This window comes from Sphingobacterium sp. 18053 (assembly GCF_902706145.1).
In the GTDB taxonomy this organism is placed as follows: Bacteria; Bacteroidota; Bacteroidia; order Sphingobacteriales; family Sphingobacteriaceae; genus Sphingobacterium; species Sphingobacterium paramultivorum.
Window position 1 is genome coordinate 115,343 of the sequence record NZ_CACSJW010000003.1, and the last position, 115,343, is coordinate 230,685.

Here is a 115,343-nt window from a genome sequence, read left to right on the forward strand (position 1 = left end):
AATCGGTTGACCAACTCCACAAGATTTTTTCCAAGTAACTCTTTAGGTTTAATTCTCGGCAGGCGATAAGAAAATTCAACCGCCGATTTTAGAAAGATTTTCTGCTCTAAATACTCGACTAAGGTCAATTGTCCGATCAATAATACCCCGCCCACAATCACGCCAAATAACACAAAAGCAATTAAGATATAGGTAGAGCTATACATCGCTCCATTGCTTAAAAAATTAAAGATAGCTGTTATCCCTATTGGAATAGTCAAACTAAAAATACCGATGACGATGGCATAAATAAATATATAATTGATCGTTTTTCGTTCAGTATGTAATAAGCTAGCCAACCGTTGTAAAGGTGATGGTCCGCCTTGTATATGCCCCATAAAAATAGATAGAAGATAAGTTATAAATAATGAATTTCAGCTAAAAACAACAGTAAAAACTCCGATCGATCATTCTATTAGTCCGATTTCTCTGTTTCTAATACTTGGTTGTTCCTTAAATGAAATTGTAGAAGGAATTTGACTCTCGACTTTACGGAGTGCATTAGCGACATTAAAAAAATTACGTGTTTTCTTTTTATAGGTATAATCACGTGGTATTATGACCTCATTCACAGACTGTCCTTTGAGGTAATGCTGCAAATAATGACTATTATCGGTACCCAAAATATCCGCAAAAATACTGAGCCTACGGTTTTTATAGCGCTGATAGATTCCGCTACAGGCTTTTAAAAAAGATTCAGATTGAAGTGTTTCCAGTTGATCTTCCAATCCAATTCCGAGTAATTCACTCGCAGAAGTGCTGCTTTTATTGCCATACACAAGGATAATATCGATAGAATCAGCCATTGACTCTTCAATACTTTGACGCACAAAATGGAGTGAGTCAACTGTAAAATCACTAGGTATTAATATACGCGTTGTTTTAGCCATGCTTTTTTTTAGCAAAGTTAAAACGCAGTTATGGCAACGGAATGAATCTAAAATTAGCTTTCCATTAGAAAGCGAGCAACAGTATTAAAATGAGATTAGAAATACGATCAAAATTAAAACTACATTAGAATCGAAGGTAAGTGGGTAGTTCAATTTCTACAGTGGTTCCTTCACTCACAACAGAATTGACCTTCAATGTCCCACCATGCAACTTAATAATATTTCTAGCCAAGGGGAGTCCTATACCATAGCCGTCTATCCCACTCGTATTGGACGCTCTAAAATAAGGATCGTAGATATGATCCAAGTCACTGGAAGGTATTCCAATACCTTTGTCTTTTATTAGAATAAAGACTTTATTGTCCAATGCCCCTAAAGCAATATAAGCGGTTCTATCGGATGAATACTTACACGCGTTGCTGATAATATTGGATAGCGCAAGCTGTAGCAAAATTGCATTTCCATTCACCTTGAGTCGCATACTATCATCTGGTAACAAACTGAAATCTGTAATAATCTTAAATTTGTCATTGATGGCCTTAACAGTCAGCTCGGCGTCCATCACGATCTGATCAATACGAACGGGGCTAAATGCAGTCGCATTATTAACAAAACCTGTACGCGCCAACAGTAAAAGTGCTTTTGTTTTCTTTTCCAAATGCTCTGCCGACTCAATAATCTTAAATAATGTTCGCTGGTACTCCTCTGTTGTTCGTTCTTTGGATAAAGCAAGATCTGCCTGTCCTATGATGGATGTCAATGGCGTATTTAGCTCATGTGATGCATTGCTGATAAAGTTCTTTTGTGTTTCGAAAGAAGTTTCCAAGCGCGTCAACATCCGGTTAAATGTAAGTGCCAGACCATGAAGCTCACCTTTATATTTATCCTCATCCAATCGCTTATAAAGATTTTCCGAACCAATCTCTTGCACCTCTTTCATCATGGTTAATATTGGCTTTAAGAACGAACGTTTCATAAAAACCGAAACAACGAAAATAAAGAGAATTCCCAAAATCAGACTTACAATAAGCAGATTACGAAGGTAGGCCAAATGGTGTGTATAAAAGTAATTTTCAGCTGAAGCGCCCACAATATACTTTCGACCATTTTGCGAAAAATATTTAGTTGAATAGAATTGATTACCCGACTTGAAATTTGAGCTTCCTTTTTTATTGATTTTATCCCAAAGTTCTTTATGAAATCCCTGGCTTCTTAAAATAGCACCATTGCTATCAAATTCTACTAAAAATTCATGCTGATTATTTAGATTTTCAATAAAATCAAGGCTCCACTGATCAGCCTGGGAGGCGGATTTACTATTCAGAAATTTTTCGGCAGCAATATTTCGCCGCAGATCCAGCCGTTTATAAAAATCTGTAAAAGCAAAATTCGTAACGGAATAAAAAATAAAGCCAACAAAACAACTCACATAAATGACCAGAATTGCAATGAGATAAATAAGCTTTCGATTATAATTGTGCATTTTTAAATATTCAGTCTTCTATTTTTAGAACATATCCCATACCAATAACCGTGTGGATCGCTTTTTTGCTCGTTATTTTTTCAATCTTTTTTCTCAAATAATTCACATAAACATCGACAACATTTGATCCAATATCGAAATTTATTCCCCATATTTTGTCCAAAAGCTCCGTTCTCTCAAATACCTTTTTGGGGCTCTGAATAAACAACAAGAGCAAACGATACTCTGTACTTGTCAGATTGAGTTCCTGCCCCTCACAGTAGGCTACTTTTTTATAATCATCGATACTTAGAAAACCATAACTAAATGTGTCTTTCGATGGCTGTAACTCACGTTGTGTTGCCTGTACGATAGACTGTTGCCTGCGGATCAATGAACGTATCCGAGCCTTCAATTCAATTAGCTTAAAGGGCTTGGAAAGATAGTCATCGGCACCATTATCGAGTCCGAGCACCACATTCTCCGGAGTACCAAGTGCGGTCAGCATCATAACAGGTAAATCGGTATACCCCCACTGTCTGATCTGCTTACAAATATCCAGACCATTAGTTCCCGGCAAAAGAATGTCCAATAGCACAAGAGAGACATCTTGCTTCGCCAAAAGCTGTTCCAGACCTTCCGAACGTCCCAGATGAATGACCCTATAGCCATCCTCGCCTAAGCCTTGTACGATCAAATCAGCAACATCCTGTTCATCTTCAACCAAAATAATTTTTTGCTCCTCCATATTCGTCATGATGTGTAGCTCTCTGTAATGAACTACGATCCAAACCATAAAAATAACGTTTTGACACAAGAGACACAAATCCCATTTTTGCCAAAATCTACACGAAAAGAATCTTGCTCTATTTTTCAAAAGCGAAAGCGCTGTGTTCATCGATCGTGAAACAGCGCTTTCGCCATACTAATTAATTGGTTCAGCTATAATTTTACTTTACCCATCAACGGGTCTGTCTTACTTGATGTACCAGTCTCTATATGTCCAGCATAGCGTAATTTGACCGCATGATCTTCTGAACTCGTTATTTCAATATCATACCAACCTTCGCTTTTGCTACAATCTATTTCAATCAAAGCAGGATCATCCTTGCGCATTGTCTTAGCATGGAAAAGATCATAGGAACAGTCTTTAAGAAGTAAGCCCCAATTTAGCGACTCAGACTGTACACAAAGAATAGGCTTTCCAGCAACTACTTTCGTATATACATCAATTGCAGGAATATGTGACTTTGCGCCTTCAATCGCACGATAGAAACCATTAGGACCATGCAATGCAAATGATATGTACTCTCCTACAATTTTATCGAGTTCCCATTCATACGTTAATTGATCCCCTTCTCGTACCGTAAAATTCCAAACTTTCCCCGCCGCATGGCCATCATACGCCACATAGGAAATAACATAATAAGCCATGCCCGCTCCCGCTTTAGCTGTATTGAGCCTTCTTTCCAAGGTTGAGCTGATGGAAAGCATCGTTGGTGTATGCTGTACTTTTAGCTGCAATTCATAAGGTAAAGCACAAGCATCCTTCCATCCCTGCTCTTGCATCTGCATAGCTGCATGATACTGACCTGTCGATTTGATTTCCTCCAGTTTTTGGCTGTCGATTTTCACAAAACCTGTTGGGAGCTTTTTATTCCTGGCGGAGAATATACGTTCAACATACTCATCTCTATCCACCGGATTAAGCCTTGTTTTGGAAATTTTATCTACAGGACGAAAAGAAGTTGTTAAGTCGCCACAGACCATTCTTCGCCATTGACTGATGTTTTCTTCTCGTACCACCTTACCCGTTTTCTTCTCCAAAAAATGTTCTAAAAATTGAAGACAGGAGGTGTGGTCGAAAACTTCGGAATTGACCCACCCACCCTTAGACCAGGGTGAAGCTATCACCATTGGTACTCGATAGCCCAAACCAATAGGACTTTCAAAACTTACATTCTTACTATTTCTCCTTTTTCGCTCCTGTTCTAGCGTAACATATTCATCCGAAGTGTCGATTTCTGACACGGCACCCTGATCTTTGTTCGTGCTCAATGGCGGAACAAAAGGAGCTATATGATCAAAATATCCATCATTTTCGTCATAAGTTAAGATGAAAATCGTCTTTTTCCAAACCTCAGGGTCTTTGGTCAATATATCGAGGACTTCGGATACGTACCATGCCCCATACCAAGGTGAGCCCGGATGATCCGAGAAACGACAAGGTGCCACTAACCATGACACTGTAGGTAATTGGCGATCTTCAACATCTTTTCTAAACTGATAAAAAACATCCCCCGCAGGCACCTCAACTTCCTGCCGCTTTCCACCTTCTTTATAACTTAATTTATCAAGTTTGTGAAAGTTGGGATCAGCTAGATTAGTCACAAAAGCATTACGATGAATATCTTTTTCAAATTGGGATAGCTTTTCAAAATTTTCGGGGGTATAATGAATGACATCTCTTTTCAAATCCTCCAATTCCGCTTTGGCTTTGTGCAGCAATTCTTCGTTTGGATTTGTTTCCAAAAATTTATGCAGCTCATTTACCCGTTCTTTCATCCACTGATAATGTGCCAAATGATATCTTACACCATATTGTTGGTGAAACTCCAGGTTGTTATCTGTAAAATTGGCCAACCAATCTTCCTCTTCTCCTTTAAAGCCTACTGGTAAACTTAGTTCATTTTGATAAACTTTCCACGAGACCCCTGCTTTTTGCAGTCGTTCAGGATAGGTTTTCCATTTGACATCCTTGTAGTTGATCTGACCATTGTCTACATGCGCAACAGATTCGGGATTACGGGGTTCTTCACGCACTGTACCAGTCCAAAAATATGATCGATTAGCGCTCGTTCCCGTCAGTGAAGAACAAAAATGCTGGTCGCAAACCGTAAATGCATCTGCAAAAGCATAATAAAAAGGAATATCTGCACGATTATAATAACCCATTGTTAAAGGCATGGCCTTATATTCTGAATTACCAGAGCTCTTTGCTTCCAACCAATTATCCATTTTCCCGTCATGACGAGCCGCAACCATATCACGCCAGCCATGCGGAAGCGACCCCATCCAAGTCGATTTACTATTGACGATATCTAAATGGAAAGGTGCAAAATATGCACCTTCCTTATTTCCTTGTATCCATACAGGTAGACCATTCGGTAATTTCATCGCGCGGGGATCGTTAAAGCCACGTACGCCCTTCAAAGTTCCAAAACAATGGTCAAACGATCTATTTTCCTGCATCAAAAAGACAACATGTTCGGCATCCAAAAAAGTTGATCCTTTTGGAGCTTCAATCGCCAAGGCTTTTTGTATTGATTCAGGCAGCCAGTTTATAGCGACTGTACTCCCAGCCAGCATGGCTGCTTTTTTTAAAAATACCCTCCTTGAATCCATTATTTTAACCACCAAGTCTGTAAATTAATATTGTCATTTCCGCCAAATTGTGATTTGATCGCATCAGATACATTCGTAGTATTATTATTGTACTCATCTTGAGGATACATCCAGCGATAGGCTGTTTTCACATTCGCAGATTTACGGAAACTCGGATATCCTGTGCGCAAATGATCAAAATAAGCCGAGTATCCCCCCTGATGAAATGAGCGTAGGTATTTCTGCATCAAGATACGTTCTAGCTTTTGCTCATTGGAGCTAGCTCCGTCAAGACTTACCGAATTTTGTTCAAGATATTTGGCCGCTTGTGCTTCATTTGTATAAGTTCCTAAATTTTTCGCATACTTTTCATAAAATTTGAACGATGCCTGTACTCCTTTGGTATACGTTGCATTGAGATCGCCCGTTATCCAACCTTTCAAAATGGCTTCAGCCAAAATAAACTGCATCTCCGAACAGCCCAATAAGACCAATGGCTCAGCTGTGGGATCTTGATAAAATCGTTCGTGGACTTTCGATAATTTACCTAATACAGCTTTTGCATTCACCTGTGCGTAAGGAACAATCGGATCACCGCCTTCATAAGCCGTAAAGTCATTAATCGCTTTACCCGCTTCTTTACCCAGTCTTGTTTGTGTAGCGACGGCAAATAACCGCGGATCTTTCAAGTCCTGCAATCGTTGGATAAATGTTGAATCCATATACATTCCCGATCCATAACCACTTGAGTTAAACTCCGGATAACGATTACCCTCTTGATTCAAAAAGACGAGTTGCCCATCTTCAGCACCACTAACATCAGTGATTCTAGACTCATTGGTAAATATTTTTGAAAATTCTGTTGCTGCATTAAATGGGAGATCAGTCGTTTTCTTCGAAAGCGTCAATAATACTTTTAGGCGAAATGAATTGACTAACTTGTTCCAATTGCCACTATTTCCACCATAAATAATATCCCCATTTATGGTGTTATTGTTCTTCTTCAGAATAATACTTGCTTCCTCAAGCTCCTTCAATACACCCACCAAAACGTCTTTCTGTGTATCGTATTTCGGTGCAAAAATTGCCGAATTTTCACCCTTTGCTGCTTCTGAATAGGGGACATCACCAAACGTTAAGGTAAGATTATAAAAATAATACGCACGGAAAAATTTTGCTAATGCCAAATAACTTTCAGCGCCAATACGTTCAGCTTCTTCAGTCATCTTGGTAATATTGCGAAGATTACCATATTGCTCAAAGCTTCCTCGTTGCCAATTATAAATTTGATTCGCATTTTCACCATCCGTTTGCACAATCATTTTCAAGGCATATAGTGGTGAGGTACCGTGCCAGGTCCGAAAAGCATCCCATTCTACCTTCGTCAATAAAGCTTGCGGGTGGGTTGTTGTCGCTTCATTTGGATTAACATTTACTTCAGTCAATTTCTGACAAGAAGTCATGATTGAAAGAGAAAATAATCCAAGAAATATATGTTTATTAAATAATTTCATCGTACTACTTTATTAAAACTTAAAATCTAGAGAAAAACCGATATATCGTGTGGAAGGATCCTGAAGATTACCATCATTTCCAACGCCAAAATCAGGATCGATATAAGGTACTTTCTTCCACATGGCTAAATTATAGCCAAATAGTGATGCATTTAAGGCCGTAAGCTGTTTTAATTTAAACACCTTATTGACATCATAACCTACCGAAAGTCTACGTAGTTTTACAAATGATCGATCAAATACATTGGCAAACAGTTTACTTTCAGACTCTGTAACTCTGGCCTGGTAAGGATAATTTTGACTCCAAGCCTGCCAATCAACAGCTTTTGTATTACTTGTATACGTTCGGGTATCTGAAGTAATATTACCGTTCACGTCGCGGGTAAGCTCACCTCCTGTTACGATCACCCCATCTGGCACAAAAACTGGTTTCCCTGCATCGTATTGTTCCTGACGATATAAGACCGAAGAAGGATGCTTTCCACCCCACCACATTTTTTCTATGGTTGTCGAATTCATCACGCCGCCAATAGATCCGTCGAAATCAAGATTTACCTGAAATCCCTTAAATTTGAACTGGTTTGCAAAACCAAATTGCCAGTCCGGTTGAAAGTAACCTAAATACTGTGGAAATGGATTTTTGGTCGGCATACCCGTATTCGGATTCAAGATAACCTTACCATCAGCCGATTTTTCCCAAACAGTACCATAATAGCTGTCTGCACGATCACCTTTTTTAAGATTACCGTATTTCGCTTGGTTATTGTAAATTTCTTCCAAACGCTGAATTGCATGAGACCAGTTTACAGTAGACGTCCACGAAAATTGTTCATTTTTAATTATATTTCCTGTCAAAGAAATCTCCAATCCCTTTGTACGGTATTTATTTCCATTTACTTTACGCGACGTAAAAGCGGATGCTTGAGAAATACTCAAATCGATAATCTGATTTTTATCAACAACATTATAGTACGTTACATCAGCCGAAAGCCTATTTTTAAAGAAAGCCATAGAAGCACCAATTTCTAAAGAAATGGACTGCTGCGGAAGGATATCAGGATTAATAATACCTGCAGGATAGGTTACTGATGGCATCGAACCATAGGTAACATCTTTTTTATAAGTCGCAGCAATGCTATAAGGATCCAGATCAGAAGATACCGATGCCCAGGAACTGTACAATTTAACAAAGTCAATTTGCGCTGGCAGTTTAAAATAATCGGAGATAACACTACTTAGTGAAACCGATGGATAAAAGAATGACTGATTTGCCTTTGATAATGTGGATGACCAGTCATTTCTTCCTGAAAAATTCAGATAGGTCGACTTAAACACATTTAAATTTACCGACGCATAAGCACTTCGGATTATTTTTTCAGTTGTTGTATTTGTTGCCTTAACTGGGCCTTGGGTATTGCCTAAGTTATAGACAAATGGTACAACTAAACCATCTGTAGTTTGATAAAGCTCACGATAATCTCTTTTGAAAGTGGAAGATCCCGCATTAACGGTTACACCGAAATTATCAGACAACTGCTTAATATAAGTTGCTAAGACGTCCGCATCAAAATTGAGCTGTTTGCTATCCCAGTTTTTATAATCCCCATTCCGTGAATCGCCATAATTCATGTAAGACTTAGGACTCTGCATGTCCTGGAATAGATTTTTTTGTCTTGCTGCAGCACGACCTTTGATGGTAAATTCAGGTGAAATACGCCAAGTTAAAGCAGTCTGCCCGGCCAAAATATCTTGATCGTATACTTGGTTCAACTCATTAGCTGCAAAATAAGGGTTGTTGTACCAAGCATAGTTATAGTTTGCTTGACGATAGCCTTCCTGTCCCGGAATATAGAGGTGATCCTTTAATTCCTGTCCATTTACATCATTTCCCATCCACAACAAAATCGTATACATATGATTTTTAGGCCCATATCCATACCTTGGATAATTTGGAGATTTCACTTTATTATAGGATAAGTTAAGATCTAATTGTACCTCAGGAGTAAAACGGTAAGAGGTATTCAAATTTAATCCACCTGTAGAAAGCTTTGTATTGGGCACCTGACCTTTTTGATAGGCATATTTTCCTGTTCCAAATATGCTTACCTTTTCCGAACGATACGATAATGTCGCATTATTTTCGGTAATCAGTCCAGTTCCAAGGAAATCCTCTAAATTGTTATGTGCGACCCAATCAATCGGCACTCTTTCGTAACGTGACTTATCGTTATACTTGGTTCCACTCACATCACCCCACCAAGGAATCACTTCACCAGTTTGCTTATCACGAATCGGACTGTTCCATTGTGCAACCTTTATTCCGGAGTTCAATTTGGGACCCCATGTCATATCTCCATCTGAAATCCCCCCATCAGCACCATCCCAAAACTCATATTTACCGTTGGATCCACTTCCGAACTCCTTCTGCGATTCAGGAAAAACCGTAAATCCTGCAGAAAACATATTACTGGTTCCAACCGAAAACTCCAGCCTATCGCTTTTTGCACTTTTGGTTGTAATTAAGATCGCTCCATTTTTACCGCGTGATCCATATAAAGATGAAGCGGCTGTTCCTTTCAGCACATTGATATTCTCTATGTTTTGACTGGACATGTCGTAAAAATCAGATTCTACAGGAATACCATCTACGACAATAAGTGGGGTCTTACCACGCAATTGAAAAGATGGTGCCTGAAAAATCCCCGTTGGATTATTAACGATCAGACCAGATACTTGTCCCGTTAGCGCTGTACCAATATTCATTGTTTTAGACTCTTTAAGTACGTCTAATTTAACTTCTTGGGTAGCGTAACCAATTTGCTTCTTTTGTTGCTTGATACCAATTGCCGTGACAACAACCTCATCCAACTTTGAATCATCCTTTTCCAAAACCACCACAAGATCCCCATCTGTAGCAGTTATTGTAGCTGTTTTGTATCCTAAAGAAGAAACACGGATTTGGTCGCCAACCTGACCTTTCAGATTGAATTTACCATTAAACTCTGTACGCGTACTCTGTTTGCTGGTTTCATTGATGATCGTGCCGCCGTCAATAGGTTTGCCGTCCTGATCCTTAACAATCCCTTTAATAATAGCTTGATCGGCAATTTCGAGCTTGGTAGTTTCATTCGCAAAGTTTGCCCATACGCTATCGACATGTGCCGCATTCAGCAACGCAATAGCTAAGGTCACCTGAGCTGTTTTCCTAAATTGAGGTAGTTTAATAGGTTTCATTATTTTGAATTTTGCCCAAAAAAATGAAACCTATATTACTAGAAGATGAGTAGTATATTAACAATGCAATCTTAAAGATTGCTTAACTTAACATTAACATCGTTCACGCTGCAATGTCTTATACATCAACCTGCATATTGAGCTTCCGCGTGCTTCGTCGAACCGCATAGATGACTATAATGAAAATAATCCAATCTATCGCCGCGCTCGCTACGTAAATGCTGTGTACACCAAAATATTTTGGCGCAATAATTAAGATAGGAATATAAAATACAACCTGCCGCAATACACTGATAAAAGTCGCAGGCTTGGCATGATCAATGGAAGGAAACCACACCATCGCCATAAAAATAAATGGAAGAACCAATAAAACACTCATGTAAATTCTGAAATCCATTAGCTGCTGTATTGAAAAAATCGCTCCTGGTATCAGGATAGATATCACAGCAACGGGATGCAGCATCACCAGCAACCAGAACGGAAGCAGAATCAGCAGCCCAGTAATGGCAAATAAACGGTACGAATTGATACTTCTCGTATACTGCCCAGCACCATAGTTCATCCCTGTTACAGGCTGCAAAGCCCGCATAAGCCCCCATAGTGGGGTATTTAATAAAATATAAAGCCGATTGACTGCCGTAAAAAACGTAATATCCATATCATTTCCGTAATTGGCCAATGCGTTGAAGACAACAATATTCTGGATTACAATCATGACCATCATAACAAACCCGGGCATTCCTAACGAAAAAGTTTCTTTTAAAATCGATAAATCCCAAGATAAAGACCAAAACTTTGTTTTGAACGAAGCCTTTCCCCCGGCGTAATACCATACACCTAAAAATGTGTAGATGATCATCGATATATTGGTTGCCCAAGCTGCTCCTGAAACACCCCAACCAAAGTGTTCTATAAAAACCGGTTTAAGTAAGACATCAACAAGCAACCCTATTGCAATCATCCAGGCCGCAGTTTTCATACGACCCTCTGCACGAATAATCATATTGAGGGCCAAACCATAAATCCAGAAAAAACTACCCAATATGGTTGCTCGAAAGTAATCCACCCCAAGAGCCAATATCTCACCTCGACCGCCCATCATGTAAACCAATTTGTCGGCAAATACATAGCAAGGGAGCGTAATTATAAGAGAGAAAATAATAGTCAAAAAATGCACCGTACCAAATGACCTATGTAATTTCTCCTGTTGATCCCCACCTATCCAAATACTAATTGCCGCCCCCATACCTGTTCCGATCAGGGTACCAAAACCTTGTGCAAATTGGGCTAAAGGATAGGTTACACCGACAGCTGCCAACGCTGTATTGTTAATCAGATGACCAACAAAAATACCATCTAGAAAATTGTTCAGACCATACAGGACCATTGCAATCACGGCAGGCCACGACATCTGCCACATCACTCTACTTAACTTACCGTTTAAGATCAGTTGTTTCTGTTTCTCCATAACCTATCATAAACGTTAGGCCTGGATTTCTTCACTCTCACTACGGCGATCTGTAGCAGATTTATCTTCAGCAACTCCAGCTTTCCAATACGAATAAGCATAAAGCTCCTCTCTTCCCCAACCGAGATCCTTACGCAAATAATTGCGAATCTCCTTAACTGTCGAAAATTCAGCAGCTACATAAGCAAATTTATCCTCTACGGGCAAGGATCTGATCTTCACCAAATCCGCCAAAAAGCTCCCTTCCTGTGGCGTATCATTATGTAACCAGATAAAATCAATAGCAGCCTTAGTCTTCAATTGCTGTATATCTTCGCTACCATGTACTTCAATCATACAGATTCCCTTTGCCGAAGGTGGCAAATCTTCTAAGATTGCCCCCAGAACAGGAATTGCAGTTGCATCCCCAACAAGGAGATAGTTAGCTGCAACTTCATATAGAGACGTCTTCCCTGCTTTCATCAGAATCCCAAGCACATCACCAGGTTTTGCAGCCATAGCCCAAGCTGAAGCTGGCCCCTCATCACCATGGGCAACAAAATCAATCCATACCTCATTTCTATCAAGGTTGATACCGCGATGTGTATAAGTTCGAACTGTTGGCCTAATCGCTTCATCCATCGGCTTCCACTGCCCTCGTTCATAATCAAATTCTGGAAAATAAATGCGATCTACATGCTTTGGCGGAATCAAGATCTTGTTATTGACTCCGACGGTCGTATTAGCGATTTGATCCACACCATCACCAGTCAAATAAACACGAATATAATGTGGCGTCAGGTATTCTTTTCTACTTACAGTCAGGGCGAGCTGTATTACTTTCATTTCAGTTTTTCCCATGATTTTCTAATTACGTACATATTTGATCAAAAGATTTCTATTAAGAATCTTTCTAAACAAAGGTAATTATTCGACTTTTATCAAACCCGATTCATGCGCTATTAAAACTTCCGTAAGAAGGAATAAAAGGTCCGTAAAGTGTGAAAAAAGCTATTCCACATTACAAGGTATTTTTTAGCTTACTCGGTGGGATTCCAAATTTACGTTTAAAGGCCTCCGAAAAATGGCGTTGATTTTTGTAACCAGCCAAATCAGAAACTTCACCGATTGTTCGATCTTCATCTAGGATCAGTTTCTTGGCATGTTCCATTTTTGCGTCATGCCAAAAACCAAAAACAGTCGTACCAAAGAGCTCCTTAAAACCTTTTTTCAATGTGAATTCATTGGTACCCACCAGATGCGCGAGATTGACCAGTGTACTATTGGTATCCATATTTTTTAAAAGAAACTCACGAACGGCATATATCTTATCGATATCGGCTTGTTTTAACGAAACTGCTACAAAATCTTCTTCCTGAAACTGTTCCAATTGAAGAAGCAAGAGCTCCATAATCTTTGCTTCCAGGAAAATTTTCTTAAAAATTCCCTTTCGTTGACAATTAATTATCTCGTTGATAATTTGATACATATCATGGGTAATCCGTCTATGCATATTGGTCAGCAATCCCGATTTACCACGGTCAATGGCATTACGAAAATCTGCAAAGAATTTAGAATCGTCGGGTAAGAATCTTTTAAAAAATTCGGGCGATAAGTTTATTTCACATAACTGAAACTCCTGATTCCCCCAATCCATTTGACCACACATTGAATTTCCGTAAATAATATTATGCTGGTAGGTCTCGAAATTTACACCGGATGGCATCATTTCGCCACTCGCCTGACTATTACCCTTTAAAGCAAAGTGCATTTCAACTGTTTCAAAATCACTTTCAAAACGAAACCGCATCCGTTTAAATAATTGTGCATGACCGTAACCAATATGAATACCATCGAAGAAAACCTCCTTGTAAAAACCTTTCCCAAAAGTAGTATCTAAATGTGTTACAGATTCATAAATTCCCGTATCGACAGAAAAGCAGGTACTTGGGTAAGTCCGCTCCAATAATAAATTGGGTGAATCAATATCATATAATCTTAGTGCCATTTTTAATTCCTTTTAGGATTCAAATAGTCTTACGCACATTAGGCAATATATCTTAGCAGAAATATTCCCTTCGACGGACATTTTACTCCTTTATGCAGACCCCATAACAATAGAATGCCTGCTATCTTTGACTAAAGTATGAAATCATTTAGAATCATTCTTAATTATTTTAAAAATAATTCACTATGGATACAAATAGAAATCAGGATATGGCAGACAACTTTCCACTCATCCAGGATAGCATTTATAATAACATCAAGATTGCCAATCCAAATGCAACGAAACATGATATTATTTTAGCCGCAGAAAAAGCGAAAGTCTTAGATTTCGCCTGGGAATTTCCAAAGGGGCTCGACACATGGATTGATGATAGCAGATATCCTTTATCCAGCATACAACAACAACAAATCCAACTGGCCCGTAAATTTTTAAGGGCATTGTCGTGATGACAATGCCCTCCTTATGCTATGCCGTGCAGCGTGCTGCGGTGGCATAACTATTTAATCACCTCAGTTAACTATAACCAGCCCTTTACGAGATCGTTATGTTTCCTGACCCATTCTTTTGCCGTAATTGCTTTGTTCTGGCTTCCCTGCATTTGTGACAACAAATCAGCCATTGTTGATTCATCAAAGTGGACTTTCGAGAAAAATCGGGCTAGCTCCGGCTGCTCAATGTTAAAGTCTCCCCGTGCAAAAATTTTAATTTGCTCGGCATCACCCAATGTCTTTTTGGGGTCATCCAAAAACTTCAATTTCATTTTAGCAAACATCCAATGCGGTTGCCAGCCAGCTACCACAATCCAACGTTTTGCTTTGATCGCGTTTTGCAATTCCGTGATCATAGCGACGGTAGATGAGTTCACATGCTTATAATCGAGGCTATAATCTTTGATCACCTGATCCACCGCACGTGTTATTCCAGCCCCCTTTTCTATACCAATGATCCTTCTATCAAACTCTTTTTCATGTTTTTTCAACTCTTCAATTCCATCAATTGTTACGTAATCCGGTACAACAAGTCCATTTCGCGCATGGTTATAACTCGTTCCAAGCTCTTCAATATTTGGGAATTTAGCCACTTTACTTCCATGGGTCAATGGCAGCCAGACATCCATATATAGATCTGTATCGCCATTGTTCATGGAGGCTAAGATCATATCTGGCGTAGCCCGCTGGATAACAACATGATACCCCTTTTCTTCCATAATAACTTTTGCGACCTCTGTCATTGCGACTCCTTCGGCCCAGCCATCGACCATACCGATATGAATAATATTTTTATTCCGGCCTGTGGTGCATGAAGCAAGCAATAACACCATCAGACACAACACCATACTTTTTATTTTCCTCATACTATGCTTTCTTTTTTACAAAGCCCTGCGTGATCCGATCCAAAATAATAGCGAGAATCACAACGGACAAACCGCTTTCAAAACCAAGACCAATATCCAAGTTGTTGATACCCTCAAGCACTTTTTCTCCCAAGCCACCAGCAGCAATCATTCCGGCAATAACAACCATCGATAGAGACAGTAATATGGTCTGATTGATCCCCGCTAAGATTGTTTTTGTAGCCAAGGGCAGCTCTACTTTAAATAAGATCTGACTATTGGTAGCTCCAAATGAACGCGCAGCTTCCACAATATCTTTTGGAACCGCATCAATCCCTAGAGTCGTCAAACGGACAGCAGGTGGCATAGCGAAAATAATGGTAGCAAAAGCTCCCGGGACTTTACCGATACTAAAAAATAACACCGCTGGAATCAAGTAAACAAAGGCAGGCATCGTCTGCATTAAATCAAGTAAGGGCCGAATGATTTTCGCTGCTAGTTTATTCTTCGCGGCCCACACGCCCAAAGGAACTGATATAACCAATGCTGTCAGTGTAGCTACCAATACCAGGGCCAAAGTCTCCATCGTTGCAATCCAAAATCCCATCAGATAGATCAATGTTAATCCCACCAATGTTGTCAATGCAACCCCTTTCCCAGATTTCCACCAGGCTAAACCTGTAAATAATGCGATGATAATAAAAAAAGGTATTGTTGTTAGCACCCATTCCAGTCCAATAATGGATGCATTCCCCGTATTTTTTATCAAGTTAAAAAATGGTTCTAAATGATCTGTCAGCCAATTGACGGCTACAGCAATGTATTGTCCTATATCGATTACTTTATTCATTTCTACTGATTATTTGCTTTCTCTTTTAATTCAATAATTTCTTCTTCATTATACTTAGTCGCTTCGATAATCAATGATGTCTGTGTTACGATCCCCAACAAACGATTATGTTCATTCACCACAGCGATTGGCGACCGGATCTCCGATATCAAGGGCAACATTTCTTCAACGGTCACCTCTTTTGATACAGTTGGAACGGTCGTATGTATAATGGATTCTACGGTAGGTTCCCTACGCTTTGCAGATTGAATGACTTCACTCATATGAACGAAACCAAGAAAAGTCTCATGAGCATCAACTACAGGGAGAATCTCAATTCCTGTCGACCGCATTTTACGTAGAGCCCCCTCAGGGCCATCTTTTTTGAAACGTACAACAGTAGGTTTCTCAAACATCAGTGAACCTGCCGAAATGATGGACTTGCGATCAACTTTTTCAACAAAGGCTTTAACATAGTCACTTGCTGGATTTGTCAAGATATCTTCCGCAGTACCGATCTGTTCGATGACACCATCTTTCATAATAGCAATACGATCGCCCAATTTGATTGCTTCATCGAGATCATGGGTAATAAAAACGATCGTTTTTTGTAAATTATCCTGCAACTCCAATAACTGATCTTGCATTTCTGTTTTAATCAGGGGATCTAGTGCTGAAAATGCCTCATCCATCAGTAATACTTCGGGATCATTGGCAAGTGCCCGAGCCAGTCCAACCCGCTGTTGCATACCACCAGATAACTGAGACGGTAACTGTTGCTCAAATCCGCTCAGTCCTACTACATCAAGTGCTTTCTGAGCTTTAGACTCCCGTTTTTCCCGTTCTTCCCCTCTTAGTTCTAAACCAAAAGCGGCATTGCTCAATACGGTGTGATGTGGCAACAGACCAAACTTCTGAAAGACCATACTCATTTCTGTCCTACGGACTTCAAGAAGATCTTTATTATTTTTCCCTGTAATATCCTCTCCATTGATAAATACCTTTCCTGATGTGGGTTCGTTCAATCGATTAAGACAACGGAGCAGGGTAGATTTCCCACTGCCTGATAGTCCCATTATAACAAAGAATTCACCCTCGAAGATTTCAAAATTAGCTTTGTTGATTCCGATCGTGCAATCTGTCTTTGCCAAGATCTCCTTTTTGGAGAAACCCTCATTTAGTAATTTCAAAGCTTGCTTCTTCTGTTTTCCGAAAACAAGTACCAAGTCTTCAACTTTTACTTTTACCTTGCTAGTTTTATCCATTCTTTAATTTTTTTAAACATAAATAAACCATAAGGGCATGAGTAACCCACTAAGGCCATACGCCTACGCTATTTTCTTACAAATAAAAATATCCCTACAGTTGAGTTCGTTTGATCGAAATCTTACTCGTACAGTTCAATCAACTTATTAACTAACATACTTTACTCTCGGTTCGGTAAGAGCAATGATGAAAAAGAAACTAATCTTTTAAAGACGAAATGCTCCATTCAAAAAGCATCTCCAAAATATACTTCAACAAGTATAACGAACAACCTAGGCTGTGCCAACGGCACAAAGCCATAGCGGAATAAACTCACGCCATTCTGTCTTTTGACAGTACAAAGGTACGAAAAATAAATTTAACGTCTTTTTCGGACCATATAAACCTATTTTACAACAACTTATAAAAATAAAAATGAGATCTGATTTTTTGAAGATAAAATCAGTAAACTTAGTAGCTAAACCAGCCGGTCTCGCAGCCCATATTGTACACATAATCCCTTTACCTTTTCCGCAAATGCCTGTCGATAATAGCTGGAAAGTTTACCGTCCGGACCAAACAATCGTTGGTATTTTTCCACGAGCTGTGGATAGTGTTTTTCAACCGCACGCATAACCAAAGTCCGATTATCACCAGGGTCAGAACCATATAATGCCAAGGTATCTCTCCGTTTTGTTTTGTTAAGAATGGATTTAGCAATTACACGCTGCATACGGAACTTTACGTTTAATGAAAATCTATCTTATAAAAACAGATTTTAACATCCTAAGTTAGTTCAAAATTACGACTAAGAGACAAAAAATAACTCCATAAAATTATTCGTTTAAATAAATTTCACAAAACTCCTTTCGGCTACATATTCCCTCAATTTGGCGATTTTTATTAGACGCGCTTTATGGAAGTTTGTATTACAAATACAAAGAAATATGACACAAAATACGCAAAGTAAAATCTGGTTTATCACGGGCAGTTCGCGCGGATTCGGGAAAATCTGGACAGAGGCAGCATTACAGCGGGGAGACAAAGTAATTGCTACCGCACGAAGACTCTCTTCCATCGCCTATCTCAATGAGAAATATGGAGACAACGTATTGACACTGGAATTGGACGTTACCGACACCGAAAAAGTAAAAACTGTTGTACAACAGGCATATGATCACTTTGGCCAGTTAGACATTGTCCTTAACAATGCAGGTTACTCTCTGGTTGGAACTATTGAGGAAGCTAGCATGGACGATATTCGAAAACAATACGAAACAAATATCCTTGGACCGGTAGCTGTCATTCAAGCTGTTTTACCATTATTACGTCAGCAAGGACATGGCCACATCTTAGGGACATCAAGTAGCCTAGGCCACGTTACACTGCCTGTAATCGGATACTATTGTTCCTCAAAATGGGCATTTGAAGCAATACACGAAAGTTTAGCGCTTGAGGTCAAAGCGTTTGGCATCAGAGTAACCATCATAGAACCCGGAGCCTATGCCACCGAATTTGGAAGTCAGGAATCACTACAATTTGCTGAAACATTAGATCCTTACCAAGATTTTAAAGCCCAATTTTTTACTGATTTAGGAAAAATGGAGAAAGGTGATCCGAATGCGACTCCAGCTGCAATCTTCAGTATTGTTGACACAGAAAATCCTCCCTTGCGGTTTAATCTAGGAAATGGAAACCTATCTTGGGTAAGTAGTGTATATGCCGAAAGGATTGCCACATGGAAAGAATGGGATACTGTTTCAGCACAAGCTCAAGGCGTTTCCAAGTAATCCCTATGTCAATAATTCATTCTCGTTTACATTATCGACTATTGTAAACGAGAATTATGTAAATTCAAAAATGAAAAAAGAACAAAAAGCTCTCCCAAAGATGGAATCCCTATCGGATATTCACCGTGCTTTTGGCCTTCCAACACCGGCCCACCCCTTGGTCAGCATGGTGAATGGCAGCACTCATCAGGTTATGCTCAACAATATTCCTCAACCGCATGTATTGAATTTTTACAAAATATCCTACAAACCGAGTGTTAAAGGAAAACTCATCTATGGACAAGGTTACTATGACTTTGACGAAGGTGGACTTCTGTTTGCCGCTCCAAATCAAATTATAGGAAACCACGGCGCAAATGAAGGCGAAGTATGCTCACAATATACCCTTTTGATACATCCTGATTTCTTTTGGGGATATCCCCTAGCAAAAAAAATAAAACAATACGGCTTTTTTTCTTATACCACAAATGAAGCCTTACATTTATCCGAAAAAGAAAAAGACCGAATTATTTCCATCTTCCGACACATCGATGAAGAATTAACTAGCCGAATCGATGACTTTAGTCAAGATGTGATTATTTCCCACATTGAATTACTTTTAAATTATGCCAACCGATTTTATAAAAGACAGTTTATCACACGAAAAGCGATTAACACGAACTTAATAGCCAAACTTGAGGAAATATTGGAAGCATATTTCTCTAACAATATTTCTACTAAACAAGGCATTCCAACGGTACAGTATCTTGCTGAACGCCTACACATTTCAGCCAGTTATTTAAGCGATATGCTCCGTTTGCAGACCGGTGAAAATACGCAACATTTCATCCATGATAAAATAATTGACAAAGCAAAAGAGAAATTATCCATCACAAACCTATCCGTAAGCGAAGTTGCTTACGACTTGGGCTTTGGCCATCCCCAATCATTTAACAAGTTATTCAAAGCGAAGACAAATATGTCTCCTTTGGCCTTCCGAAAATCTTTTCCCCAACCAAATAAGTAGGTAAATACGAGAAAAATAGGTGATATAGCACAAATAATTGCAAATATTTCATTTTCAATACCTAATAAAGGCATTTATTCCTTACCTTTATCCTATTGAAACAAAACTCAACCCCAGCCATGTTTATCGGCGCAGTCAAATGGTTCGACAATAACAAAGGATTTGGTACTCTTGCGTTACCTTCCGGAGAAGAACTCTTTGTGCATATACGCAGGTTTAAAGTTCCTCCAGAACATATTATTCAACCTGGAGAAGTTATTGTTGGCGACAAGAAACCCGACCCTAAAAGGAGCGGTTATCTCGCTCAGAACTGCAGGATTCTCAAAAGGCCCGAAGATTGGAAATTCGTCATCTCGCTCCTCGACAAAGAACACACCGTACTCCTCCCCGACAGCCACGGTCGAGAACAAAAGCATAACTTAACCTCATTAACAGCAAGACAACTTTTAAGAACCCAGCCCAGAGAACATATTGTGGCCATGCTGACCGCTAATTTTGATGTTCATTTTGATAGCTCAATTTTCATTTCCTATGCCGAATTGATCGACAAAAGCATTACTGGTGTTTTTGAGAAAGAAACCGCTTACGAGATACTTTCCAAAGTGTTCGATTACTTTGGGAAACATGTCTCGCATCAAATCCTATTTCGCGTATGGAAGGAAAGCATGTTTAGGTATATTGGCTATCCGGCAGAAGGCGACTACGAAATTCCTGAGCTTGTATTTAATCTGAATGCCACAGAAATCAATTGTGAGGATCTTGCCAGAATTAGCACCTACAGTTATGGAAAATCCTTTTGTACTGATTTTGTAAATGCACTATTTGACGATCTAGAAACAATGGATAAGCAAGATATCGAGCCGCTGCTTCCATATATCGAGTTCTTAGAGAATGAGGCGTCTATCGAAAAAATACAGACGTTGCTGCAAGAATAGCTTAAACTATTTAATCTCGTAAAATTAGCATGCAATCCGCCCTAATATAAATAAGCGAGATCAGACAAAGAATCTAAACTATTGATTATCCTTCGTATGATAATAATTCAATATCTACGAAGGATAAGTTCTTCACCTAAAATTCTCTTAGTGCGCTATAATTAAGAATGATTGATACCCATTCCACCGTCCAAAACAAAATCAGCGCCAGTGATGTAAGATGCATGATCACCACTCAGATAAACAACCATTTTAGCGACGTCTTCAGCTGTACCTATCTTTTTGAGTGGAGATTCTGCTGCCAACTTATTCCAAATATTTTCGACAGTCTGCTGGTCATAATTCTTGTTGAGAACATCCGTCCTAGTCGGACCCGGACTCACGGTGTTTACACGAATTTTACGGTCTGCAAGCTCCATTGCTGCTGTTTTGGCAAAGGAATTAACGGCCGCTTTACTCGCTTGATAAATCGAACTCGCTGGCATATTTAAGGTAGCTACATTAGAAGAAAGAATAACGACAGACGCACCATCGCGAAGAAGTGGAATAAACCTGCTCAATGTAAAATATGAGCCTTTTAAATTGATATCCATTACTGCATCAAAATTCGCTTCTGATGCTTCATCAATAAAACCTCCTTCACCTGTAATACCGGCGTTGATAAATAGGACATCTATATATCCAAACCGATCTTTTATTTCTTGAGCAAGTTTTTCAATATCCTGTAGTATAGCCTGATCCGCCACGTAGGCTGTTGCTCCTATCCGCTCAGCGGCTTGATCAATAGCTTGTTTTCTTCTTCCTGTAATAATAACTTGTGCCCCATTTTCCCTAAACTCCTTCGCTGTTGCAAAACCAATTCCACTATTCCCTCCTGTAACTAAGACGACTTTGTTTTCTAAATTTTTCATTGTTCTATTTTTTGACAAATATATCGGGTATTTGATATACATTTGATACCAGTATAATAGAGTATACCAAAATTACCATGGAAAGAAATCAAGTAGAAGAACTAAGGGCATTACAAGACACCCTGTATTTTATAGGTGGAAAATGGCGTATTCCCATTATCAATTCATTATGCAACGGTAATAAACGGTTTCGAGAAATTGAACGAAGTATCCCTGGGATCACCACTCGTATGCTGTCCAAAGAATTGAAAGATATGGAACTCAACAAGCTTGTTAGCAGAAAAGTCTATCCGGACAGTCCTGTGCTAATTGAATACCTACCGACTGCCTATTGCCGGACATTTGGTAATATCATCCAAGAAATGATTAACTGGGGCCGAGAGCACAGAAAGGTGATTATTGAAGAATCTGTAGAATAGACTGTTAAGATCTATTCTACAGATTTAAATCGAAGTGCAGTAAGACTGACTTTATCACCATCCCCTTCCACTAACGAAACAGTAATTTTGTAGCGCCCCGGAGCCTTAAATTTCATCCATCCCCAAGGGTACCAGTTATACACAGAAGAGGCCGCTTGCTGATTCTGTACGATCTCCCCAGCCGAGTTTTCGATCTTCCACACCACTCTCCCCTGCCCCGTATAATTGAGATCAATTTGATAATAGCCTGGCTTAACAATGTCTATAGCATACGTTAATTTACTTTGATCAGTCCATTGCCCTACTTGAACCACATGCTTCCATTCACCGAATTTTTCCATCCATGATTTTCCAGTTTTATTACATCCTTCAACTTCAGCAAAATCAACAGGCACAATTGTCTCCATCGCCGGATCAACACCTAACATCATATCAATAGCTGGTATCTCCTCCATAACAACTTCAATGACAGAAACCAATGGATCGGGAGCTACACCTGGCATATTGATTTTTAACCATTTTCCATCGAACGTGTAATTCAAGGACTTTTTGCCGTTGGAAGTTAAAAGGCTAATCGACTTTATCCCTTTTGTTAGGCCCGGAACAAACAACTTTCCATTGGCCGGCCAATGATAGACCAACAACGAAATCTTACGCCCCTGTACAGTAGCATCTCCCCAGGGTAAGGCATGCCCCCAAGGTGACGCCTGTGCGCCATAAACGGTCTCAGGATATTTCCGGATCCAGGCACCCGCACCGCGCAACGCTAAACTCGCTGGTTCTGGAATAGTCCCGTCTGGCTTGGGGCCGACATTTAACATATAAGTCCCACCTCGACCAACCGTCGACAATGTACGCAATAGGATCTCGCGAGCACTCTTCCAATTATTGTCGTACCAAGCATATCCCCAAGAATCGTTGGTTACATCCACTGCTTCCCAAAGACCTGGAACATTCTGCCGCGGTACTTCCATATCTCCTAAAGTAGAATAATCCCCGAGCCCGTGCCCAACTCGCCCTGACACAAATGCTCCGGGTTGATTTTTATGAACCAATTCAACAAGTTTTTGTGCATATTTCTTGTCCATTCCCCCAGGAGTATCGAACCAGACCAATTCTATCGGTCCATACTCAGTTGTAATCTGATTCACCTCAGGATAACATTTCTCCCAAAAATAATCATCAAATGTTTTCGGCTGACCAGCTGCATTCACCTTGGGGCCTCCATTTCCGCCAGGATAGGTCCAATCCTGATTTTGCGAATAATAGAACCCAAAACCAATTCCCCCCTCTTTACATGCTTTTGCGAGCTCAATCATTGGATCACGCTTAAAATCAGTAGCCTCAACAATATTAAAAGAATTCACCTTAGAATGAAACATCGAAAATCCATCGTGATGTTTACTTGTAATCACGATGTAACGCATTCCAGCATCTTTTGCAAGCTGCACAATAGCTTTAGCATCAAAATGATCTGGACGGAAAGAACCCGCAGCGGCCATATAGTCCGCAACAGGGATATTGGCCATACTCTTGTTCATGAGCCACTCCCCTATGCCATAAAACGTTTTTCCCTTCCAGGTATTTGCTAGCTGCGAATAGATTCCCCAATGGATAAACATCGCATATTTGCCTTCACGGAACAGTTTCCCTCTATTTTGGGCGATCGGTTTATTTCCCCCTTCACCATTCCACATTTGTTCCATCTGTTGCGCTGAAACCTGGTTCACAGTCAGCCCCGTCAGTGCTAGACAAAACAATATCTTTTTAACAGCTATTTTTAACATCTTAAACCTTGGGCAGATTATAACCATTATGATAAACTTTCGCTAGGTACTGGTCTGCATCCTTATCATTGAAACTGCGCTTTTGTTTGTCCCAGAACAATTTCTTTTTGGCCCGATAAGCAATATTTCCCATTTGTGAGAATATCGCGATATGTGCCCCAGCTTCTATCGGAGCATGTAAACCCTCAACGGATTTCTTTCTAACTGCTTCTACAAAATTAACCATATGCTTGTCCAATCCATTATCCTGTGAACGTTGAAAAGAGACAGCATCCATTCGCCCTTTCTCCGGGATAACTTCCCAGCCCTCGCGATTGACGACCAAGGTACCATTATTGCCAATGAAAGCAACTCCGTGAGTCTTTTCGTAAGGCCCCAAATCTATCCCTGTTGCCTGCTCCCATTGAACATTAAATCCATCAAACTCATATACCGTTGTTAAACTATCTGGAGTTTCAGCGGCATCGTCAGGATAAGCAAATTTACCGCCAGCAGCCATAACCGAAACAGGATCTGATACTTTCATTCCAATTAGCGCATAATCCAACATATGTACACCCCAATCGGTCATCAAGCCACCCGCATAATCCCAATACCATCTAAAATTGAAGTGAAAACGATTGGGATTAAACGCACGTTTTGGTGCTGGCCCTAGCCATTTATCATAATGTACTCCCGCAGGAACAGGAGCGTCAGCCTGAACCGGAATACTCTTCATCCAACCTTGATAAGCCCAAGCCTTAACAAGACGTATTTTCCCCAATTTTCCGCTATGAACAAAATCCATCGCATCTCTGAAATGTTGTTGGCTACGTTGCCACTGCCCAACCTGTACAACGCGCTTATGCTTCTTAGCAGCTGCAACCATAATTTCGCATTCCCGAATGGAGTTTCCAATCGGTTTTTCGACATATACATCTTTTCCGGCCGCAACAGCATCAACCATTTGCATACAATGCCAATGATCAGGTGTAGCGACAATAACAACATCAACGTCATTTGCTTTTAGGAGGTCTTTATAATCGATGTAAGTCTTCACATTAATATTGCGTTTCTTTAATTCCTCAGCTCGATTCCCCAAAACATTTTCATCGACATCACATAATGCCGTACACTGCACTCCTGGTACCTTCAAGATGGCGTTCAGATTGGACCAGCCCATTCCGTTTGTACCGATCAGCCCTACACGAACCGTATCAGCTTGAAAACCGAATACTTTCGTCTGTGCAAAAAGTGCTGATGCAGCCAATAGACTCGTATTTCGTATAAATTCTTTTCTCTTCATTGTTTAGTTTGGTTTATATTGATATTGTGTATTCATTACTAGGAAGACGATTATCTTGGGATCCCCCCTAGCGAGATTACTAATATAACATTTAGTCTTTAGGATGAAGAATATTAATCCAAACAAAATAGCTGAAATATAACACTTTGAATGCTGTAGATAATTTCTATATTTGTTAAAAACAAGCATAAAACCATGGGCCGAAGAACTTGTCTTTCTCCTCCAGCAAAATAATATAGCGCAATGTCAAACGAATAATGGCGTCCGATCAGGAGCAAATTCGGATGATATAAGGATTAACTATTTATTTAGCTTTTAAATTTCCCTTTTGGGAAAGACATTTTTTTATGAAAAAATCATATTTAGTACTTCATACCGCAGTACTGCTCGCAGGCTTCACCGGTGTTTTCGGCAAGCTAATTACCCTCAATCAAATACCACTCGTCTGGTTTCGGGTTTTACTCTCAACAATCATCTTATTCCTCGTTCTCAAATTATTCAAAATTGAGCGTTTAAAATCCACTAAAGATGTGTTTAAAATTGCGAAAGTCGGCCTATTAATCACCATCCACTGGATATTTTTTTATGGTAGCATCAAGTTTTCCAACATTTCCATTGGCGTGGTTTGCTATTGCCTAACCAGTTTTTTTACCGCTGTATTAGAGCCAATCATCAACAAGAAAAGATTTAGCGCAGCGCAGCTCATGTTAAGTATGCTGACATTGATCGGAATCAGTTTAATCTTTCATTTTGATAGCTCTTATCAACTTGGGATTATTTTGGGTGTAATTTCAACTATTTTTGCGGCTTTATATACCATTTACAACGAGCGACTAGTCAAACAATATGATAGTAAATTGCTCAATTTTTATCAGATGCTTAGTGGCACCATTGTATTGGGACTCGGACTGCCCATTTTCTATTATCTATTTCCCACCGAACGTTTTATACCGAGCTTTTCTGATGGGGTCTATTTAATCTTGCTGGCTTTATTTTGTACGGTTGGCCTCTATGTTCTTTTTGCTGAATCACTCAAGAAGCTATCTGCATTTACGGTCAATTTGAGTTTCAATCTCGAGCCCATCTATTCGATTATCATTGCTTTTTTATTCTTCAACGAAGGCAAACAAGTCAATGCTTCCTTCTATGTTGGACTCGCTCTTGTACTCGTTTCTGTTCTTCTCCAAACGATGCGCTCTATCAGAAAAAAAACTTAATAGTACCTTATTCCATAGGCAAAAATCGCATTGATTGCCTATGGAACCTCTATTTTAACATTAAGAAAAGAATTAATTTTCATCACATTTCTTAGGCAGATGGTGCCTTTGGCAGACTCGCAATATGTTGTCCGGCTTTCATGCCGGAGAAAATACATCCCCCCAAAAATGTACCTTCCAGTGCCCGATAGCCGTGCATCCCGCCACCACCAAATCCAGCCACCTCACCCACAGCATACAAGCCCTTTATCACCTCGTCATCCTTTGTTAGCACTTGTGCTTGGAGATTCGTTTTAAGACCACCTAAGGTTTTCCGGGTCAGTACATGGAGACGTACCGCAATAAGCGGTCCATTTTCCTGCGCCAGGATTTTATGAAGGGCTGCCACTCGGCCTAATTTATCACCACGGTAATTCCGTGTATTCCGGATGTAATTTACTTGCGTGTCCTTTGAAAACTTATTATCTACTTCCCGGTCACGCGCTTCAATTTGTGATTTAATTGCTTCATAGTCCAATAGATCCTCCCCTGTCAAACGATTCATACCGGCTACCAGATCCTTTAGATTGTCCGAAACAATAAAATCAGATCCTTTTTCCTTAAAAGCCTCAACGGGCCCGGGCGCATTTTTCCCAAAAATGCGCTTCAAAAATAAGCTGTAATCCTTGTTGGTAATATCTGGATTCTGTTCTGAACCCGAAAGAGCAAACTCTTTTTTGATAATCTTCTGCGTCAAAATAAACCAGGAATAAGAAAAGCCTGTCTCTTGCAGGTGCTTGAGTGTACCCAAGGTATCAAATCCAGGCAAATAAGGAGCAGGAAGTCTGTTGCCGCGGGCATCAAACCACAATGAAGAGGGCCCAGGCAAGATACGGATGCCGTGGTTAGGCCATATTGGATTCCAATTTTCAATCCCTTCCGTATAATGCCACATGCGATCGCGGTTTATCATATGAGCCCCAACCTCTTCCGCAATTCCGAACATTTTTCCATCGACATAGGCGGGAACACCTGAAATCATTTGTGCCGGCGCTTTCCCTAATCGTTCAGGCCAATTTTCACGTACCAATTGATGATTTGCGCCGATCCCTCCAGAAGCAATAACGACCTGATCTGCATAATATTCAAACGCTGCAAGAATAGTTCTGTTGGTTGCAACACCCCTAGCTTTGTTATCATCTTCCAAAACATCGCCCGCAATTCCAATGACCGTGCCATCTTGCGTTAGCAATTTTGTCACGCGATGTCGAAAACGAAACTGCAGAAGACCTTTTTCCTGCGCAGCATAAGCTTTATCCACAAAAGGTTTCACAACTCCGGTTCCGGTCCCCCAACTGACATGAAATCTAGGCACAGAATTACCATGCCCCGAGGCCGAACCATCACCGCGCTCTGCCCAACCGACCATAAACATCAACTTTATGCCAAGCTTAGCAATGTAGGCCGACTTTTCTTCCGTTGCAAATTTCAAGTAGGCCTCAGCCCATTGTCGTGGCCAATAATCCTCCTCGCGGTCAAATCCGGCAGTCCCCATCCAATCCTGTCGGGCTAGTTCATAAGAATCCTTGATACCCATGAGACGTTGTTGCGGCGAATTGATAAGAAAAAGTCCCCCGAAGGACCAATAGGCCTGCCCCCCTAGATTTTCTTCCGTTTCCTGATCTACAAGAAGCACTTTCTTACCAGCATTGGTGACTTCCATTGCTGTCGTAAGTCCTGCCAAGCCAGCTCCAATGATAATCACGTCAGGTTTAAATTGTTCTACTTTTTGCATCGTTATCCTTTTGCTCAACTGCTTATTCCAATAAAAATGGTATTGATCGCCTTCGAAAAGACTTACTGCATGACATAAATTTACTAGTTTATACAGGAATGAGCAAGAAAAACTTAGCTATAACTGTTCAAGCTTTCCCTAAAAAAACACCTAATGATATATCATAAAAATAATAGAATAACCTAATTTAAATTATTTTAATAATAAAAATAAGGGTTATAACTTTGTGCTATCAATCATTAAAATAATAATAAGCGCCATTTCGAACAGATTTATTTGGTAAAAAAGGCGCATTAGCGTAATAAATAATTTTAATAGGAAACATAAAAAAATAAAAAAATGGAATACAGAAAATTAGGAAAAACAGATTTAGAATTATCAGCAATTACTTATGGAGCTTTCGCCATTGGTGGCAACATGTGGGGCGGAAATGAAAAGAAAGATTCTATTGATTCTGTAAAAGCATCGATCGACAATGGTGTCACTACATTGGATACAGCCCCTTTTTATGGATTTGGTTTAAGTGAAGAAATGATCGGTGCGGCAATTCAGGGTTACGATCGGACCAAAATACAGCTATTGACCAAATTTGGTTTGGTATGGGACAGTAGTAACCAAGGAAAAGGTGAATTTTTCTTTGATGCAGAAGAAGCTGGTAAAACTATTCCAGTTTATAAATATTCGTCAAAAACTAGTGTAATTCATGAAGTAGAGAATAGCCTAAAACGCTTACGCACGGACTACATCGATCTACTTCAGATTCACTGGCCAGATAGCACGACCCCGATTTCGGAAACGATGGAAGCCTTGGATCTTCTTTTACAACAAGGTAAGATCCGTGCCGCCGGCGTCAGCAATTATAGTGTCGATCAAGTTTCAGAAGCACGGAAGAACCTCAACATTGCGAGTAATCAAGTTGGTTACAGTATGTTGAACCGAGGTATCGAACAGGACCTTGTTCCTTACGCAAAGGAAAATGATCTAGGGATCATTGTATATAGCCCTATGGAGCGCGGTTTATTAACCGGTAAATATTTTAACACAGGTAAATTAAAAGAAAGCGATCACCGCAATGGTTATTTCCAACAATTTGATCTGGCCAAGGTAAAGACCTTCTTGGATACCATCAGTCCAATTGCCACTAACAAAGGTGTAACGCTTTCTCAATTGGTATTACGCTGGACCAGTCTACAGCCTGCGATCACTGTGGTTTTAGCAGGTGCCCGAAATGCAGAGCAGGCCATAGCAAATGCTCAAGCCATCGATATCACGCTTACCGTCGAAGAACTATCATTTATCGATCTTGCATTGGCGAAAATTTAATATTCAGACCTGAAAATATTTATTCAATTGCCAGTACTTCCTACGGGCGTACTGGCATTAAGAACATTACAAGGGTATGTCCTCAAATAAAATACTGCACATAGGTTACCACAGTCATCACATGGTATGATCTAGCTTATGGTAAGAGCGACGAAAACATTATTGCCTTATTGTCGAAAAGTCATCGATAATCTTCATTAATACAACAGCCTCCTCAATCGGAGATGGATTAGGCCCGATGCCGCTGAAATAATCTACTGTGCGCGAAATCATTGGCAATTGAATATTTTCAGGATGATCAAATAGGAATTCCTTCTCGCCATCTCTTGTTTTGATAACAACTGAATTTCCAAAAATAGAAAAAGTAATATGCCCGAGGCTTCCTACAATTTCAACCTTATCTACTTGGTTTTCTTTGGCAACATTAAAACTCCAAGTTCCATTAAAGACAAGCTGATTTTCAAACAAAATGGTCCCTGTTGTCTGATCAGCTACAGCACTTTCTTTATCTTGAATCAAGCTAAAACCATGATATGAAACCGGCATTCCAAAAAAATAGATCATCAAATCCAATTGATGTGGGGCTAAATCAAAGAAATAACCTCCCCCCGAAACGGCAGGGTCAGTACGCCAATCTCCGGCACCTTTAGTCACCAAGTCGGGGGTTCTGCTTTGCCATAAACGCAATTGGACTGTCCTTAATTCGCCAATTTCACCACTTTCAACAAGTTCTTTAACTTTTAGAAACAAAGGCAATTGCCGCCTATAATGTGCAACAACCAACTTTCCGTCACTTTCTTTTACTTCCTGCAATAATGTTTCTGCTTCTATCGCATTTAACGTAACGGGCTTTTCAACATAAACAAACTTCCCTTTACGCAAGGCAGATAGCGCATATGCGAGATGAGAAGATGGTGGCGTTGCAACATAAATTGCATTGAGATCGATATTATCGAGCAAATCGTCCGCATCTGAATACCACAAGGGGACTTGATGTCGAGTAGCATAATCAGCAGCTTTCACCGCATCTCTTCGCATTACAGCCAATAGCTGACTATTATTTATCCGATTAAACGCTGGTCCGCTTTTTTTTTCCGTGACATCACCACAGCCGATGATACCCCATACAATTTTAGGATTATCCATAAGTATATTCAAATTATCGTTAAAATTCTGACCAATAATCCCGATATCTGGCCAGAATTACAGTATATACATCGAAGTACTGGTCTGATTTCTTAGGGCTTTTCACGGCCCACAAATCGGTTTTTACCCAAAAGAAAACCCATTGCTTTTTCAATATTTTTTCTTCGACTATCCGCCGTTTTTAAGGAAGAAATATAGCGGATAATTTCCTTTTGCTTCGATGGAGACAATCCATCGAATACCTGCAGAGCTTCCTTATTTAGTGCAAATGCTGCTTCGAGTTCGGGGTGGGGTAAAATAGTCCGGTCTTCAGGATCAAAAGCGATTGTTACGGCTAAGGTCTCCCCGATTCGTTTCGGCGAATTCGACAATATAACCGTATTAATGTACAGTCTCCACTCCCCCTTAAACCGCAGCAACGTCTGAACATAATCCTTTTCATTCACTTTTCCTTTCACAGGAATATATCCTTTGTTTATTCCTGCATCCTTGAATAGGTTTTCCAGAATATCCGTAGGAACATAAACAAAAGGATTGATACCAATAATTTCCAATTGTGCTTCGAAGGCAAACATGATATGATCAATTAGGTGACTAATTATGCTTCAGAATAGTATCTATATGCGTCAATTCATCCGCCGTAAAGTCCAGCCTGTCCAGGGCCTTGAGCGAATCAACCAGCTGTTCACTATTTCTTGCCCCCACCAAAACTGAGCTTACGCGTTCATCTTTCAACAACCATGCAATTGCCATTTGCGCCAATGTTTGACCTCTTTGTATCGCAAGATTATTCAACCGGTCGATCTTCTCCATTAATTCTGCAGTGATCATTTCACTTTTCAAAAAATGCTCTTTCGAAGCGCGTGAATCTGCCGGAATACCCCCGAGGTATTTGTTGGTCAGCAGTCCCTGTGCCAAAGGAGAGAAAGCGATCGCTCCGATTCCTTCTGCCTGCAGCACATCCAAAAGTCCCTCCTCAGGTGTCCGCACCAGCATCGAATACTTAGGCTGATGAATAAGGCATGGTGTCCCCATTGCACGCAATAACGCTGCAGCTTTCTGAGCAAGATCAGGAGGATAATTGGACAAACCTACATAGCAGGCCTTTCCTTGATGAACAATATCTCGCAATGCTGCCATTGTCTCTTCCAACGGTGTATTCGGATCCGGTCGATGATGGTAAAATATATCCACATAATCGAGCTTCATCCGTTTTAAGCTCTGATGTAAGCTGGCCATCAAATATTTACGACTTCCCCAATCACCATAAGGACCTGGCCACATGGTATATCCTGCTTTGGTAGAAATAAGTAGTTCATCACGATAGCCCACAAAATCGGCATGCAATATATTCCCAAAGTTTTCTTCTGCACTTCCTGGGGGCGGTCCATAATTATTGGCAAGGTCAAAATGGGTAATCCCACGATCGAAAGCCGTAATTAAAGTGTTCCGAAATACAGCTTGAATATCAGTTTCACCAAAATTTTGCCAAAGCCCCAATGAGATGGCAGGTAAGAAAACACCGCTCTTCCCGCAGCGTCTATAGGGCATATGTTGATATCGATTTGGATTGAATGTCACGTTACAAAGTTTATACCTGCAAAATACAAAACTATTTCCAACAGTGCAGCGTATTTCCCGATTTCGCCTTCTTTCGCAAACCTCCTTTTAACATCATATCATTTAACAGCAGGTCATGTTTTAACACCCTATCGATTAACAACAGATCATGTTAACCTTAGGAAAACAGGCTTCAATGAATAATTCTTTTTGCATAGAAACGTATTTATATTGCATATAAAAAGCAATTTATCTAAGTTTGATGATATCCAAAAATTAAGGCAATTAATTAGACATAACATGATCAGCAGGTTTTTCAGAAAATTTTATTTACATATTGTCATCTGGACTATACTAATGCTGTTACCCTTTATAACTTACCTCTACCAACCCGATAAAATCGCGGATTTCAAAGCATATTCAGCATTATCGCATTTAGTAAATATCGTATTCCTGGCTGCTAATTTTTACTTGCATTGCTATGTTGTTGCACCTACCTATTTTTTCGGTCGCAGAAAGATTTTTGTGCTATTAATCGCACTTGGATTTGCCACATACGTGGTGCTCAACTACATCATAGTCTATTTCAATCCAGATGGAGAACTTGCCCATTTGACCAAAGAGAATATTCTTTTTGTGCGTTTGGTGATTGGCCCCGGTATCATTTATTCCCTTTGTATGATTACTTCATCCATGATCTTTCTCTATGATGAACAAGCCCGACAAAAGGAGCTCAACAAACAGATCGCGCTTGAAAAAACAACGGCAGAACTAACGATGTTAAAACTTCAGATCAGCCCGCATTTCCTATTCAATACACTTAATAATATCCGTTGGCTCATTCGTAAACAATCACCAGATTCAGAAGACACTATTGTTAAGTTATCCGAAATGCTACGCTATATACTTTACGAAGTAGACGGCCCCAAAGTCGAACTTTTTAAAGAGATCGACCATATGCGCAATTTTATTGCCTTACAGACCCTTCGTCTTCCTATTAAAGGAAATGTAGCACTTGATATTGAAAATACGGTCAAAAACAGAATGATCCCCCCATTACTCTTCATACATTTTGTGGAAAATGCATTCAAGTATGGTGTGGATAGCAAAACAGCTCCACAGATACAGTTTCAATTTCAGGAAACTCCAGGTGGCATTATCTTTATATCCCGCAATAGAATCTTACAACATACAGAACCACGCCCAAACGAAGGGATAGGACTGACCAATGTACGCAGACGATTACAATTATTGTATCCCAATCGACATGACCTCAAAATCAGAAAAACCGACGTTGGAGATTTCGAAGTAACCCTCAAACTGATGACCGATGAAGATTAAATGTATACTTATTGATGATGAACCCTTCGCGCTCAATATCCTCGAAGACGACTTGTTAAATTTTGAGCAAATCGAAGTAACAGGTAAATTTAATGCGACGGCCGAAGCGGAAGAGTATTTAAGAGATCACGCTATCGATCTGATTTTTCTGGATATTGAAATGCCCGATCAATTGGGCACGCAGTTTATTCGCGAACTCGCTCCCCGCCCCCTAGTTATCTTCACCACGGCCTATCACCAATATGCTGTCGAAGGTTTCGAACTAAATGCCATTGATTATCTGCTTAAGCCGATCTCAAAAGAACGACTCGCTGCTGCAGTCCGAAAAGTGGAAGAGGGCATGCTGCTCCGTGCAAAGCAGACTCCTGAACAAGACCATATTATGGTCAATGTAGAATACAAAAAGACGAAAATTTTTCTTCACGAAATCAGTTACATAGAAGGTTTGAAAGACTATGTTAAAATATACCTGGTAGACCGTGAATCACCGCTTCTTACACGTAGCAATTTACGTGGAATGGAAAAAATATTACCGATCGCAGACTTTTTACGTATACATAATTCCTTTATTGTCAATAAAAATCGTATTGGGCAGGTGTCTCAAAACAAACTTACTTTACCCGAAGCCGCCCTTCCTATTGGTAAAAAATATATCAAAAATATCGAACAGTTTATATAATGTACCGAATCGTATCGTTATAATTATCCATTCGTCTACACATTCGCCACTTCGGTCTACAGATGATTGCATAGCTAAAAAATCCTTTTCAAATTTGTGTACTATCATACAGCCTAATCCGCATAGAAGATAGTATAGCAAAGAAACAATGAAAAGAATTATAGCAATAGCGCTAATGGCAACTGCGGTTGCTTCTGTACACGCTCAAGCCCCTGCAGGCGGCCGTCCTGCTTTCACCATGTCTGAAGGCCAGATATCGGGTCAGATTGTAGACGGTGAGGGGAAACCTATTTCGCAAGCTTCCGTGAATTTATTGAAGGTCGTCAAAGACCAAACTACAGGTAAAGAAAGGGAAATTCTCGTAAAAAGTACCAGTTCATCGGAAAATGGAAAATTCAATTTCCCTGGTATTTCACCAAAAGAAAAATGGAAGCTAAAAATTAGCTCTGTCGGGTATACGTCAATCGATCTTGCTGTAGACTATAGCGATAGCAAAACAGCAGCTAAAGATCTTGGAGCGATCAAACTGGACAATGACACGCGTAAACTCGATGAAGTCACTGTTACGGGCCGCAAAGCACTACTCGAAATGGACATCGACAAAAAAGTCTTCAATGTAGAGAAAAATATCGTTGCAGCTGGAGGTACCGCCATCGATGTACTCCGAAATATGCCTTCTGTACAAGTAGATATCGACGGAAACGTAAAACTGAGAAATGCAGCCCCTACAATTTTTGTCGATGGAAAACCTACAACACTCACCCCCGACCAGATTCCTGCCGATGTGATCGATAAAATCGAAATTATCACAAATCCTTCCGCCAAATATGATGCTTCGGGAAGTATGGCCGGTATCCTCAACATTATTCTGAAGAAAAATAAGAAAGCTGGATACAATGGTATGGTCACCTTAGGTGGAGACCGCTTTGGTGGAACCAACTTTATGGGTAGTTTAAATCTGCGTCAAAATAAATTCAACATCTCACTGACGGGAATGAATATGCGCATGCGGACCAACACCGAGGGCGACAGCCACCGTACCAGTACAATTAATGGCATAGAATCAACAGTAGATCAAGATATTGAAGGCAAAACAAAAGGTATGATTACCTTTGGCCGACTCGGCGTAGATTACGACTTAAGTCCCAAAACAACGCTATCTGTAGCCGGCGTATTGGTTCAGGGTAAATTTAAGCCAAATGAGAACTCGTCGATCTTAACCACCTCTAGCAACATCGAATCACGCAGCGATCGGATTTCCGAATCTGAAAGAAGCTTTAAGCCACGCGGGTTGCAGGCAGGTCTTGTTCAAAAATTCAAAACTGAAGGCGAAGAATTATCTGTCGATTTCAATTATTTTGGCGGTAACAACACATCCAATGGTTTATACACCACCAATTACCGCAATGCAAGCAGGGAAATCAGCGGAACTCAAATCCAAAAAAACATCGGTTCCGGTGACAATAAGTTCATGACTGTGCAGGCAGATTATGTCAAACCATTCAAAAATGGCATGAAACTCGAAACTGGTGTGCGTGCACAGATCAATAAACTCAAAAATCTCAATAATAATTCCTTAAAAGCAGTGGACAAAGATGATTTTGAGAATATCACCGCAGCTTCAGCGAACTATAACAATAAGAACAGCGTCTATGCAGCCTATGCCTCAATTGGAGGAAACCTCAAAGACTGGGTATCCTATAAAGTTGGGCTGCGCGCAGAAAGCTCAACTTACGACGGTGAACTTTTGAATACAAACGAAAAGTTCCACAACAAGTATCCCCTTAGCTTATTTCCTTCTTTGTTCTTGAGCAAAAAGCTAACCGAAAAAGACCAAATACAGATGAGCGTAACCCGTCGTGTCAACCGCCCGAACTTCTTTCAGCTCATCCCATTTGTTGATTACACGGACAGCTTGAATATTACACGCGGTAACCCTGACCTTGTTCCTGAATTCACAACATCCGGCGAACTTTCCTACAGCCGTACACATGGAAAAGGTACATTTTTGGCAACGGTATACTATAAACGCACAAACAATCTAATTACACGTTACCTGACACAGGAAGTCAATCCAGTCACGAACAAAATGGATTTCATTAATACCTATATCAATGCAAATTCCAGCAAGAATTATGGGGCAGAATTTACTTATACCAATAATCTCAAAAAATGGTGGGATCTGACTGCAGACCTTAACTTCTATAATTCCAAAATTGAGGTGGATGAGAAAACGCCTTCGGAAGGTATGTGGACAGTATTTGGAAAATTGAACAATACATTCAACTTACAGAAAAACTGGAATCTACAGCTAGCGTTTGAATATCAAGGCAAAACAAATATGCCAGTTACGCAGGGTCAAACATTCGGTCCACCAATGAACCAGGCGCAAAGCTCTTCACAAGGCTATATCAAACCATTCTATGGTATCGACTTTGCCATTAAGAAAAGCTTCTTGAAAAATCAGGCTGCCTCAGCAACATTGGCAATCAATGATATCTTCCGAACACGTGGCAATACCATTGTTTCATCGGGTGAAGGATTCTCTCAAACCTATTATCGACTGTCGAATCCACAGTTGATCAAATTGAATCTTTCCTACCGTTTTGGAAAAATGGATATGAATATGTTTAAGAAAAACAAAAACCAGAATTCAATGGAAGGCATACAAATGCAATAACATGTGGATCATATCACAATCAAAAGCGGGTATTTCTTGTAGGAAATACCCGCTTTTTTATTAAACAGGGTCAAAGACTAGACGACTGTATTGGATATATTCTTCTTTTCAAGTATTTCAACAATTTCCAGTAGATCATCAATCACATAATCGGGATTTGCCGATCTGAGTTGAGCCGCATCATGTGCGCCTGTTGTTATGCCAATACTCAAAGCGCAACCCGCTTGTTGCCCCTCCTGTATGTCAATAATAGAATCACCAATTTTAACGACGAAACCCGGATCCGTAATTTCAAATTTTTGCATGGCCAGATGAATCATATCTGGATAAGGTCTGTTTCGAGGTACATCAGAAGCAGTAATTAACGCATCTACATCTTTGCCAACTTTCCAATTAAGCTTCTCCAAAAGTGACTCGGCTGTCTTACGATCATAGCCCGTATTGAGCACACGCAAGATACCCCGCTCTTTCAAGATCGCAAAAAGTTCTTCCGCATTCGAATTAGGGTAAATTTCCTCGACTTCATAAGCATGTTCCAAGTCTTTCAAAAACAAAGTAAACATCCGTTGAGCCAATTCATCATCATCAACATCCAAACTATTTTTGAGTACAGTCTTGATTGCCTGTAACTTCTCCTTACCTGCAGCGTGGGCCAATACCTCTGTTAATGTCAGTTCGTATCCCCCTACCGTATTTATAGCATTTCTAAGTGTCTTATAAACAATATTATTTTCGTTTACTGTCGTACCTGCCATATCAAATACGACCATATTGATGGCTTCTTTCATTCTATTCAATCTAAAAGTTTAGCAAAAATAAAAAAATGTTAAATAAAACTAAACAAAACCATGTTAATTTATTGCTATGCTTTAGTTAAGAAAACTACTTTAACGCACCACAAAATAATAGGTCCAGGCGATCAGCAAGATTTGAAACGGAATACGAAACCACAAATAGTTTGGACCCGCGCCATCAAAAGTAGCCGTCTCGTAATTGATACGCCTTAAGTTTGCCCGAATATTTGTAGGTAATACCAGTAGAAAGAAGACAATTAAAAGGATTCCCGTTGTGCGGCTCACCTGCGGGACAAATAGCCCAATAGCAGCTATGAATTCCATTAAACCGGTTCCATAGATCATTTCTTTTTTAAATGGAACAAAGTCGGGCAGCATCAACATCATTCCTTTGGTATAAAGTAGGTGTCCCAATGCAGTGAACAACAGCATCACCGCCAATCCAACTTTACCCGCTAAAAGAATATCCATCTCCCCCTTCAACAGCAATAGGATGAGATTGGATATAATGCAAACGACAATTAAAACAAAAAATGGTTTCATCTTTTTTATAACAAAAATAGGTGCCCTTCCTTTTGTTATCAATGAACATTTGTTAATAAATTTCTTTCCTGATCCGGCTTAACGATTGCGGTCTAATACCAATATAAGAAGCCAGATATTTTAAGGGAATGTTGCGAATCAGTTCGGGTTGCTCACGCATCAATTTGATATACCTGGTTTTTGCCGAATCTTCAAGTAGTGTCAGTTCCCGTTTCATTTTTTTTAGAAAAATGTCCTCAACCGCTTTCCGACCAATGAGGTTACCAACCGTTGTTGTTTGATATACCGTATGGAGATCCTCAAACGATATCCGCCATAAAATACAATCTGTTATTGCCTCGAGATGATACGATGAAGGCTGCTGCGTCAAGAAGGAATCGTACCCACTTACAAAAGAGTTTTCGAAAGCAAATCCAAAAGTAAAATCATAGTCCAGTTTTGGGATATTGAAACGTACAATTCCTTTTTCAATAAAAGATAAATACTGTTCAGTTTTTCCGATTTCCAAAATCAATGACTTTTTTGGAAACTCCATCTTAACAAGCTTAGCGGAAAATACTTCCCAGTCCATATCATTCATGACAACGAGCGATTCAAAATATTCTTTGATCTTGTCCATGATTCCTATTTTTTAAGAGCAAGATAAAAACTTCTGTTCAAATACATCGTAATGATTATTTACTATTTAATCGATTATTTATTTCAATAAACATACGACCTATTTTATCAAAAAATATTAACTTAAATACTATAAACTTTAATCATGAATATTCTTAACGAAAACGGCCCAGAACGGTGGCCTGCCTTTAGAAAATTAGGTTTTCGATTTTCCTTTATTTTCATTTTGTCGTTTATTCTTGTTTTTAATAACGGCACTTATCCTTTATATGGATATATCAGCACCCCTCTTACCCATTTTATGCAAAGGTTGACTCCCTGGTTTGCAGAAAATATATTGGGCTATTCTTACGACCACAGCATCTTCATCAACGGAAGTGGAGATACCTCCTATGCCTGGGTATCCCTATTGATCCTACTCCTATTGGCATTAGTTGGGGCAGCTTTATGGTCCATATTGGATCGAAGAAGAGCCAGCTACACAAGCCTTTTCTATTGGTTAACCACAGGAATACGCTATTATGTTGCTTTTATGCTTATTAACTATGGACTGTACAAAGTCTTCTATATGCAAATGCAACCGCCGAGGTTAACACAACTTCTCCAGCCATTGGGCGAGTATTCTCCTATGGGGCTGGCATGGACCTATATCGGTTACTCTCAAGGCTACAATATACTTATTGGTTCAGTAGAAATATTATCGGGCTTATTGCTTTTCAGAAAAACGGTAGTTGCTGGTGCACTTATTACAGTTGCAACAAGTATTAATATTATGGCCGTTAATTATTTTTATGATGTTCCTGTTAAAATGGTCTCCACAGCACTCCTGCTATTTTCCATATTTCTACTGCTTCCCTACTTAAAAGCATTGTTCGCAATTTTTATTTCAGGAAAACCTGTACAGTTACTCCCGATCCAACAACCCCTATTCAACAAAAGCTGGAAAAGAAAAAGCTTGTTTATCGCCAAATTGGCCGTGTTACTTCTCTTTATGGTGCAACAGGGCATGGGCATATTAAGTACAAAAAAAATGATAGCTGAGTACCTAACGAAGTCACCACTATATGGAATCTACCGTATTGAACAAGCGGGAACACAAGGCAAATCAATCCCCGAAAATTGGCGACTTATTGTTTTCGAAATTGATAACAACAAGGTCTTAATACGCAACACAGACTATACCCCACAAAGGGAGAGCGTTGTTATTGATGCAGCGGGAAAAAAAATTACCCTAAACAATTATCAATTTGATTATCAGATCAACCCTGACGGAAATATTCTTCTGACAAAAACCTTTAATGACCATACAGCGCACATTAAACTTATTAAACAAGACGTGCAAGCCTTCGAATTAATACAGCGCAAGTTTCATTGGGTACAGGAATATCCCTATAACCGCTAAATAACAATCGTAAAACTAAATAAAACAAATCGTACACTTAACACCTCCCCAGACCAAAATAACTATGTTTAATGCTGCAAACATAACAACATGCGACGACGAGGTAGAGCATCTCGGTTTTTTATATCGAATGCGAAATATCAGGGTACACACCTACCATATGCTCAAAAGCAAAGAGGTGGTGACCCTTATCTTAATACATTCGAGCGGAGGTAGCCGTGAGATTGATCAGGGGCAACATAATATCATGGGTTATCAAATTCATCTAATGTTCCCCGGTCAGTCGAGTTCTTTCCATTTTTTCAAAGAAACCGCTGTTTATCATTTTAGAATTCCCTGGCAAAATTTCAAAAAATTATGTCACACGCTTTCAATCAACATAAAACTCCTTAAAGATTATCCGATACTTCAGGTCACGCCATATAAATTTGAAACGCTCCGCTATGAATTCGATAAGATCCGTAATGAACTCTATCGCTATCAGCCACCATTATCACTCATTTTATCACGTTTGGCAACTAGCTTACTAGAGATTAACCACTCCTTAATCAAACACATCGATAATTTAGCACCATACGCTTATCCAGCCATCCTGAATCGCTTTCTTGAATTAGTAGAACTTCATTATAAACAAGAACACCATGTCGCTTATTACGCAAATTTACTGAATATAACTACAAAAAATCTTTGGATGCAAACACAGCAATACATGGAGACTAGCCCCCTCAAACTGATTCATAATCGTTTATTAAAGGAAGCTATGCACCTGCTGAGTTTGGGGGCCAATCCAATCAAGACTACACTGATTGAATTGGGTTTTGAGGACTCCGCTACTTTCTCTCATTTCTTCAAAAAACAGACAAATATGTCACCTTCAGCATATCAAAAGAAACATTTACCGCATAAAAAAACATAAAAAAGGCTCCTACGTGATATACATGGAGCCAATATTTATTAAGAAAACCGCATTATAACTATCTTTTCTTCAACGTGATATTATCCAAAGATGCGTTTCCCTTTCCTACATTGGTAAATCCGATCCGAACAATTTTTTTATTCGGATTGATCTCCTTGCCAGTAACAAAATCAAGCTCCTGCTTGCCCCCTTTTTTTCCTAAATCAGGTATTAACGTCTTTAAATTCGACAACTTTCCTGTTACGACAGCGACATCATCGACTTCTACCTGGACTTTCTCTCCTTTACTCCAATAAACAAGTTTGAAGTCTTGTTGGGGATCCAAATAAACATATTGCTCTATTTTTTGACCCGGCGCAAGTACCACCGCTTTACTCCCCTTTTCTCCGCGCCCTTCTTCGATAACCGCTGCTCCCTCCCAAGGTGCAAGGCCAGACTTACTCTCAAAATCTGGATTAGGCAATTCATTACCATCTTTTAAAGGCCAGTTATACGCCCGAATATAATCGACCTCCATATTGACTCCGCCTTCAGATCCATAGGCTCCAAGAAATACGTTCAAAAAGTGGTTGGGTGAATAAATCTGATTTTTATTCGTATACGCTTTGATCAGGTCTCCATTGATATAATGTTTAATACTTGTAGGTGTCCACAATACCCCATGTGTTACCCATTGTCCGACATGTTCATACCCCTCCGCAATATGTGTAGCAAGATTACGTTGAAATACCCCTTTTTGATCAACATGTCCATGTATCACAAACTGAGCTGTAATATATTCGAAAACGTCGATTTCGAAAAGCTGTCCCTTGGGGCGAATGCCTTTAATTCCGTCGACTTCGGATCCTTCTTGAAGATAATAACGAATATCTGGTCCAGGTGAATCAAACCAAAAAGCGGTATTTGTTCCCTTGGGACTACCCTGTCGGTTACGTCTTACCTTAACTTCAAAGTACCCACCTTTGCTGTTGTCTAGTAAATTTTCATTGGACTTCCAATCGTAGGTTTGGATGGATGAAATCTTCTGGTTGCCACCCGCTGTAAAAATCCGTTTGGGAATAGTATCATTGACATACAAATTGATCGCTGATCCATTTAAAGTATAAGCGGGTTGTGGCAAACGATCATGCAACATTTCATCCTTGGATTTTGCATTCAGATAGTTCAAGGATGAAAAATAGTTGGTCGTCCATTTATTCCGATTAAGTAATTGATCGTTAAATTCATCCTGCCAATAGACTTCCATACCAACAGGAACTGCTCTTGAACTTGGATTCTTTTGCTCTTCATCGAGTTCAGTATTATCCAGCTGCCATCTCTTGCTCGTATACACTTTTCCATTTGCCAAGGATTTTCCTGTAGCAGATTCTATCCAGATATAATAGGTCGTTTCAGGATCTACCTGCTGAATATAATAACGTTTGACACCTTCTGCCAATATCGCATTGGCTGTCTGCGGTTTCTTATTCGTTTTTGCCCAAAAGACTTTCGATCCGGACATGCTCGGTTGATTATCCTTCATGTCTACACGGATCCAGCTCCGGGTACCCAATAGCTGTAATGGTACATTTGACCTTGTCATTTGAGCCGATAGCCCTAGCACTGACAATACCTGAATACCTGCAAGAAATAGATATTTTTTCACAATTTTCTTATTTTATAAACGAACAAACTATAGTCAATCTGCTTACGAACAGACTATAACCTTACGATAATAACGAGAATTATCAGCATTGACAACTCTGATCAAAACGCAACCGTTTGTTCAATTTAGCTATTCCGAAAAATAATAGACCCGCTAAGGTTTCAACCGAAGCTTGACTAAAAAAAATCTCCACAGGACGACTTGTGGAGATTTTTTCGGTTAATTTAAGGTGATACTGATTGCCTGCTGGCTCAAAATTGGTTTTTGAATGAGTTGACCATCTTGCTGTTTCACGATAAGAAACTCTTGTTTGCCTTTCCGGGATACCTCAATATCAAACACCCGGTCAAAAGCCTTTATACGTCTAAGCCGCATATACTTCCATTCCTTTGGCAAACTGGGACTTATACTAAACTTTCGAAAACCAGTGGGTACAATATGAAATAATCCTTCTGTTATGACCCGGCAATACAAGGCACTTTCGGCACTTAAATGCCTTTGTCCACCTTCAGGCCAGGCCTCAACCGGATAGGGTACATGATCCCCCAAAAGACGCATTGAAGAGTAATACTTAAAATAAGGCAGCGCCCTTTCGGTTGCTCCCGTCATAAAAAATCCCTTAAAAGCATATAAGGTTGCCCGATCCCAAAATACCTTATCTCCGGATTGTGTGAGTATACCGTTGTTTGTCCAGAGATATTTTGATAATAATGCATCAACTGTTCCAGCACTCCGCTCGGTGATCCCCATGGTCATAGGCAAACATATCCAAGCCCTTAAGATGGTATTGCCATCGTAATAACGGTAGGTGGAGTAGCCTTGCACATCAGCACCAAAATAACGCACAATCGAATGACGGAGTTCTTCAGCCCGTCGTCTGTATTGCAGAGAAAGATCCTCCTTTCCCAATTCATGAGCAAGGTCTGCCGCACTCTGAAAGGCTCCATAGGCGATACTGTTCGTCGACAGATTAATTTTACCTGCCGGTGCTCTCCCCTCCAGTTCATCACTATCCGATCGATAAACTCCTTCACTTGTCTTTTGCCGTTCCAGGTACTCAAAACACCAGTGGATCAATGGCCATAATTCGACAGCAATATCTTTCTTTCCCAATGCCAACGCATACCGGGATGCTCCATAGGCAATCATAGCCATGTCCCCTCTATCTTTAGCACCATTCCAATAACTATCGCCCTCCGCCACTATTGAGCTCGGAATTGGTTTATAATCCGAATTCATAAAACGGGCAAAATGGCGAAAAGAGTTTATAGCGCTTTCATTGCCGTTGTGATTGCCCAAGAAAGGAAAGAAAGGATTGGCATATTCAGCCTGATCATTTGCCCAAATAGCAGCATAGTAGCTTAAGCCCCCTGGACCGTGCATCAGTCCGCCCTTCGTATCATAAATACTTTCAGTTGCACGAATCTTAGCAAAAGCAAATGCTGTATTGATCGTATCATTAGGGGTTTCCAGCATTAGATCGTCGGCTAAACTTTTCACAAAATCCTCCCTTTTCTGTAATTCATAAGACGGAGAATACTGATAAACAGGTGTTGAAATTTTCTTCCCTTCATACACAATATCAAACAGATAACTCTGCTTTGGCTCAAGATTTGGCACCAGACTATCTCTTACCAAGGCCTGTACAACATATTGTCCATAAACACTTTTCGCAGGGTCGGACAGGAATTTCGAATACTTGTTAATCAGATCGATTCGCAGGGGTTTATTCCCCGTATTGACCAACTTAACGCGTTCAATCAAAACAGGTTTATCGACAGATGGGAATAACGTTCGCTGTACTTCCAGTGCTGAATTCGTCGTTGAATAAACAGCTAATTTTCCGTCAAGTACAAAACGTTGCGGATACTCATCGACCGCTACGCCATCTACTTTTATCAATAAAGACTTAGTATCCTGAAAAGGTACTGTTAAACTTGCATGTGTATTGTTGGGAACTGTCCGCAACATGGGAAATACAATCTTTTTGTCCAATAACAGACGACCTTCGCGAACACCGTAGTAAACGACCGCAGCGGATTGTAAACCGGCCATTTCAATATGATCTTCGTGATTCTCACCCTGCTTAACCTTCCATTCAATCCTATTCCCATTTAATAGTGCCCATTTTTTTGAATTTTGAGCTAACGTCAAATTCCACTGCAACAGGCTCATGGCAATGATGCCCAAATAATATAATTTAATTTTCATGACGATCTATAATTGAGTTGCTACGGTATATTGCCTATCGCGGCCAATCTTCACCTCGATATAGCTGTAAGTAAAACCATTTTTCTGACCAATATGACTTTTCTGCTTGATACCATTAACGTAAAGATAAGGGTGACTTCCCGGAAAACCAGCCTGCCAGTACTGCGTCGCCTCTCCTCCTGAGTACGACAAAGTAGTTCCCGATATCCCCTGTTGATTCACCGTATACATTGCTCGACCAATCTTCACATTCGACACTTTAACCCGCTCAATATCCTGAGGAAGGTGGGAACAAGTTTCTAAAGAATTACCTTTTGCCCCAGGATTAATCCCAATCATATCTTGCACAACGTTGCTTATCAGCACAAAAGAAACTTCGGGGTAATCACCATTGGTACCCGTCAATGTAGCCATGGCATGCACCGTATTAATTTTTGATATAATATATTTCAGCCATTTCCAACCTCGTTCGTTCTGTCCATATTTGAAAAACAATTCGGGAACATAAGTGATTGCTTCGATATTTTCGGGTAGTCCTTCTTTTGAGCCAAGTTGTGCATCGATATAATCCAAATAATTCAGATGTCTATTTGATCGCTGGTCCGTAATTTCTTTTAAGGGGAGAAACCAAGAATTTTCTTTCCCCCATCCAGACACGGGCAGATTATTTTTATCGTAGCCTCGATTATACAGTTCTTTATTGTTTTTTACCCCCCATTCTGTATTAAAATAGTTCCACAATACTTTTGCCTTCTTGTTGTAGGCCTGAGCTTGGGAGCGTTTACCCGTTAATCGTAAAAGTTTAGCGAAGGCCAAATAAGCCTGATACTGACTTCCAATACCGTCACCGGCCTCAATTAAAGTTTGGTCACGGTGTTCATTGTAGGTAGCCGTACCTTTGAAAATATTGCCCGAACCTTCGCTTTCGGCCACGCCGTTTGGTTTTTTAATATCATGCAATGCTACAAAATCACTTACCGCTTTTGTGTTGAATAACAACAAAGCCGCATCATTAAGATACCGTTGATCCTTGGTCCAGTCATAGAGCTGCGCATTCTTTTCAACCAACTCAAACACTGCCGGTATCTCACGGACAAAGTCATCGTCATTTCTGTAGTCTAACGTATAAGGGCTCCCATCAAAATTGATCGCCCACAGAGGAAACCACTTTCGTTCCTTCGTAGCACTTGCCGCGAAAGCCCGAAGCATCGTAAAATTCTCTTCTTCCAAACCCAACAGATGCGCTCCCACCGCTTGGTGACAGAAATCACGCGAATAGAAGGCTGTTCGTAAAGGATATCCCGCCCAATAAGCCGGTTGATACGAAGCAATGTCTGCAGATTGATTTTTCTTGTAAACATTGACTGGTCCCCGCGTTCCGGTAACAACAAAAGATCGTGCTTTCTGCTTAGCCCAGTCGAAGACCTCCTGGAGTTCCTTTTGGTCCGTATCGATTGAAATATCTTGCTTCTGCGCAAAAACACTGACAGAAAGCATAGTCTGTACTGCAAATAATAAAAAGGTTTTCATAAGGAGTAGCAATTTAATAAACCAAGGATCTGCATAGGACAGACCCTTGGAGGTTGGTTGATTAGTCGTAACTTGGATTCTGTTTCAACAATGCATTTCGTTGAATCTCACTGCGTGGAATTGGAAGTAAGTAATGCTGAGGAAAGAACTTCCGCTCCTGAAGCACCTCAATTTTATAACTTTTCTTCTTCGTTTGGTCGTCCCGTACAATGATTATTTTTCGTGCCGGTTTGTTTTCAGTCTGTTCAGCAATTTTCCAACGTCTTACATCAAAAAAACGATGATCTTCAAAGGCAAGTTCTATGCGTCGTTCCTGCTGTATCTTTCCCAAAAGCGCGGCACCCGTGCTCGTAATTGCAGGAAGTACGCCTACCTTCCCACCACGTGCACGCTCTCTAATCTTATTGATGTACGTGCGAGCTACCTCTTCATTACCCAATTGATACTGGGTTTCCGCATAATTTAGATATATCTCACCCAGACGCATATAAATCCAAGGTTGTGCACTTTTATCATTCCACGGATTACGCAAACTTTCATCCATAAACTTACGGATCGTATAATGGGTCTTCGATGCATTCCAATCATCAATACCGAATTCGCTATCCTTACCACTATTAGCCCGGTTTCCTGTTGAGGATACATAAAACTCAATCTCTCTACCCCTAAACTGCTGACCATCACAAACAATAGAGGCATAGAATCTAGGCTCACGATTTTCCCAAGGTTTGCCATCCGCATAGGCCTGTGCAGAAGGCATAGAACCATCTTCCATCTCATAGGCATCGACCATGTCCTGAAGCACACAGGTTCTTGACCAACCTGTAAAACCATTCGGAGAATCGGACCAGTCAAAAGAATGTCCAAATTCAGTATTGAACTGCTTCATAAAGATGATCTCTTTACTCTTATTACTTGTAAAAAGCTGTTTGTAATTTGCATCAAGCTGGTATTGATTGAGGTCCAGCACAGCCTTTGCCGCATCAGCAGCTTTTTGCCATTTCGCCTTATCATTGGATGGATTCCAATATGGACTTGCAGCATACAATGTTACCCGTGACTTCAGTGCCAATGCTGCACCTTTAGTTGCCCTACCAAAATCCTTTCCTTCGTAACTGAGGGGGAGCAACCCAGCAGCTTTATCCAATTCTTTCACAATAAAGTCTATACATTCATCGTAGGAATTACGCGGCACCATCATATCGCTGTTCAGATCGAAAGTTTTTGTGATCAACGGAACACCTCCAAAACGCGAGACAAGATCCGCATAAAAGAATGCGCGAAGAAAGATCATCTCGCCATTCAACCGATCGACTTGCCCTTTGTCGGCTTTCAACTTATCAATATTATCAAAGAAGATATTGCAGTTCTTAATCGCTTCATAATAAGCATTCCATGTAGAGTAGTCCCCAAACTGGTCTGCCGTCACTTCTCCCCTGTTGTATAAATAAGGGTTTCCCGAATTGAAATTATGATAAGCCTCGTCCGAAATATACCTTAAACCAAGATTTCCAAAACCGTCCTGTATTTCTGTATAACGTTTATTTACATACGTTTCGGTCAGTTTCAGATCCGAGAATATAGCATCTCCGGTAAAGGAATCCAACGGTTTAACATCCAAATAATTTGAACAGGATGTCAAACAGCTTGCAAAAAAGATCGTTATATATAATTTTATCTTTGTATTCATCTGTCAATAAATTTTCTTTAAAAACTCAAATTCACCCCTGCACTATAAATCCGTTGTTGTGGATAGTACATACCACCTGCATTTGTTCCTTCAGGATCCTGTATCTTGATCTGATCGATCGAAAACAAATTAAATCCACTAATGAATACCCGTAAGTTTTTCATTTTGATTTTTTCCAGCACTTTAGGCGACAATGAATACGCCAACTCCACATTTTTCAGTCTTAAAAAAGAGGCATTCTTTAACCAGAATGTCGAATTCATGCTATTGAATGTATCGTCACGGTCGAAGGCTCTTGGATACAGGGCATTAGGTGTCTCTGTTTCAGAAATCCATCTGTTCTCAAAATAAGTTACATCTCTGTTGTAACTCCCGGGTTTAATGATCTGTTTTGCACGTCCCTGTCCTGACCACAGGATATTTAAATCAAAATTTTTCCATTTGGCACCCATTGTTATACCATAGGTAATTTCAGGAATCGGACTTTCATAGATACGGACCATATCATTGCTGGTAATTTTTCCATCGCCATCCACATCCATATACTTGATATCCCCTGGCATCGTATTCAGCAAATGTGGTGAGGCATCAATCTCAGCCTGATTTTGATAGATACCGTCTGTCTTATACACCAGCCATGAGTCTATACTATGGTCTGTCCGACGCTGCCATTCCGGCGTATTTTGTGCTTCGTCAAAAAAATGAATCTTATTACGTACAAAAGTGAAATTTCCACCTACCGAATAGCTAAAATCATTGATCTTATTGCGATAAAGCAAACTACTTTCCACCCCTCTGTTTGATATTTCACCAATATTTTGGTCAGGCAGCGTTAATCCTGTATAGCGTGGTACAGAAGCTTGTTTGGGTGTTAGGATGTCCGTACGCATCGAATAAAAATACTGCAAGTCAAAACTCAAGGTATTCTTGAAGAAAACAGACTCAAAGCCGACGTTTTTCGTATCCACTTTTTCCCAAGTAATGTTCGGGTTAGCCAATCTTCCGACGGTAAAACCCTTTGTTCTTTTGGGATCAAGACCAAACATGGCACCATCTCCAAGAACATAGGTACTGATATATTGAAAAGGATCCACCCGGTCGTTTCCTAGCTTGCCCCAGGAAGCCTTGATTTTCAACTCATTGATAAAAGGCACATTTTCCTTGAAAAAATTCTCCTGAGAAATACGCCAGCCTGCCGATACCCCTGGGAACCAACCCCAACGTGCATTGCTGATAAAGTTTTGTGAACCATCTCTTCGCACTGTAATATCAGCCAGGTACTTATCCTTAAAACCATAACTTACACGACCAAAATAATTCTGCCTTGCCGAAATCGTTGCTTTTCCGTCATTATTTTTTTGATTGTCACTTCCCGCAAATAGGTAATCTACGGCATCGCTTAAGAAGTCTCTCCGATACGCCGAAAACCAATCACCTCTGTTCTTGCTCTGCTCATAAGCAATGAAAGCATTGACACTATGTGAGCCGAATTTCTTATCGTATCCGATTTTAAAATTCCAGGTCTCAGTACGTATATCATCGTTTCTTTCAGTAAGGTTGATATTTGCATCGCCCGTTGTCTCACGGATATTATCGTAATTCTTTGTTGCAGGATTATAACGATAAGCATCCCACATATCATTCAGCTTCTTTTCATGTCTATATTGTGAATCAAATGCTGCATAACCAGAAAAACTTAATCCATCTAATAACCAAGGTGTTTTGAGATCAAAACCTGCTTTTGTATTGACAAAATTATCCTTTACACGCTGATAGCCGGTCTTGCCCGAAGCCAGAATCGTTAAATTGTTACCCCACGAAAGACCTGGACCAGGTAATCCATTGGGATAATAGTCAGGCAAAAAAGGATAGGCATGGAACGCTTCCCAAAAGAAGGTTCCCATATCGTAGTTTGAATTATTCCGATTTTCCTGTCTGGTGGCTACCTCAACTAATACCGAAAGGTCTTTGGTTACTTTAGCATCCAAGTTGGTACGAAATTGAACCGTCCTAAAATTTAGATCTGTATTTCTAAATCCTGGCTTTTGATAAAGGTATCCTCCAGAAACATAATAACGCACTTTTTCGTCTCCGCCACGAAGTGACAAGGAATGTTGCGTTTGTGGAGAAGATTTAAATACGGACTTCATCCAATCGGTATTGGCATACAATAAGGGATCAATCGTTCCATCCAGATATTTCCCCTTGATATCTTTATACTTTTCAGCACGCCCAAAATGTGCATTGATTTCATCATCATACACCATAAATTGATAAGAATCCATCAGCTTTGGTGTTCGTGTATGTTCGGAGAAACCGTAACTACCATCATAGGTGATCGTAGGTTTATCACCATTACCGCGTTTCGTAGTTACCAAAATAACCCCATTCGCAGCTTGGGCACCATATATTGCCGCCGAAGCATCTTTTAAGACTGAAATTGTCTCGATATCGCTTGGATTTAGCCGTTCTATTCCTCCGCGATTGGCCACACCATCAATGACATACAAAGGACTGTTGTTCCCCAAAGATCCCTTGCCGCGGATATAGATCTGCGATTGATCATTTCCAGGTTCACCTGAGCGATTATTTGCCACTACACCCGGCATTCTTCCTGCTAGGGAATTGGACAAATTCGGCGCAGGAGATCGCTGCAGCTCGCTTCCTGAAACCTGGCTCACCGAGCCGGTCAATGTTGCTTTCTTCTGTGTTCCGTACCCAATGACCACAACCTCTTCAAGCTGTGCGAGATCTTCCTGGAGAACGACATCAATAGCCTGCCGCTGATAGGCAATCTCTTGCGAAAGGTATCCCAAATAAGAAAATTGTAAAATACTATTTTCTTTTTCAACAACAAGCGAAAATTGGCCGTCGCTATTCGACTGCGTCATTTTATCCGTACCTTTTATACGTACCGATACTCCTGCCAAAAGCTTTCCTTGCTGGTCTTTGATTGTACCGGAGGCGATTCTGTCCTGAACCTTCGCTATGGAACGAATAATAATACGGTTTTCGCTGACCATATCCATTTCTAAGGATTCTTTGGCCAAAATAGGCGACAAAAGATCGATCCATTTTTTATTGCGGACGTCAACATGTTTTATTTTAATCGCATTGATCGTATTATCGTTGTAGATAAAATTGATCTTGGTCTGCTCTTCAATTGAAGTCAATAGGTTTTTGAGTCGGATCTCTTCAAAACGTAAAGAAACTGTCTTCTGCGCTTTCGACTCTTTTGCAAATCCAGTGGCAACACATGCAAATAAGAAAATGATTACAAACTTGGCCATTAACAACCATTTTAGATAATACGAGATAGGCACATGATAAAGAACATGTGATTTTTTTTTCATAATTTTGGTATTTAAGAAATAATCGATTGGCATCCTACTTTCCTAGGGTCCGATGCCATTGGTTAAAACATTGGGTATTGCTCACTATGAGGGATACCCTTTTTTTATATTACTTTACATAAAGCGTATCATTTTGGGTATAATAATTTAGTTTAGTACCTGTACGCTTGATGACATTCAAGACTTCTTCACAGGTTGTTTCGTCAAATATACCGGTGATGGGCTCTTTTGCGAGCTGCTCATTTTCGACTACAATGGGTTTACCGAACCAACGCTCCATCTTCTTCGCAACCACTTCAAAACCTTCGCCATTGAAAACCAATCTATTTTTCATCCAAAGTGTTTCAGTAACTTCGGCATCAACGAGGTCAAGCTTTGCAAAGGTCACTTTTGGTTGCAGGACAACATGCTTGCTCCGATGATCATTCGTTGATACAGGTTGATTGATCACAGACACCTTATTACCCGGCAAGAGTTCATACAACTTCTCCTGCTTATTGTCCATAACCTTCAGTCGTACTTTCCCTTCGATCAGGGAGGTCGTCGTCATGTTCTCATCCGGAAGCGCACGAAGGTTAAATTTTGTACCTAAAACCTGTACCTCTGCGTAGGCAGTTTTGATCTTCAAGGGTAGATTGGGATTCTTGGCAATAGCAAAATACCCTTCACCAACCAATTCCAATACGCGATCAGTTTTACCAAATCCAGCCTTCAATCGCAATACACTTTCATTGTTAAGCCATACCTCCGAGCCATCGCTCAATTTGATCGATTTACGCTCGCCCTTTCCTGTAGCAATCGTCTGCCATTCCGTATCTTCAGCTACCTTTTTATCATTTTTGATAAACCAAAAGGACAATACTCCAAAAACTATAAATAGGCTAGCGGCAATGGATAGTAGCTTAACTTTATGGCGACCTATAAATGGACGGGCGGTTATATCCTCGACAGCAGTAAGTTCTATTGGTCTTGACTTTTCATAGCTTATTTCAGCTTCTAGATCTTCTTCCCCATGCTTCTGCTCTAAATAGGCCAATAATTCCCTCTTACTTTTGTCGGCACGTAGCAAGTCATCCAGCGCGATTCTCTCCTCTGCTGTGAGCTCTCCCGCTAGTAACTTAGCCGCTAAAAATAAAAAGTATTGTTCCTCAGATGAAAACATGTGCATTCGGTCTATTTGGAGTAGAGACACCAAAAGAAACCAAAACCCCCAATAGAAAAATTATTTTTTTTCTTTAATACAGGACCACAGCTTTTCTAAAGCAATTTGAATGTGTCTGTCTACCGTTTTCTTGGATATCCCCATCATTTCCGCAGTTTCCAAATACGTTTTTCTTTCCTCTTTCACCAGTTTAAAAGCCTCCTTAGTTTTGGGCGGAAGCCCTTCGACAGCCCGTTGAATACGCTGTATGCTTTCTGTAGATATTAAAATCTGTTCCGGGGTATTTTTATCGATCAACGTGTCCTGATATTCCGTTCCGTCAGTGAGTATGACCTGACGGATGCGTAGGAGGTTAAGGCATTTGTTTTTTATTGCCCGAAGCAAATAGCCCTCGACGTTTGCGATGTTCATTAGATCAGGACCCAGGTACCAAATTTTCCAGAGGACTTCGGAAACCACATCTTCGGCTAGTTGCTTATCCTTGATAAAAGAAATAGCATTACTCTTCAAAACCCCATAATTGGCCACGAAATAAGCCTTAAACGAGCTTTCATCTCGATCAATGGCAATATTCTTCTTATTTTCCGCAGATAAGGGTTTCAAATACATTGGTTACGTTGCAATTCGCAGCACAAGTTAAACAAATTCATTCCAAGAATGCAAAAAAAATCGAAAGCTCCGTGCCGGGGCTTGCTCATCAAGTACACAAACTACATGTTCAAATCGTGTATAAAAAATGGATCAGACAACTCGAATTTTCCGCGCCAACGCGTTCTGCAGCATTAGTAAAGTCAAGAAAAAAGCCGCTTGGAAAATCCAAAACGGCTTGATATATAGCGTAAAAAAAGTTTCCACTCAGATTATTCATGCAAAACCAAAATCGCTTTAACTGATCGGTTCAAAACTTCATTCACCGTACTACTTGCAAATAAACGGTAAATCATATTATGGTTGCGTTTGACCAAACACAGAATATCGGTCTGATTGTTTTCAACAAAATCAACGATCGCATGTGATGGGCGTGTATCATCCTCATCCACATAATTAAAGTTGATATCTACGTTAGGAAGCAACTGACGCATTTTTTTCTCCCCATTGCGCACTAGCTTTTCGTCCAAATCCCTTTCTGAGACGTGTAGAATTTCCAACTTCTTGGGGTCCGAAAGTTTTAAAATACGATTGAGTGCCTTGACATCACGAACAGACAATTTTGTTGTTTTATAATCCGTTGCCAATGTAATGACCGGAATAGCGGACAGATTACTTTCAGGAGGTACAATCAAGGTTGGAATACGCAATTTTGTCACAGCCATACTCGCATTACTACCGACAATTTCTTTAATGCCTGTCGCCCCGGTAATTCCCATCACCAAAAAAGAAACATCTGTATATTCAACATACTTTGTGACTACATTACGCAGATAACCTACTTCAACAACGGTTCGCACTTTGAGGTCATTGTATTTATTTTCCTGGACCACCTGATCAGTCCATTCTTGCAAAGCAGCACGTTTTCTAGCGTAATAATCTTCTATAAAGATCGCGTTATAAGTACTGTTGTTGATCCCTTCTGTCGGGTGTATGGCATGTACAACAGCAACTTCCATATTCAAACGAGAAGCCAAAGACAAGGCGTAACGCAAAGCATGACTTGCATTGATTGAAAAATCGGAGGCAACAAGAATTTGTTTCATTTTTTAAGTTTTTAATATTAACCTGTCAATAGCCATGTGTACAAATGCAATGGATGACAAAAACATTTAGATAACAATCAACTAAATAAAAAGATGGAAGAATACAAATAGTAATAATGCCAAGCCAATTGACACGGGTAAAGTAAGTACCCAAGCAAGACCGATGCTTTTGAGTGTCCCTTTATTCAGATTGCTCTTTCCTCCGGAAGCGACCATTGAACCGGCAATACCACTTGAAAGCACATGCGTTGTACTAACAGGCAAACCCAATACGGTACTGATACCAATTGTCGAAGCGGCAACAATCTCGCTTGAGGCCCCTTGAGCATAACTCAAATGTTCATTTCCTATTTTTTCACCAATCGTTACTACAATACGTTTCCAACCGATCATTGTCCCAAGACCTAAGGCGATTGAAATAGTTAAGATCACCCAGATCGGTGCAAAGTCCGTAAGATGTTTCAACTCGCTCAACTTACGATTGAGCTCCAGTCGATTTTCAGTATTGATATCGATCTGTTTATTGCTCTCTAATGCAGCAATGGATTTGACTAAACCTTCAACCTCTTTTCTGAATTTAAAAGTCCCGGCTTTATCCGTTACACTTTTATCCATCAAATGCAGCTTGACTTGCTCAATCTCCTGGTTGACTTGCACAAACATCGTTCCCTGAGCGACATTACTGGAAGCAATTGTCTGTAACACGATTTCCGTTTGATCGAGCGTTTTAATGACAGCCGCATCTGGTACGGAATGGTTTATTGCAAAACGAGCAGGCAGAAATGCAATTAAGATCAACATAAACAGTCCTACTCCTTTTTGTCCATCGTTGCTACCGTGAAAAAAACTGACCAATGTACAGGTCAGTATAAGAATACCGCGTACTAACAAGGGAGGTCTGTCATCTTCCCCCTGTGGGATGTGAAAAAGTGCTTTATAACGGACGACATGCTTTAAAAAGAGCATCAATAACACCGCTAGACCAAAACCAATCAAAGGTGAGAGAATCAAAGAAAGACCAATTTCCTCGGCCTTATGCCAATTGACACCACTGCCACCATAATACCAGGTGAAGCCTATACCCGCCCCGATAAGGGCACCAATCAAGGTATGTGAACTCGAACAAGGAATACCAAAATACCAAGTCCCCAAATTCCAGATAATAGCCGCTAATAATACAGAAAGGACCAAACAAGCGCCTACCGAAACCGGTAGTGCCATTAAAGTATCTAGAGGCACCAATTTAAGTATTCCCATAGCCACTGCGATCCCACCTGCAAAAACACCTAGAAAATTCCAAAAGCCAGACCAAGGAATGGCTACAATTGGTTTAAGTGCTTTGGTATAAATTACCGTTGCAACGGCATTCGCGGTATCATGAAATCCATTGACAAATTCAAAGGCCACAACGGCAAATAAACAAAGGGAAAAAACAATAAGAAGTCCAGTACTAAGATCGGTTTCCCCTAAGAGAGGAATCATGTTGCAGAAAATTTGCATATTATTCTTTCATAAGATTTATGGTTGTCCTTGCTGAGTTTTTCTTACTTGTTGAGTTTTCCTTAAGGAAAACTACCGCAGGAACAATCGCTTCATTCAGCTCAAAAATAATTTTCAGATGTTAACTTTTGATAAAGGATATATTACGTTATACAACACGAAAGAAAAACTTAAAACACTGTTAACGAATCTTATTCCGCCGCTATTTTATTTCCTACAAATTCTCTTAATTTATGGGGAGCTAACACGGACTTTATAGGGACCTCATTCGGACTTCATTCGGATGAAAGCGAATAAAGAACGAATAAGTTCCGTAGAAATAACGATTAAAAAACGGATCAAAAGTAAATTTGATCGCTAGTTTTTACCCACAAAATATAGACAAACCAAAATCCCGTATAAGACCAACCGTAAAGTAAGAGCCATATTAGACCTTTTGTAAACTTTTTTCAGGAATGGACATAGCCTATCTGCGAAATACCAAGCAGAGGATTCGAGAGAATTTTAGTCCCCCATTTACAGCGAAAACAGTACGATTTACCGATTCAAATCCACAGTCCACCGAAAAACACAAACTTTTTAGAATTAAACCCATTACTTTAGACAAAAGTAAATTTAACACCGAATTAATTATGCCTAAAACTTATTCATTAAACTGTTCCTTGACGAACTATTCTCCCTTACAGCGGATTACATTTAGTACGCTACCTTTTCTTATCGCCATTTATTGTGTGTTCTTTGCACAGCATACAAAAGCGCAATCTTTAGACTGGTCTACAAAAGATATTGTATTTAAGAGTGAGGGTATTAACTTGGCAGGAACCATGCTTCAGCCTCGAAGCGCCCATGCTGCCATTGTCCTCATACATGGTTCTGGACAAGAGAAAAGAATGATGGAGTTTGCCTCATATTTAGCCAAAAACGGTATTGCCGTATTTACTTATGACAAGCGCGGAGTAGGAAAATCTGAGGGGACCTATGCTGGCCCTGAGGTCGGTACCAATAATATCGATTCTGCCAACCTCCACCTCCTCGCTAAAGATGCACAAGCAGCGGTAAAAGTATTCCATCAGCAGCTAGGGAAAACGAACATTCCTATGGGGCTATTGGGATTCAGCCAAGCGGGATGGATCATTCCTTTAGCTACTAACCAAAATCCTTTGGTCGACTTTTTTGTATTGTACAGTGGAGCAGTTATCCCTGCCCGTGAGCAGCTCCGCTTCCAGTTCTTTACAAATGGAAAAAAAGATTTTTGGGATAAACATACGGAAGCCGAGGCCCGACAACATGTAGCGAATGATCCAGATCGCTATCAATTTACAAATACCGATCCGATGACATCACTTAAAACGATAACAGCTCCAGGACTCTGGCTTTTTGGATCCAAAGATATCCAAATACCTGTAGGCTTATCGATTGAACATGTCAATGCGCTGAAAGCACAAGGAAAGCCCTTCGAATATTGCTTATTTCCTTTATTAGATCACAATACAAGCCTTTCGGCATCGCGTGAACCAAGTGCTATTGCATTGAATTGGATTAAAAATCAACGTAAAAAAAAGTCATAAAAAACGTCTTTTGACAACGGCTCATTAGCATAAAATCAAGCATTAAAAAGGCCTAAGTAAAAAACTTAGGCCTTTCTTCAATCAATTGAAATGTTTAACTCGCTAGGTTCATTCAAATCCGCATGAAGCACTTTAATAATTGTTTATAGCTAAAATGGTATTGAAACAAAAAGGCTAATGTTTAGGCCATGTTAAAATAGATAGACAAAAAAAAGCACTATAGTACCGTTTGCGACAATAGCTAAAATGTAAAAAACACCCTTTAATTATCTATATTTTTAAATAAAAATCACTCTTTTTCCTCACGGACGAGAAAATCATAAGAGTACCAGAATTTCAGGTGCCCATGGGAATTAAGGCCTCCTAGACTATAGCTAATGGGATAATCAAAGCTATTCTGTTGCAGTTCAAGTTCATTTTTATAATCAATGACAAGTTTTTTAATTTCGTCCAGGCCTGTTGCGCGTCTAATAAAACTTGTTTGACGTCCACCACGCAGATAGACCAGTATGTCGGACCCTTTTAATACCGTTTCGTCGGTTTTCGTCAAAAATTGATTGTACAGCAATTTTTCCAATACGTTTTTAAGATCACCACGTGGAAAATCACTTTCTCCCATCATAATCGAGTGTGTACCGTAGTTGACTGATGAAACATAGTAGGGATTATATCCTGTATTTTTTAACTTCCCAAGTGCATCCTTATTAAAAGCCTTTTCATAGTCTTTCAGATCCGCATGGAGACTAAATGTAATATGTTCTCGACGCAACAACAGGCTATTAGCTCTTTTTATCGTGGTGGAATCATGGTGACGGACCAATTTGAGTACACTATCTACGTCAGGGCTATTATTAAGATGGTAACGTATCGCCCTATAATCGAAAAATGCCCCTACCGACGATTGCTTCAAAACAGCCGGTTCCCCCTTGCTTTTCTTCGCGAAAGCTCGCACAGCATCAAATCCAGGAATGACATGAATAGGAGATAAAGTCGGCTGTGTAGAAGAAATTGTGCTTTTGAAAGGTTTATAATAATTACGAAGGGAAGTTAGTTTTAGTTGCGGTGTGGTATCTTTTAATCCCCAAACTGTCCCCAAATAGAAGTTTTTATCTGTAGTACCATCCACGTAAATCTGGCTAACCGAAAACCCGACGGAACGCCCTTCAAATTGATACCTTTTAGCCATTGTTCCACCACCGACCTCCGTAGAGTCAAAGTCAATATCTTCTTTGTCACAGCTGGACAAAAAACAAATGCTTAGTAACAACAGGAAAAGATATTTCATAATTTAAAAAATTAATCGTCAGCTCTGGTGCAGCACTTCGATCTCATCTACCCGTCGGACAATGGCCTTTAGATTCTTCTCAAAGATATACAAAATTCCTAATCCAACATACATAAAAATAAGAATTACAATACGATACAAAGTCAAAGGAATATAATTAACGATCCATTCCGAAGAAACCAACCCGATGATCAAAACCATAATCGGTATCGTTAAACCAAGATAATTGCGATAAACGCAGTATTTGCTCCCTCTAGGTCGATGCCGCAATAAGTATACTGGAATATAAAAAACGAGTGTACCGATCATCCCTAATTTTAATCCCGTCCAAAAAGCATCTGCATCGAGCGGCACAAAATAATAGAACAATGTGAAATAGACGATATAAATTGCACTATGCCAATGCTTGACGAATTGTAAAAAATCAGCAGGAAATTTATTGATCTGTTTACGTTGCAGATTTAATTCATAGCTAGCTGCAATGCTTCCAAAACCCGCCGCTCCAAAACTGGCATAAGCGAGATCAATGGCTCGATTGAAATATATACCGGCATCTGAAGACATGAGTTCTTCTACCTTACAAGCAAAGTGATCCAAAATTTCAAGTTGAACATCAACATAACGATATCCTTTAGAACGAATAAAATCCATCAGAACACCTAATTCCGCTTTGGTCAATTTCTTTTCTGTCATGATACAATTGGTTTAGTGTTCAAGATAACCTGCAACTTCTCCACAAAGGTCAACGCATCTTTCATTTTACTTACCTGAGCTTTTTTTCCCTTCACTGTCAGGGCGTAATATTTTCTTGCTCTTCCATCGACTACTTCTATTGCTGTATCCAGGAGTCCTTCCGCTTCTAGCTTATGTAATGCAGGATAGAGCGCCCCCTCAGTCAGGATAAACTCTCCTTCGGTTAAGAGTTTTACCTGTTGAGTCATTTCATAGCCATACATTCTTTTCGTTCCAGACAATAGCTTTAGAATAATCGTTTGTAAAGTGCCTTTTAATAACTTCGTATCTTTCATTCGTTCATCTTAAACAATTAATTAAATATACCTAATTTTCTTATATATACAAAAAATATAAAAAATTATGATACAGCAGCTTGCATTTTAACCCTCGCCATTAGTTATGGTCCTTGCACTGCCTTTTGACTGGACTGCTTCTGCACTGCTTTTGCAATTAACCGATCAAATTCCTATGAATCGCCAAGTGTTTACCTAGTGAACCAGGTAGACACTAGGTCTCAGGTAGGTGTTTACTAGGAACAAGATCGAACAATGGCAATGGCAAGAGCGAACAATGGCAATGGCAGGGATAAAGCGAAAAAGCCGCTAGAGCTGGGAACTCCAAACGGCTTTGCACTAACAATTATATATAGAATGATATGATTATCCCGCTTTCAGGAGATCAATAATAAGGCGATCTCTATTTTCATTCAATGAGGGATAAAATTGATTTAAATCAACCAATATGATTGGCATCCCCTTATTTTCGGGTTTATACAAGACATTATCTACCAAGTCCCGACAGAAAACTAACGATTCATCATCCGTGAATACTTCTCTTGACCTTTTGAGGAAACTATTAAAAAAACGTCTTGGATTGTTGATAATTTTAAGATGTTCTTGATTTGGAAAAACTGTACTGGAGAGATCTAGCCCTCGAGAAAATATAACGTCCTTCAATTCCGCATGACCAAAATTTACTAAGGGAGTCTTTAATGGTTTGGCTTTTTTGAGAATAAAAAGATTGGTGGAGTATAAATCTTCTGTAAAAGGAATTCCATAAAACCATGAAGAACTGATCTTTCCTTTAAAAACCACATGAACCAAATTCGTCCCGTCGAAAGTTGTTTTGTCAAATGTATTGTAAAGGAAGGAAGACTTTTCAATTTTTAAATTTCCAATAATGGCTTTCGAAAAATCATTCGCTTCGAATGTACTTTCCATCCAAAGCCCAGATTCCTGAAAAACAACAGACTGAAAGTTACAGTCTACAAAGGTACAGCGAATGAACTTACAATCACGAAACATGGAGTTCATGAAGCTTTTCCCTTTTATCGTACAATCGATAAATGAACAATTTTTTAAAACTTTGTGATTGAATTCAAAACTTTCAATCTCACTTTGTTGGAATATTTTATTAGTCAGTGCCATGCTAAAAATGATTAATAGGCTAAAATTTCATAGTAGTTGCATTGCAAATGGATCTTTAACGGCCAAAATCTCCATTTATACAATGATGACAACGGGAAAGACAAAACGTCCTAAAGAAATTTTGACTTTTTTTATTTTTTTTACCCTAGCCTAAAAACAGCCAAGACCTATAAGATCTCCTAGCAAACTGACTATGGGAATACGCTAGTCAGCGATTCTTATAACTGGCCAATAGGCACAAAAAAAGCCGCAAGAACGGGGAGTCCTTTACGGCTTACTACCTATGAAAAACATTCACCTTAAGTATAAGGCACTATCTACTATGACAATTAAAATTAAAATGGTGCACATAAATCTACTGCACAATGAATTAGCGAATTAAAATCGGTTCATTCCCCACTTCAAAAAAGCTCCAATCTATGTTCTTGGCATTTCTTGGAACCAAATATAAAGTGCTCGGTCAGAGATTCAACCCACCGTTTACAATTCGCCAAAAATGATTTACGATTCGTCTGTTGTACTATTTTAATCGGCCGGTTAATCAGCCCTTTACTGCTAAAAGAAAAAAAAGTATATTGGTGAACACAATTAAAACTGTTTATGAAATTGATAAAAAATATTTTGGCGGTGCTCGTACCGCTTACCTTATTCAGTGGCACAGCCTTTTCCCAAACCAAAGAGGAGCTTAAAAAAAAATATGAAAACAGCATACCAATTCCTATTATGTATTGGACTCTGCCCTCAATGATTTCCATTCTATTTCCATTGATATTATTGTACAAGATGACATCCCCGACCACTATTCATTTTACATTTCACCCTTTAATATATCCCTAAACAATATGCCTTTATATTGTGGTATTCAATCTGCCGGTGGCGGTATCAGTGTTAAGACTGGTAAAGAAGAAGATATCAAATTTAATGGCATCTTTTCGCGTTGGTTTGAACGGACAAAAAAGGCTTTAAAAACTACAGGATATTATGCCAGTTCAGATGCGGAGGGTGATTTTATCAGTGTCCGCAATACCGTAGGCTGGCACAAAGGTTCTTATCGCATCACACTAAAAAAAGAAGGCTATATCGCTGGCAAAGCCGTTCCAGATGATATTAACCCTAAAGAAACCTATTTCAGCTGGGGCGATTATGAACATTCCTGGGTCACTATGTATGTCGAAGATTTAAGCACAAAAAAAGTGGTCAATGTAGGGTCCCTAGCCTTCCCGGGTAAAAAGATCCAGATGAAAAAGCACATCACTTCGTTCTTGGAACAATACAAGTATTTTATTGATTTCGCCCAAAGACCGCGGGACCTCGAAGGGTTGAATGTCATCCGATACGACAAATTGCCTAAAGTAACCGTTGTTCAAAAAAATCTACGCATCAATGGTAAATTGGTCAAGCTTGAAAACGTGCCGACTTACCATAACCGTACACATAATCCCGAACAAAGTAAAGTAGCCGGTGAAATCCCTATTCTATCCAAGGATAGTTATAATGCTGCAACTGGTGAACTTACACTAGAAACGGGCGTGTTTGTAAAATGGCCGGAGAAAAAAGACGTTAAGTAAAAAGAACCTTTTTAATTAAGTCCAAAACTGACAATAAACGAGTTTTCTTCTTTTGCGATCCTATCTGACTTATTCTTAAAAGGCTCTCCAATGGCAGCAGCAGCATATAACACCTTTGGTCGTCCGTTTTTATCGAATAATATAAACGGACGTTCCAAATGGGCCAGCACTGTTTTGTGTTGTCCGTCAACCTTTAATTCGCGTAGTGATACCAAAGGGTGATGGGCAGCAGGCCAATGCAGGCCATCTGCCGACGTAATCAGTGCCAAGGCGCCAAACTGTGCAACCAGTTTACCGGAGTGTGCCTTTTGACCAATTTAGGGAAGCAAAGGTTTCAATCGTCTTTATTAGAAAGAGAAAATTATGCAAAAGCCAATAGATAAACCCATAAAACAGCAAACTGTAACAGCGAACAAAAATAGGTTCAGGAAGACTTTTATAGCGGTTCTTTTCGGTACAAGCTCTCTTTCTGGGCTTGTTTATGGACAACGGACCACAAAAATCATCGCTAATCCTTTGGCATTGGAATATCGTTTTATGCCCGAAAGTCCCAGTAGACGGGAAGCAGCAGATCCCATCATCGAGCTTTTCAACGACCAATATTATTTATTTGCGTCAAAGTCCGGTGGATATTGGCGCTCCTCAGATTTAAAAGACTGGCTGTATATCCCTTGCAAAAGTATTGGCAGCATTGAAGCTTATGCACCTACTGTATTAAATTACAATGGTGCACTTTACTTTTTGGCTTCGGGTGGAAAACCTCAAATTTATAAAACAACCAATCCTGATCAGGATCAGTGGGAACCCATACCGACCAAATTTACCATTGGCATGACAGATCCAGCCTTCTTCAAGGACGATACTGGTAAAGTCTATCTGTATTGGGGATGTTCAAACGTTGATCCCATCATGGGGGTGGAAGTAGATCATAACGATGGTTTCAAACCCATTGGTACTCCGCAAGTATTGATTCAACATCGTGAAAAACAATATGGCTGGGAAGTACAAGGCGAGCATAACGAACTGGGAACTCCAGGTTGGAACGAGGGGGCAACAATGATTAAACACAAAGGGGTATACTATCTCCAATACGCATCTCCGGGCACGCAATTCAGAAGTTATGCCGATGGTGTTTATACTGCCAATTCACCTTTGGGACCGTTTCGCTATGAAGCCAATAGTCCTTTTTCTTATAAACCAGGTGGTTTTATTGCAGGCGCAGGTCATGGACATACCTTCCAGGACAAGCTGGGCAACTATTGGCATGTAGCGACCATGAAAATTTCGGTGCGAGACTGGTTTGAACGACGTATCGGCCTTTTTCCAGCATTTTTTGACAAGGAAGGTCAGCTTTACGCGCAAACGGTATATACCGATCTCCCCTTTCAGATCCCCAATACCAAAGTCGATATCGAGAAGCAGGATCTTTCTCTACCATACAACCTTTTATCTCAAAACAAGCCCATTCAGGTATCCAGTGAACTGGATAAATTCCCTAAAATTTACGCTAACGATGAACGGATAGAAAGCTGGTGGTCGGCAGCTTCGGGCGCTATCGGTGAATATATACAGATTGACCTCGAAAAGAACATGTCCATCCGTGCCCTACAGGTGAATTTCGCCGATCAAGATTTCCAGCTTAAAGCACCCCAGTCTTATTGCTATCAATATGTGATCGAATACTCCAGCGATGGCAAAAAATGGCTCCCACTGATAGACCAAAGCAAAAACAAAAAAGATCACCCGCATGAATTATTTAACCTCGATCGCAAAGTCAACGCTCGTTATGTCCGCCTGACCAATAAGAAAGAGATTCCTGGTAAATTTTCGCTTTATGATTTTCGAATATTCGGTCATGGTTTGGCGCAAAAACCGCAGGGAATCAACACCTTGACAGGGAAACGCAATACGAAAGATCGTCGCCAGATTACACTGCATTGGCTGGCATCGCCGAACACCAAAGGCTATATTCTCCGTTGGGGCATTAAATCCGATAAATTATACAATGCAATCGTGGTCTATGAAAACAAATTTGACGGCCGTAGTTTCAACAGCGATCAGGACTACTATTTTTCGGTGGAGGCTTTTAATGAAAATGGTCATTCAGAACAGCGCAAAAAATTGCTCCATATTGAATAACGTATAGCATGGCTTATCCCATTGCGTAAACGACGACAAACCTGATCCGAAAAGACACATATGGTGAACTCTTGTCAATCAGATAAAGTCGCACACAAAATAACACGTAAGTCAAGTCAAAAAAAAGTCTTCTCATCATTGTGATGAGAAGGCTCTTTAAAAAATTGAAATCTTGATCCGAAACGTTCACCGAACGACTTACTTAATGACAAACCAAGTTTGACTTTTTGCCGGTATATTGACCTCAAAGATCGCTTCGGAGGCTGCATTTAATGGCATTGTCCTACTGTTTTGATCTTGCTCAACCACTTGTACATTTCCTGTCAGTCCGGTATAGTACAAGTTGACCTTAATTTTTCGTTTTATCGCTTCGTCCAATGGATTATAGATCATTAGTAATCCTTTTTCTTTCCCCGCCGGATTCACGTGCAAAATAGCATCATAATCCATCCCGTCAGGACGTCTCACATGGATAATATCACTGTCCAAAACTTCGCGGTGTTTCTTGTAAAAATTCACCCATTTGGCCACTACGTTTTTCGTCTCTGGCGAGTCATAAAGCTGTGGTCCACGATAACAAGCCTGTACACCTGCACCAAACAAGTTGGCTAGCCGTTGCTCGTAATGTGGCAGGTGATCCTTCAAAGGCTCGATCGTCGCCTCTTTGCCTCCACCTTGATATTCTACCAAAGGGACAAACATCCAGCCCATAGACGGCGCCTTTGCCCAGGTACCATCAAAAATATTCTGTCTTTCCACAATCTCCTGTTGTGCCCTCGGTAAGGACCAGTTTGCCTCACGGTAGCCCATCCCGACTTTGTTGCCGCCATTCAAGAAATACATATCTGGAATATTCAGGTAGATTCCCTTTTCACGGCACCATTTGTAAAAATCAGTGATCCGTTTAAACTGATTCCATTGCGAGTCTTTTTCATTATGATGCCCGGGGTGATCGGTGGAATAGCACCAATCTCCAGGATAGGATCCATCGTGCTCAAATACGCCCAATCCCGAACTTTCATACAGGTTATACAGCTTTTTGAAGTAAGCCTGCCCCCATTCACTCTCAATACAGGGTGAGCTTCCAAAGCGAGGATGCATGCCTTCAGGTAGCACAATGTCATTTTTTGCATCAATATGCCGACTGGCAAGGAGCGAATAGCCTCCAAGTTCAATTCCTTTGCTATGTGCATAGTCAGCAAGCTCTTTCATGCGTTTAATATTCTCCGGAGAATCATCTTCGGCATTGAATCCAGACCAAAAGGTCATAATCACCATTTCAAAACCAACTTCCGCTGCTTGATCAATTGCCTTTTTCACCGACTCGTTATCCGAACTCCGTACATGCATCAATATCGGATTTTCAGTTGCCCATGGCGCCATAGAGCGCAGCATTTTTCGGTATCCAAGGCTCTTACGTTCGCGTTCCCAGCTATCGTTCAACAGCTCCCAAACCCGATAACTTGCAAATTTCCCACCGGCAGCAACCTGTTGCTCAGGTCCCATTTTAGGTGCAACTTCCAACAGACATGGTGTCTCCCGGTCGTAGTGGACCTGTGTGGTATATAGCGGGTCTTTTTTCCACTCCAGACTCGAGGAATAAACGACTTCCTCGCTCATACCGCCAAATGTATAATCTGTTTCCACGGTGATATTAGGGTATAACCAACGGCTTCTATGATCCACCGAACTTTCGGGCTCAAATACAGCCAATTGCTCACTCTTAAAGCTATTAACCACAATTTCCCGGTCCGACTGATTCTGCACGGTAATCCACTTACTAAAGATCGGCATGTCATCATAAAGATCATAATGAACCTGTACCGTAACGTTTTTCATATAAGCAAGTTTACTGGACAGATCGCCTGCAAATTGGGATGGAAAATCACCGTATGCCCAAAAACCTTCTATTTTGGAGCGACCTTCCTTTGTCGAAGCCTTACCATCCTTATTCCCACCGTTTGGATCCATTTTTCCGACACGGACCAGTTGTATCTTGTCACCTGACTTTAGTGGAAGATGACCAACAGTACGCCATTGTTGTCCGTCCAAAGAGGCTTGTGCCAATAATTCTTTATCCGCTATTTCATATCTAAACCATAGCTGATCTGCTTTACCAACTTCGAAAGTTCCGTTATCGCGTTTGCCATCAAAAAAAACAACCTTACCTTCGCTTGCTCGCCAATAAAGCCTGGGACTACTATTCGTTAGGGCCAGTCCAAAACCCAATCCCCAATCGTTGGATTGATCAGTACCTTTATTCATCTTGGCTACGAGTACCTTTGCCTCTTGAGGAATTGTTCTTTCAGCGAACACAGCAGCATTTTCCAGTGCCATAATTTCGCCCACTTTTCCTTCATTGACAAAGGAATTACGCTCATGTGATTTTGAAACCATCAACTTCCATCCAGAATTTAGCTGCTGAAATTTATCTTCCAACAGCAATGCCCTGTTTTGGTCACTTTTGCTCTTTGCGGCAAGCGCATCGATCGCCTGCTGATCCAATGTATAGGTAAATGTCAGCTCTTTGCCCGGCACAGGCCAAGGCATATCTTTAGGCATCCAGTTTGGTCTCTTTTTCCAGCCAAAACGGGATTTTGTATCTTCAATTTTATAGTCATGGAATTTAAAAGCCATGGGATCTGCCTTTAAACCCGGGATCCATTCTTTCAGTAAATAATTATGTACTTTCTGTCCTTCCAATCCGCCGACATCAAAGGTAAATCCATCGATTGTTACGCTGGCTTCAGGTCGAATTGACCGTAGAAATGCTGTATTTCCAGTCAATTCATCCAAACCAATACTGGCCACATTTGGAAAAGTCGTAAATGTACGGCTGACCAAACCATTGGAAAAGACCAAATGACCTTCTTTCGTCTTGAAAAGCCCTGCTTTCGCCTGGGGAGTCCCTATTAACCAGTCTCCAGACAGGCTGTTGCTTTCTTTGCTAAATAGCGGCAGCTGCTGACTATAGCTCTGCTTTGCCTGGCCCAATACGCCCAATAGACACAGGATATAGAGTTGTTTTTTAAAGTAATTCATCTTTTTATTTTGCCAATACCTGTACAGTAGCCACTTTCAAACCCTTACTCGATGCGTTGATTCGGATTGCACCCTGCGCTCCTTTTTTTGCTTTTACGATGACCAATGCCATTCCATTATACGCTTTACGCGAATGACTTTGGAACGAGGTAAAATCAATTGCATTTCCATTATCTGTGGATACAATTTCACCTGCACCTTCGACCGAAAAATCAATCAACGCCTCCGATTGAGGCACCAAGGTTCCCTTTTTATCAGTCACTTTTACCGACACAAAAACAAGTTCTGAGCGTCCGCCATCGATCGTCGCACGATCTGCTTCCATCTGGAGTTTTTCAGCCTTTCCAGCGGTTTGGATTTCTGCTTTGGACCATTCCTTGCCGTCTTTGTAAGCAATTACCTTAACCGTTCCCGGTTCGAAACGCACACTATCCCATTGCAACCGAAAATCCTGTCCCGCAACCTTCTTCTTACGTCCTTGACTTTTTCCATTGACAAAAAGTTCTGCTTCTGTACCGGAGGTATACACATGTACCGGTGTAATCTCCCCTTTTCTGCTTGTCCATGTCCAATGTGGCAGGATATGCGTCACTGGTAAGTCTGGTCGCCAATGGGATTGATAGAGGTAAAACCGATCTTTTGGAAAACCTGCAAGGTCTATAATACCGAAATAGCTGCTCCTTGAAGGTGGATTTTTCTTCTTCAATTCTTCCAATGCGGCTTCCAATTCAGCACGTTTCGCAGGATCCGTTCTAAAATTCAACAAATTGGTCTCCGCCGAATTATAAGGTGTCGGTTCGCCCAGATAATCAAAACCTGTCCAAACGTATTCTCCCAGCAAGTTTGGATACTGAGCCAATATCCGGAACTGTGCATCCGGTGAACAGCCCCATCCCGGAGCAGCACGATCGTAAGAGGTGACCTGCCAGCCATCGTAATCGGTTCCAAAAAAATATTCTCCGCGGGAGGAAACACAGGAAGAAGTTTCACTGCCCAAAGTCGGCATATTCTGATAACGCGCATCTTTATCCCAACGCCCCTGTTGACTGAAGAAATAATTCACGCCCATGATATCCAAAGCGGTTGCAGCGCCCGATTCACGGCCGCCATCCGGGTCATTATAACCATTGGAAACTGGTCGTGTTGGATCTGCCCGACGAATAATATCGGCTAGATGCCTAGTCATGTTGACATCCTGTTGTTCAAGCACCTCATTACCAATGGACCATATAAATACCGACGGATGATTTCGGTCGCGGTGTACCATGGCCAGTAGATCGCGTTCATGCCACTCATCGTACAATTTATTATAATCTTTTGCGCGCTTACCTGTACGCCAAGCGTCAAAAGCTTCATCCCAAATTAAAATCCCCATTTTATCAGCCAACTCCAATAATTCTGGTGCTGGTGGGTTGTGCGAAGTGCGCAGGGAATTCATACCCATGGCCTGTAACATTTTGAGCTGACGCTCCAAGGCACTTTTATTAAAGGCAGCCCCTAATGATCCCAAATCATGATGGTTACACACCCCTTTTATATCTACACGACGGCCGTTTAACTTGAAGCCTTCATTTGCTGTGAATGCGATAGTCCGTACACCAAAAGGACTGTAATAAGTATCGCTTGTTTGGCCATCAACGATGACTTCGATCTTTTCTACATAACGATTTGGCGATAGAATATCCCATCGTTTCGGTTGATTGATACGCGTTTCAAGATTCAGTTTGCCACTTGCATTGGCATGAAGGTCTACAAATCCACTGGCGGTAGCCACCTGTTTTCCAGGTTTATCTTGAGCATCTAACTCAAAATAAGTCGCTTTGACCTCAGCATGTACTGAAAAAAAACGAAAGTTATCCAACGTCACTTCATTCATCACCGTTGCATATTGATCGTTGACAACAGGTGTTGTAATAGCGGTTCCCCAATGTGCAACATGCACGGCCGAAGTACGTACCATCCATACGTGGCGATAGATTCCAGCTCCGCTATACCACCTTGATTCCCAATTTTCGGTATCCAAACGTACCGCCAGAACATTCTCAGCATCTTTTTTTAGGTAAGGTGTCAAGTCCATACGAAAAGAACTATACCCATAAGGCCAAGTTCCCACATAACGGCCATTTAACCAAATTTTAGCATTCGCCATGGCTCCATCAAAATCCAGATAAACACGCTCTCCAACTTGAAGGTTTTCGACTTTAAAATGTTTTCTGTACCAGCCTATTCCTTTATAAGGCAGCTTTCCGGATTCACTGGCCAACTCAATACGGAATGGCCCTTCGATAGCCCAATCATGCGGTAGATCCAAGCTACGCCAAGTATCATCATTACATTCGGTCTTATGCAAATCATTAGGTTCAGCCAATTGATTGCCATCAGCCTGCAAACCAAAGCGGGAAAACTTCCAGTCCCGATCAAAGAGCGCTACACGCGCATTTCCCATGCGTGTAATTTCCTGCTGTTGTCCAAATAAGGAGAAGGATAACATGGCGAGGAACATTCCGAAAATTACTTTCATTTATTCTTATTTATTTATTGATTATTTAACAGTAAGGTCCATACAAACCTTCTTCTATTTTGCCTTAATATGGTCGATACGCTGTTCCTTGCATTTTAATTTCGGCCTCTACGCCTACAGATTTCCCCGGCTGACCACCACCAACATATATTTTGACAGCGCCACCTTTTTGTATCAACTCGCCTCTTTCGCTCACCAAAGCCAGATCTTCTGGTGTCAAGGTGAAGGTTATTTTCTGCGACTGACCCTTTTTGAAAAATACGCGCTTAAAACCTTTTAAAGCATTATTGGGCACTTTATAGTTTCCTTCTTTTGGATGAACAACATATAATTGAACGACCTCATCACCGTCGCGCTGACCGTTATTTGTCACCTGTACAGTTACCTGAACATCAGTACCCGTTTCAACGAAAGTAGGCACTTGTAATTGTTTATAGTCAAACTTCGTATAGCTCAGGCCGTAACCAAATGGATAACGCACCTCCCCCCTAAAATAACGATAGGTGCGGTTTGCCATGGAGTAATCCTCAAAATCAGGCAAGTCTGCATCACTTTTATACGTTGTCAAAGGCATACGTCCTGCCGGATTATAGCGACCAAATAGCACATCCGTTATAGCATCGCCAGCCGCCTGTCCACCATACCATGCCTGCAATAGCGCATCTACATGCTGTGATTCCCAATCGAAGCTCATCACTGATCCCGACATATTGACCAATACAAGTGGTTTCCCTGTTTTTTTCAGTTCTTTTAAAAGTGCCGTCTGCACTTCAGGAGAAGCCATAGTCGATCGGTCTCCATTCACAAAAGCACCATAACCCGCTGCACCAGCATCACCAGCTTCACCTTCGTAGTCTGCCGTTATACCGCCAACGAAAACAATAACATCTGCTACCGCAGCCTTTTTAACAATTTCTTCAAATGAAGGGCCGCCATCGATTTTTTTCATGATTTCTGTTCCCGGAAGATAGTCTATAGCGATTTGCTTTCCATAACGCTTTTGTAAACTGCTCAACGGTGTTACAATTTCCGAAGGCGTACCAAAGTAATTTGCTAACTGCGCATGTCCATTATCGGCATTGGGGCCGATAAAAGCTATTCTTTTTATTTTATTGGGATCAAGGGGTAGCATATTATGCTCATTTTTCAACAGCACCATAGACTCCTGCGCCATTTTATAAGCATGTGCCTTATGCGATTTACTTTCAATAACTTCACGACCAATCTTTGCGTAAGGTACCAGTTCCTGTGGATCGAACATTCCCAATTGAAACCAGATCTGCAAAAGTCGGGCTAGTGAAACATCAATATCCTTTTCGGATAATGCACCTTGTTTTACCCCCTGTTCCAACAATTGATAGAGATTACCACATTCGAGATCTGTTCCGGCCAAAACTGCAGCACTGACGGCCGCTGTATTATCCGGATGTGTGTTATGTCCGCTGGCAAAATCATTGATACCCCCACAATCCGAAGTTACATAGCCTTTAAAGCCCCATTGATGGCGTAAAATAGTATTGAGCAACACATTATTGCCGCAACAGGGCATTCCATCCAAGCGGTTGTAGGCACACATGATCCCATGTACCTTGGCCTTGGTCACCAATTGCCGAAATGCAGGGAGATAGGTATCCCAAAGGTCATAAGCTGAGACTTCTGCATTAAAAGAATGTCGATTATGCTCGGGTCCACTGTGCACAGCGTAATGCTTAGCTGCCGCAACTGCCTTCAAATACTGTGGATCATCACCTTCCAGCCCGCGCACGATAGCTGTTCCGATCTGCCCTGTCAAATAAGGGTCTTCACCATACGTCTCCTGCCCTCTTCCCCAGCGTGGATCACGAAAAATATTGATATTTGGAGTCCAATAGGTCAGTCCACGATAGCGTTTACCTGTTTTTCCAGCTTTGAGATCTTCATTGAATAATGCGCGACCTTCTGTTGCCGTATAATCCCCCATCTGTTTGACCGCAGCCGTATTGAAAGTAGCCGCCATGCCTATAGCCTGCGGATACACAGTTACTTTTTCTTCTGTCCGTGCAACACCATGCAGCGCCTCATTCCACCAATCGTATGCAGGGATGCCCAATCGTGGAATGCCCTTAAACTCGTGCTTCATCATTTGCACTTTTTCCGATAGGCTCAGTCGCGCAATCAGATCCTGAATACGTTCCTCCCGACTTCTTTTTACATCAAGAAAAGCGTAACTTTTGCTTTGCGCCATTGTCACTTGCTTTCCCCCGGCAATAATTAACAAAAAAAGAACATTCAGTCTCAAAAAACAACGGTTAAATTTCATTTTATAGTTTTATTTTCTCAGGTATACCTTTCTAATTTCTCAAACAGCAACAGTTCACCACTGCTTACTGGACAGCAACTTGCAAGTAAATACGATCTCCTTTTTTCGTTGCTATACGCAGGCGATCGCCCTCAAAAGGCTGCATTATTTTTCCATTTTTGCGCCAGGAAATTTTATGTCCGGGCCAAGGATTGTCAAGCATCAAATTTCGTCCTTGCTCACTTAAGATCTCTACATAAGTAACAGCCCCATTGTCGAGTTTTGATGACACGAGGAAGGCGCCGTCCACACGTAGGTTGCCAAATTGCCCATTCTGTTGTTTGGGCCATACAGGAAATAATTTTAGCACCTGCTGATGGACACCACACAACATCTGATTAATGGTTGTCGGTACAGTACTACAATTTTCTATACCATGCGGGTTGTTCCGTTGAAATCCATTGGGATAAGTATGTTGGCTATATCGATGCAAATGATATAGTATACTATCGGCACTGTAGCCTACACGAACCGCTGCAGGAAAAAAACTATTGGTGCCATTGTTATCTGTCCAACGTCCCATTTTTTCGATCGTGTTACGTGAAATAGTAATCCAACGCTGATCACTTTCCAGATCAATCTGCATAGCCGGGAAAATATGCTGTATGCCCAGTGTATTATCATTCCACCATGCGGGGCCCTTTTCGGTATAACGGAAGACTGATTGCCCCTCTTTTTCCTGAACCGGAAAAGTAGCGAGATTCGCCTTTACCTGTGTCCAATTCGCCGCCAACTGACGGTCCACATCCAAATAGGCACTCAAATCGGCAGCCAGCTGCAATGTCTGCCTTACCAGTCCAAGACTTAGAATTGGATTACTATCCCCGACCGTCCCTTCGTGAATGGCATCGTTAAAAATCACATAACGACCATTTTCATCTTTCTTGACATAGTTGGTCCAAAACACAGCTGCACCACGCACATAAGGGTATATTTTCCGTGCATAATTGCGATCATAAGTCGTATAAAACGCTGTAGCCATATTGGTGACACCATAGGACACATTGCTTTTCTGACCAAAGAACAAACCTTTATGCTCCACCTGTCCACCTTGGATATATCCACCAAATACGCTTTCCATGATTGCATTTTGACGGGTTGTTTCCATCCCTTTCGGGCCTATTCCCACTGGATATAGCAATCCCTCTGAAATCCCTGTTATTTCTTTCGAATAGAACTTACCCCGTTCCATAAAGTCGAGCAAAGGTTGCTCATACGAACCTGCTGCAGCAAGATGATTGGAAGAATAAAGCCCATAGTAAGGCGCCATATAGTTATAATTCAAATGATAATCACCATTCCAATTGGGAATCTCCCGCGTAATCCATGTTCCAAAAATGGGTGGGGCAAATTGCGGATCGCGACTACAGGATCCCATCACATAGTGAGAAAGGTAATATTGTTTTTCGATCACTTTATCAGGAATTTCAACATAAGACTCCGACCAAAAATCTGCCCACCACTTTTTATGTTCGCGTTCGAGCAGTTTTACATTTTTCAGATCTAAACCATCCACGGTCTTAAGCACCTTTTCCACACAATTCTTACTTTTAAAATTGGAAGATAAGGCACATACATAAGTTAGTGACTCGCCTGCATGTAAGTTGAAATCAGGTTGCTGCTGTGTGATTATTTTTCCAGCAACAGCAGCCTTTGTCGGAATATCTACCAGCTCCTCAAAGCCTCTACTGATGAATATTGTTCCATTTCCTCTCGTCCCCTGCTGCGTGACAGCTGGGAACAGTGATTCCGCTGGTGGATTATTTTTAAATTGGTCTTCGGCAGGGAGTAGCAGATTAATCTGCCCATTGATTTGTTTTTTGCCTTTGTTTTGAAATTGTAAAATCAAGCAGTCATCTTTCTCGGAAACAAATGATCTGATCTCCAGCAGCGTATCTCCTGCCTGAAAGGTTGAGGTTGCAATTGCTGTATAAAGATCCACATCAACCTGATAACTAGCCTTCTTTAACATTGGAATAGCCACTTCTACTTTACCTAATACGGCAGGATAAGACTCGTTAAATCCAGATTTTAACCGCCAAAAATCATTTCTCGCCAGGTAATAGGTCTGCCTATCAGGTGTACCCGCAATTGCTACTCCTGTACTGCCATTACCCAACAAAGGGGCATCCACGGCTACTTGGGATGGTATCCGTGTTGCAGGACGATCGAATTTGGCTACATATTGTGATACAACAGCTTTGCTCCTATCCAACATACCTGACGGTATCGGACTTCGTTGAGCCAGACTTTGCCCAAAGGAGCAAAAGCCAAGAAAACAGGTAAAAAAAACGAGCTTAAGATTTGGCAATTTCATGATAATGCTTTATTTAAAAGACGACTTAGGCTAACGAATCCCTAGTATTTATTTGCTTTCAACAATTTTACTGAGCCCCCACTGTTCATTCGGTTCTTTCCCCATAAACAATACCAAGGTTCCTCCTCGCATAATTTCATTGTGATCTATAAAACAGTTATTATAAGGGACGCCATTAAGTTCAGCTTTTTGGATGTAGCGATTTTCAGGCGAGTTATTTTCTGTTTTGATTACAAACTGTGCCCCAGGATAATATTTGGGATCAAGTTTAAAGGTGATCGTATCAAACACAGGACTTGTAATCTCATAGCGTGTGTCACCCGGACAAATAGGGTGTAATCCAGATGCCGCCAATACATACCATGCTGACATCTGCCCCACATCTTCATTACCTATCAGACCATAAACTGAATTATGATAGGCACGTGAACAAATTTCACGCGTCCATTTTTGCGTGAGCCATGGCGCTCCTAAACGATTAAACAAAAAGGGTGCATGGTGTACCGGTTCATTGGCATGGTTATAATAATTATTCCACATCATATCTTGCGGAGCGAGTTCAAAAAAACTGTTGAGATCCGCGATGGTTTTTTGCTTACCACCCAAAAGGCCTGCAAGTCCATCCACATCATGAGGGACAAACCATCCTTGCTGATAAGGGTTGCTCTCCACACAGCCGTAATTTTGAGTTAAGCGCCCCGTCTCCGGCCATTTACTCCATGTACCATCCTGTTCTTTCGGTCGAAACCAACCAACTGTCGGATCAAAGAGATTTCTATAGCTTTGCGCACGATGAGCATATAAATCCACATCAGCCGTTTTATTTAATCGTTTCGCTAATTGAGACAGGCACCATTCTGTATAAGCATATTCCAATGTCGTCGAAATTTCCCCTGTAGTTCCATTTTCTCCATTTCCAAATTTTTCAACCGTTTGTCGCGCATATTTATAAGCTTTTTCTATATCAAAGTTGGATATCCCTTTCATATAGGCGTCCGTAATAACTGATACGGCAGGGTTTCCGATCATACAGCCACTATACGCGTTCAAAAATTCCCAACGTTCTAAATAATCCTGTTTACTTTCTTCGGCCAATGTCACCAAAGAATTGATCATATCATTTACGATAGTCGGATTAATAATCGTTTGCAAAGGAAACTGACTTCGAAAAACATCCCAGCCGCTAAATACTGTTCGCTTGGTAAAATCTTTCGTTTGGTGAATATGTCCGTCACCGCCAACGTATTTTCCATCTACATCCGAGAAATCTCGCGGATCGATCATCGAATGATACAAAGCCGTGTAAAAAACAGTTTTCTCGTCTTCTGTCCCACCGTGAACCTCGATTTTCCCTAATGCATCATCCCATCGTTTCTGCGTCTGCTCCAATACATTGTTAAAGTTCCAATCTTTGATTTCTGTTTCAAGGTTATTTTTGGCTCCCTCCATACTGACAAATGAAATTCCAGCTTTCATTAAGACCTGCTCATTTGCTTGTGTAGGGAATTCGGTATAAAACCCCAAATGTTTACCTTCCTTAATGCCGATATTTTTTGTGACGACAGATTTGGAAACCATCTGTTGATAACTGGCACTTGTAACATCTTCCAATTTCCGTTTTTGCCCCTCTGGAAGGGCACAACTCCATACCCCCGTATCGGTAAAAGGCTTACTAAATTGGGCATAAAAATAGACCGTATAATTTGCCTTCCCATCACCATTTCCCCAACCTCCACCTTCGGGCGTGCACTTCATCCATCCTTGGATGGTATGGTTGTCCACCACTTTCACATATTGTTCCGTAGATGTACCACCTACTCGCCGCGCTAAGTCGATCTGAATCCGCGACTTTTTATGTTTGGGAAAAGTAAACCTAAGCATACCGCTATGCGGCGTAGCGGTCATTTCAGCTTTTATATTATAATCTGAAAGCACCACTTCATAATAACCGGCACTTGCTTTCTCATCTTTTTTGGAAAAACGAGAGCGGTAGCCTTTTTCCGGATGTTCGGCACTGCCGGCCGAGGTTTTCAGCTCCCCTGTGGTCGGCATGATTAAAAAATTACCTAGATCACCGTACCAGCCTATCCCACTCATTTGTGTAAAGGCAAAGCCTTCGATGGAGGTATGCTCGTAGTTATATCCAGAACCATTATCTCCACCAGTGATTGTGTTGGGGCTAACCTGTGTTAAGCCAAATGGAGTTGCTGCCCCCGGAAAAGTTTTACCGAAACCGTGTCCTCCCGTTTCGGCTTTTTCACCACTGGTAACCGCACCGATAAACGGATTAACATACCTGGACTGAGAATAGCAATTGAAAACTACAAAAAATAAAATGATACTAAATTGAATACGGTTTATCATAAAAAAAAGATTCATTTTCCTTCTCCTTTCACTATTTTATATTCGCTTCTAATTTCCTGTGCTGATAACTTTTCGTTATATATTTTGAGTTCATCGAGTACGGCTTGTCCAAGTTTGATTTCGGCCAGCGGAAATACTAAAGTCTGTATTTTCTTAAATTTTACCTCTTTGTCATTTTTATCCTTATAAGGCTTCACAACATCAAAGGGTTTCATATCTTTAACCAGTTCGCCATTGCGAAAAAACTGCGTACCCACGGCATCAGCAACAACAGCAACAAAGGACCATTCGCCTACGGGCAACTTACAGTCGAAGTCATAATGATACCCATCTCGATCAAATCCCAATCCTTGTTCATTGGCGGATATCGTTGCGTTTTTAGATACAAAAAGGTTTCCGTTCAACTCTTTTTCAGGCTTGATCCAAAACGATACCGTGTAGTGTTCGCCGATCTCATCTATCGGCATTTTAAGCGTGCTGGCCGGCGTACTAAAATGCAATCCTTTGCCCTTCACCCCCGCGGCATAGTCAATCGTTGTACCTTCCGCCCTTTTCCACTCATTCGTGATTTTATTGTCGGCTTGGGACTCAAAATCAAAGTAGCCAAATAACGGTGAGGCTGTTTTAAAATGTCCCCTTAGATTTAGTCCCGGTGCTTCCCGAACATCCCGGCGTTTCTCGTTAAAGCTATAAAGACTAAGGTGCTGGTCTTCTGCGGTCCACATTTTTTCGGCGAGAACCTGTATACCTGGAAACACGCGGTTGTGCACATCTTTCTGTGATACACCATTTCCGACAACATCATTCCATACTGCAAAACTTCCGCCCCTAAGGATGGGATCTCCTTTCTCAAAAGTCACACTTCCGATATTTCTCGGACTCCAATTATTATACAGATAATCGGTATTTAAATAGTCATAGTAGTAGCCTGCTGCAGGCACAATATAGAGAAAACCATCTGGCGTACTAATCTGAGAATACCCCAACTTTTTCATTTCTAATGGGTCGGCATAACCATTATACCACATATTTAAGGTAACATCTTTCACGCGCACAGGCGTTTTCCCCTGCGCATGGGTCAACGCCCCCCAAGCCCGTACTTTTTTTCCATTGTCCTGAACAGTCTTAAACACAAAATCGGTAAACTTGCGAAAGGGCTCGGCCTCTTTCTTATCATACTCATCCGTCCCTACATGCACTTCCTCCCCAAGAAAAACGGGATGATCCCCTTTTGTATATTCGTCGAAGATATTCTTAACAACTTCATAGGTCTTTGGATTGTCTAGATCTAAATGATCCATACCAAATTTCTTGCTTCCGACTTCGGGAATCGCATGTGAGATCGCCAAGGAATGCGCTGGCACATCGATCTCGGGGATAATAGTAACCCCGTATCGTAATGCTTTCTTTTGGAGGTCTATAAACTCAGATTTGCTATAATGTCCATCCCTGGAAGTTAGATTGGGATAACGCTCATTTTCTAAACGAAACGCCGCATAAGTACTGTCCCAATCAAAGTTAAAGAACTTATGAAAACCGTTATCTGTCAAATGAATATGGAAGTCTGATAATTTATAATAGGACAGAATCTCAACATAGTCATTCAAGAAATCAATCGTAAAAAACTTTCTGGCTACATCGATAACAAATCCCCGAACCTCATACGCCGGATAATCCCTTGAATCGCCTTTTGGAATACGCAAAGCTGCTCGGTCACGATCCAACAATTGAAGTAAGGTTCTCGTCGCAAATACCTTTCCTTTATAATGCCTGGCCTTGATCGTAAAGACATCATCAATATGAAGCGAATAGCCTTCTTCACCCAATTCTTCTGCTCCGGAAGCCGTTATAAAAATATCTCCTTTTTTAGGCGTTCCTGCCTTAACGATCAAGTGAAGTCCAAACATCTTACGGATATCGTCCTTCAGCAATTCGGCCACCTGCTCAGCCTCCTTATCTTTAGCCGATACAACAATCGCTGTCCCTTTGTTTAAAGCATAATATCCTACTTCTCCATGCCACTCCCGGAGGGACGGAATTACAAATGGTACCTCACCCACACCGGTTCCTTGATACCGTCCTTTGACGTAAATATCTTTCACCGGTATTTCGGCATAAGCAGTATCAGACAGTCTTGTAACCTTGAATAATAAATTTACTTTCTTATCAACCAAAGGCGACGAAATGTTTCCTTTTAGATCGATTATTACCTTGTTATCTGAACCGATTAAGTTAACTTTATAACCTTCGATCTCAGGAATGCCAATCTTTGGTTTGTTGCCATTGACATGCAAGAACGCAGGATTCAATTTTGCGACTGTCGTACTGTCCAGTTGTTCTTGACCATATCCAGACAAAACGCAAAAAAGGATGCTCAACAGCATCCCGTAAGATTTTAATTGTATTATTCGGTTTCTATTCATAAATCAATGTTATTTTTTCTTCCTTCTTCCCTGTATATTCAAATGGACCTGGAGACGGATTGGATTTTTTTCGAGCTTTACCGAAGTAGTCCCGGTCAATCTGCAAAGGCCGCCCATTTCGATCCTCAAATGGCAACTCGGATATTACCGTTGGACTTAATGATCTTGAAGTCACCAAATCTCTCTTCTGTTGCAACCATTTTGCTTGAAACGGAAAGTCCAAATAGACCTTACCTTGTTTTTCCACTAAATTGACAAGAACAGCCTCATTCGTATCGATCAACGCATTATGTTCTACTGCAAGTTTGCTCACATACGACTTCATCTGCTGCTCGGCGTTGGCATGTATTTCCCCCATTCGTGCATTTACTTTGGCAGTTGACACACCAATACTACCCTTAGTATAGACGTTAGCATCCAACAACACTGGAAGATACGCTTTATAATAATCACTGATATCAGATCCTTTTGTAAAAATATTATTGACAAACTGCACATCCCCTGCCGGATTATCTTTTATTGCCACAAGTTGTGTAGCGTGCGGTTTTAGGTAAGGAGTCAATCGGCTATCGTATGCAATAACTTCGATTTTTCCGGCAAAAAGATTATGAGCGAAAGCCGCTCCTTGCGCATTCATTGACAGATTTTTCGGGGAAAGCATAATGTTATTGGCAACCAACGCAGGCCCATGCGTTACTTCCAAAAATATATCGAGATCATTTTGATAAAACAGGTTGTTCATAATCTGAGCGCCTTGCGCCATCCAGTCCAACCAAATTGCCATATTCGTCCGATAAATCCGATTATTTCGAATGCTGACATCCACTCCACCATGAAATTTTATTCCAGCCATTTCAGCACCAGTAAAAAGGCGCTCGATATGGATATCATGTATTGTATTGTGCTCTACCGTGCTGAATGAACAGCCCATACTACCCACAATACCGGCCTGTTCGCAATAGGCTATCTTGTTATTTCCCACATAATGACTGCCGACACTGTCTTTGTTCCAACCAAAAGCCAGCGCTCTTTTTATTGTGCCGACATACCCTTCAGCGGACTCCGTATCTTTATTATCATAGGCATCACCATATTTGCCTAGGGCAATTCCAACACATTTCGAATATTGTATGGTATTGTTGACTATACGCCAGCCCTTACTCCAATGTGTACCGATAAGTCCTTCCTGTTCGGCAGTGGGTGGTGCCCAGTTAGTCGCGGCCTGTTCCATCACAAAACCATCCACGGTGATGTAGTTGACAAAAGGGCGATCCGGATAGAAGACTCGAGGTCGAACATTGATTTCTACCTGTTCCTGATTCGGATCAACCTGTGGAAACCGGGCCCAGATAGCCGTTTTTCCCCCATCAACCGAAGCCCACCATTCCCCTTTTGGCGAATGAATGTCCAAGAGCTGTTCTTTGGAAGAAGCTTCCATCAGCCAATGACCATGAAGATAAACTGCCCCGCGGTGATATTTCCTTTCTTTCGGTGTCGGCCAAAACCAGTCCCCGCGGATTTCTTCCTGATAGGGATTGAATGTACCAAAGAATGAATTTGGCAATTCGAGCTGCCAAATATCGTCACCGATTAGCTTCCAGCCCTTCACTTCTTCCGAGCCTTTAATAACCACTTTTTCACCTTTTGCAGCACGGTAGGTAATCGGTTGTTTTGCCGAAAGACCACCACGTGGTGGAACGATACTTTCGCGGTATACCCCTTCGTGAACCGTAATAATATCACCCGGCATTGCAAACCTGGCCGCAGCCATTATAGTACGGAGTGGTTTTGTAGGAGTGCCACCCTGCGCGTCACTTCCAGTAATCGCAACATGGTATTCCCGAGGTTCCGATTTTACCTGCGCCGACGAGGCTCCAAATCCCAAAAAGAAAATACAGGTTAAGAAAAAAGTAATTTTCATTTTCATCAGTTTAATGCTATAAAAACTAATCCGGCCTGAATGGGCCGGATATAGTTTTTTTTAATATCCTTTTGCTCTTGTCAATTTTGTTAATAGTTTCTTACCCGAACCATCCCTATTGATACGATAAAGATTCCAGTGATCTTTATCGAGTTCTTCTAATCTAAAACTCTGCGTTGGATCCACCAGATACTCTTTCACCCAGCGCGGGAAAGCATTTGCCCTCCGGGCATTTTCCCAGGTGCGGATCGCTTGGAAAATAGCATCTTTCTGTGGACAACTTTCTACCTGTTTCTGATTCAGTTTTAAACTATAAGTTGATCCCGTACCCACGGACATGGCCTGAATATGCTCATATTCCTCTACAGTAGACTTTTCGGTAATCGGGAAATTCCCGCCCATTCCGACAGGGAAAAAATTAGCGTAGGAGACATCACGTAAATCTTTTCCTTGACTTGTCGCACTTCCCCATTCCCGCGTCTCTGCATCATATAAGTTTTTACCGCCACCTACGTTCCATATACTTTGATAATGCCATGATCCTTCGGATAAAGTAGCCCCTGTAAAACGAATATCTGCCAATCCATGTTGTTTCGCACGTTCAAACATTTTACGAAAAAAACGTTTCGCCGAATAGTAGCCATGACCATTATTAAATAAGAATTCCTGTCCATCAAAATCATAATAGCCTAAGCCATTGATTGCGCTGACGTCTGCATAATATTCGGCTATTTTATCTTGCAACTGAATATTGGGGATCAATCCATCATAACCGTAGTTGATCGTTACCTGCAACTTATACAGTGTATCTAAGGCGGCATGCGCTGTAGCCTTGGAATCCCAATAGCCCCGTTTCACATTGAGTAAACGATAAGGTTTGGTATCGCTTACGCCCAAATAATGGATAAGCTCTTTCCCGATTTTAATCATATTCAGGCTTTTAACATGCCCTTCCCAACTGCCAATTTCCTCCAGATGCGTCGGGTCATCCACATAGATCAATGTATCTGTAGCACTGATTGCCTTAGCTAAAGGACGTTTTTGTTGATACCAGATGCTATCGCTCGGCACCGGACTGGCATCTTTGGTACCCGGGGCCAATGCATTTGTAATTGGCGTCCGACCAATAACAATATTATGTTTGGCCGCCATCTGTGCATACTCTTTATGGGAATAGGCATTTCCGTTTGCAAATTTTAAAGGCTTACGTTCAAAGTTCTTGCCGTCAATATAACCTGCGTTTCCACGGTCCGGACGTAAGAAGGCCTGATCATATAAACTAATGGCCTTAAATCCAAGTCGGTCTGCATAGGCAATCATATTATCATACTGCCCGCCCTCTGTCAATATATCCGGTACAAAAGCTGCAGGATCCTTAATCCACTTTCCATTGACTGTCGGATGTGGCAAGCCTTCTTTAAGGACAATATCCTGAACCACGTCCATCAGGGCTGTGCTATCCGGGCTGCCCCAAAAAGCGATAGCAGACCCGATGTAATCCACCCCCGGAATAGGCTGCACCAGCAGATGATTAGGTTTATTGGACGGCATATTCGGAATGAGGGAGTAGTACACTTCGCGTTCTTGCCTGCGATCCCGCGATTGGTAGGAAATGGATATTCGTCCATTTTTATCCACCTCAGCCGCATTCCCGTACATGATCCGATAATAAGGTTCTTTGTGCGCATAAAAGGCGACATCGCTGATACCGTCACCTCCTAAAGAAAATATTTGGCCTTCATGCAAGTGATTTGGTAATGGAAAACGCGCTGCATCCGGCGAGTGGATAATATACTGAAACGGTGCTGCATCGCCTTGAATATCTGCTGTTCCGCCCAATGTATTGTCATTGAGCGCCAACATGCCAATCGCGTAATTGGCTGCTTTACTCGTATCCCTGCTCACGCCAATAATCTCGCCCAGTAAATTGGTAATATTGGTATGATAGGAGCCCCATTGTATAGCTTCGATATCGGTTGAATTGGTCAATGAAAGTAATTTCATTTTAAAATACTTAGCCTGCGGCACTATACTTATTCGGGCCGTCGAACCGTTTCCATAACGCAAGGTCATGATGTTGTCTTTTGCCGAATAACTTGCCTGCTCTGGATATGTATATACCCGCTTCTTCGCATTATATAAGACCATTAGCGGGGACGGCTTATCTGCCGGACTAAACTCCCTATTCGATTTCTTTGTAATATTCTGCATACTCGTGATATAACCTTTCTGGTCAATCACGATTTTGAAATAATTGGTTTTTAATGTTGTTTGACTATAGCCCATTGTTGACAAAGCTGTCAATCCAAGAAATAGCAAATTCGTTTTCAAAAGTTTCATTCGTTTTAGATTTTAACAAAATATATCCTTAGCAATTTATCCTTAGCACATGCACTAAAGCGTAACTACAACTGTATCTCCAGCTTTAATATTGACCTTTTTATTCCAATCCAAAAAGGCATTTTCTCCCAACGGTCGAGCAGCTTCAGCCGCATCCTCAGCCAATATGCTAACATTTGCATCATAAGCCGTTGGATTATGAAGTGTTAAAGAGAGTCCCTGGCTAGTTTTCTTGACAGTTTTAACTAGGATATGGTCAAAGGCATAGGCTGTTGCCTTATCCTTACGAACATAAAGGCCCGGTATTTCAAGTGCCATTAAAGCACCATTTGTTTCGTTCCAGCCTGTTTTACCGCCATCGCCACGTGATCCCCTGCTATCGGCATCACAATAGGTCAAACGTTCGGTGATCTTACCATTGGGTTGTATGCCTTCGGCATGTGCATGGATTACATCACGTATCAAATCGGCATATAAGCTCGTTCCAGTTTCACGGAAAAGCTTAAACAGTACGTCGCCAGATTGCGTACAAAACCCTGGGGCACCATGTTTGTTTTGTGTACTCGCCCAAACCGCCCCTGTAAGATTAGCACCCAATTTTGCCAAAGCAGTATTTTCAGGTAGCTGATAAGGAAAAGATACTGTCCAGGACGCGGTATAATTCGCTAGGTTTTTGGCCTGATCCAAGTATTCGCGTTTGCCAGTTTGTTCAAAAAGCGTCATTAGTGAAGTCGTCAATGCTATCGCAGTTTCCGAATCGGCATTTTGGAGAATATCCCCACAAGCACCGGATGTGAAACCAACCAACGCAAAATTGTCGTAATATTTTTTCGCAGCATCTTTTGCTACGACGAGGTACTGATCGTTATGAAAATAAGGAGCTGCCAAGGTTAACCCAGCAACGGCCATTGCGCCACCTGTTGTATTATAGGCGGCGATTTTACCCGATTCGATCGCTAAGTAATTGCCCCATGTCCCCTCTTCTTGCCAGGTTTTCACAAAGGCATCGGCAAGTTGTTTGACTTCATTTTCCCATGTTTTGGTAATGAGCGAAGATTTCCCCTGCTTTTTCAAGAGCATAAACTGCTTGACCATCCAATAAAGCACATCGGCATTTTTACGTGTTAAGCCGATACCCGGATTTAATTTTGCCCCGTCCCGGTAGATAACCTGACCGTCTGCGCCAAGCACATCATAATAGTATCCGCTTGCTCCGCGGCCCTGTGGCAAAGCAAAATTAAATGTATGGCTTACACGATTGAAATGTGCTGTATCCCCTAAAGCTAACATAGGATAAGTATTGATCAATCCACCCACCCAGCCGTAGGACATCCAATCTGCATTCTCAGGGCAGTAAAATCCAACACCGTCTTTTGCATAATAGCGTTCATCAATATTTTTTGCCATACGCGTAAAAACCTCACTCATTGGCATCAGATTTCGGGGAGCAGTTTCCTTGACATGCAGTTTTCGCTCTTGCATAAATCGAGTATACAAATACGGTACATCTGTGGACTGAAATTCTAATCGTGTAACGCGAATCTGCAATTCATCACCTTGGGCAACTGATATTCCCCGATCAGGGCTTTCACTAAAACCGATAAATTCAGGTTTACGCGACCGTACACCTGGCGCACTGACAACAAAACTAGCGACACTTCGATCCTCACTTTCTTCAACAATCAATGCGTGGTCTTTCACCTCATTTTTCCAGGTAATTCCCTGATCGGTAAACAGGAATACACCCTTATGCTGTTTTCTGTCCAAGTAGGCCATCAAAGGGGTACTTGTATTACTGATATTCACTTCCAATTGTGATTTTGCACCAAATTCTGGTGAAAGCTGTGGGATGGGATTGGAGGTTAGCGCCAAATCTTTTCTATAATAATCTGTTTTGTCGAGACCAGTCGCATATTCCCGGTTGACAATCCGTTGGCGATTGCCATTATAAACAACCGCGGGAATCATCACAAAATTATCACTCGACCAGTCATAAGCATCAAAAGCGACAGCTACCCCTGCATCCTTCATCGCTCTTTTCGCCTTAAAGGTAAATCGGTAGGTCACCTCATTCGTTCCTTTCTTTTGCAAAATCTCCTGCTTGACATCCCAATTATCCGAACGCCCTCCTATTGTAGAACTATTTACCAATTTTGCTCCTTCATATTGGCAATCCAGCAATCTGAACAGCACATTTTTATTCCGCTTTTGAGGGAGCCAGTCTTGCGAAAAACTATTTAGCGCTAACGCACAGAGTAGAAAACTTCCTACTATTTTTTTCATCCGTATATTATTTTTACTTTTCTTTCAATCTTAACAGAAGAGTTGGACCGTATACACGGCCCAACTTTTACCACTTTAACACTAAATTACACTCTGTCGGTTCCCACATCCACTAAGGCGAACTTGATTATTATGCATCTCTATTCGTCATAATTGATAGCAGGAATAAATTTCAATATAATAAATAGGGATAACCACCAATAATTTGCTCTATTGTAATGTTTTTTTGCATTAAATATTTTACAAGCAAGATTTTCAAATTTTACACTTTCATATTTTTTTTCTTATCTTTAACTAACTTATGCAACCGGTTGCTAAAATACATTGACTTTTTAACAAATATTGTCCTATGATGCAGCATATTTATGAAAACTTTACTTTCCCGCCGGATCAATCTTTTACGGTTCGCAGTGAAGAACTGGAGATCAAAAAATACACTTCTTTAAAGTCGCATCTCAACTTTGAGATTGTCTTACTGGAAAACTGTATGGGAAAACGGTTTATAGGCGATCACATTGAGGATTTTGAAGGTGACGAACTGGTATTGTTAGGAAGCTATCTTCCGCATTGCTGGCAATATTACAATACAATCGATAAGGATAGATCGGCTAAAGCCTCCATAGTTCACTTTTATCCTGATTTTCTAGGGAAGGATCTGCTGACCAAACCAGAAGCAATTCTTCTGAATCAATTGTTTATTAATGCTGCAAAAGGAGTGCTATTTTCTGGGCCTATAGTTAGGCAGGCGAAAGATATTCTCGATGATATGTTGGTCGCCTCAGGACTGTCCCGCGCGGTATTGATGCTACAACTATTGGATAAATTAGCCTTGTCAAGCTCTTATAAGACTTTATCTTCACCATCCTTCAATATCATTGAAAATTCCACAGATGCTAATCGGATCAACCGAGTTTTCGATTACATATTTAAACATTTTAGGGAGGATATTACATTACAGGATGTCGCTTCTATTGTTCCCATGTCTTCATCTGCCTTCTGCCGGTTCTTCAAAATGCAGACCAATAGAACCTTGGTAGATTTTATCAAGGAAATCCGTATTGGGCATGCAGCCAAATTATTGATGGAAGGAAAATACAATATTACAGAAACCTGTTTCAAAAGCGGTTACAATAACATTTCCAATTTCAATAAGCATTTTAAAGACGTAAAAGGCAGTTCGCCCCGGGACTTTCTAAAGCAGTATCGGACACCTGAAGCTATTTGTGTTTAAATTCATAAAAAAGCTTCGTTTCTGCCCATTTTTGTCCTGCTACCGTTCCACTCACACCTTGTTGGTAGGTATTCATACGTGCATTCCATTCTGCACATTTTGGACTGTAAGCCTCAGCTTCTTTTCCCATTTTACCGAGATCGGCTCCTGCCGGAACCCTAACCGTCATGACAATTAATTTATCAAACCGATACAACGCAATCTGCTGATAACCTGCTTTTTTAAACCCAGCCTCAACCTCAGGCCATACCCGATCGTGATAGGCTAAGTATTCTTTTAATTTTTCTGGATTGTCTACAATACTGACCACAAATACATGCTCTTCATAATCTGGTAAATGGGAGGGTGCTTTCTCCCCTTTACACATCACAAATAGCACCGAACTACATAATATTAGCAGGCGAACAAGCAATTTCATCTTTATTTTCGTTTAATTTTTCACTAAATGAAGTATATGCTAATGAATCATCCCACGCTATGCTCAATCATTGACTGATGAAATTATTGATGGATGACCTCAATTAAAATAAATATAGATCATGATCATGACGATCGCCAATCCAGCCCAGGTCAGCCAAACTGATCGGGATTGACCAGACTCGCGACTGCGCGTTCGATCAAACAGGGTCGGTATTTCCGAATGCTCCTTGGATTTGGTCAAGAAAGACACGGCGACAATGACCACACTCAAGGCTACAAAAATATAAAAAGAAAGCATTAAAAAATGAGGCCAGTACCCTTGATAAGGATAATTCATTACATGGCAAATACCCAGTACCAAACAGATCAAACCGCCACCATATAGCACAACCTCTGCGGCCGTACTATTGATTCCGCGCCAGATGACTCCCCACAGAAAGACCACCGCCAATGGTGGAGCAAGAATCGAAACTAAACCCTGTGTGAGGTCAAAAAATCCTTTTCCCGAATAAGAGAACAACATCGCTATCGCAATACCTACCAATGCAACTAGGACAGTCACCCATTTCCCCATACGCCTTTGCTGATTACTGTCCAGTATTTTAAACTGCTGGACAACATCCAATGTAAACACTGTACAGAATGAGTTTAAACTTGAGGATACTGTATCCACTAGCGATGCAATCAATGCTGCAATACTTAATCCCAGTAGACCGTGAGGCATCAATTGTTTGATCATCGTAATATAGGCATTATCCGGTGCGGTATCTTTGAACAATACAAAGCACATGATACCGGGGAGAATAAATATAATCGGCATAATAATCTTAAGTGCCCCAATAAATAAGGCACCATATTGGCCTTCTTTTAAATCTTTCGCAGCCAGCACCTTCTGTACGATCGTCTGATCGGCGCACCAATAATATATGGCCACTACAGGGTATCCCAAAACAATACCTACCCACGAGTATTCGGGATTGGAAGCTGGCAAAAATAACTTCCAATACGACGCTGGTGTCTGACTGATCAACGTATCGAGCTGGCCGATCTTTTGAAAGCCTAAGAAGGTCAGTATAATCGACGATATAATAATAATTACAGACTGGAAAACCCCGGTACGAACCACAGCCTTCAATCCTCCAATTGCCGTAAAACTGGTTGCGATGGCACCGATTATTAAGATCGCTGTAAACAACTGACAACCAAATATCCCTGAAATAAGCAATCCTCCGGCATACAAGGCACTCCCCAGCCAAACAACCAAAATGGAAATAAGGCTATAAACGATCAGAAAATTGTATGATTTTTTACCAAAACGAATCAATAGAAACTGGGGAATTGTACTAATCTTGGCTTTCAGATAATAGGGCAAGAACACCATCGCCAACAGCATCAGAAAAATCCAAGCCAACAATTCGAAGTTGCTGGCGACTATCCCATGGGAAAAACCAATACTTGCAAATCCGATTAACATCGTGGGTCCTGCATTGGCACCAAAAATGGAAAAACCAATCTGCCACCATTTCAGAGAACGTCCACCTAGAAATATATCCTGCTGATTCTTCTCTCTCCTAGAAAAACGAAACCCTACATACAAAAGAACCAACGCGTATGCTATTAAAACTAAATAGTCAATATAATTAAATGTTAAGTTCATGATCAGGTTTGTTTTTACTGCATTACATACTCACCAGCGGATTATATCCAGGAACATCTGCTTTTAACCAGACTTGTTCTCTTATTATTTTATTTTCGTTCAAACAATACTCCCAATTGATCCGGACAGGTAGTCCTTCAGATTCGGGCAAATGAAAATGTCCTTTTTCCAAAGATGGTTTAATCAAGAAATACTTTTCTAAACCATACATCAACGCATATAAATACTCGATCATCCCACTTTCACTGGCCGTAGTCATTAAAAAGCTCGAATATAAAGAATAACCACCAGAAGAAAGTTGCAAATTGCGATTGGAACATAAATCTCGTACTTCCATCCATTCCTTTATCCCGCCGAACTGTGTCGGAACAGGCTGTAAGTGTTTTACTCCACAGTTGGCAAGCATGGGAAATATCTTCGATGTGCGCTCGGATTCACCATAAGCAACCGGAACGGCTGTGCGCTTACAAAGCTCTTCAATCTGATCATATGCCGCAGAATGTATAGGTTCCTCGAGCCAGGCCAACTCATTTTCACCAATGGCATCCAGAAATCTAAACACATCTTCACAAGACCAGATCTGATTGACATCCACAGCGATCTGCATATCTTTTCCCGATAGTTTACGTACATGTTTCACACGGTCAATATCGGCAGCTATATTTGTCCCAAAATCTTTTCCGATTTTCATCTTGTAGCAGTCCACTCCAGCATCCAAAAAGAGTGCGACTTCCTTTTCCAATTCTTGCAACGTATAATTGGTTCCGCCGCCACTTCCATAAATCTTCACGGTGTTGCGATCTCCACCAATATAGCGGTACAAAGGCAGTCCACGTCGTTTAGCAGCCAGATCATGTAAGGCCATATCGACTTGCCCTAATAGCGCCGATGCTGCACCTTTGAAGCCTTCATTTCGAATGGACCAATACAGCTTAGGAAAAAATTCTTGATAGGTCATACCTTCGCAATGGAATAATATCGGAAATAGACAGGTCTCCAAAATATTGGTATAACTATTATACACGGGTGCTTCACCTACAAATCCCTCGGCATCTTCGATACGGATGATCGATAGTCCAAAGTTCGGAAAAGGCCCCATGGTTGCGTCCTGGAAAGGAGTTATTGTTGCGACGGGTGCCAGGACCCGAATGCTGATTTTTTGGATATTAAAGGTTTCCAGATCTATACTATTCATCTATTATCATTAAACGTTTGGAGGATTTCGTTATAAATATCTATAGGCAATATGCCTTGGTTGATTGCATTGAGGGAACCATGCAGTTCGCGCTGATTAGCGGCACCTATGACCATTTTAAAGGAAGCATCAATATTCAATAAAAATCGTAAAGCCAATACATCCAGCGATAGGTTATATCGTTCCGCAATAGTCTGTATTCGTCTTGCCTGTTCAACCGTCAGCACATCCAACCACTCGGGCACTACCAGAGAAAAATCTTGAAATTTACGTCCCAATAGCCCCATATTTAGCGGGCTCGCGGCATAGTATTCCATTCTCTTCTCCTCACAGATCGGTATGGAGCTATGAAGTGCTTCTATGTTACATGCGTTTAACGTATTGTATTCCATAATCACATCGAATTGTCCTTCGATCAAGTATGGCATAAACCAGTTTGGAGGGTTCCCCCCTATTCCAATTTTTTTGGCCACCCCTTGCTCCTTAAAACACTGCATATCCGAGACTACTCGCCCCGCAATTTCAGCCGTCAAGACAGCAGCTTCATGCAGAAACAGCACATCTACCTGCGCCAGCCCCAATGTCTTTAAACTCCCCTCTACACTTCGCTGCATACCAATGGTCGTATAATCATACCGAGCTTCGGTTGCGACATAACTTTTTAATCGTCCTACTTTTGTACTAATAGCAGGTTTTGTACCTTTCCATTGCGATAAAGCCTGTCCCACAAAGTATTCCGCATCGCCGTAAGCCGGGGCCGTATCTAATGCACAGATTCCACAAGATAAAGCCTCATGTATAGCTTGAATGGACTCCTCGGGTTGTACGGCTCCCCAGACACCCCCCAAGCCAGCGGTGCCCACTATTATTTTATCTATCCCCGGATCGCGCATCTTATTTCAGTCAAAATTTATAGCATCTAAATTACTAAGAAGCAACCATATAATCTTTAAGATTAATGGTCAATACCTTGAGTACTTTTGTGATATGATACTCCACACCTTTAAGCGAAATCCCCAGTTGCTCGGCGATATCTTTACCACTGATATATTGCTGTCGACTCAGCTCGAACACGGCCCGCGTCTTTAAGGGCATTGCATCGAGTGTCTGTTGTGTTATTGTCTTAATTTCCTGGAGGAAAACCCGCTCTTCATTGATTTCGTTTAAGCTGTCTATACGAAGCTGCAATTCCCACTCATCCCAATTATCTAGAGGTTCTATCAATTGCCGATGGATCCGCTGGTGTTTCAGATAATCCAGCGCCTTATTTTTTATAACTCTCAAAAGAAAACACCTAGGAGACAACAGGGTCTCCTCTTGCATCTTTTCCCAAGTTGCCAATAATGCGTCGGCGGTAATATCTTCGGCTACCGCATCAATATGGACAAAAGATTTCGCGAATAGAAATGACCGCTGGTGATATTCTTTAAATAATTGATCAAAATGTTGTGTTATCTGCTTCATTACATAACTAAGGCCATAGGAAAAATCAAATCCAATTTATTTTTATGTAAAGTTTCAAATATGCCCGCGACACAACTAGGTCAAATTTGACCATTATCGGTGTTTTATTTGCAGGTGTTTCATTATTGTCATCTGGCTCCAACCACGATGTTAGCATTAAAAATGAGCGTAGTTAAACAAAAACAGCTGCGAATAAAGAAGTCCACAGCTGTTTTGAATTGTTAAGGTTGTAAGCTTTTACTTTATTTTATCCAGTATCAATACTGCACCCGCATCAGGTTCAAGTGTCAGATTGAATGTATTGTTTTTTAATGCAAATTCCGCTCTATCGACCGTATTTTTAGCCAGCCCATGCTCATCTTGACTCCACAACTGCGCTTTGAAACGATCAGGTGTTCCAAGAAAGGAAAGATCAATTTTGATATCCTGTTTTACCTTTGCCCCAAGCATCGCAATATACCAGCGATTACCCGAGCGACGGGCAATAATACCACATTCACCAATAGCCGATTTTAGTACTTTAGTTTCATCCCATGTGACAGGAAGGCTACGATAGAATTCTACTGCGTTTTCGGATTCATTGATCAGCGTTTCGTGCTCTCCTCCGGCTCCACCCGCCTTATGTGGCGCATCTGCCGGGCGATCGTACCAATAGATAAACTGCCATGGACTGTACAACATCACCGCTTTGGCCATTTGGGCAGCCTTTCCCCCCATTTTGGTATTTACGCGAACAGCATGATAACAGTTGGTATAATCTCCAGCGCCAGCAATAGCACGTGTAAACATCGTGATCAGACTTTGCTCAGTGCTCGGTGATTCTTCATCGCCACGGATACCTTCTTGCGTAATGAGATTGGGAAAAGTCCGCGAATACCCGGTAGGTCGGTATTCATCGTGTACGTCTACCATCAACTTATATTGGGCAGCCTTACGGATCGCCTGGTGTAACCAGGCTGTTGCCTGTTGACTACCGACGTTGACAAAACCAAATTTAAGCCCCTTGACGCCCCATTTCTGGTAGATCGGTAAGATTTGGTCCAATTGTGTCTCCAAAGCTTTTTTATTCACATAAAGTAAAATGCCTATATTTTTCTTATTTGCATAATCAATGATATCGTGTAGATCTAAGGGGCCCTTAGAACGTGCGGGATCAACATCTACACGAGACGCATCCGACGCAGTAGACTCTTCTGGACCATACCATCCCGCATCGAACTCGACATAGTCAATCTGGTTACGTGCTGCGAAGTCCACTGCAGCAATACCGCCAGCTGTCGTTAATGTCACTTCACGTAATACTTTACCTGGTTTTATCCAGGAGCCATCTGCTATCTCATCGGGCTTATTTAAATTGAGGATGAAATAGTTATTCTCCACCAATTCTCCCGCTGTCTTTCCAACCATCACGTAGCGCCACGGACTTTCATAGGTTGCTTTATCAAGCGCTACGGGTCCAGACAATGCAGATTGAACGATATAACTTTTCGCGTCAGTCTTATAAGTAAACTTCATGCGTGCAAAATCAACCAAAGCAGCCTCACCTATCGCCATAAATAATTGCGGCGCCGGATTAACCACCAAAGGTCTTTCAAATTCTCCCTTCAGCTGGCTCAATGTAGTTTTTATATAAGCACTTTGTGCTGCTCCCGCAATCCAGGTTGTAGCATCGCTATCAAACTGGAAAGCCGTAGATTCGGATTTAATGGTTGATCCAAAAAAGTCATTTTTGTCAAATCCATATTTTAATGCGATTCCTTCATCATAAAGCCTTAAATAGAGACGCATTTTTTTATGGTTTCCGCTAGACTGTAATTGTAACTCCAGCTGATTATAGTTGTCTTTGATAGTGTTACGTTCACCAAAAAGAGGCTTCCATGTCTGACGCACGACCTTTCTGTCGCTCTTTATCAGCTGCCAGTTACCTTGAACGATATTTTCGGTCCAGTCAAAATCTAAGATCTTGATGTCCGTCAACGTTTGGGAGGCTGAAGATAAATGTATCGTATTGTTACCCGAAGCGACATCAACCTCGGCCGATAGAACCTTATTTGGACTTTCCAATTGCAATTTCTGACCTTGCACTGCTGTAACACAAGATATAACGAGGATTGTTAAAATAAATCTAAACATAAATTTAGCACTGAATAAATTGACACAGGTTTTTCATAATAAAAAACGACTTAATATTAAGACGTATTAAACCTATCATACCCTAGTGTATCTTGGGAATAAAATCTCAAATACCCGTTCTTTGCGCAATAACCACATGCCTAACTTTTCTTCGGCAACGCCATCCAAAAGTCGGTATGTAAATATAATTCCCTCCTGTTCATCCAACTGGACCCCCAAATATTTCAGCGCAATACCATCTTTATGCAGTATGGGGCAAATTTCTGTAATATGTGAAGACAATAAGAATACACTGCTCTTGTATCCTTTCAAACAGTTAACTAACTCCAGGGTTGCTTCACTCGCGTCACTGTGGTTTGTCCCCTTAAATAACTCATCCATCAGCACAAACATTTGCTTACCGGATGCTAATAACTCCGCCAAATGTTTAACCCGTAATACCTCATTAAAAAAGTGACTTGCACCTGCATTTATATTATCACCTAAATTTATCGTCGCCGATATTCCATCAAAAAGTACAGTCTTCATCGCATCCGCTGGAACCGGAAAACCAAGATGTGCTAGATATACACAGCTTCCAATTGTCTTCAACAAGGTAGATTTGCCCGTCATATTTGCTCCCGTCAGATACCAGAGGTTATTTTCTTTTTTAATATCGACATCATTTTTAATGGCATCTTCAATAAATAAATTATAAGCTCCACGTATGGTGATTATATCTGATCCGGTTATTTGTTCGTCAATCTGAGGAAAAACAAGCTCTTTCCCTTTGCTGCATTTTGCCACACTGGACAAGGCGTCCAAGTGATATACAAGATTGAAGATTTCACGAATTGCATTTCGTTTTATGTTTCTGAAAATATAATCGTATTTAATCATTAGCTCCGTTGAAAATTTGTTTTTCAATAGCTGTGTAAACTCGTCCCGATCTATACCTTCGAAAACACGTTCAACATGATTACCATATTCTTTGAGCACATTTAATGTATAATCCGCTAATTTTGCAGATTCTAGAAAAATAGCAAGACCATCCGTGATCTTTGCTATTTCGTGAATAGATCGCTTAATAAGTATCTCACGTTTTTTAAAATCCAAGGAGAGAAAATTAGTTGATACCATTTCCAGATAATAGGTCGATCGAGAAGCAGAATAGGGTTCTTGCGGCAGAGACAAATATTGCTCAAGATCCTGCATCATATACTTATCCAATAGATCTGAAATTTCCAAGCCCTGCATGAAACAAATCAAATGCTGTCTATTTTCTATCTCCCATTTGGAGGAGAGGGGTTCAAGAAAATAACTATACAACATATCGCGTCCACCTTGTGTAACTGTACAATCGAAAAAATCAATCATATCCCTGTACCTGTTGTTGGTAACATTTAAATCCGTTAAGGTCTGCTTATCAATGATCAACATAATTTATTTATTGTGGCTCTTTCCTTAAACTTACTTAAAGTCATCGTAATTAGCAATACTGTAAAGAAAAAGAGCCCAGTATCGCTGAATAATACTAGGCTCTCTTAACTAACATTTATTATACCGTAGGCATCGTTTTACTTATTGGTAAACCTAAACCAGTTAAAGTCAGCATAACCGTCTACCCCTTCCGATGTTTTGCTATAATTAAACAATGCAAAACGGTTTGCTGTCCAAGGTAAGCCTAGTTGCATCGTTAAATCATTTCCAATGACATAAAAGTTTTCACCATCAGTACTATAATAAAATTTCGCAATGCCACCCCTATCAGTAATGCGTGCCCGCACCCATAGTTTATCACCAGCTAAATTCTCTTTGATTTCAATAATCTTGTCATCATTGCTCATGATGATTCTTCGCTTGCCTTCTATCTGTTCTACCGCAACGAAAGCATACGGAAATTCAAAGATGCCGAAGCCAGCCACGTTGCCATTTTTTAATCCCGTCAGATCGATTTCAACAGTACCTTCTGAACTTGGTCCCTGCACCCGCTGTGTTAAGGTATTACGGGCCGTCTTTAAAGAATCCGCACGGGATGCATGCAAGCGCATATATCCCTTACGTTCTTGAAGTGACCATTTGCTATTGTCCGGGTTATGATTCCATTGCCATTGCAGTCCCAGCTTTGTCCCATTGAACTCATCAGTCGTAGCCGGAGTTTTTATCGGGTAAGTTTTTCCGACATTGGGTTTCTTGTAAGTAATCACGTCCTTGTTACCGGTTCCCAGCATAGGCCATCCATCCTCCCATTTTACAGGTAAAAGATGAGGGACCCGACCTATGGCACCACGATCCTGCATAATAATAAACCACCAGTCCCCGTTTTTCAGCTGTACCATACCGCCCTGATGTAAACCGTTGTCAGGATAAGAACTGTTATCATTCAGAATCAATTTATGCTCATAAGGTCCATAGATATTATCGGAGCGCAAGCAGATCTGCCAGCCTTGTGTTCCACCTGCCGGACAAGTGATATAGTACTTGCCATTGATCTTGTACATATGCGCTCCTTCCATTCCAAAATGACCACCAAGTTCGTTCGCATTCTTGAAGCTGCCTTGCCAAATTTTGACTTTATCACTTTTGACAGATTTAACATCCGCATTCAGCTCTGTTAGGTATAATGTACCTTGACCATGTACCACATAGACTTTACCATTATCATCAAAGAACAATCCCGGGTCATAGAGGTATTCAGGAAAGATTGTCCGCTTCCAGGGACCTTCAGGTTTATCGGCCTCGCAGATGGAAAAATTACCTTTTTCCCGCCCCCAACCATATGGCGTACAGAATCCAGCATAGAATTTTCCATTATGATGTTTCAATGTTGCCGCCCATGAACCATTCAAATACAATGTACCGCCTTCCATATTGTAGCGCGGATCTTCATCATAATGATCCACAGCATAGCCTACCATTTCCCAGTTCACCAAATCCTTCGACTTCACTATCGGAGCTCCGGGTACATAATGCATACTCGTCGAGATCATGTAAAAATCGTCCCCTACACGGATCACATCAGGATCGGGCCAATCGCCCCAAAACAACGGATTGGTGAATGTACCATTACCATTGTCAGGACTCCAAACCTGCTGTGCCGACACTTGTCCAAAAAGTGATAGTGTCAAAGCCAAAGCAAGCCCCAGCTTCGTGGATGACCTACCATAGCGTTTCGTTATAATCGTATTCATATTTATTTTTAATTCCGTGTTATTAATTATTGAAATAGGGTCACTTCAGCCAATCCTGCCCGTCCTTCCGAAACCTCCAAAATACTAACCCTTATAAATTTCAGCACCTTCTCCAATTTGACCGGTTTAAAATCCCATCCTGTACATTCTTTTTCATACAACTCTTCCCATGTCGTTCCATCTAACGACCCTTCTACTTTATAGCGATATTTCGAGCTATCTTTCTGTAAACGTACACGCGTGCCGACTACCTTGGTTGTTTGGTCCAATTCAAAGGTGACAACTTGCGGGAACTTATCCTGATCCGCAATCCACCACGAATAGTCGTCTCCATCGGTCACCTGAGTGACCGGAAAATCAGGATGTGATGACGTTGCTGTCACCTTTTTGAATTTTACTTTTGGTCGGGCCAACAGCTCTTTATCCCATTTCGTGGGTTTAATAACTGAATGATCTTCTTCATTTCCGCGAAAGACAACGTGGTCACCATCAGGAATTTCGCTGGATGTAGGTCGGATCGATCTGACATCTTTGCTTCCGCTTTCCAAGCCTGCGGCTGATGCGCTAATATGAATGGTCCCACTTTTTTTGCTGGTACGCACAAAAGCAAATCCAATACCGCCTTCAACGACCTGTGGATTCACTGCGATACGCGCTGAACCATCCCCTATTAAATGTCCTTCACCTGCAACCTGAATACGGATCGCTGTCGATGCATCATGCAGCAGATTGCCCTGTTTGTCACATATTTTAAAATACACCGGAATCATATCGGATCCATCCGCAACTGGCTGGATGCCATATTCCGGTATCAGGACTTCAATATGATGAGCTGCACCAGCTGTATGCACGGCATGTTGTGCAACCACTTTCCCTTTTACATAGGCTAATGCCTTCAGTTCACCGGCTTCATATCCACCCGCATCGAAAACAAAACTCGGACTTCCACCCTTTTCTACGATGTAAGGGTAGACTTTTGCCCGTTCTTCACGGGATTGCCGTCCGATAAATTTTCCATTCCGATAGAGTTCGACAGCTTCACAATTTGAGTAAATCGTGATCTCTGTACTTGATGTTTTCAGTTTTTCTGGCGAATTATAAGAGGCTATAAATACCATCGGCCCTTTAGAAATTCCCTCTTGATCCAGCTGATAGGGACGCATACTTTGCATCATGTAATAAGCAAATTTAGGATATCGGTTTACATCAACTACCCCAGAATACATAGTCTCTTCCTCGGCACCACGGGTATAATCATTATAACTCCACATAAAGTGTCCGCCCATACGTGGATTGGCATCCAACATACACCAATCGAAATAGCCATTTCCATTCAGTTGATGTAATCGGCTACGTCCCTGCCGCATTTGCTCATATTCGTTTTCTGTCAGGCTTACCCTTGGCTTTTCCCCTACTCCATCGCCCCATTCCCGGGTCAACAAAGGTTTAACTGCTATTTGATCTTCAAGATAATTGCTCATCACATTACCATCTTTGGGGTATTTGGACACCTGTTTGTAGAAAACATCATAATAAGGTTCTGTTTCCTCATGACTAAAGTAATCTCCGGCAGTATAAAACTGATCCCCGGGATATTCGGCATGTGCGGCTTCAGCAATACGCTTGACCACCGACAGGGGGTAACTGGTTTCATTTAATGCGGTCTCCCATAGGACTACAGAAGGTCGATTTCGATCACGACGGATCATACTGCGCGTGATAGATTCCAAACGATCTGTAAACTCTGCTGCCTTATTAAAATACTGCCATCCGGGTACACACTCAACAACCAAGAGGCCGTGGCGGTCACAAGCTTCCAAAAATGCAGGGTCGTGTGGATAATGTGCTGCCCGAACGGCATTATATCCACCACGCTTCATATCGATTACTTCCCGTTCCTGTACGGAATTAGATGCGGCATCACCGACATAGGGATAACCTTGATGTCGATTGGCACCGACCATATAAAGATGTTCGCCATTAATAAAGAATCCTCCATCTTTGGTATACCGAATCTGACGGATACCGATTTGATCTGTACGGCAATCCACTTCGACACCATCGGCAAGATACACCCGATTTTCCAAGTGATAGCAGATAGGATGATAGGGATGCCACAGTTGAGGATTTTTGACTTCTATCTGTTGGTCTATCCGGCGACGTTCTTGCGGTTTCAACTCAAATGATAGTCGCTGCTGACCCACAACTTTTCCGTTAGTATCTTTCAGTACGGTCAAGAGATACCCCTTCTTGGCCGCTTTATCGTCATTTTTCAACTCAGTATTTACAGCGACAGTGGCCCTACTCTTATCCACCTCGGGATAATGTACGAATACACCCGAATTTTGGGTTGCATCTGGTTCCAATTCATCGGTAATGCGCAAGGGATTGGAAACAATCAATTTGGCGTCCCGATAAATTCCGCTATAATAATAGAAATCAAGTCTATCTTGTGGCTTACCCGGAGGTGTCATTGGATCGTACTCAGCCGACACGCGAACTGCAATCACGTTATTTGTCTGATCAAAATGAAGCTGATCTGTGATATCCAACGTGAAGCCAACATATCCACCACGGTGCTTACCAACGCTTTTACCATTGACAAATACCTCACAGCTGTTCATCACCCCTTCAAACTGCACAAAGACCTTCTTACCACGATACTGATCCGATAGTTTGAAATAGCGCCGATACCAGCCTATCCCATCGTAGATAGCATCACCACCATTGTGTTTCTTTTCGAGTTGCATTACATGCGGCAACACGGCAGGGATCCATTTGGAGTCATCTAAACCTGTAGCTTCTCCCCTTTTAAGATCACCACGATAAAAGGCCCAATTCGTGTTCAGTTGATATTCGATACGGCTTGCGGGCTTTTTCCCGAAACTCTGAAAAAAAAGTCCCAGCAACAGAAAAAGCGCGACAGTTAATTTTTTTATAAGTTTATTCATTCCTCATAAGTATTGATTATTTACTTTTTCTTACCTCAGCAGTATTAGGATAAGGTACGATCTCCAATGCGTGTAAAAGTGCTCCGTTTTCTGTCTGTCTCAGCCCAAAAGTGAGTACATTTTTCTTCGCACCAAAATTCAGCCAACATTCCGGAAGAAAAAATTCACGTTGAGGTCCTGCCTCCCAATGACGTCCGATATTGTGTCCATTGAGCCACATATAACCGTTGCCCGAAGCATTGACCTTAGCCATCCAGGGCACCCATAGGTCTTTCGGGAGTTTGTCCAGATTAAATTCAACACGATACCAGGTAACAAGACCGTCCTGTTTGCCCTTGGGCTGTACTTGATTACCTTTACGTGGGATTTCATTGTTTGTTTCCAGAGAAACTGTCGACCAGCTTGTATCATCAAAATTGGGTAAGTTCCAGCCTTGCTGTACACCGGCAAGATCTGTCGAAAACTCCCATTCTAAAGGATGCGTAAGCGCTGTTTCACTTAGCGAAAGTCCCGCTTGATGAATACCAGCCAGCTCCTCCATCGGTACATAACCATGTGCGTGGCCCAAGTTTTCATAAGCCACAACAATCTCGTTTTCTCCAGCTTTCAATAGGCCGGCCACATCAAAGCGGTTGTCGTATTCGTCCGCGCGAATACGCTCAAAGGCATTGCGCGTTGTCCAGCTTTGCGCATCAGCACGGTCTGGGAAAAGTCGCTTGGCAGGCTTCCCATTAACGAGTACCGACACAATATCCCGTGTATACATATTGAACAGTAAATAATGCTCACGTTCAGCTTGTTTTGCCGTAAGGATCACATGGCTTCGATAACTGCTGTATCTAAAATCGTTGATGTCCATATCAGAAAGACTGACCAACTGTGGCATCGTGTTCCAATCGGCCTGCCCTATAGCGTCCTCAGCCTTACGGGCTGTATTGACACGGACTCCCGCAGGTACTTTGGAAGGTCGTTCAATAGCATCAGCCTTCTTGGGCCACCAATCCCCCCTATGCACTGGCTGCCCTTTTGCCACAACCAATATTTTTGATTCCAAACCCGCAAGATCATAATCTACTTCAATTTTCTCCATTTGCTGAACCTGATTGACCAGCTGATCATCGGTTTTGATCAGTACTTTCTCGCCATTTTGATTGACATTATAGATCGGATCTTTAACAAGATTGACACTGTTTGGCAATAGCGTTACTTTTCCCTTGATTGCTTGTTTAGGGTCCGTATTGTGGAGGAATATAAACTTTGTACCATCACTGGCTACTCTCACTCCTCCAAATAATGATTTTGGAGCGCCTCGCAGTTCACAGGGTCCTCCTTCCGTGCGGACCAGTTTGGATTCAAACTGTTGAATGAATGTACCTATTTCTTTAGCAGCAAGGTATTTCGGTCCAATGGCGCCATTTTCATGGATGGCAGCATTATAGTCATAACTTGTTGTCATACCCCGCGCTCCCCAGCCGTCAAAATGTGTACCGCCAAAGAACATATAGTAATTGATACCCGTTCCGCCCCCAAGCATAGTCATTAAACCGATAGCCTTAAAATGTCGGTCGTCGGAATAATGCTCTTCACTTAATCTTCCTGTAACCAGCGAAAACCATCCACCTTGCAACTCGGTTACAAAACCAGGAGCATCAGGTTGCTTTTTGCGCAGATCCATCATGCGATAAGCGCAGCTTGGCGCGTCCGACGGCCCGCTTACATAGTAATTATCACAATCGAAAACCTGCGATAATTCAGCGTCTTTGCTCCCCCTTGTTTCATTGGTCAAGCAGGTGAACACCGGAATATCCATTCCACTTTTCTTTACCGATTCATTGAGGGCCTTCAGCACTTTATCTTTTCCGGGACTCCAATGCGCATCGTATTCATTTTCAATCTGGATCATGATAATCCCTTTTTTACCCTTTTCCTTACGTGTGATCTGCTCAGGCACCAATTCTTTGCACACTGCGTTAAACCAATGCTGGGACCAGGCAATATGCTGTTCATCATTACCACGCAACCAAAAACCTTCCAGATTGTCAGGGCGGTATTTTGCTAGCCATCTTGGGTAACCACCACCAGAAAATTCAGCACAAATAAAAGGGCCGGGACGAACAATAGTATAAAAACCAAACTCTTCCTGCGCCATCTTTAACCACCTTTTGAGGTCGGAAAAATCAAATTTGGATTGGTCCTCCATGTCTCTTGGAATATGACGTTCATGCCAATTCCAGGGCACATAGGTTTCTACCGTATTAAATCCCGCTTCCTTTATTTTTTGAAAACGATCACGCCACAATTCCTCTGGACATCGAAAATAATGGAAAGCCGCGCTATAGATATAAACGTCCTTTCCCTCAATGGTCATACAGGATCCATCGTAACGGATCCGCTCTGGATGGGCAAATTTTTTGACGGGGCGTACCTGGTCACCATTTTGTCCAAATGCCATCGAAGCATAAAAAATAATCGAGCAGAAAGTCAAACGCAACATCAATAGGAGCGCGTCCTTTCTACTAAAAGTTAACTTGAACATATTCATATTTGATTTAATACTAAGGGCTTGTTACGGCTTATTTTTACTTTTTTGACCTGATTCTTATACTGAAGCGTAATTGTGACATCCTGATCAGCCGCTAATGTGACTGAGGTCAACGCCCCTTTACTCCACTTCAGATCAACGGTTAATCCCTGTCGGGCACGCAAACCTTTAATTTCACCATCGGACCAAAATGACGGCAATGCAGGCAATATATGTACCTCTTTATTATGGCTTTGGATTAGCATCTCGGCAATTCCGGCAGTACCGCCAAAGTTTCCGTCAATCTGAAAAGGTGGATGTGTATTGAATAGGTTGTTTAATGTTGTCTTGGCGAGCAATGCCTGTACATTTTTACCCGCTTCTTCGCCGTCGAGCAGTCGCGCATAAAAGTTAATCATCCAGGCCCTGCTCCATCCTGTATAGGAGCCATTGCGGTTGCTTTCGTTTTCATTATAGAACCGACGACGGGCAATCGTTTTTCGCGCGGCTTCAAACAGCTCCTTCTTATCTGAAGTAATCGACTTCCCCGGATAAAGCCCAAAAAGATGCGAGATATGACGGTGGCCCGGCTCGACCTCTTCGTAATCTTCAATCCACTCCTGGATTGTCTGATACCGCGGGCTGATTCGGATAGGAGGCAATTTAGCTAACACATGTTTCAATTTTTTAGTAAAATCAGTCGCCTCTCCAACCATTGAACCTGCTGTTAGGCAAGCCTCAAATAACTCACGAATAATCTCGATATCCATGGTAGCACCATATGTCAATTGAAATTCTTTTCCATCGGCCATACGATACCTATTCTCAGGAGAATTGGATGGCGCAGTAACAAGGTAGCCCTTATGATCTTCCACGAGATAACCCAAAATAAATTCAGCAGCTTCCCGCATGGAGGGATAAGCCTCCTGTTTCAGGTAACTCTTATCGTTGGTAAATAAATAATGATCCCATTGATGGAGTACCAGCCATGCTGCGGCAATAGGAAATGTTCCCCAGCCGACGCCATCTGCAATTGCTGTACGTCCAAATGGGTCCGTCAGGTGATTCATTGTCCAACCCGAGGAATTGTAGGTTTTGCGGGCTGTCACCCGCCCCGGTTCACGCAAAGCTGTTATCAGATTTGAGAAGGGGACAACAGTCTCCGAGAGGTTACAGACTTCGGCCGGCCAATAGTTCATTTGGATGTTGATATTCGTATGAAAATCGGAACTCCAGGCGGCATTCATGTCCTTATTCCATATCCCTTGCAAATTGGCCGGGAGCACACCTGGGCTACGCGAAGAACCCATCAGCAGATAGCGTCCATACTGAAAATAAAGACTGATCAAAGAAAGGTCCTGACCGCCTTCTTTTACTTTTTTCAAACGTTGGTCCGTCGGTAAATCCAAAGGCTGTCCAATATTGAAGACCACACGGTCAAAAAGTTGACGGTGATCGGCAACATGTCTGGAAAGAATCTGTTCATAGCTCTGTTTCTGAGCCTGATCCAATAGTGCCCGACAACGAGCCAAAGGATCAATGCGGTGATCAAAGTCCAATTTTGACACATCATAATCTGTGGCCGCCGTAAAATAAAAAAGGACTTCATCCGCATCCTTGACAAAAAAAGAATTTGCATTGGTTATCATGCTTCCGCCTTTGTGACTCCCCTGAACGAGTCCTGCAAATTTCATATGTGCACCTATCTCACCACCATCTGCCATCGGTAGATCCACCACCTGTCCCTGAATTTTCAGCTCATGGTCAGATAAGGGTGTCGCAACCGCATCCTGTTCACGTGAATAGGAAAACCGGAAGGTTAGCTTTCCAGGCTTGTCCGCCGATAGACGAATCACAATCATATTATCGGGTGCTGAGGCAAATACTTCCCTGGTATATTTTACCCCATCGATACGATAGCTCGTTGTTGCTAATCCGGTCTGTAAATCAAGGTCGCGACGATAGTTCGTAACCTGTTCCCGCCAAAAGCCTTCAGTTCCAAAATCAACACGAAAATTCCCGAATGATTGATAGGATCGTATACGCAGGGGACTGCTCTTGAGCTCCTTTTCAGACAGCGCAGCAGCTTTTTCGATCTCTCCGGCGACAAGTAAACGTTGAATTTCTGGAATTTTGGCTGCAGCATCTGCATTGGCATCCACTTTGGAACCACCCCATAGGCTCTCTTCATTGACCTGGATATTTTCCCTATTCCAGTCTCCATAAATCATAGCACCCAAACGTCCATTGCCCACAGGAAGGGCATCCTCCCAAACCTTAGCCGGTTCTTGATACCATAAAACGTGATCCTGATGCTGTGCTTTTAGCTGCATGCCAGAAAGCATCCATATGCAGCCCCATAAATATACTTTCATTTACAATCTATTCAATGAGCTTATAATGCCCGTTTTATACGTTATTTGTCTGTTTAAACTTCCCACTAGAACAACAAGTCTAGTGAGAAAATTCGTTTTTATTGCAGCTATTTAAGTCTTAGCGTTGTCCATACACCAATGTACGTTGTCCGTCCCATGCTACTGCTTCAATGCGCGTTGCACCAGTAGGATAGTGCACCAAAGTCGTACTTCGGTCTTCAGAATCTGTCCCCACCATAGCAACTTTGATCAGTTCTGGCCCTTGATAGGTTTCAAAAACCGTTACATTCTTCCATACGTTATGGCTAATTTTCCCAGTCCCTTTCACCGGGTCGACCGAAACGCCCTGATTATAGCTACCAGCTACAGGCAAACGTTTTTGAAAAGCATCCAAGCTATTGGCAGTCATATAATAAATAATGGGACTTGCCGGTTTCTTATAGCGCTTTGCATATTGTTTCAATTGATCACAGTCCGCTTGCGAGATGGTTAATTGTGCTCGAGCATAGTCATCCATATCCTTATCGATCGGTTTTAACATCCCAACCTTCACAAAAAAGTCACTGAGGTCCTCTTTAACGATATTGCAGACATTCTTCATAAAATTAAGCTGCAATTGCCCATCACTCATCCCGGATTCATTTGTATTTCGAACAATTTCAGCGATATCAGCATACCAGTCGGGCTTACGCCAAGGTGTACCTTCTGCCACACGGTAGTAGAGCAACAATTGCCAGAGTGGGCAAAGTTTCACAAAATGATCGCCGCCGTTTTCATATCCTTCCATCTTATCCTGGCCACGCTGACAAAGCCATTGTTCCCCTTTAACAACACCATAATTCAAAAAGGAATTAAAACGACCTCCCAATACATTATTATTATCACCATCATTAACGCGTTCATGCTCCAGAGGCATGTTATTCGGTGTAAAATGATAGCGTACCAAAGCAGAATAAATATTGTTGGTAACCTCTGTGGTGCTTACCCATTTCAATCCTGGCCGTATTTGATTAACGTGCCCCAGCTCATGTGCAATGGCCCAGGATCCACCTGTTTTTGCCTTCTCAGGATTTGCTAATTCATTCATAAAATCACGGGCAAATCCAGCGCCCCAACCGTCTGCAAACAACCCCGATTCAACAGTTCTCGCAAACATGTGGTTTTTAGGAATTCTATTGTACTTGGTCAGTCCCATAATATCATATTCCATTTTGGTTATTTCGTCATAGACATTGATCAGTTCAAGTCCATCCGTACAATACTGTTTTAGTTCAGCCGTTGTATACGCCAAATTAATGTAATTTCCTTTGATATCGAAAAATCCTGAAATTGATGCATTTAGCAACCTATTCCAATCTACAGCAGTATGCTTTGTTTTATCAAAATAACCATTCACCTTCGCACTTGGAATATGAATTTTAACGGATTGAACACTTTTATAGTTATCTGTAAAAAAATTGATATACCCCAATCCGCTGTTGGTTAGTTTAATCTTATTCAATCCGCTTTGTAAAGGATAATACCCGTCTCTATCGCCATTAAAATCATGTACACGAAGAGAGATAGGTTCACCTTTCGTATCATCGACCAGGATCACAGCATCCGATCCTGAGGAAAAGTAAATTCCTGTTGGATTTTCAAATGGATTGTAACCACTGGTTTTCAATGCCCGCGCTGTCGTTTCAATGGTCGGATAAGCCTGATATTCCTGAACACGAAATTCCCTTGGATACTTATCATGCAGCATGCTCTGCGCTATGGTTCTAAAGAAAGGATTCTGCATCGAATTAACCTGCTCGGCTGTTACACCATTCTTTAATTCAGTACAGATTTTGTCAGCAAAAATATTGGCAAGTTCTTGCAGATCCTCACCTTTTCTATAGAATTCCATTTCGGAGCAGCTGACAAAATTATTTTTGCCAGACTTAACCACAAACTTAAATGCGACAACATCTTTCAGTTGTTTCTTAAATACGATTGTAGAAAGCTTATTTTCCTCTTTAAAATCATACTCGGCTATTTTTTGATACACGGTGCTACCATTTGGAAGATACCAGAGTTCAAACTGGCCAAACAGACCGTTATCCCCGCTGGGTCTGGGTTTGTAGACCAAATAATCTACATTTTGTGCCTCAGCGAATTGGTAAGTTAAGTGCACAGGAAATTTTGTATTATTCCATGGCGAATGGTAGATCGTTGACTGATCGCCATCAAACGAGTTCTCTATACCCTCTCCAGGTTGTCCTGCAGATGCTGTCCCTTTAACCACCTTTAACTGTGTATCGCCCGCAATACCATCTGGATTTCCAGGATCGTAATTTGATGGAACAAGGTCTTCCGTTAACGATAATTTACTCTTGCACTGCAACATAACAGTAGACAATAATAAAAGTAAGAGTACTATCTTTTTGTTCATACTATCCAAAATTTAAAGTTTACAGTTATCATTGGGCACTCTAATCTTAACTAAAGTGCCCAACTATAAATTTACTTGCTTTCGGGGTCCTCTATTACAAACCATGCTTTATACAGCTCGATTTCAGCCATATTAAACCAAGTATTACCACCTCTACCACGAACTGCATTATAGCGGATTTTGGTAAAGGTCTTACCCTCCTTGGAAAAGATAGGCGATTCAAATTTGGCCCCACTTGCACTTGGCAATTTATCGGGAAGGACGCGTCCAAGCTCAACCCATTCTTTTCCATCATTGCTTCCGGTTATGGATACCTCGTCCGCATTTCCCCCACTTCCCCCATTACGATTCCAGGAAATATACTTGACCCCTTCAACGGGTTCCTTGATATTAAATTGAATCCATTGCGGGAAAGGAATGTCCTCATGCCAATTGGTATGATAGAATGTTTTGAGGTTTCCATCAATAAGATTCGCCAATTTCCCCTCTTCCGGATCAGAAGCATTGGCCGAAAGATCACCGACTTCAAGCTCAATTTTTTCGGAATATTCTGTTACAACTGGAGGTTTTCGCAATGCCGTGCAACTGACTTGAAGTTCACTTGAGTTAATCATACCTCCGTCGGCCACAGTATTTAATGCAAAAGCATATTCACCATCTTTTGCCAATAGGTTTTCAATAAGTAGGGAGTCTGCGAAATGGCTTACATTTGTTTTTATTAGTTTCCCTGTTTTTGGTGATTTATAGCTAATGGTTACGTATAGAAAATTTCCATCCTGAGGATTTTCCCAGCGCAACATGATACTGCCAACTCGAGCTTCTGCCTTAAGGTTTTTTGCATCCGAAGGAAGAGCTACCTCTCTTTTTTTACTACAAGAAGCCAATGTTAACAGCATCAATACTGATAATGTTATCGTATGTATCGTTTTCATTTGTTGATCGTTATTTATTACACTATCTACCTAGTATCCTGGATTTTGAACAAGCTTCGGATTGATATTCATTTCCTTATCTTGTATGGGCAGAAGGTAGTTTTTAGGTCCAACGAACTTCCATGCCAATTCAATTTCCGTTTCTTTAAAAAAGGCTTCATCTGTAGCTCCGTTTAGATTCATGCCCTTCGGATTCTTACCCATATATTGTTCTGCAACTTTCCAACGTTTAATATCCCAGCCAAACTGCCCCTCCATAAACAATTCGATACTTCTTTCTTGATGGACGATTTGACGGAGCTTATCCCTAGTCAGGGTTGCAACATTCGCCCAGGACTCATCCACCGTTGGAACCCCCGCTCTTTTACGGATTTTATTTAAATATTCCTTTCCAATATCAAGTTTATTGCTCTCAATAGCTGCTTCAGCAAGGTTTAGATAGAGTTCGCCAAGACGAATCAAAGGCCATGGATAATTTGTAAATCCATTTCTGGTATCATAAGAAAGTCCAACTCCTTTTTTGATCAGATAACCAGACATACTATAATTGCGCGAACGATTTCCTTTGCCGTGCGGATCTTCATTTCTATATTTAGTCACGATTCTTTTCTCGCCATCGCGTGACATTTCATACCAACCGTTATGGAAAGAAATCCATGAATAGAATCGAGGTTCACGTTTCAAATGCAAATTGGCCGTTGCTCTTCCATCATAAAGCCCTGTTGAATAATATTGTTTCGTCGTAAAATATTGTGGATCCTCATCAATTGGTAGCCCATTCTCCGAATAAAACATTTTCACTGAAGCCAATGTTGGTGCGAGATTATTCCATGATGCGCCATCATCTGTCGGATGACGTGGCGTCGCATTGTTCTGATAATCATAAAAACCCTCGGCCCGGGTATCGGCCCAGATCATCTCATTTGAATTACGGTCGATAAAGGTCATCCGTAAGCTCCATTGTGTTGCGTCTGAAGGATAAGGAAATTCTTCTGTAGGCGTTCCTTTGTAAAGCGTATAACCATTCTTCTCGGCATAATTAACCGCATCCAGACAAGCAGCGTACGCTCTTTCCCATTTGGCAGGATCTTTTTTCAGATTCATCAATGATTCATTGCTTTCGGGATCCTTAAGGTTATTGCCATAAAATTCCTCGTTTCCGTTGAAAAGTGGAGATGCAGCATACAGTAGTAAGCGGCCTTTCAATGCTTTAGCCGCCGTTTTTGTTGCACGCCCATAGTAAGTCGTGGCCTGCTTTTCCAAGAGATCATTAAACGCTTCATCATAAAGAGCGGCAATCCAATTAACGCATTCATCAAAAGAGCTACGCTTCGGATACTCACCTTCACGAATGTCCAACGCATATTCATTTTTGGCCAAAATAATAGGGCCGTATGCTTTCAATAGGATAAAGTGATAATAGGCAATCAAAAATTTCGCCTCAGCTTTATAGATTACTTTAAGCTCTTCATCCATATGAGCGACTTTGTCCACATTATTGATCAGTGTATAACAGCGTCTTATCCCACCGTACATTCTGCTCCAAAAAGTAAAATTCCCTAAATTTGAAGCAGAATACGTCCCCAAGAGATATTCTAGGTCGTTGGTTGTGGCAATCTCCGAAGTCTGATAGATATTGGCCCCCTGCCGCTCTTTTGGCATAAAGGAATAACAGGAATATAAGTAACGCTCGGCAGCATTTTTATCTTTAAATGCATCTTCCTCAGTCGGACGTTCATCGGGCACAACATCCAAATAATTACAACCCGAAAAACCCAAGACCAATAGCAACAATAGTATAATTTTATAGTTCATTTCAATCAAAATTTAAAAGGTATCATTTATTAAAATTCACCTGTATGCCTACATTGGCTACGCGCTGTGTTGGATACCCCAACCCATTACCTCCACCCTGCTCCGGATCCCAATATTTAAATTTGGAAAACGTTAATAGATTCGATCCACGAAGGTAGATGCGGAACATCCGGTGGTTGTATCCGATCTCGGCATTTTTTAGCTTGATAAAAGCTCCATCACGCAACCAGTAAGTAGAGGCTACCGTATTGTTGCGGTTATCCATCTTGCTTAAACGTGGATATTTCGCATAAATATTGGGATTAGCTCCTTCACTCCAGTAATCATCAGCAATAAACTGTAACACATTTCTCGTACCGTCCGTACCGAAGGGATGGAATCCGCTCATCACGATAGAAGCGTTCGCAACTCCTTGAAAGAAAAAGGAAAAATCAAATTTCTTATACCGGAAAGACGGGCCAAAACCGTAGACAATCTCTGGAATTTCTGGGCTTCCTACATATTGACGGTCATTCGCATCGATCACATTATCAAATGCGCCATTGACATCAGCCACATTATGGTATTTGATATCCCCACCACGAATGAATCCGCCGATATTCTGCGTTGGACTATTTTTAACTTCCGTGTCATCAATAAATAGGCGGTCGGCAAGGTATAATAATGGTGTCGAAGTGGAATGGCCTACGCGCGATAAATTAGGGTATTTGGCAAACGACGGCTCATCATATTCAAGAATTACGTTTTTGGCATAGGTGAACGTACCTTTGATGCTGGCCGAAAAATCACTTGAAATCTGCTTTGCATAGTCAATCGAAAGATCAAATCCCTTGTTTTTGACACGCCCCAAGTTACCATATACCTTTGTGGTCAGATCTATCCATTTATCTTTGGGACTAATTCCCACAAATTCTGGAATACTCCGTCTTTCCATAAAGATATTTCGACGAATTTCTCGGAAAAAGTCCACCGTAACGTTGAGGCTATTTTTGATACTTAAATCCATCCCTAAATTGATCTTTTCACCTATTTCCCATGTGATATTGGGATTTGCAAAACGGAAATATTTAGGTCCATTTTTAGTGATATTCTGGTCTCTTCCTGTTGTATACCCCAGGTCTCCATTTTCCAAAGCAATATCGGATAGGTACAAATAACGATCACCGCTGATCTGATCATTCCCAACCAAGCCCCAAGATCCTCTAATTTTCAAATTGGTCACTGTCTCCGCCCATCGCTTGAAATAATCTTCCTTGCTAATGACATACCCCAGTCCGACCGATGGAAAAAACCCAAAACGGTGACCTTTGGCAAAATTCTCCGTTCCATTATAACCAAAGTTTACTTCGCCTAAGTATTTACTATCGTAACCATAAGTTATCCTTCCCGCAATTCCCTGCTTACGTTTTGGTAGGGATTGAATAAGACCCGAAGGACTATTTACATTGTACTCTTCTTGATTATAGAGAAGCATACCCGTCACATTGTGGTAGGTGCCAAAAGTACGATCATAGTTCAACATACCTTGGATATAGATTTGGCGATCTCCTGTTGAACTATTGTCTGTATTCAAAGTGGTGACCTGCTCGGCCCCTACGCGACGTAATTCATACTGAGTAATAGCTGACCGATCAGGATTCCAGGTATATTTAGCAAGTTCAAATTGATTGTATCCTCCGGAACGTGACGTATTTGTCGAGCTCCAGTTTTTGAACGAAAATAATGCACTAGCAGAAAGTCCTTCCGTAAAAAAGTTAAGCTTCTGATTCAGTTCAACCTGTCCGGTCACTGTACTTTGAAAATTGTCGCTGTATCCACGTACCATTTCCGCATAAGGGTTACGGTAGCCATTATTATATGCACCACCACTTTTCCCACCCCATTTGATGTAACTATATTCGGGATCGCTGGGATAGCGAATTGGAAAATCAACGGGGTTGGCTTCCATGACTAAACCAAATACATCACTTGCCCCCATGTGCGGGCCATGATAATCACGTAGTTGCGCATTCAATTTGACGGTAGCTTTCGTCGTTGGTGTCAGATAAACATTGATATTGTTCTGTAGGACATAACGGCTTATTTTAAGATTATTATCATAGGAAAAGTCCTTCACATCCCGCAACATTCCTGTCTCCCTATTATAGGATACGTTGCTAAAATAGTCCATTTTCTTACCGCCACCGCGCACGCTGAAATTTACGTTTTGATTTATTGCTCCTTTTCTAAATAATTCTTCATACCAGTTGACATCGGGAAAAACATATGGATCTATTTTCCGTGCTGTACCATCAATTTTATCTTCTGGGTATAAAATTTCGCCGGTCTTTCGTGTTGTAACGGCCTCATTAAACATTTCCATGTATTTGACTCCATTCACAAATTGGGGTACCGTCGTCGGGGAGGTAAACGATGTCTCAAATCGACCATTGATAATTGGCTTATCAAGATCCCGACCTGATTTGGTGGTTACGATCATCACCCCATTAGCCCCACGAGTTCCATATAATGCGGTAGCCGTTGCATCCTTTAAAATGGAGAAACTTTCAATTACTTCCGGATCTAATACGTTTAAATCTGTCGCAGATGCCTGTACACCATCGATAACGATTAATGGCGAGGTCATTCCACTAAAGGTCGAGATTCCCCTGATCCAAAAATCCGCACCATCCGCGCCCGGCTCACCAGAACGTTGCACAGCGACAACACCAGCCAATCGTCCGGCAAATCCCGTAGAAAGATTTGAACTCGGAACGCGCAGATCATCTACTTTGACTGTTTGCACAGCACCGACAATACTCGCTTTCTTCTGCGTTCCGTAACCAACAACGACAACTTCGCCGAGGTCCCCGACCTTTTCATTAAGCGTAATGAGATAATTATTGTTTTTTCCTACCGTCAATATGTATTGTGCATAACCGATAAGGTCAAACTGAATTTGGTCCCCCTCCTTAGCCTGAATTTCAAATTCCCCTTTTCCATTTGTAGCCGTGGCAGAACCATTACGTACTTTAACCGTAACTCCGATGAGTTTATTACCCTTTGTATCGATAACATTCCCCGTTACTTTCCGCTGCTGCTCTTCCCGCTTTTCGATCATGGGGTGAACAGGGATGATATGATCACCTTTTTCAACAATGACCCGAGTTCCGCGAATGACGTAACGTAAACCATTTGCAGCCAACACCCGCTCTAACGCCTGCTCCAGTGAGGCATTCTCTAACTGAACAGCGACCCGTTCGTTCGGCTTAAGGTCTTTTTCTAAATACAAAAAATGATAGCCCGACTGTTTGCTGATCTTGGCAATAATTTCTTTCAAGGTAGATGTCTTTGAATTAATGCTGATCCGTTGCCCAAACACATTGGCATTCACCTGACTACTCATTAAAAGAATAATAAGAAAGGTAAATTTGGTCATAATGAAATACTTGATTAGGGCATAATCATACCAATAGAAATATGCCGTATATTTTTTATACATTTGATTTAGATTTAAATAGTAATTAATTGGTATTTAATGCATTTAGATCGATGCTTAGGCATTCCGACCAGAAGTGCTTCCAACACTTCTGGTTTACCTGATTTTGATCGATCTGAGGTCTAGGGTTTAGTTTTTATGTCAATTGATAACCTGTACCTCCTTCCCGTTTATTTTGAACTTAACACCGCTCAGTATTGTCAGATCTTTCAAAAAATCATTTAGAGGAACATTGTTAGGGAATGTCCCACCTATCTTCTTGTTCCTAACTGGCGAATTTGATACCACAGATATATTGTACCAGCGAGATACTGTCTTCATCACATCGACAAGGTCCATGTTATCAAATACGAAATATCCTTCTTTCCAAGCCAGCAAATTGTCCGTATCAAATGCTTGCGATCTTACTTCTTTTCCTTTAGTATCAGCTATGACTTCAAGCCCAGGAGCCAATTTATATGCATTATGATCCATATAAAAAGTCACGACTCCTTCCATCAGGGAGGTTTTTACCAGATGTTCTTCAGCAAAAGCCTGCACATTGAATTTTGTTCCTGTAACTTTAACTTCCGTACCAGCCGCAATCACACGAAATGGGTGCTTTTTATCCGAAGTAACTTCAAAGTATCCCTCTCCATCCAAGGCCACTGTCCTTGCTGTTTGCTTTGTAAATGTCGTTGGGAACTTAAAGGTTGTTCCAGCGTTCAACCATACTTTTGTGCCATCTTCGAGGGTTAAGTCAAACTGCTTTTGACTTGGCACTTTAATAATTACACTATCTTCTGCAACCGAGGCTGTACTATTTTGTAACGCTAATTTTTCTTTTACATCCGCAAAAGAAGCCGATGCACCCAGTTGTAATTGCTTGCCATTGGGGCCAATCAGTAAAACCTCATCACTGACGTAGTGTTTTGCTTGGGCAATAGGATAATAGGTTATCGACCGAATTTGGCTTAAATACAGGTAAAAGAAAACAAAGAAACACACCAAAGCCGCCGCGATGGCTGCTGCAAAACGG

79 protein-coding genes (2 of these 79 running past the window's edge) are annotated in these 115,343 nt (G+C 41.1%); 16 read left to right on the top strand and 63 right to left on the bottom strand.

All coding sequences use genetic code 11. The features are described from left to right. The 10 genes from GVK91_RS07610 to GVK91_RS07655 all read right to left on the bottom strand — a co-directional run. Window positions 1-377, bottom strand: partial view of an ABC transporter transmembrane domain-containing protein gene (locus tag GVK91_RS07610; protein WP_159727714.1) — the beginning only. 625 nt of this gene lie to the left of the window's left edge; the window shows 377 of its 1,002 coding nt (coding positions 1-377); the start codon lies at window positions 375-377; its stop codon lies off the left edge, out of view. A gap of 69 nt (window positions 378-446) precedes the next feature. Beyond that, a complete protein-coding gene (locus GVK91_RS07615) occupies window positions 447-929 on the bottom strand; it encodes a hypothetical protein (RefSeq protein WP_159727716.1) in 483 nt (160 codons plus the stop codon). Window positions 930-1,053: 124 nt separating this feature from the next. Further along, window positions 1,054-2,412, bottom strand: a complete 1,359-nt coding sequence (locus GVK91_RS07620) for an ATP-binding protein (RefSeq protein WP_159727718.1) — start codon at window positions 2,410-2,412, stop codon at window positions 1,054-1,056. Between the two features lie 10 nt (window positions 2,413-2,422). Next, window positions 2,423-3,187 (bottom strand): response regulator transcription factor, encoded by a 765-nt coding sequence (locus GVK91_RS07625; RefSeq protein ID WP_235032803.1) that lies wholly within the window; start codon window positions 3,185-3,187, stop codon window positions 2,423-2,425. A gap of 146 nt (window positions 3,188-3,333) precedes the next feature. Next, the gene (locus GVK91_RS07630; protein WP_200845552.1) at window positions 3,334-5,796 is read right to left on the bottom strand and encodes a phosphocholine-specific phospholipase C; all 2,463 of its coding nucleotides are present in this window, start codon (window positions 5,794-5,796) and stop codon (window positions 3,334-3,336) included. After that, window positions 5,796-7,289, bottom strand: a complete 1,494-nt coding sequence (locus GVK91_RS07635) for a SusD/RagB family nutrient-binding outer membrane lipoprotein (RefSeq protein WP_159727720.1) — start codon at window positions 7,287-7,289, stop codon at window positions 5,796-5,798. The genes GVK91_RS07630 and GVK91_RS07635 overlap by 1 nt, the downstream gene beginning before the upstream one ends. A 12-nt stretch (window positions 7,290-7,301) precedes the next feature. Next, on the bottom strand, window positions 7,302-10,523 hold the full coding sequence (locus tag GVK91_RS07640) for a SusC/RagA family TonB-linked outer membrane protein (RefSeq protein ID WP_159727722.1): 3,222 nt from the start codon (window positions 10,521-10,523) through the stop codon (window positions 7,302-7,304). Between the two features lie 118 nt (window positions 10,524-10,641). After that, window positions 10,642-11,991 carry an MATE family efflux transporter gene (locus GVK91_RS07645; protein WP_159727724.1) on the bottom strand — a complete coding sequence of 450 codons (1,350 nt, stop codon included), beginning with the start codon at window positions 11,989-11,991 and terminating at the stop codon, window positions 10,642-10,644. A 15-nt stretch (window positions 11,992-12,006) separates the two neighbouring features. Beyond that, window positions 12,007-12,831: a siderophore-interacting protein gene (locus GVK91_RS07650; protein ID WP_159727726.1), complete on the bottom strand. Its 825-nt coding sequence runs from the start codon at window positions 12,829-12,831 to the stop codon at window positions 12,007-12,009. A gap of 160 nt (window positions 12,832-12,991) precedes the next feature. Continuing rightward, window positions 12,992-13,978 carry a helix-turn-helix transcriptional regulator gene (locus GVK91_RS07655; protein ID WP_159727728.1) on the bottom strand — a complete coding sequence of 329 codons (987 nt, stop codon included), beginning with the start codon at window positions 13,976-13,978 and terminating at the stop codon, window positions 12,992-12,994. Window positions 13,979-14,163: 185 nt separating this feature from the next. On the opposite strand from GVK91_RS07655, the gene GVK91_RS07660 reads away from it, so the two are divergent. Then, on the top strand, window positions 14,164-14,424 hold the full coding sequence (locus tag GVK91_RS07660) for a hypothetical protein (RefSeq protein ID WP_046675378.1): 261 nt from the start codon (window positions 14,164-14,166) through the stop codon (window positions 14,422-14,424). Between the two features lie 71 nt (window positions 14,425-14,495). On the opposite strand, the gene GVK91_RS07665 is transcribed toward GVK91_RS07660, so the two are convergent. The 4 genes from GVK91_RS07665 to GVK91_RS07680 form a co-directional block, all read right to left on the bottom strand. After that, window positions 14,496-15,332, bottom strand: a complete 837-nt coding sequence (locus tag GVK91_RS07665) for a glycine betaine ABC transporter substrate-binding protein (protein ID WP_159727730.1) — start codon at window positions 15,330-15,332, stop codon at window positions 14,496-14,498. A gap of 1 nt (window position 15,333) precedes the next feature. Continuing rightward, on the bottom strand, window positions 15,334-16,161 hold the full coding sequence (locus GVK91_RS07670) for a proline/glycine betaine ABC transporter permease (RefSeq protein WP_075993479.1): 828 nt from the start codon (window positions 16,159-16,161) through the stop codon (window positions 15,334-15,336). A 2-nt stretch (window positions 16,162-16,163) separates the two neighbouring features. Continuing rightward, window positions 16,164-17,405 (bottom strand): glycine betaine/L-proline ABC transporter ATP-binding protein, encoded by a 1,242-nt coding sequence (locus GVK91_RS07675; protein WP_159727732.1) that lies wholly within the window; start codon window positions 17,403-17,405, stop codon window positions 16,164-16,166. 458 nt (window positions 17,406-17,863) lie between these two features. Beyond that, window positions 17,864-18,118, bottom strand: a complete 255-nt coding sequence (locus GVK91_RS07680; protein ID WP_159727734.1) for a hypothetical protein — start codon at window positions 18,116-18,118, stop codon at window positions 17,864-17,866. 214 nt (window positions 18,119-18,332) lie between these two features. Between GVK91_RS07680 and GVK91_RS07685 the strand changes: the two genes are divergently transcribed. The 3 genes from GVK91_RS07685 to GVK91_RS07695 all read left to right on the top strand — a co-directional run bounded on the left by GVK91_RS07685 (window position 18,333) and on the right by GVK91_RS07695 (window position 21,116). Further along, window positions 18,333-19,175 carry an SDR family NAD(P)-dependent oxidoreductase gene (locus GVK91_RS07685; RefSeq protein WP_153845779.1) on the top strand — a complete coding sequence of 281 codons (843 nt, stop codon included), beginning with the start codon at window positions 18,333-18,335 and terminating at the stop codon, window positions 19,173-19,175. A gap of 70 nt (window positions 19,176-19,245) precedes the next feature. Further along, window positions 19,246-20,181 carry an AraC family transcriptional regulator gene (locus tag GVK91_RS07690; RefSeq protein WP_159727736.1) on the top strand — a complete coding sequence of 312 codons (936 nt, stop codon included), beginning with the start codon at window positions 19,246-19,248 and terminating at the stop codon, window positions 20,179-20,181. Between the two features lie 95 nt (window positions 20,182-20,276). Further along, window positions 20,277-21,116: a cold-shock protein gene (locus GVK91_RS07695; protein WP_159727738.1), complete on the top strand. Its 840-nt coding sequence runs from the start codon at window positions 20,277-20,279 to the stop codon at window positions 21,114-21,116. Window positions 21,117-21,277: 161 nt separating this feature from the next. Here GVK91_RS07695 and GVK91_RS07700 read toward each other — a convergent pair whose 3' ends face one another. Next, window positions 21,278-22,027, bottom strand: coding sequence for an SDR family oxidoreductase (locus GVK91_RS07700; protein ID WP_159727740.1), 750 nt, complete (start codon window positions 22,025-22,027; stop codon window positions 21,278-21,280). A gap of 77 nt (window positions 22,028-22,104) precedes the next feature. On the opposite strand from GVK91_RS07700, the gene GVK91_RS07705 reads away from it, so the two are divergent. Then, complete coding sequence (locus GVK91_RS07705) at window positions 22,105-22,446, top strand: helix-turn-helix domain-containing protein (RefSeq protein WP_159727742.1); 342 nt, start codon at window positions 22,105-22,107, stop codon at window positions 22,444-22,446. Window positions 22,447-22,457: 11 nt separating this feature from the next. Here GVK91_RS07705 and GVK91_RS07710 read toward each other — a convergent pair whose 3' ends face one another. Then, window positions 22,458-24,233 carry an alpha-L-fucosidase gene (locus tag GVK91_RS07710; RefSeq protein ID WP_200845553.1) on the bottom strand — a complete coding sequence of 592 codons (1,776 nt, stop codon included), beginning with the start codon at window positions 24,231-24,233 and terminating at the stop codon, window positions 22,458-22,460. 1 nt (window position 24,234) lies between these two features. After that, the gene (locus tag GVK91_RS07715) at window positions 24,235-25,518 is read right to left on the bottom strand and encodes a Gfo/Idh/MocA family protein (protein WP_153845774.1); all 1,284 of its coding nucleotides are present in this window, start codon (window positions 25,516-25,518) and stop codon (window positions 24,235-24,237) included. A gap of 347 nt (window positions 25,519-25,865) precedes the next feature. Between GVK91_RS07715 and GVK91_RS07720 the strand changes: the two genes are divergently transcribed. Next, window positions 25,866-26,735 (top strand): DMT family transporter, encoded by an 870-nt coding sequence (locus tag GVK91_RS07720; RefSeq protein WP_153845773.1) that lies wholly within the window; start codon window positions 25,866-25,868, stop codon window positions 26,733-26,735. 91 nt (window positions 26,736-26,826) lie between these two features. On the opposite strand, the gene GVK91_RS07725 is transcribed toward GVK91_RS07720, so the two are convergent. Further along, entirely contained in the window at window positions 26,827-28,509 is a 1,683-nt protein-coding gene (locus GVK91_RS07725; RefSeq protein WP_159727744.1) for an FAD-binding dehydrogenase, read from the bottom strand. A 339-nt stretch (window positions 28,510-28,848) separates the two neighbouring features. On the opposite strand from GVK91_RS07725, the gene GVK91_RS07730 reads away from it, so the two are divergent. Next, window positions 28,849-29,832 (top strand): aldo/keto reductase, encoded by a 984-nt coding sequence (locus GVK91_RS07730; RefSeq protein WP_153845771.1) that lies wholly within the window; start codon window positions 28,849-28,851, stop codon window positions 29,830-29,832. A 159-nt stretch (window positions 29,833-29,991) separates the two neighbouring features. Here GVK91_RS07730 and GVK91_RS07735 read toward each other — a convergent pair whose 3' ends face one another. The 3 genes from GVK91_RS07735 to GVK91_RS07745 all read right to left on the bottom strand — a co-directional run bounded on the left by GVK91_RS07735 (window position 29,992) and on the right by GVK91_RS07745 (window position 32,529). Next, window positions 29,992-30,978, bottom strand: a complete 987-nt coding sequence (locus GVK91_RS07735; protein WP_159727746.1) for a Gfo/Idh/MocA family protein — start codon at window positions 30,976-30,978, stop codon at window positions 29,992-29,994. 92 nt (window positions 30,979-31,070) lie between these two features. Beyond that, window positions 31,071-31,553: a YdeI/OmpD-associated family protein gene (locus tag GVK91_RS07740; protein ID WP_159727748.1), complete on the bottom strand. Its 483-nt coding sequence runs from the start codon at window positions 31,551-31,553 to the stop codon at window positions 31,071-31,073. Between the two features lie 19 nt (window positions 31,554-31,572). After that, window positions 31,573-32,529 (bottom strand): aldo/keto reductase, encoded by a 957-nt coding sequence (locus GVK91_RS07745; RefSeq protein WP_153845860.1) that lies wholly within the window; start codon window positions 32,527-32,529, stop codon window positions 31,573-31,575. Between the two features lie 309 nt (window positions 32,530-32,838). On the opposite strand from GVK91_RS07745, the gene GVK91_RS07750 reads away from it, so the two are divergent. The 3 genes from GVK91_RS07750 (at window position 32,839) to GVK91_RS07760 (ending at window position 37,238) form a co-directional block, all read left to right on the top strand. Beyond that, window positions 32,839-33,879, top strand: coding sequence for a sensor histidine kinase (locus tag GVK91_RS07750; RefSeq protein ID WP_153845768.1), 1,041 nt, complete (start codon window positions 32,839-32,841; stop codon window positions 33,877-33,879). Next, complete coding sequence (locus tag GVK91_RS07755; RefSeq protein WP_153845767.1) at window positions 33,869-34,558, top strand: LytTR family DNA-binding domain-containing protein; 690 nt, start codon at window positions 33,869-33,871, stop codon at window positions 34,556-34,558. The genes GVK91_RS07750 and GVK91_RS07755 overlap by 11 nt, the downstream gene beginning before the upstream one ends. A 148-nt stretch (window positions 34,559-34,706) precedes the next feature. Then, the gene (locus GVK91_RS07760) at window positions 34,707-37,238 is read left to right on the top strand and encodes an outer membrane beta-barrel family protein (RefSeq protein ID WP_159727750.1); all 2,532 of its coding nucleotides are present in this window, start codon (window positions 34,707-34,709) and stop codon (window positions 37,236-37,238) included. Window positions 37,239-37,315: 77 nt separating this feature from the next. On the opposite strand, the gene GVK91_RS07765 is transcribed toward GVK91_RS07760, so the two are convergent. The 3 genes from GVK91_RS07765 to GVK91_RS07775 form a co-directional block, all read right to left on the bottom strand. After that, on the bottom strand, window positions 37,316-38,026 hold the full coding sequence (locus GVK91_RS07765; RefSeq protein ID WP_159727752.1) for an HAD family hydrolase: 711 nt from the start codon (window positions 38,024-38,026) through the stop codon (window positions 37,316-37,318). Between the two features lie 99 nt (window positions 38,027-38,125). Beyond that, a complete protein-coding gene (locus GVK91_RS07770) occupies window positions 38,126-38,575 on the bottom strand; it encodes a hypothetical protein (protein ID WP_159727754.1) in 450 nt (149 codons plus the stop codon). A gap of 52 nt (window positions 38,576-38,627) precedes the next feature. Next, window positions 38,628-39,194 (bottom strand): Crp/Fnr family transcriptional regulator, encoded by a 567-nt coding sequence (locus tag GVK91_RS07775; protein ID WP_159727756.1) that lies wholly within the window; start codon window positions 39,192-39,194, stop codon window positions 38,628-38,630. 144 nt (window positions 39,195-39,338) lie between these two features. Between GVK91_RS07775 and GVK91_RS07780 the strand changes: the two genes are divergently transcribed. Together GVK91_RS07780 and GVK91_RS07785 are read left to right on the top strand one after the other, a co-directional pair. Continuing rightward, complete coding sequence (locus GVK91_RS07780) at window positions 39,339-40,595, top strand: hypothetical protein (protein ID WP_159727758.1); 1,257 nt, start codon at window positions 39,339-39,341, stop codon at window positions 40,593-40,595. A gap of 64 nt (window positions 40,596-40,659) precedes the next feature. After that, window positions 40,660-41,511 carry an AraC family transcriptional regulator gene (locus GVK91_RS07785; RefSeq protein WP_235032805.1) on the top strand — a complete coding sequence of 284 codons (852 nt, stop codon included), beginning with the start codon at window positions 40,660-40,662 and terminating at the stop codon, window positions 41,509-41,511. 58 nt (window positions 41,512-41,569) lie between these two features. On the opposite strand, the gene GVK91_RS07790 is transcribed toward GVK91_RS07785, so the two are convergent. From GVK91_RS07790 to GVK91_RS07830, 9 genes are all read right to left on the bottom strand, one after another. Next, the gene (locus tag GVK91_RS07790) at window positions 41,570-43,156 is read right to left on the bottom strand and encodes a glycoside hydrolase family 16 protein (protein WP_200845554.1); all 1,587 of its coding nucleotides are present in this window, start codon (window positions 43,154-43,156) and stop codon (window positions 41,570-41,572) included. Between the two features lie 219 nt (window positions 43,157-43,375). After that, the gene (locus GVK91_RS07795; protein WP_159727762.1) at window positions 43,376-45,367 is read right to left on the bottom strand and encodes a hypothetical protein; all 1,992 of its coding nucleotides are present in this window, start codon (window positions 45,365-45,367) and stop codon (window positions 43,376-43,378) included. Window positions 45,368-45,373: 6 nt separating this feature from the next. Continuing rightward, a complete protein-coding gene (locus GVK91_RS07800) occupies window positions 45,374-46,897 on the bottom strand; it encodes a hypothetical protein (RefSeq protein ID WP_159727764.1) in 1,524 nt (507 codons plus the stop codon). Between the two features lie 61 nt (window positions 46,898-46,958). Next, complete coding sequence (locus GVK91_RS07805; protein ID WP_159727766.1) at window positions 46,959-48,587, bottom strand: RagB/SusD family nutrient uptake outer membrane protein; 1,629 nt, start codon at window positions 48,585-48,587, stop codon at window positions 46,959-46,961. A gap of 17 nt (window positions 48,588-48,604) precedes the next feature. Further along, window positions 48,605-51,940 (bottom strand): TonB-dependent receptor, encoded by a 3,336-nt coding sequence (locus GVK91_RS07810; RefSeq protein ID WP_200845555.1) that lies wholly within the window; start codon window positions 51,938-51,940, stop codon window positions 48,605-48,607. Between the two features lie 109 nt (window positions 51,941-52,049). Continuing rightward, window positions 52,050-53,102 carry a FecR family protein gene (locus GVK91_RS07815; RefSeq protein WP_159727768.1) on the bottom strand — a complete coding sequence of 351 codons (1,053 nt, stop codon included), beginning with the start codon at window positions 53,100-53,102 and terminating at the stop codon, window positions 52,050-52,052. Between the two features lie 60 nt (window positions 53,103-53,162). Further along, window positions 53,163-53,711 carry a sigma-70 family RNA polymerase sigma factor gene (locus GVK91_RS07820; protein WP_120332520.1) on the bottom strand — a complete coding sequence of 183 codons (549 nt, stop codon included), beginning with the start codon at window positions 53,709-53,711 and terminating at the stop codon, window positions 53,163-53,165. A gap of 251 nt (window positions 53,712-53,962) precedes the next feature. Then, window positions 53,963-54,796, bottom strand: a complete 834-nt coding sequence (locus GVK91_RS07825) for a universal stress protein (RefSeq protein WP_153845756.1) — start codon at window positions 54,794-54,796, stop codon at window positions 53,963-53,965. A gap of 81 nt (window positions 54,797-54,877) precedes the next feature. Beyond that, window positions 54,878-56,278 (bottom strand): inorganic phosphate transporter, encoded by a 1,401-nt coding sequence (locus tag GVK91_RS07830; protein WP_235032810.1) that lies wholly within the window; start codon window positions 56,276-56,278, stop codon window positions 54,878-54,880. A gap of 473 nt (window positions 56,279-56,751) precedes the next feature. Here GVK91_RS07830 and GVK91_RS07835 point away from each other — a divergent pair, with 473 nt between their 5' ends. Next, window positions 56,752-57,864 carry a S9 family peptidase gene (locus tag GVK91_RS07835; protein WP_200845556.1) on the top strand — a complete coding sequence of 371 codons (1,113 nt, stop codon included), beginning with the start codon at window positions 56,752-56,754 and terminating at the stop codon, window positions 57,862-57,864. Window positions 57,865-58,153: 289 nt separating this feature from the next. Here GVK91_RS07835 and GVK91_RS07840 read toward each other — a convergent pair whose 3' ends face one another. The 4 genes from GVK91_RS07840 to GVK91_RS07855 all read right to left on the bottom strand — a co-directional run bounded on the left by GVK91_RS07840 (window position 58,154) and on the right by GVK91_RS07855 (window position 61,311). Beyond that, window positions 58,154-59,149, bottom strand: coding sequence for a hypothetical protein (locus GVK91_RS07840; RefSeq protein WP_159727772.1), 996 nt, complete (start codon window positions 59,147-59,149; stop codon window positions 58,154-58,156). Between the two features lie 18 nt (window positions 59,150-59,167). Then, window positions 59,168-59,842, bottom strand: coding sequence for a hypothetical protein (locus tag GVK91_RS07845; RefSeq protein WP_159727774.1), 675 nt, complete (start codon window positions 59,840-59,842; stop codon window positions 59,168-59,170). Beyond that, the gene (locus tag GVK91_RS07850) at window positions 59,839-60,177 is read right to left on the bottom strand and encodes a PadR family transcriptional regulator (protein ID WP_153845752.1); all 339 of its coding nucleotides are present in this window, start codon (window positions 60,175-60,177) and stop codon (window positions 59,839-59,841) included. The genes GVK91_RS07845 and GVK91_RS07850 overlap by 4 nt, the downstream gene beginning before the upstream one ends. A gap of 366 nt (window positions 60,178-60,543) precedes the next feature. Continuing rightward, window positions 60,544-61,311, bottom strand: a complete 768-nt coding sequence (locus GVK91_RS07855; RefSeq protein WP_159727776.1) for a pentapeptide repeat-containing protein — start codon at window positions 61,309-61,311, stop codon at window positions 60,544-60,546. A gap of 842 nt (window positions 61,312-62,153) precedes the next feature. On the opposite strand from GVK91_RS07855, the gene GVK91_RS07860 reads away from it, so the two are divergent. Beyond that, on the top strand, window positions 62,154-62,879 hold the full coding sequence (locus GVK91_RS07860; RefSeq protein ID WP_235032812.1) for a hypothetical protein: 726 nt from the start codon (window positions 62,154-62,156) through the stop codon (window positions 62,877-62,879). 11 nt (window positions 62,880-62,890) lie between these two features. Here GVK91_RS07860 and GVK91_RS07865 read toward each other — a convergent pair whose 3' ends face one another. Further along, window positions 62,891-63,148, bottom strand: a complete 258-nt coding sequence (locus GVK91_RS07865) for a hypothetical protein (protein WP_159727778.1) — start codon at window positions 63,146-63,148, stop codon at window positions 62,891-62,893. A gap of 94 nt (window positions 63,149-63,242) precedes the next feature. Here GVK91_RS07865 and GVK91_RS07870 point away from each other — a divergent pair, with 94 nt between their 5' ends. Continuing rightward, window positions 63,243-65,018, top strand: coding sequence for a family 43 glycosylhydrolase (locus GVK91_RS07870; protein ID WP_159727780.1), 1,776 nt, complete (start codon window positions 63,243-63,245; stop codon window positions 65,016-65,018). A gap of 198 nt (window positions 65,019-65,216) precedes the next feature. Here GVK91_RS07870 and GVK91_RS07875 read toward each other — a convergent pair whose 3' ends face one another. The 9 genes from GVK91_RS07875 to GVK91_RS07915 all read right to left on the bottom strand — a co-directional run bounded on the left by GVK91_RS07875 (window position 65,217) and on the right by GVK91_RS07915 (window position 86,567). Continuing rightward, a complete protein-coding gene (locus tag GVK91_RS07875) occupies window positions 65,217-68,060 on the bottom strand; it encodes a hypothetical protein (protein WP_159727782.1) in 2,844 nt (947 codons plus the stop codon). A 4-nt stretch (window positions 68,061-68,064) separates the two neighbouring features. Continuing rightward, window positions 68,065-70,581: a beta-galactosidase GalB gene (galB, locus tag GVK91_RS07880; protein ID WP_159727784.1), complete on the bottom strand. Its 2,517-nt coding sequence runs from the start codon at window positions 70,579-70,581 to the stop codon at window positions 68,065-68,067. Window positions 70,582-70,645: 64 nt separating this feature from the next. Beyond that, window positions 70,646-72,805: a glycoside hydrolase family 3 C-terminal domain-containing protein gene (locus GVK91_RS07885; RefSeq protein WP_153847116.1), complete on the bottom strand. Its 2,160-nt coding sequence runs from the start codon at window positions 72,803-72,805 to the stop codon at window positions 70,646-70,648. Window positions 72,806-72,944: 139 nt separating this feature from the next. Further along, window positions 72,945-75,236: a glycoside hydrolase N-terminal domain-containing protein gene (locus GVK91_RS07890; protein WP_153847117.1), complete on the bottom strand. Its 2,292-nt coding sequence runs from the start codon at window positions 75,234-75,236 to the stop codon at window positions 72,945-72,947. 48 nt (window positions 75,237-75,284) lie between these two features. Then, window positions 75,285-77,600, bottom strand: a complete 2,316-nt coding sequence (locus tag GVK91_RS07895; RefSeq protein WP_159727786.1) for a GH92 family glycosyl hydrolase — start codon at window positions 77,598-77,600, stop codon at window positions 75,285-75,287. 11 nt (window positions 77,601-77,611) lie between these two features. Beyond that, entirely contained in the window at window positions 77,612-80,023 is a 2,412-nt protein-coding gene (locus GVK91_RS07900) for a family 20 glycosylhydrolase (RefSeq protein ID WP_159727788.1), read from the bottom strand. Further along, the gene (locus GVK91_RS07905) at window positions 80,016-81,944 is read right to left on the bottom strand and encodes a right-handed parallel beta-helix repeat-containing protein (protein WP_159727790.1); all 1,929 of its coding nucleotides are present in this window, start codon (window positions 81,942-81,944) and stop codon (window positions 80,016-80,018) included. Before GVK91_RS07905 ends, GVK91_RS07900 begins: the two co-directional genes overlap by 8 nt. A 60-nt stretch (window positions 81,945-82,004) precedes the next feature. Next, on the bottom strand, window positions 82,005-84,284 hold the full coding sequence (locus GVK91_RS07910; protein ID WP_153847121.1) for a hypothetical protein: 2,280 nt from the start codon (window positions 84,282-84,284) through the stop codon (window positions 82,005-82,007). Between the two features lie 54 nt (window positions 84,285-84,338). After that, complete coding sequence (locus GVK91_RS07915; protein WP_153847122.1) at window positions 84,339-86,567, bottom strand: hypothetical protein; 2,229 nt, start codon at window positions 86,565-86,567, stop codon at window positions 84,339-84,341. A 349-nt stretch (window positions 86,568-86,916) separates the two neighbouring features. Between GVK91_RS07915 and GVK91_RS07920 the strand changes: the two genes are divergently transcribed. Next, window positions 86,917-87,798: an AraC family transcriptional regulator gene (locus GVK91_RS07920; protein WP_153847123.1), complete on the top strand. Its 882-nt coding sequence runs from the start codon at window positions 86,917-86,919 to the stop codon at window positions 87,796-87,798. Here the strand turns inward: GVK91_RS07920 and GVK91_RS07925 are convergent. The 16 genes from GVK91_RS07925 to GVK91_RS08000 form a co-directional block, all read right to left on the bottom strand. Next, window positions 87,785-88,216 carry an L-rhamnose mutarotase gene (locus GVK91_RS07925; protein WP_153847124.1) on the bottom strand — a complete coding sequence of 144 codons (432 nt, stop codon included), beginning with the start codon at window positions 88,214-88,216 and terminating at the stop codon, window positions 87,785-87,787. The genes GVK91_RS07920 and GVK91_RS07925 overlap by 14 nt on opposite strands. 99 nt (window positions 88,217-88,315) lie before the next feature. After that, window positions 88,316-89,875 (bottom strand): sodium/solute symporter, encoded by a 1,560-nt coding sequence (locus GVK91_RS07930; protein WP_153847125.1) that lies wholly within the window; start codon window positions 89,873-89,875, stop codon window positions 88,316-88,318. 22 nt (window positions 89,876-89,897) lie between these two features. Beyond that, window positions 89,898-91,070, bottom strand: a complete 1,173-nt coding sequence (locus GVK91_RS07935) for an enolase C-terminal domain-like protein (RefSeq protein ID WP_153847126.1) — start codon at window positions 91,068-91,070, stop codon at window positions 89,898-89,900. Beyond that, the gene (locus tag GVK91_RS07940) at window positions 91,067-91,963 is read right to left on the bottom strand and encodes an aldo/keto reductase (RefSeq protein ID WP_159727792.1); all 897 of its coding nucleotides are present in this window, start codon (window positions 91,961-91,963) and stop codon (window positions 91,067-91,069) included. The genes GVK91_RS07935 and GVK91_RS07940 overlap by 4 nt, the downstream gene beginning before the upstream one ends. Before the next feature lie 34 nt (window positions 91,964-91,997). Further along, window positions 91,998-92,534, bottom strand: coding sequence for an RNA polymerase sigma-70 factor (locus GVK91_RS07945; RefSeq protein WP_159727794.1), 537 nt, complete (start codon window positions 92,532-92,534; stop codon window positions 91,998-92,000). 237 nt (window positions 92,535-92,771) lie between these two features. Next, window positions 92,772-94,667: a glycoside hydrolase family 97 protein gene (locus GVK91_RS07950; RefSeq protein WP_159727796.1), complete on the bottom strand. Its 1,896-nt coding sequence runs from the start codon at window positions 94,665-94,667 to the stop codon at window positions 92,772-92,774. Window positions 94,668-94,742: 75 nt separating this feature from the next. Further along, a complete protein-coding gene (locus GVK91_RS07955; RefSeq protein WP_153847130.1) occupies window positions 94,743-96,086 on the bottom strand; it encodes a DNA mismatch repair protein MutS in 1,344 nt (447 codons plus the stop codon). Window positions 96,087-96,223: 137 nt separating this feature from the next. Continuing rightward, on the bottom strand, window positions 96,224-97,837 hold the full coding sequence (locus GVK91_RS07960; RefSeq protein WP_153847131.1) for a glycoside hydrolase 43 family protein: 1,614 nt from the start codon (window positions 97,835-97,837) through the stop codon (window positions 96,224-96,226). A 26-nt stretch (window positions 97,838-97,863) separates the two neighbouring features. After that, window positions 97,864-100,788: a glycoside hydrolase family 2 TIM barrel-domain containing protein gene (locus tag GVK91_RS07965; RefSeq protein ID WP_159727798.1), complete on the bottom strand. Its 2,925-nt coding sequence runs from the start codon at window positions 100,786-100,788 to the stop codon at window positions 97,864-97,866. 16 nt (window positions 100,789-100,804) lie between these two features. Continuing rightward, the gene (locus GVK91_RS07970; RefSeq protein WP_200845559.1) at window positions 100,805-103,324 is read right to left on the bottom strand and encodes a beta-galactosidase; all 2,520 of its coding nucleotides are present in this window, start codon (window positions 103,322-103,324) and stop codon (window positions 100,805-100,807) included. Window positions 103,325-103,326: 2 nt separating this feature from the next. Further along, a complete protein-coding gene (locus GVK91_RS07975) occupies window positions 103,327-105,684 on the bottom strand; it encodes a glycoside hydrolase N-terminal domain-containing protein (RefSeq protein WP_200845560.1) in 2,358 nt (785 codons plus the stop codon). A gap of 118 nt (window positions 105,685-105,802) precedes the next feature. Next, on the bottom strand, window positions 105,803-108,100 hold the full coding sequence (locus GVK91_RS07980) for a M60 family metallopeptidase (RefSeq protein WP_159727800.1): 2,298 nt from the start codon (window positions 108,098-108,100) through the stop codon (window positions 105,803-105,805). Window positions 108,101-108,171: 71 nt separating this feature from the next. Then, complete coding sequence (locus tag GVK91_RS07985; protein WP_159727802.1) at window positions 108,172-109,032, bottom strand: discoidin domain-containing protein; 861 nt, start codon at window positions 109,030-109,032, stop codon at window positions 108,172-108,174. Between the two features lie 30 nt (window positions 109,033-109,062). Further along, complete coding sequence (locus tag GVK91_RS07990; RefSeq protein ID WP_153847136.1) at window positions 109,063-110,847, bottom strand: RagB/SusD family nutrient uptake outer membrane protein; 1,785 nt, start codon at window positions 110,845-110,847, stop codon at window positions 109,063-109,065. A gap of 22 nt (window positions 110,848-110,869) precedes the next feature. Further along, complete coding sequence (locus tag GVK91_RS07995) at window positions 110,870-114,328, bottom strand: TonB-dependent receptor (protein ID WP_227550262.1); 3,459 nt, start codon at window positions 114,326-114,328, stop codon at window positions 110,870-110,872. Between the two features lie 138 nt (window positions 114,329-114,466). Continuing rightward, on the bottom strand, window positions 114,467-115,343 hold the 3' portion of the coding sequence (locus GVK91_RS08000; protein ID WP_153847137.1) for a FecR family protein. The gene runs 224 nt beyond the window's last position; only the last 877 of its 1,101 coding nucleotides appear in the window; its start codon lies off the right edge, out of view; it ends in the stop codon at window positions 114,467-114,469.

What these genes read in the sequence shown, in the direction of transcription:
- GVK91_RS07990 (WP_153847136.1), bottom strand. Translation starts at nt 110,847, where the DNA reads ATGAACTATAAAATTATACTATTGTTGCTATTGGTCTTGGGTTTTTCG.
- GVK91_RS07655 (WP_159727728.1), bottom strand. Translation starts at nt 13,978, where the DNA reads ATGGCACTAAGATTATATGATATTGATTCACCCAATTTATTATTGGAG.
- GVK91_RS07650 (WP_159727726.1), bottom strand. Translation starts at nt 12,831, where the DNA reads ATGGGAAAAACTGAAATGAAAGTAATACAGCTCGCCCTGACTGTAAGT.
- GVK91_RS07855 (WP_159727776.1), bottom strand. Translation starts at nt 61,311, where the DNA reads ATGGCACTGACTAATAAAATATTCCAACAAAGTGAGATTGAAAGTTTT.
- GVK91_RS07620 (WP_159727718.1), bottom strand. Translation starts at nt 2,412, where the DNA reads ATGCACAATTATAATCGAAAGCTTATTTATCTCATTGCAATTCTGGTC.
- GVK91_RS07875 (WP_159727782.1), bottom strand. Translation starts at nt 68,060, where the DNA reads ATGAATTACTTTAAAAAACAACTCTATATCCTGTGTCTATTGGGCGTA.
- GVK91_RS07785 (WP_235032805.1), top strand. Translation starts at nt 40,660, where the DNA reads ATGTTTAATGCTGCAAACATAACAACATGCGACGACGAGGTAGAGCAT.
- GVK91_RS07965 (WP_159727798.1), bottom strand. Translation starts at nt 100,788, where the DNA reads ATGAATAAACTTATAAAAAAATTAACTGTCGCGCTTTTTCTGTTGCTG.
- GVK91_RS07930 (WP_153847125.1), bottom strand. Translation starts at nt 89,875, where the DNA reads ATGAACTTAACATTTAATTATATTGACTATTTAGTTTTAATAGCATAC.
- GVK91_RS07945 (WP_159727794.1), bottom strand. Translation starts at nt 92,534, where the DNA reads ATGAAGCAGATAACACAACATTTTGATCAATTATTTAAAGAATATCAC.
- GVK91_RS07765 (WP_159727752.1), bottom strand. Translation starts at nt 38,026, where the DNA reads ATGAAAGAAGCCATCAATATGGTCGTATTTGATATGGCAGGTACGACA.
- GVK91_RS07860 (WP_235032812.1), top strand. Translation starts at nt 62,154, where the DNA reads ATGCCTTTATATTGTGGTATTCAATCTGCCGGTGGCGGTATCAGTGTT.
- GVK91_RS07895 (WP_159727786.1), bottom strand. Translation starts at nt 77,600, where the DNA reads ATGATAAACCGTATTCAATTTAGTATCATTTTATTTTTTGTAGTTTTC.
- GVK91_RS07925 (WP_153847124.1), bottom strand. Translation starts at nt 88,216, where the DNA reads ATGAAATTGCTTGTTCGCCTGCTAATATTATGTAGTTCGGTGCTATTT.
- galB (WP_159727784.1), bottom strand. Translation starts at nt 70,581, where the DNA reads ATGAAAGTAATTTTCGGAATGTTCCTCGCCATGTTATCCTTCTCCTTA.
- GVK91_RS07730 (WP_153845771.1), top strand. Translation starts at nt 28,849, where the DNA reads ATGGAATACAGAAAATTAGGAAAAACAGATTTAGAATTATCAGCAATT.
- GVK91_RS07625 (WP_235032803.1), bottom strand. Translation starts at nt 3,187, where the DNA reads ATGGTTTGGATCGTAGTTCATTACAGAGAGCTACACATCATGACGAAT.
- GVK91_RS07710 (WP_200845553.1), bottom strand. Translation starts at nt 24,233, where the DNA reads ATGTTAAAAATAGCTGTTAAAAAGATATTGTTTTGTCTAGCACTGACG.
- GVK91_RS07960 (WP_153847131.1), bottom strand. Translation starts at nt 97,837, where the DNA reads ATGAATACGATTATAACGAAACGCTATGGTAGGTCATCCACGAAGCTG.
- GVK91_RS07630 (WP_200845552.1), bottom strand. Translation starts at nt 5,796, where the DNA reads ATGGATTCAAGGAGGGTATTTTTAAAAAAAGCAGCCATGCTGGCTGGG.
- GVK91_RS07810 (WP_200845555.1), bottom strand. Translation starts at nt 51,940, where the DNA reads ATGAAAAAAAAATCACATGTTCTTTATCATGTGCCTATCTCGTATTAT.
- GVK91_RS07735 (WP_159727746.1), bottom strand. Translation starts at nt 30,978, where the DNA reads ATGGATAATCCTAAAATTGTATGGGGTATCATCGGCTGTGGTGATGTC.
- GVK91_RS07750 (WP_153845768.1), top strand. Translation starts at nt 32,839, where the DNA reads ATGATCAGCAGGTTTTTCAGAAAATTTTATTTACATATTGTCATCTGG.
- GVK91_RS07805 (WP_159727766.1), bottom strand. Translation starts at nt 48,587, where the DNA reads ATGAATACAAAGATAAAATTATATATAACGATCTTTTTTGCAAGCTGT.
- GVK91_RS07635 (WP_159727720.1), bottom strand. Translation starts at nt 7,289, where the DNA reads ATGAAATTATTTAATAAACATATATTTCTTGGATTATTTTCTCTTTCA.
- GVK91_RS07890 (WP_153847117.1), bottom strand. Translation starts at nt 75,236, where the DNA reads ATGAAATTGCCAAATCTTAAGCTCGTTTTTTTTACCTGTTTTCTTGGC.
- GVK91_RS07980 (WP_159727800.1), bottom strand. Translation starts at nt 108,100, where the DNA reads ATGAACAAAAAGATAGTACTCTTACTTTTATTATTGTCTACTGTTATG.
- GVK91_RS07940 (WP_159727792.1), bottom strand. Translation starts at nt 91,963, where the DNA reads ATGCGCGATCCGGGGATAGATAAAATAATAGTGGGCACCGCTGGCTTG.
- GVK91_RS07680 (WP_159727734.1), bottom strand. Translation starts at nt 18,118, where the DNA reads ATGCAGCGTGTAATTGCTAAATCCATTCTTAACAAAACAAAACGGAGA.
- GVK91_RS07800 (WP_159727764.1), bottom strand. Translation starts at nt 46,897, where the DNA reads ATGAAAACCTTTTTATTATTTGCAGTACAGACTATGCTTTCTGTCAGT.
- GVK91_RS07670 (WP_075993479.1), bottom strand. Translation starts at nt 16,161, where the DNA reads ATGAATAAAGTAATCGATATAGGACAATACATTGCTGTAGCCGTCAAT.
- GVK91_RS07770 (WP_159727754.1), bottom strand. Translation starts at nt 38,575, where the DNA reads ATGAAACCATTTTTTGTTTTAATTGTCGTTTGCATTATATCCAATCTC.
- GVK91_RS07840 (WP_159727772.1), bottom strand. Translation starts at nt 59,149, where the DNA reads ATGAAATATCTTTTCCTGTTGTTACTAAGCATTTGTTTTTTGTCCAGC.
- GVK91_RS07885 (WP_153847116.1), bottom strand. Translation starts at nt 72,805, where the DNA reads ATGGCGCAAAGCAAAAGTTACGCTTTTCTTGATGTAAAAAGAAGTCGG.
- GVK91_RS07615 (WP_159727716.1), bottom strand. Translation starts at nt 929, where the DNA reads ATGGCTAAAACAACGCGTATATTAATACCTAGTGATTTTACAGTTGAC.
- GVK91_RS07705 (WP_159727742.1), top strand. Translation starts at nt 22,105, where the DNA reads ATGGAAAGAAATCAAGTAGAAGAACTAAGGGCATTACAAGACACCCTG.
- GVK91_RS07835 (WP_200845556.1), top strand. Translation starts at nt 56,752, where the DNA reads ATGGACATAGCCTATCTGCGAAATACCAAGCAGAGGATTCGAGAGAAT.
- GVK91_RS07780 (WP_159727758.1), top strand. Translation starts at nt 39,339, where the DNA reads ATGAATATTCTTAACGAAAACGGCCCAGAACGGTGGCCTGCCTTTAGA.
- GVK91_RS07920 (WP_153847123.1), top strand. Translation starts at nt 86,917, where the DNA reads ATGATGCAGCATATTTATGAAAACTTTACTTTCCCGCCGGATCAATCT.
- GVK91_RS07720 (WP_153845773.1), top strand. Translation starts at nt 25,866, where the DNA reads ATGAAAAAATCATATTTAGTACTTCATACCGCAGTACTGCTCGCAGGC.
- GVK91_RS07745 (WP_153845860.1), bottom strand. Translation starts at nt 32,529, where the DNA reads ATGCCCTATAGACGCTGCGGGAAGAGCGGTGTTTTCTTACCTGCCATC.
- GVK91_RS07645 (WP_159727724.1), bottom strand. Translation starts at nt 11,991, where the DNA reads ATGGAGAAACAGAAACAACTGATCTTAAACGGTAAGTTAAGTAGAGTG.
- GVK91_RS07690 (WP_159727736.1), top strand. Translation starts at nt 19,246, where the DNA reads ATGAAAAAAGAACAAAAAGCTCTCCCAAAGATGGAATCCCTATCGGAT.
- GVK91_RS07955 (WP_153847130.1), bottom strand. Translation starts at nt 96,086, where the DNA reads ATGTTGATCATTGATAAGCAGACCTTAACGGATTTAAATGTTACCAAC.
- GVK91_RS07795 (WP_159727762.1), bottom strand. Translation starts at nt 45,367, where the DNA reads ATGAAAATTAAATTATATTATTTGGGCATCATTGCCATGAGCCTGTTG.
- GVK91_RS07820 (WP_120332520.1), bottom strand. Translation starts at nt 53,711, where the DNA reads ATGTATTTGAAACCCTTATCTGCGGAAAATAAGAAGAATATTGCCATT.
- GVK91_RS07660 (WP_046675378.1), top strand. Translation starts at nt 14,164, where the DNA reads ATGGATACAAATAGAAATCAGGATATGGCAGACAACTTTCCACTCATC.
- GVK91_RS07905 (WP_159727790.1), bottom strand. Translation starts at nt 81,944, where the DNA reads ATGAAAATTACTTTTTTCTTAACCTGTATTTTCTTTTTGGGATTTGGA.
- GVK91_RS07775 (WP_159727756.1), bottom strand. Translation starts at nt 39,194, where the DNA reads ATGGACAAGATCAAAGAATATTTTGAATCGCTCGTTGTCATGAATGAT.
- GVK91_RS07740 (WP_159727748.1), bottom strand. Translation starts at nt 31,553, where the DNA reads ATGTTTGCCTTCGAAGCACAATTGGAAATTATTGGTATCAATCCTTTT.
- GVK91_RS07685 (WP_153845779.1), top strand. Translation starts at nt 18,333, where the DNA reads ATGACACAAAATACGCAAAGTAAAATCTGGTTTATCACGGGCAGTTCG.
- GVK91_RS07950 (WP_159727796.1), bottom strand. Translation starts at nt 94,667, where the DNA reads ATGTTTAGATTTATTTTAACAATCCTCGTTATATCTTGTGTTACAGCA.
- GVK91_RS07640 (WP_159727722.1), bottom strand. Translation starts at nt 10,523, where the DNA reads ATGAAACCTATTAAACTACCTCAATTTAGGAAAACAGCTCAGGTGACC.
- GVK91_RS07850 (WP_153845752.1), bottom strand. Translation starts at nt 60,177, where the DNA reads ATGAAAGATACGAAGTTATTAAAAGGCACTTTACAAACGATTATTCTA.
- GVK91_RS07825 (WP_153845756.1), bottom strand. Translation starts at nt 54,796, where the DNA reads ATGAAACAAATTCTTGTTGCCTCCGATTTTTCAATCAATGCAAGTCAT.
- GVK91_RS07665 (WP_159727730.1), bottom strand. Translation starts at nt 15,332, where the DNA reads ATGAGGAAAATAAAAAGTATGGTGTTGTGTCTGATGGTGTTATTGCTT.
- GVK91_RS07995 (WP_227550262.1), bottom strand. Translation starts at nt 114,328, where the DNA reads ATGTATAAAAAATATACGGCATATTTCTATTGGTATGATTATGCCCTA.
- GVK91_RS07910 (WP_153847121.1), bottom strand. Translation starts at nt 84,284, where the DNA reads ATGAAACTTTTGAAAACGAATTTGCTATTTCTTGGATTGACAGCTTTG.
- GVK91_RS07760 (WP_159727750.1), top strand. Translation starts at nt 34,707, where the DNA reads ATGAAAAGAATTATAGCAATAGCGCTAATGGCAACTGCGGTTGCTTCT.
- GVK91_RS07915 (WP_153847122.1), bottom strand. Translation starts at nt 86,567, where the DNA reads ATGAAAAAAATAGTAGGAAGTTTTCTACTCTGTGCGTTAGCGCTAAAT.
- GVK91_RS07870 (WP_159727780.1), top strand. Translation starts at nt 63,243, where the DNA reads ATGCAAAAGCCAATAGATAAACCCATAAAACAGCAAACTGTAACAGCG.
- GVK91_RS07845 (WP_159727774.1), bottom strand. Translation starts at nt 59,842, where the DNA reads ATGACAGAAAAGAAATTGACCAAAGCGGAATTAGGTGTTCTGATGGAT.
- GVK91_RS07935 (WP_153847126.1), bottom strand. Translation starts at nt 91,070, where the DNA reads ATGAATAGTATAGATCTGGAAACCTTTAATATCCAAAAAATCAGCATT.
- GVK91_RS07725 (WP_159727744.1), bottom strand. Translation starts at nt 28,509, where the DNA reads ATGCAAAAAGTAGAACAATTTAAACCTGACGTGATTATCATTGGAGCT.
- GVK91_RS07815 (WP_159727768.1), bottom strand. Translation starts at nt 53,102, where the DNA reads ATGTTTTCATCTGAGGAACAATACTTTTTATTTTTAGCGGCTAAGTTA.
- GVK91_RS07830 (WP_235032810.1), bottom strand. Translation starts at nt 56,278, where the DNA reads ATGATTCCTCTCTTAGGGGAAACCGATCTTAGTACTGGACTTCTTATT.
- GVK91_RS07700 (WP_159727740.1), bottom strand. Translation starts at nt 22,027, where the DNA reads ATGAAAAATTTAGAAAACAAAGTCGTCTTAGTTACAGGAGGGAATAGT.
- GVK91_RS07900 (WP_159727788.1), bottom strand. Translation starts at nt 80,023, where the DNA reads ATGAATAGAAACCGAATAATACAATTAAAATCTTACGGGATGCTGTTG.
- GVK91_RS07970 (WP_200845559.1), bottom strand. Translation starts at nt 103,324, where the DNA reads ATGTTCAAGTTAACTTTTAGTAGAAAGGACGCGCTCCTATTGATGTTG.
- GVK91_RS07675 (WP_159727732.1), bottom strand. Translation starts at nt 17,405, where the DNA reads ATGGATAAAACTAGCAAGGTAAAAGTAAAAGTTGAAGACTTGGTACTT.
- GVK91_RS07985 (WP_159727802.1), bottom strand. Translation starts at nt 109,032, where the DNA reads ATGAAAACGATACATACGATAACATTATCAGTATTGATGCTGTTAACA.
- GVK91_RS07975 (WP_200845560.1), bottom strand. Translation starts at nt 105,684, where the DNA reads ATGAAAGTATATTTATGGGGCTGCATATGGATGCTTTCTGGCATGCAG.
- GVK91_RS07755 (WP_153845767.1), top strand. Translation starts at nt 33,869, where the DNA reads ATGAAGATTAAATGTATACTTATTGATGATGAACCCTTCGCGCTCAAT.
- GVK91_RS07715 (WP_153845774.1), bottom strand. Translation starts at nt 25,518, where the DNA reads ATGAAGAGAAAAGAATTTATACGAAATACGAGTCTATTGGCTGCATCA.